Here is a 115,343-nt window from a genome sequence, read left to right on the forward strand (position 1 = left end):
TTCCCCCGGTCCTCCAATAAAAGCAAGTGTTGGAATAAGCCATTCCTGCATCAATGGACGCGTTACAACATTGTTGCTTAAATTCTCCGGGTGATGTTCAGCTTCATTCAGTAAATCATTCATTGAATACGTACGACCGGCTTTGTCGTAGAAAGCTTCATCTTTATAGAAAAGAAGCTGCCTTTCTTCGTCTTTTCGAATAAATAAATTCGCTGCATCGTTTTCAAGTTCAATCATCGGCTTAAATCCATCATTTTTAAGCTCTTCCTGCTTGGCTAATACAACCTGATTAATCTCTGCATGCTGTTCAATCAGCTGCTTAAAAAATGTTGACTCAAGTCTTCTTAAATCAGGATCAGCTGCATCTAGGACCAGTAAGCCTGATTCCTTGAAAAGGTCCATGACCAGCCATGCAAACATTCGAGTGATGTTTGCATTATCATCAGCTGCCTGATACAGCTTCCCTCTCAAGTCTGCAGTGTAATTTGTTTCTCCGAATTCTGCCAAAATATCATCAATCCAGCGTTTCATTTCAGCAGGATCATATTGAATATCTGACGCCATTTTTTTAGTGAGAACTCTTTCAGGATAGCCTTTCTTTTTCAACTTTCCGTCAGACTCAGTGTAGATATGATTAATCTCCAGGAAATCGTGATCCTCGCCTGCAATCCAGAAAATAGGGATGACTTTTCTGCCAAGCTCAGATGTCTGCTGTTTGGCAAGCTTGATAATGGAAATGACTTTATGTATTGAATAAAGCGGTCCTGTTAATAATCCTGCCTGCTGACCTCCAACCACTGCAACTGCATCTTCTTTTAATGCAGAAAGTGATCGTTCTGTCTCTTCAGATGAAGGTATACCTTGCATAAAGTTTTCTATACAGGCTGAGAGTTCTTTACGCAAAAACGTTCTCTGATCAAGTTCAGATAGCCTCTTCGTAAAGCTTCCATCATAAGAATAGTGAAAATGTTTCATCGCATGATCTGATTCTTTTATATATGCTGACGCAAAAGGCTGAATAGCCGGAAGGTCCAATTGTTTTACGAGCATCGTTAAAAACTCCTTTAATCCGCATTAGTCCACAATCAGTATACCATCTGATTTTCGAAAGCCGAAAGAATATTGCTCGTCAGATCACAGAATGATAGATCGCAAGTGCAGTACCGGTTATGACTAATGAAACATGCAGAATCAGGAAGATCAAAAATGACAGCCTCCAAGTGCTTTTTAAAATGTGCGCAAACGTAAAATCGTCTTTCTTACTCCTTATGTAAAAAGCAGATAGAATACCGATGGATGCAATTAACAGGCAAATCATCCAGAAAACTGAAAGGCCCCATATATAGAGAACCAGAAAATAAACAGAGCCGATTAAAAAAGGGTTCGTTGCATTAATGCCGGTTGTAACTGCTACCCTGTGTCTCGAAGACAGCTTCTTCACAGCAATAAATACGAGCAGATAGATGATATATGGTGCATACAAAAGTATGCTGAGTAATATTGCGGCAGCCTCCACTAGTTTTTACCCCTTTCAATCTGAATAGCCAGAATCCCCTGCTGTAAAAATGGCAGGATAAAAGGTGTTACGTTTTTTTGTTCAGCAATTCTCATTGCATAACCGGTCATTGACTCAACCTCTGTTTTACGGCCCGCTTTTATATCAGACAGCATGGAAGATTCATTTTCTGATGTCCTTTTACACAGGCTCAGAATGTCTTCAAATGGACATTGATTAATTTCATCGGGAAATATTAAAGTGAGTTCACTGTACAGCGCGCTCATCATTTCCCTGAAATACTGATTTTCTGCAAGGGCACCATTTTTCACATTGAACATCGCTGTTAAGGGGTTAATCATGAGATTTTTGATTAACTTAATGGTTAACAGGCTCAGATAATCGTCTTCAAAAGCAATTGGAAAGCCCGGCTGGTCACACGAGATAATATCACTTATATTCCTGCGGTCACCTTTAAAGCATGCAATCCGCCACCACCCGACACCATTGTGCTGAACAGTACAGGCATTCAGCTTTTTAGCCCCGTGTTCAACTGTGCTGACAAACATGTGCTGATGAGACAGCTGTGATAATTGTTCCAGGTGTGACATGCCGTTTTGTAGAAAGATTAATGGTACATCTTGAGGGATCTCATTGAGTTTAGCTGTGATTGCCTCCAGATGATATTGTTTTACAGCAACTAAAACCGCATCTGCTTTTTCAAACCGGGTATCAGTTAATACTGTAGCGAATACTGTTTTGACAGTTTCATTGATCACACCATGCTGGTTCAGTTCATCCGCCTGTTCTGCTGTTCTCGTACTAATATGTATAGAATGACCGCACCCGCTGAGGTGGTGAGCGAAAAGAAGGCCTATTGAACCTGCACCTATAATATGAATATGTATCGTGATCACCCCTTTTTAACTAGTTTATCAAAATGTACCGGGTGAAAACGCATTAATTTTCAGAAAAAACCGCCAGAATAAATTCTGGCGGCTGACAGTTACACCGGATAAACCGGATGTTTCTTCGGTGGCATGGGAATATGCTTTGAAGCGTAATAGTTAAACCTGCTGATCAGTACATTACGCAGTTCATCAGGCTCAACGATATCATCGATGATCAATTCAGATGCCAGTCTGTAAAGATCAATTTCTTCCTGATATTCTTTATGCTTTTCCTGTACAAATGCAAGCTTTTCTTTAGGATCTTCAATCTCCTGAATCTTGTTGGAGTATACAGCATTCACGGCTGCTTCAGGTCCCATTACAGCAATTTGAGCGGAAGGAAGCGCAATGCAGCAATCCGGTTCAAATGCCGGACCAGCCATCGCATAAAGCCCCGCTCCATATGCCTTTCTGACAACAACTGAGATTTTAGGAACAGTTGCAGAGCTCATAGCTGAAATCAGTTTGGCACCGTGACGGATAATTCCCGCACGCTCCACCTTTGTCCCGATCATAAAGCCCGGTACATCAGCAAGAAACAGAAGCGGAATATTAAATGCGTCACAGAGCTGAATAAATTTAGCACCTTTATCAGCAGAGTCTACAAATAAAACGCCGCCTTTTGCTTTTGGCTGATTCGCAATAATACCAACAGGCTTTCCGTCAATACGTGCAAACCCTGTGATCAATTCAGGAGCGAACAGTTTTTTCATTTCAAAAAAGCTGTCCTGATCGATTAATGTATTAATTGCATCATACATATTAAACGGCGCATTCTGATTTTGTGGAATTAATCCTGATAAAGACTCACTGCTCGCAGCAGGTCTTGGCTCTTCAACTGGTATATCTCCCTCAAAGTTTAAAGGGAAAAAACTCAAATATTTAATGGCATGACGAATCGCTTCCTCTTCATCTTTTGCCAATACATCTCCGCACCCGCTGACTGAACAGTGCATTCTCGCACCGCCCATTTCCTCAAGTGTCACTTTTTCACCGATCACCTTTTCAGCCATTCTTGGTGAACCGAGATACATAGATGCATTCCCTTCAACCATAATCACAATGTCACAAAAAGCAGGAATATATGCACCACCTGCAGCTGAAGGTCCAAACAGCAGACAAATCTGAGGAATGAAACCGGACAGTCTTACCTGGTTATGAAAAATTCTCCCCGCACCACGTCGGTTTGGAAACATCTCAAGCTGGTCAGTGATGCGTGCGCCAGCAGAATCGACTAAATAAAGCATCGGTACCCGGAGCATTTCAGCCGTTTCCTGGATACGGATAATTTTCTCCACTGTTCTTGAACCCCATGAACCTGCTTTAATCGTAGAGTCATTTGCCATAACACATACCGGTCTGCCATCAATCATTCCTGTACCTGTGACAACACCGTCAGCCGGCAGGTCGCCTGCATTAAAATTCGCAAACATCGCATCTTCTTTAAAAGAACCTTCATCGATAAGCAGATCAATTCTTGTACGGGCAAACATTTTGCCCTGCTCTTTCAGCTTTTCATGATATTTGGGCTTTCCGCCTTTTTTTATTTCTTCACGGGCTTCTTTCAGCCTGCTCTGCATTGTTTCAGATTGCATATTCAGATCTCCCCTTCTAACATTTTTTATTCAAGAATCAGAAGTGTATCTCCTTCGTTAACGAAATCCCCTGCATTTACTTTTACATCACTTACTTTACCTGCAGTCTCCGCTTCAACAGGGATTTCCATTTTCATTGATTCAAGCATCATCACTGCCTGTCCGCTTTCAATCTCATCGCCTGTATTCACCAATACCTGTAAAACTGTTCCTGCCATTGTTGATGTGATTTGTGTCATGTCAATCATTCTCCTTTTATTTTCATTAGTGTTTGTGTGTGGTATTTTCCATCCATAAATTCAGCTGAATCCAGCACCAGCTTATGGAGCGAAATGTTCGTTTTTACACCTTCGATTGTCACTTTATCAAAAGCCTGTCTCGCTGCCTGTATACAGGACTGCCTTGAATCTGCTGTAACAATAAATTTCGCAATCATCGGATCATAGTATGGTGTCACTTTATTCTGTTCTTCATAACCGATATCAACCCTTATACCATCGCCCTCCGGAAATTTGACCTCCTTAAGTGTACCCGGTGAAGGATAAAAGGTCTTAGGGTCTTCAGCGTAAATTCTAAATTCAATTGAATGTCCCGAGGATTGGATGTCTTCCTGACTCTTAACCGGCAGCGCTTCATTAAAAGCTGTTTTAATCTGCCATTCAACCAGATCAAAGCCTGTTACCTCTTCAGTCACAGGATGTTCCACCTGCAGCCTCGTATTCATTTCAAGAAAATACGGATTTTCATCAATATCCATGATGCACTCAATTGTTCCGGCATTTTTATACCCTACTGCTTCGGCCGCCTGGACGGCAAGATGATATAACTTATCTTTCGCCGGACCGGTTAGAGACGGAGATGGAGACTCTTCGATCACTTTTTGATTTCTGCGCTGAATGGAGCAATTACGTTCAAACAAGTGAAATACTTCGCCTTGTGCATTTCCAAATATCTGAACTTCAATATGACGCGCGTTTGGTATATATTTTTCAATAAATAATTTCCCGGAACCAAAATAAGCCTGAGAACGTTTAATCGTTGGTTCAAAGTGCTGATTGAGCGCTTGCTCATCTTCACATAACACCATACCGACTCCACCGCCGCCGCTGCTTGCCTTCAGCATGACCGGGTACCCAATCTTCTGTGCTTCCCGGAATGCCTCTTCAAGTGTCATATCTTCACTTTCATACCCGGGAACAACTGGAACGCCTGCTTCCATCATTGTTTTTCTGGCTTCAATTTTATCTCCCATTTTCCGCATGACTGATGAAGAAGGTCCAATGAAAATCAAACCTTTTTCCTCAACACGCTCTGCAAATTCCGCGTTTTCTGAGAGAAGGCCATATCCTGGGTGAATCGCATCAACGCTTTCTTCAGAAGCAATCTCAAGCAATCGGTCAATATGTAAGTATGACTGGGCTACCGGAGGCGGACCAATCAGCTTTGCAGCATCCGCTTCTTTCACATATGGCAGCTCCTGATCTGCTTCAGAATATACTGCTACTGTTTTAATATTCATTTTTTTGCAGGTTTTAATGATCCGCAGGGCGATTTCCCCACGATTCGCAATGAGTATCTTCTTCACAAAAATCCCCTTTCAGTAAAAAAAATTTCCATCCCACCTTCTATTGTAAACGCTTTCTAAGTAAATGTGCAGAATTTTTTGACCTGTTGCGTTATAATATAGCTATAAACCGTGTTAAGCGGTTACATCTAATCGTCAGAAACTAAACAGGGAGTGTACGGAATGTCAATTAAAGTAGAGAATTTAAAAATCAATTACAAAACTCTTGAAGAGTTTAATAAGTTTCGGGAAGTTGGCGTACAGGAGCTGTCAATGAAAGAAGAACTCGAAACGAATATGGTTGAAAATGACAGCGATTCACCTTTCTATGGAATTTATCTGGGGAATAAGCTTGTCGCACGTATGAATCTTTATAAGCGGGATGCAAGATTTGACCAGTATTTTGAGCCACCTCAAAACTATCTGGAGCTGTGGAAGGTTGAAGTACTTCCGGGCTATCAGAAAAAAGGCTACGGTTCAGCGATGGTAGAGTATGCTAAAAGCTTTGGACTGCCAATCAAAACGAATCCGAGAGTGAATTCAACAGATTTCTGGGAGAAGATGGGCTTTGAGCGTGTAACGTATGATCTTGAGAGAGATCTTGGGGAAAACCCGATGGTGTGGTATCCGGAGGGTGTTACTGAGCAGGTTCATGAGTAATTAAGTGATATATATTTAAAAGGCTGGGGCATATTGTCTCAGCCTTTAACCGTTTTGCTACGCTTCAGGCGGATGCTTTCCGCAGGGCCGGCGGTGAGCCTCCTCAGTCTTCGCCTTGCGGGGTCTCACCTGTCCGGCTTCTCCTGCTGGAGTCACCGCCTTACGCTTCGCTGCACTAAGATTTCTATTTAAACTCTATTTTACAAAGTAGATTGTTTTTTTCTAGCTTTCATTGTAACTGTGTGAAATTAATAATAAATAAATCCAATCTTACTTTGTACATAAAACACTATCTACGTAAACTAACGATTAATACTGATCAGAAGATTCGTTTACTGCCTTTTTATCCATTCTGAAAAGGTTGCCGTTTGGTTCCATCTTGAATACACTTGATGACGCGTCATGATCATCTGTTCCAAGCTTTCTGGCTTTTTCAATTAAATATAATAGTGCATGATAGTCTTCTTTTAATTCTGTAATTTGCTCTTTGAGAAACTGATTATCTTTTTCGAGCCGCTCACGCTCTTTTTCCGCTTCTTCTGCTTTCAATGCTAAATCTTCAGCCGGCTGACTATTTTCAAGCCTGCTGATCCACTGGTTCATTTTCTGTATAAGCTGCTCGGCATTCCAGTCACTGCTCTTTTCCACAGCCTTTTTCTCTTCTTCTCTTCTTTTAGCGTATCTCACACGTTTTGCTTCGGAAATCTGTTTCTGGCATTCTTTTCTGAGTGATGAATTCCAGCGAAATCCGCAGGCTGCAGGCGTTCTGTTTAATTCGAGTGCTACTTCTTCAAATGCATTCAGCTGCGTGCTGCCCTGTTCAATGTGACCGAGTACTTTTTCCTTCAATAACTGATCTTCGCGTGACGTCCAGCCGTCCTGTCTTAATTTCATTCTGATTCCCCCTAACGATAAACTTTTAACCTGTATTTTCTGAATCTATTGATATCTTATGCTTGAAAATAAAAAAATAGACATAAAAAATACGATTATCGTATTTTTTATGTCTATTTTTTAAAAATCAGTATGCAATATCTCATTCTACTTATTGATAAACCTGTTTACAGCCTCATGATGTTCTTCAGTTTCCCATAAAACTGAGCATTCGTACATTTCACTTTCCATCCGCTCTTTCAGGTCACTGGCGATCCATTTTCTTGTAAGCATTTTTTTATATGCAGAAACAACAGGTCCTGTTTTTTTAATAACTGGTCCAAATAAGTCGATTAATTCATCTGCCGAATCAGCCTGTACGATCTGGTCAATGAAACCAATTTCACTCAACGTTTGGGCCGGTAGAATTTTTGCTTCAGTTAATAGACGAAATGCCTGATTTGCCGGCAGTCTTTCATATAACAACGTACCGCCGCCCCAGCCTGTTGTAATCGCCAGGTTTCCCTGAACGAAGCCCATTTTAACGTCAGGACGTGCAAATCTGTAATCGCAGGCTGCAGCAATTTCACATCCGCCCCCAACAGCTGTTCCATTTATAAAAGCAACTGTTACTTTATCAAGTGTGGCAAGCCGGTAAAGAATCGCACCCATTTTAGAGAGCATGCTGTAAGACTCCACCTGGGTTTTAAGACTATGAAACTCTTGAAGGTCTCCCCCTGCACAAAAGGCTTGAGACCCTTCTCCGGTTATCATAAAAATTTTGATGCTTTCATCATTTTCAGCCTGTGTCACGGCCTGATCGAGCCCATCCATCACTTCATAGCTGATGGCATTTCTCCGTTCAGGTCTCGCGATTGTAAATACTAATATATTATTTTTCTGATGCAGATCATACCCCATATATCAAAGTCTCCTTTTTCCCATCCTGTCATTAATTGTATCATGAGACTTTGAGAAGCTGAATGAAAAGCGGAATGAATACACAAAAAAACCTGCAAAGGGCCATGGTCCCTGTTGCAGGTTTTTTAGCAGAGGGCATTATTTGCCTACTACTTCTTTGCCTTTATAAGTTCCGCACGCTTTACACACGCGGTGAGAAAGCTTCATTTCTCCACAGTTTGAGCACTCTACCATACCTGGTACAGATAGCTTGAAATGCGTACGACGCTTTCTTTTAGCGGTTTTCGATGTTCTTCTAAATGGTACTGCCATGTTTCCCACCTCCTTAAAGAGAGTGATTGTAAAATGAACCAGAGGTCCAGTTTTTACGGTTATTTTTTTTCGTCGAAAAATTTCGCAAGATCAGCAAGTCTCGGATCTGCTGCAGGTTCTTCCTGCTGCTCTTCAATTCTTGCTTCTTCAAGTTCCTCTTCTGATAACACTTCCCAGCCGTTTCCGCTGTCCATGCCTTCATCTTCAAGTGCTTTATCGCTAAAGACCTGAAGTGGCACCTGAAGCACCAGAATCTCTTCGATCACCGGGCGTAAGTTAATGACCTCACCATCCGGCTCATGTACTTCTTCATTTAGTTCTTCATCTATATAAGACGAATTTAAAATAAAAGTTTCCACGGTATCAAGAGAAACCGGGTACTCTACATCTACAAGTGTTCTTGCACATGGCAGAGTCAGTGTTGTTTCAATATGAAGGTGAAACGTGATTCTTGAAGAACTGATATCACCACGTCCAGTGACACGTACAGGTGCAACCTGTCTGATATCACGGTGCTGTTCTGTCAGTTCGTTCATTTCTACCGTTTCATCGATCTTGAAGTCTTCATTGCGATATTTCTGCAGCTGAATGATTGACCATTTCATCTGTCATCACCTCAAGGCACAAAGTAGATTATATTCCCTGTATAAAGGAATGTCAAGATTTTTTCTTTACAACCAAAAGTACTGACCTGAAAGTATTTGAGCTTTAGGCTGCACAATAAAAGACCGGTTGCTGTGTCCGGTCGAAACTACACCCTATTATAACGTAAATACGTTAAAATAAAAAGGGATAGTTCATTTAAGCACAGGATTTTTATGAAAGGAGTGAAGGGTATGAAAGCTTGTGGCGTTGTTGTCGAGTATAACCCTTTTCATAATGGACACCTCCTCCATGCAGAACAGTCACGTACGATTACACAAAGTGATGTTGTGATTGCTGTTATGAGCGGCAATTTTCTTCAACGGGGTGAACCTGCGCTGCTGCCAAAAAAGGAACGTGCAGAGATGGCACTCCGATCAGGTGTGGATATTGTTTTTGAATTGCCTTATCACTTTGCAGTTCAACACGCTTCTATATTTGCTGAAGGTGCTGTAAAACTGCTGGATGCTGCCGGGTGCAGCTCAATTTGTTTTGGAAGTGAGAATGGTCAAATTGACCCTTTTATCAGTCAGCTAAAGCTCGAACAGGCTCATTATGACGAATTGCAGCGAACGATCTGTAATCAGATGAAGCTTGGCAAAAGCTACCCGGCAGCTGCTGCTGATAGTTACGGTATTCTTTTTGAGCATTCGTCCGGTCTGGATTTATCCCAGCCAAATAACATGCTCGGTTATCAGTACATAACTGCAGTTGAAAAACATTCCCAGATGCAGCCTTATACGATTCAAAGGAAATCCTCAGACTATCATGATGAGTCACTGCATGAATCGTTTATATCGAGCGCTACTTCAATCAGGAAAAAAATTTTTGAAGAAGGAATGCAGGAAATTTCGCAGCATGTTCCACAATCATCTTATGAAGTCATGGAAAAATATAGATCAGAAAATGGTCAGCTGATGAACTGGGATTGCTACTGGTCTTACCTTCAGCACATGCTGGCCACTTCTTCTCCTTCATCACTTCAAATGTATTATGAAGTGGAGGAAGGAATTGAATACAGATTGATCGAGGCTGCATTAACAAGCCTGACCTTCCATGAATTCATGCACAAAGTAAAAACAAAAAGGTACACATGGACCAGAATTCAACGCATCCTCACTCATCTGATCACGAAAACAACAAAAGAGGACATTCACAAGCATCACTCTCCCGAATACCTGAGAATGCTGGGAATGACAGCTAAAGGAAGAGAATATTTAAATACGCACAAAAAAGAGTTCCCACTGCCTCTGATCAGCAATCTGAACCAGCAGCACCATGAACTCTGTTCAATTGATATCCGGGCTGGCAAAGCATATGCTTTCGGATTTTCAGACCCCCATAAGCGAAAAGAAATGATCACAAGAGATTTTAAAGTGTCCCCTGTGATCATGAAAAAATGAGGCTGAGATTAATCACAGCCTCACTTTTCATAATGAATTTAAATATTCCAGCGCGTCCTCAAACTTTTTGACTGGAACAATCTCCATATCAGTTCCTATACTTTCTGCAGTCTGTACAGCCGCTTCATAATTCGTTTGAAGGGCAGGATTTCCTTCTAATGCTTCTTTCGGCAGCTCATCATCAGGTGCAAAAAAGATTTCGATCCCCTGACGGTCTGCTGCCACGACCTTCTGCTCGATGCCGCCGATTCTGCCTACAGCTCCTTCAGCAGAAATGGTACCTGTACCAGCTACCATTTTACCTGCAGTCAGATCTTCTTCTACAAGCTGATCATAGATTTCAAGTGCGTACATTAAACCGGCTGATGGTCCGCCAATCCCGCCTGAATCAATTTCCACTTCAGGGTCTGTCTCAAGTTCAATATCATCTGCAAGCGAGATTCCCATGCCTACCTGATTATCGTTTTCAGGAAATGTTTCAAGTGTAATATCGCCTGTTCTCTCTTCTTCATCTCTGTCATAGAAAAGGGTAACTGTATCCCCTGCTTCTTTTTCAGAAATATAGTCAATAAACTGTTCAGATGACTCCAATGGAATATCATCCACCTGCTTAATTCTGTCACCAGCTCTTAATACACCTTCCGCCGGCATGCCAGGAAATACATTTAATATATAAATACCGTTATACTGATATTCAAACTCAGCACCTGCTTCCCTGAATGCAACTTCAATTGCCTGTGCTGCTGAATTATCCATTAAATAAAGCTGTCTGACAGAATATTCATCTTCACTTTCATGCGGGTTTCTGACTTCTTCTACTTCATAGATTTCCTGAAAATCACTAAAATACGCCCATGCATAAGCAAATACATTTGCCTCAACCTGGGACACGGTCATTAGTGAAAAGTCCCCTTCACTTTCTGTACCATCAGTCACTTTCACAATATCATCAAGTGCAAAAGCATTTCCTGGTTTTTGAATATAATAAGGTAATGTATAAAAGCTTAAAAACACTGAAACCAGCATGATGATTGTCAATGTCAGCATCATTTTTTTATTCATGTTTGTGCAGCTCCTTCCAGCGTTCAATTTCTTCTAATATGTCAGGCAAAGCTGCTTCAGCAGCTTCTTCTCCAAGCTGAATAATTTCTTTGGCGTGTTGAAAAGATTTGCTGCTGAATTGTTCTACCTGAGGTGAGATCAATACGTCCGCTCCACTCATTTTCAAATTGACAATTTCAGTCTGCAGGATATCAATGCTTTGAATAATCACATCATAGATTGTTGTGATTTCAGCATTCTTCTTGACCTGTGCAACATCTACCCCAATGACAATATCGGCCCCCATATTCTTTGCAACAGACGCAGGAACCCTGTCAATGACACCGCCGTCCACGAGCAGCTTACCGTCTATTTTTTCAGGAACAAATATCCCAGGTATAGCCGTGCTTGCCCGGACTGCACGATCTATTGGTCCTGTTGTAAATACGACTTTTTCTGCTTTGATCAGATCGGTTGCAATGATTGAGAGCGGAATATTCAAGTCTTCAATATTTTTATGATGAGTAAACAATTTGACGAACTGCCTGAATTTATCACCTGATATAAACCCCATTTTTGGTACTGTTAAATCCATGAAGTATTTACTCCTGAATGTTACTGCAAGCCTTTCCATATCAGCCAGACTGTGCCCGGCACTATATAAAGCACCGACTAATGAGCCCATGCTGCTGCCTGATATGTAATCTATTTTTATTTTTTCACGTTCCATTACTTTTAACACACCAAGATGAGCAAATCCTCTTGATCCGCCCGAACCAAGCGCAAGCCCTATTTTAGGATTCATACGCCTTCCCCCTAACCATCAGTTCTAACAAGCCTGAAATGTCATACAATGCTCTTACAGTTAATTTTAGCACTGCTGATGTTTAAAAAGAACTAATCACAATGCAATGGAGCCGATTCAATGAAATACAAAGAGCATATCGTTTCACTGACGTTTTTGATATTTTTTATATTTATGCTCTATTATCCAGACCAAACGATTGATGCCTCACTTAACGGCATGAAGTTATTTGCAGAAATTATTTTCCCGTCTCTTTTCCCGTTTTTTGTATTAACTGCTATACTCCCCTCGATTTCATGGGTAAATCAGTTTGCCGGCTTTTTCGGTCATCTGATGAGACCGGTATTTAATGTTTCAGGCCAGGGAGCGCTCGTATTCATTGCAGGTTCATTATCAGGGTTTCCAATCGGGGCAAAAATGACCGCTGATTTACTTAAAAATCATAAAATCAGCATACCCGATGCCCAGCGACTGATTTGCTATACAAACGGGGCAAGTCCGATGTTTTTAATTGGCGCTGTTGCCGGCGGACTGATGAACCGGCCTTCTTTAGGCATCATAATGTTTTTATGCCATCTATGTGGCAACATACTGATTGGAATAGCAGCAGGCAGACTGATTAAAGGACCCTCCTTGAAAAGAAATCCTGCAGCTGACCAGAGGGTGGATTATTTATCACTCTTTAGAGAATCAGTCACCGTTTCATTAAAACAGCTGATGAGCATCGGTGGATTAATCGTATTTTTTTCCGTATGTATTCAATTAGTCAAGCAGCTCCTGACTTCTATTGCGAGTGACCAATATGCGGAAAAAATCCAGCTCATCACATCAGGTATACTTGAGCTTTCTAATGGGGTCGATGCAGCTGTCAGATTTTCAGGTGCGGAAGCAGCTTTAATTGTACTTGCAATGGTTTCATTCAGCGGGTTGTGCATACATATGCAGGTCATTACGTTTATTCATCAGCTTCCCATTTCATACAAGCCTTATTTATTGTCCAGGCTGTTTCATATGGTTCTTTCACCTGTCATTTTTCTGATTTACTCTTTATTCATTCCGCTTCCTGAAAGCACTTTACCCGCAGAAGACGTGATGGGACAGATCAATAGCGGCATAAATGTTTATCAATTCATAACAGTGTCTGTTCTACTGTTCTGCTCGATGATCCTGTTACATCTCCGGTATATACAAAAGTCCCGGTATTAGCCGGGACTTTCATTATTTCACCATATATTTTTGTTTCAGCGCCTCTTCCACTTCTACAGGGACAAGCTCTGAGATATCCCCTCCGTAGCGCGCGACTTCTTTTACAATACTTGAACTCAAGAACGAATACTGGTTATTTGTCATGATAAAAAATGTCTCAAGGTCATTATGTAAGACTCTGTTCATTGAAGTAATCTGCATTTCATATTCAAAGTCAGATACTGCGCGTAACCCGCGGATAATCACATTAGCTCCCACTTCCTTTGCGTAATCCACCAGTAACCCCTGATAGGAATCCACCTTAATATTCGGAATGTCCTTTGTGACTGATCTGATTAATTCCATTCTCTCTTCCACTGAAAACGCCGGTTTTTTTGATGAATTATTTAATACAACGATATGCAGTTCATCAAAATTTTTGGCACCGCGTGAAATAATATCTAAATGTCCAAGTGTAATCGGGTCAAAGCTCCCAGGACATACTGCTTTACGCTTCATGAGTTTCTTCCTCTCTTTTGTAAATAGAAATACCAGTCGTACCATACAGTTCGTATTTTATTCTGACAAGGCTGCCGGTTCGATCAGGCGCTTCTGTATTTGCATCATGCTCACACATCACCACTCCTGCCTCTGACAGCATCTCGTGCTCATCAATAAAAGCAAGGTAGGTATCCAGGTGTTTATTTTTATAAGGCGGATCTAAAAAGATGCATTCAAATTGAAGCCCTCTTTTCGCAACCGCTTTCAAAGCTCTCTCTGCCTCGTTGCGGTATACTTCTGAATGAGCTTCATACGCACATTTATTTATATTATCTTTCACTGTCTGAAAAGCTTTGCGGTCTTTATCCACAAATATCATATGATCAAGGCCTCTGCTCAGCGCTTCAAGACCAAGGTTCCCACTTCCGGCAAACAGATCAAGTCCGTTGCCTCCTTCAAAGTATGGACCGATCATATTGAAAATGGCTTCTTTCACTTTATCAGTGGTTGGTCTTGTATTCGTGCCGGGGACAGCCTGTAGTTGAATGCCTCTTTTATCTCCGGATATAATTCTCATTTTCTCACCACAATCTCTCGTTACAATTTGTCAATAATTGATAAAGTGTCACACTTTTCGTACCTATGCTACCATAATTGACCGGGAACCGCCATGTGATACTGTATTTTTTCAAAAAAGAGCCTGAGACATTTGTAAGTCTCAGGCTCGACAATCGTTCCGTTCGCTTCGGGCGGACGCTTTCCGTGGGGAGGACCGTTTTGTGGTCCAATCTTTACCGCTCATGCTTCGCCTTACGGGTTCTCACCTGTCCGTATACTCCCACTGGAGTCGCCGCCCTACGCTCCGCTACACTATATATGGATATTTAATTCTAAAAATTAGATGTAATATATTACCCCGAATCAGGCAGATCAGCGGTGAAGTCTCCTGCTCCCATTTCATGAACGATCTCATCAAGGTCAGGCAGTTCATCGTTTTCTGCTAATGTGTCTTTGAGTTCCTGCAGAGACATTTCTTTCATCTCTTCTTCTCTTGCGAGTTCAATGAAGCCATAAGCGACTAACGCTGTGACAATGGCTGCTACAAGCCAGCTTTCGTCTTTTATTTCTGTTTCGTTTTTACTGCCTGGAAGAAAATAAATGATGATCAATAAAAGTACAATGACGATTACTACGATATGCATCGTGATCACCCCTTTTTATATTCTTTAACAGAAAGCATTTAATTGAAACCTGTGGTACATTAAGGATGGAAAGTTTATAAAATTTTTTAAGCAGGTGAAATAATGATTCAACGTTTTATTGAACTAGGTGAAGGTTATGCAGATGTGTATGAATTGCTCGATTTAATCAAATATAATAAAGAACGTGCGATGAGACTGGCTGTATTCCATACAGAACTGAATGGCAAAAAGGTGGTCTCTCCTGCACTGATTATGAACAAGACTGAAATCGGGAATTTCCAGGCAATCTATATATCCACTGAAGGCATTCCGGATCTTGAAAAGCCTTCTGAGCGTCTGAAGCTGATTGAGAGCGCAGCTGAAAATTCAGGTATCCCTGTCGTGCATCTCGATGTACAGCCTTCGGTTATTTTCGGGGAAAAGGAGCTTTATTTCCAGCATTTGATCGGGATTTTGAGAATGAACCGGTATATTGCACCACTTTCATCATCATTTTAAGACACAAAAAGGCGGAGCATATGCCCGCCTTTTTAAATTGTCAAAGACCCATTTTGTAATCATACTCTTTTGCTTTATCCGGTCTTGCATTCTCATATTCTGTTTTAATAAAAGGTCTGAGTGATACGTCAACTTTTTTTACATAAGAGTAATTCGAGAGTTTTTCTGTTAATTTTTCAATTTCACTCTGATTACAGTATAATAATACATACTTCATTTTTCTTGATACGTAATGCACGTTCCCAAAGCGCCTGAGCGTTTTAGCGTGCTTTAAGCTGTGCAGCCATACGATTAATCCTTGACGCTCTGTCAGCATAGTCATTACCTCACTCGTTTTTCTTACACAAAATTGTAGCATACAGGATGCCTTTCCGGCAACGAAAGGAAGCGCTTATATGGATATCAATGATATTTGGGATCGGTTTATTTCATTATTAGATGAAGAACCAGGCATAGTGAAGGCTGATTGGAAAAAATCAGCAGGTATTCCTTTTTTGTATTTGCATGCAATGAAGGCTGACCGTCAGGAAGTTGAACAGAAAATAAAGAGGTGTGCTGTCCGTGCGATGAGAGGAAAAAGGCTGAATGCTGAAACAATCTATGTACGGGCTGATCATGAACACTGGGTTTACCGCCACCGCTTTTACGTTCCTCAGGAAAAAATGTTCTGTTGCGGAAACCTTTGCAGTGATTGTATCCGCTTCAGATGAGCTTATGTTTGTGAACAACTGTGCTGCGTGCTAACATTAAAATGTGAAATATTTGTATAAGGGAGGATTTGAAATGGGAAAGAAGATGAATATCGGGCTCGCGCTTGCTGCTTCTGGTGCAGCGATCTGGGCAGGAACGAAAATGACATCAAAACCAGCTAAAAGATCAACGAAAAAGTTTTTTGAAGGTGAAAAACCACGCGTATTTGCTCATAGAGGCGGAGCGGCCCTAGCACCTGAAAGTTCACGCGCAGCTTTCAAACAGGCTGCTGAACTCGGGGTAAATGGATTTGAAATTGATATCCGTATGACAAAAGATGAAGAGCTTGTCATCTTCCACGACCAGTTCATTGACCGTACGACGAATGGTGCCGGCAGAGTAGCGGACTATACGCTCTCAGAACTGAAAGAATTTGATCTTGGCTATCATTTCAGAGACCTGCAGGGTGAACAGACTTACAGAGACAAAGGTGAACAGGTGCTGAGCCTGAAGGAAGCGCTTGAAGCGTTCCCGGACATGCTGTTTAATATCGACATGAAAGAAGATCCTGATACTTATGAAGGAAGCCTGATGCCTTCAAAACTTTGGCGTCTGATTGAAAAGCTTGGCGTAGAGGACAGAGTTCTTGTCACCAGCTTTTATGATGAGCAGATTGACCGCTTCTCTCTCTACTCTCAGGACCGCGTTGCGATTGGTGCCGGTGAAAATGAAGCAAGAAAAGCATTCTCATTATACCGCAGTGGATTCGGACATCTTTATCACCCGAATACTGACGCGATTCAGATTCCAACAAAACATAAATCAATCCCGCTCGATTCAAAAGGATTTATTGAGTTTTTAACTTCACTGAATATCCATGTTGAATACTGGACTGTAAATGATGTGGAAACAATGGACCGCCTGTTGAGACTGGGTGCTGACGGAATTATTACAGACCGTCCTGACATTGCAATGCAGCTTGTTAAAAACGATTAAAAAACTGACGGAATGCTCATCGCATTCCGTCAGTTTTTCATTACAGATATTAAGCTGAGCACGAGCAGCCCCCGCCTGAGCCGCAACCACCGCTGCAGCCTGATTGGGAATCAAAAAATGGATTACCTGTAGGAATTTTTACATTTTCAGATACTGCATGACCGATCAGCGAACTTACTTCATCAAGTAATTGCTGTAATTCGTTTTCTGCCACTCTGAACTGCGCAACATTCGGATCCATATCCATGTCTCTTTTTGTCTCGCGTATCTCCTTCATTACTCTGCTGTAATCAGGGTGATATCTGCCAAAACGCTGTACTTCTTCATATAATTCCTTTAAAGCATTGAACTTATATATTTTATTCATAGACGTGCTGGACGATTTTAATGTGCGGTACTTCTCATAATAATTTTCTAATGTTTCTGAATGCAGGATGGCTTCAGACAATTCATCTGATGCATCAAGCAGCTGGATTCTTTCCATTGTCGCTAACATATTCGCACCTCCACATTTATCATAACATGAAATACGTCAATTTAATCCCCTTATTGCTTCCATTGTTTCATTAAAATATCATCTTCCTGATCACTCTGCCCATTAAAATGGTTCAGCATCTCCTGAAAAAAATCAAGTCCAGACTGAAGACGCTTTGAATACTCTTCAATCTGTGATGGATCAAAATGCTGTATTTTATTCTTCATCGCCGAGAAAAGCTGATCGAATTCGATTGCAGAACCTTTATCGTCTTTTTCAAATAAAATCCACTCTTCATATAATTTTTGCCACGTGGTTTCTTCCCGTCTGACCTTTTTCACAAGTTCAGGGTGTTTTTTCACATACAGCTTAAACTCATCTAAACGGTTGGTGTGTGTAGACATCGGACCCCTCCTCTTTATTTCTATTTTATATTTTATGGTAAAATGAGTTGAATGGTTAAAGGGGGCACATGATGAATACAATCGACCAATTGCAGATAGACAAGTTAAACGATGATGAGAAGAATATTATTGAGCAGGTATTGAGAGGATTTGAATCCAAGAGGCAGGGAAAAAGCACCTCTTATGTCAGTGCGATGTATGCGATGGAACACGAATTTGATGGCGAGGTGCTCAAACTGACAATGCCTATCTCGCCCATTGTATATAATTCATTAGGTATTATGCACGGCGGAATTACTGCTACTGCGATTGATACAGCAATGGGTACACTGGCAAATAAAATTGTCCAGCCACATAAAGCAGCTGTCACCAGTCAGCTTAATCTACACTATACTGCGCCTATTCAGGAAGGCTCTATTCACGCATATGCGAAAGTCATTCATCAGGGCAGTAAAAGTATGGTGATCGAGGGATGGGTGGAGACATCTGATGGGAAAAGAGCTGCTCATGCAACAGGTTCTTTTTTTATGATAGAGAGAAAATAAAAAAAGGCTGCGATCACGCAGCCTTTTATTGTTCATTTTGTATAGAGTAGCTCTCTTCTTCTTCATCCTGGTCGTACTGAACGAAGTCCTGTGTGAAATAGCTTCCGTATACACCTGAACCGGTATGTGTAAACGTATCATTCAGCATTGTTTCACGGTGGTCTTCTGAATTGAGCCACCCGTGAACAACAGCCGGAGTCAGAAAATACTGTGAAGCAGTATTTTCACCTGCTGATTGATACGTTCGATTCAACGTGTCAAGTCTGTCAGATAAACCGGGTGGCTCTTCTGCTGATTCTGAAGACATCAGCTCGCGCGACTTACTTAATTCTTTCGCTGCTTCAGCAAGCTCATTATCCCAGATTAATTCATTTAACCCCATTGATGATCTGATAAAATTAACGATATCAAACATCTGACGTTCATTCGCCTCATTAACCTCATCCAATACCATCTGGTTCTGATCAGCAAGCGGTCCGCCTTCTACTGAGCCTTCATAAGGCTGTTGATCAAGCAGTGTTTCTTTATCTAGATAATATACGCCCAGCAGCTGATTTGATACTGAGTCTATCATTAATTGTGCGTAAATATCTTCAAACTGGACAAGCAGCCTTGTATGAAGATCCTGCTCGCTCAAATCAAGCTGGTAGACCCTGCCGTCATCCTCCACGATAATCTCACTGTTAATCATGGTGAATTGATAGATATCCTGAACTGATTGACCTGTGAAGTATGGCGTACTGTCATACGCATTCCCCATTACAAATAATGCTTTTACTTCATTATTCTTTACCGCCGCCTGCATATATCCGTTTTCAACCATATAGATATACCACGTCACCCCGTTTCTGCCAGGGTCCATTCTCTCCGGTTCACCATATGCTTCAACCATCTGATCAGCAGTTTTACCGATATATACTGATACACCGGATTTAGGTCTGGTCAGACTTTCAGATGAAGGAATGTCAGCATTTTCATTGGAATCTACATTAAATGGTTCATTTTCAAGCTCTTCGTTTTCCTGAAAAGAGGGACCATTATAAAAGCCAATGAGGAATATGACTAATATGACTACGCCTATTCTGATCATTGCTTTCATTCATGTCCCTCCTTTTTGTCTATTATCTTTATTATACATAGAACCAGGCTATAATAATAGCAGTAGAGTCTATCCTAAGTGTCATCTTTTTGCCACAAAAAAACTCAGAAATTATGAATGACTTAATTGCAACTTGTTACTGTTTCGACTATTATTAAGCATGAGACGACTTATTATTAAAACTGGTTTACAGGAGGAGATTTTCAAATGCGATTTGAAAATACTGGATTAGAATCTCTATTAATCGAATTTGATCCATTAGAAGATGTTATGAATGAACATGGTATGGTTCGTGCCGGTCAATGGGACTGGGAACGTGTTACATACGACAGAAAATTTGAAATCCGTGAAGGTACTTTTTACCTCCGTATTTTCGGATACACTGAAAAAGGTGATATTGGTGCGAGCGATGCTGATGTCAAGCTTCTTACACCGCTATTAGGCAAGCACTACTACCCTCATGGTGTTGAATATGGTGAAGGCGAAGAGTTCCCTGAGCACCTTGTACAGACTTGCGAAAAAATCTTAGTTGCCATTTATGAAGATCTGTCTAAGATCGCTATATAATGGTCAGGAGCCATGCTATAATGGCTCTTTATTTTATATATAGCCATAATTTACGCTGAAAAGCGTCTGAATATCCTCTATAAGTACAATAGAATTTTGAAAGGGGACCGGCATTGAACAAGTTATTTACTAAAAAAAATGTAATCACGACATTCGTCGTACTCGTTTCATTATTGCTGATTTACTTCATCTTACCCGTTTCAGTCCCTTTGATTGCCGCTCTCATTACAGCACTTATATTAGATCCGCTTGTAAAGCTGATTGAAAACAGGACGAAATTCAACAGGAAACTTTCTGTTGGTACAGTGTTTATATTATTTCTTGGCACAATCGGTTTTCTCCTGTACATAGCTGTAACTAAAATAATCGGACAAGCCATCCAATTTGTTGAGAGGACGCCTGACTATGTGAATGAGCTTGCAGTCTGGTGGGAATCTGTTGAAACTGATATGGCAATTACATTTGCTCAGGTACCTCAGCAGGTAATGTCTCAGACGAGTGCAGAGATTAATAACTTTATCAACGATTTCAGAACGAGCATCACCAATTCTATCAATGCTGAAAGTGTTACGGGAATGATTACAAATATTCCTGACTACCTCGTCAGCTTTCTTGTATATCTGATTGCATTGTTCCTGATCATGCTTGATCTCCCGGCAATCCGGAAAAATATTTATAAACACCTCAAAGATCAGACTGCTGAAAAAGTGCGGTTTATGACTGCGAGACTATCAAAAGTTATATGGGGATTTGCAAAAGCGCAGTTTCTCGTCAGTTTATTAATATTAGCTGGTTCACTGATCGGACTGTATATCATTGCACCGGAAGTTGCGCTTGTGATGGCAATTATCATCTGGCTGATTGATTTGATTCCGATCATTGGATCAATTGTCGTTTTAGCACCGTGGGCTATTTTCCAGCTGATCACAGGTGATATTGAACAAGGTACGCAGCTTGCTATACTCGCAGCTGTCCTCCTGATTATCAGAAGAACGGTGGAACCGAAAGTAATGGGTACACATATTGGTCTTTCACCTCTTGCAACGCTGATCGCTATGTTTATCGGGTTAAAATTATTCGGCATTCTCGGCTTTATCATTGGTCCGTTAATCCTGATTATCTTTAACTCCGCTAAGGAAGCCGGTATCATTAAAATGGACTTTAAATTCTAGATACTTTCCATCATGTATATGATAAGAAAAAGCGCGCCATTTTTCGGCGCGCTTTTTCTTATCATATTTTTTATGTTCCAAGAATGGCTTTTATAACAGAAGTCGTTTCTCCGCCTTCATACAACACGTATAAAAGCAGATATACCATTACACCCGTAATTGCAGTTGCAAACCAGATAACTGATGTAACAGGTCCGATTTTACGGTGTTTTTTAATTCTGTTTTTGTATCCAAGCCAGATAGTAACGAGTCCAAATACTGCACCGGTTGTGGCAAGAATGATATGAAAAATCAGGAATAGTGTGTAATAAATCTTCATGTCATCAGGGCCGCCAAATGCCGTATTGCCTGCAAAGATTGTTCTGCTCATATAAATAATGAAGAACGTTAAAGCAGCAATTGCTGCAGCAAACATTGTTTTCTTATGTGCTTCAATTTTACTCTTTCTAACCAGTGCCCATCCTATAGCGACCAGTACTGCACTTAATACGATGAAAAAAGTACTTAATGTTGGTAATAAGGGTAATGTCATGTTCTTTATCCTCTTTCTATATCATCATGATAAAGTTTTTGGTTCTCTTGCCGCATATAATGAAGCATTTAATGCATCCTCTTCAGATCTTTCTTTTCTATACCATTCAAAGAATACCTGGGCGAGAATGACCCCATAGATAATTTCCTGAATGATTTTCATAATGACGCCGCCTACCTGCTGATCCTCAAGCGGCTGCAAATTAGTAAACAGTTCAGGACCGGTTATTCCGAGTCCACTTAGACTTTGAAGCGTAGCAGCCGGTACACATAACGCCATTGCCTCAAGCCATGCCCCGCCATTGAAGAAGGTATCATACATCGGATTATTCGCAAAAATAATTAATGCACAAGCCGGTGTAAGCAAGATGCCATCAGCAAAAATATAACCGATCTTTTTTACTCCACTCAACTTATATTCTCCTTCTAATGTGTTAACAAGCGGCCACCACATTAAGAACGAGAAAACAAAGATGGTACCTGTAACGACTGAGTGAAGCAGCATATCCACCTTAATTGTATCGAATATTAATGGTATATGGTAAAAAGAAAATGCGCCATTAAATAAAATCAGTGCAATTAATGGTTTCGTAAAGAAGCTGAAAATCGGTTTAATAACCGGTAGATTTAAAAGAGTGTTCCACATATAATTTGGTACACCCGCAATTAATAAAGGCGGAATTAATAAATAAAATATACCCATTTGAATCATATGTACGGAAAACAGAATGTGTCCCCATACATCTAAAGGTGATCCCTTAATGATGTAAATGATCACGACAGCTGTAAGTACTAAAGCCGTTTCTTTGCGGGTAATCGGCCTTGAATCATGAAATTTATGTCTCCATTTCGTTGCTGCTAAAAAGAAGAGCACGGTTAACACGGTCAGGCTGATAAAAAAGTAAGGACTCCACAGAGCCTGGAATCCGAATATGCTAATCGACATCAGGCACCTTCCTTTCTGAATATTCCTGTCTCATCTCTTTTATTATAAAGCTCCAGACCCTTTACTTCAATGCGCCGAGATGACAAGTTCATGAACGATAGACATAGAAAAAGACCGGCATATGCCGGCCTTCATCATTTTACCACCAGACGATCGTCAGGAACGTCAGAACAGTAACAAATGCAATCAGTGCACCAGAGTAAAGGAAAAGCGCTGCTGTTCCGTGACCCTTATGGCTCATGTGCATGAAATAATAAAGCTGTAATACAACCTGTCCTGCTGCTAATACAAGCAATACAGGAAAAGCATAAAACTTATCAAAGTCTGCAATGACGATGATAAAAGCGATAAACGTCATGAAGATCATCATCGCAAAAGATGTTACCTGTCCGCGCATTTCATCGCGTGCTTTTCTGCGGCGGTATTCATAATTGACTTTAGGGTTAGCTGAAGTTGATTCGTGTGCCATCAGTTTATCCCACCATTCCCATTAAGTATACAACCGTGAAGATGAATACCCATACAACGTCAATGAAGTGCCAGTATAGAGAAGCAACAAAGAACTTCGGTGCGTTATAAAGGTTCAGTCCACGCTTGGCGTTACGAACAAGAAGAAGTGTAAACCATCCAAGTCCCACTACAACGTGCGCTCCGTGGAAGCCGACTAATGTATAGAAAGCTGAACCGAAAGCACTGCTTGTAAATGTGTGATGAAATTCATGAACATAATGGTTAAACTCATAAATTTCAAAGCCTAGGAATGCAAGGCCAAGGAATACTGTGATCAGTAACCATGTTTGCATTTTCTGGTAGTTATGATTCTTCATGTGATACATTGCATAGACACTTGTCAGAGATGATGTTAAAAGAAGCATCGTCATGATAAAGACAAGTGGCAGTTCAAACATATCTGCTGCCAGATAGTGATCATTACCCGGAACTTTATCTTTTAAAGCCAGGTATGTTGCAAATAGTGAAGCGAATAAAACTGTTTCTCCACCAAGGAAGAGCCAGAATCCTAAAAATTTGTTCTTACCTTCAAGGGTAGTTTTTTCAGGAGATTCAGGCCACGTACGAGCCGTGTATTTTTGATTCATATCCATTACTCCCTACCCCCTTTATCATGATCGTCCATTAGTTCTTCTTTATGAATATGATAACCATGATCATCTTTCAGTGAACGCACTGCCATTGAGCCGATCGTGATTAGCATACCGGTGATTAGTACTGGAATTGACCATACATAATCTGCACCGTCAGAAGCTCTCCAGTCAATCTGGTACATCGCACCAAATGCTGCAATGAATAAACCAAGAGACATGACGAATGGAATGAATGAGTTGTTAGGCATGTGAATGTCACCAAGCGGTTCTGCAGGTGTCATTTCAGTACGTCCTTCCATCTTTTCAATCCAAAGCGGATCAAGACCACGAACAAGTGGAAGCTGCTTAAAGTTATAGTAAGGCGGTGGTGATGAAATCGCCCATTCAAGCGTACGTCCATCTCCCCAAGGGTCATTTCCAACACGTACATTTTTAATTTGTGTAATCACAACATTGTAAAGAAGAACAATCACACCAAGTGCCATGAAGAAAGCACCGATTGTACTGATCATATTGAAAAGATCAAGACCTTGACCAGGCAGGAACTTCCAGATACGTCTTGGCATACCCATTAATCCAAGGAAATGCTGGATAAAGAATGTGCCGTGGAATCCGATCAGGAATAACCAGAACGTGATCTTTCCAAGTGTTTCATTCAGCATTGTACCGAACATTTTCGGCCAGTAGAAATGCGTACCTGCAAGTAGTCCAAGTACAACACCACCAATGATTACATAGTGGAAGTGAGCAACTACAAAGTAAGAATCGTGATATTGGTAGTCAGCTGCAGCTGATGCAAGCATAACCCCTGTAACACCACCGGCAACGAATGAAGGGATAAATGCTACTGCATAAAGCATTGGCGTTGTAAAACGGATGCTCCCGCCCCACATTGTAAGAAGCCAGTTAAAGATTTTAACCCCTGTAGGAACGGCAATAGCCATTGTCGCTACAGCGAAGATCGCGTTCGCAGTTGGCCCAAGACCAGTTGTGAACATGTGGTGCGCCCATACCATGAATCCAAGGAAACCGATCAGTACTGTTGCGAATACCATCGCAGCATAACCGAAGAGACGCTTTTTAGAGAATGTAGAAATAATATCAGAGAAAATACCGAACGCCGGAAGAATCAGTATGTATACTTCCGGGTGACCGAAGATCCAGAATAAGTGCTCCCAGATTATCGTATTTCCTCCCATTGTTACATCAAAGAAGTTCGCGCCAAACATTCTGTCAAACAGCATGAGGAACAGTCCCACAGTCAGTGGAGGGAATGCAAACAGAATCAGTGCTGATGCAACAAATGTTGACCATGTAAATAGCGGCATACGCATGTAAGTCATACCAGGCGCACGCATGTTAATAATCGTAACAAGGAAGTTAATCCCCGCAATTAATGTACCGGCTCCGGATATCTGAAGACCTAATACATAAAAGTCAATACCATGACCAGGTGATGCGAGTGATAGTGAAGCATATGAAGTCCACCCTGCATCAGGTGCTCCTCCAAGGAACCATGAAAGGTTAAGGAAGATTCCACCGAAGAAGAATAACCAGAACCCAAGTGAGTTCAGGAATGGAAATGCTACGTCACGTGCACCAATTTGTAATGGTACAACTGCGTTCATAAAAGCAAATAATAGCGGCATGGCTGCTAAGAAGATCATTGTCGTTCCATGCATGGTAAGTAATTCATTGTATAGTCCTGCTGACACAAAATCATTATCAGGAACCGCAAGCTGAATACGGATCAGCATTGCTTCTATACCGCCAACCAGGAAGAAAAATCCGCCGGATACAAGATAAAGAATGGCGATTTTCTTGTGGTCGACCGTTGTGAGGTAGTCCCATAGGACTGCTAAGAAACCTCTTTTTTCAGCAACGGTACTCACTAAGTATACCTCCCTTAAAAATCAAATTATTCAGAGTAAACCTTTAAGCTCATTAAGTATTCAGTCAGTGCATCGAGATCCTCATCAGATAGGTCGTCTTCATTATAACCACCCATTGTGTTACCAGGCTTTAAGACGTCAGCGTTACGGATCCAGTTCTTGATATTTTCAGCATGAACTTCATCTGAATCCTCATTATCTAGGATTCCCGCAGTGTAAGAACGTTCTCCAAATGAAGCCAGGTTAGGCCCTGGTGAAGTTCCAGCTCCCTGTGTCGGATTAGTAGCGTGACACCCGATACATCCCTGCTCTTCAAATACTGCAAACCCATCAGCTACAGTATCACTTTCGAAGTTCTGCTCAGCTTCTCCAGCTTCCTGCATTGCAGCAATCCAGCCGTCAAAGTCTTCCTGAGACATCGTCTGTACTTTAAAGTCCATTAAAGCGTGCGATGGACCACAAAGCTCAGCACACTTACCGTAGAACAGGTTATTAGCTTCTTCAGCTTTTTCACCATCAAAGTTCAAATAAAATGTGTTCATATTATCAACGTTTGTATCAATCTTTCCTCCAACTGCCGGAATCCAGAATGAGTGCTTAACGTCAGAAGCGATTACATTAAAGTAAACATTTTGATCTGTTGGTACAACCAGATCCTGTGCAGTTACAACGCCCTGGTCAGGATAAGAGAATTCCCACCAGTAGAGGTTTGCACGTACATCAATTACAAGTGCTTCTCTGCTTCCTTCTTCATCTTCTACTTCCATTCCCTGAGTGTCACCAAGTTCAAAAGTCAGAGCAACAGTAGGAACTGCAAGGATAAGAAGAAGAATAATTGGAATAACAGTCCAGATAACTTCCAGTCTGTGACTTCCTTCCACCTGTTTTGGAATAAAGTCTTCACCCAGCTTCGAGCGGCGGAACTTAGTAACAGCGATAACATAAACGATTGCTACAACGATGATTACAAGAACCATGATCGCCACACTCAGCATCATCAGGTTGAATTGCTTCTGTGCTACTTCACCCGCAGGTTGAAGTGTTGACAGAAACGGCTCTCCACAGCCGGAAAGAATAAACGCCATTGCCGCTACGAGCGGCAGAAAACGCCATTTCTTAAGCCCATTTTTCATAGCTTTTTTAAACCCCTCTTTCATTCGAATATTCTTGTTGATGGAGACTGTTTATATGGATTTCTCTAAAGAAAGAATTCCCTAAATAAATGTAAGAATGACCATACCTGTAAACATAATTGTCAGGTAGTTTAATGAATAAACAAACATCATTGTTGCCCATTTGTGGTCATTTTTTGCTTTATAGCCCTTGATCGCAAGTACAAGCCAGCCGATATTCAACACTGTTGCGAGTACGATAAAAGCGGTACCAAGTGAAGGCAATAAAAATGGCAGCGGGAACAAGGCAATCACCCATAGAAGCATCGACAGCTTCGTTCTCGCAAACCCTTTAACTACAGGCAGCATAGGAACACCTGCAGCACGATATTCTTCAACCCTTCTCATTGCAATTGCATAAAAATGAGGTGGCTGCCACACAAACATAATCAAAAATAACGCAATTGGCACTGCACCAAGACCGGGATCAATTGCTGCCCAGCCAATTAATGGAGGTACTGCACCAGAAATACTGCCGACGATTGTATTGCTGGCGTACTTTCTTTTTGTCCACATTGAATAAAGGACAACATAGCTGAAAACGCCAAACAATCCGATTAATCCGGCTGTGATTGTCGTCATAAACAACATAATTTCACCAAATATTACAAAACCGATCCCAAGACCAAGCGCTCTTGAAGGTGCTACACGGCCCGTTACAGTTGGGCGGTTTTTCGTTCTTTCCATTAATGGATCAATATCACGGTCTATGTAATTGTTAATACTGCATGAGCCCGCAACAACAAGTGACGATCCGATTAAAGTAAGAAGCATAACATCAATTGAACCTAAAAAGTACGTATCGGTAAAATAGAGCGCTAGCCATAACCCGGTAAACGCTGTAATAAAGTTAGAGTTCACAATACCGATCTTAATCAGAGCGAGGAAATCTTTCCAAGCAGTTGTTTCAGAAAAATCTGCCTCTTTTACAGCCGACACAACTCGACTATTTGACACACTTTCCCCTCCTCTCCAAACTTGCTAATACATTATACTACATCTACTATAAAGGATAGCGAACGTGATTTCTATATTTAAAATGAAATTCAGACAACTTCTGAAATGATGCCTTTAAATAAATGTAACAATTCTTTCACATCTTTTGCCTTTTTCCCTGTTATGAATTATTTTTATATAGTTTTGCAATGTGAAAATTATTTGTCTTAACACTTGAAGAATATTTGATTTTTACACAAAAAAGGTACACTCAAAGTTTAATCTGTACCATAATAGACATTACGAGTATTTCATTCAGTACAAAGTACTTAAACGAGAAATAAATGAGAAGGTGAAACTTTTGCAATCTAAGGGATTAAAAATTCTAGGGGTTGTTACGACGCTTGTCATGCTGATGGTTCTTCTTGGCGGTGCGCTTGTAACGAAAACTGATTCAGGTCAGGGTTGTGGACAATCCTTTCCATTATGTCATGGTCAGATCATTCCTGATCAGTTAGAAATTGAAACAATTATAGAGCTTTCCCACAGAGTGGTTTCAGCAGGAGCAGGATTTTTAGTACTGGCATTGTCTATCTGGTCATGGCGTGCAATGGGACATATCCGGGAAACGAATTTTCTCGCCATCCTGGCTTTCTTCTTTCTAATGCTTCAGGCTCTCCTTGGTGCAGGTGCCGTTGTATGGGGACATTCAGATATCATTCTGGCTGCTCATTTTGGTATATCACTGATATCTTTTGCAGCTGTGTTACTTCTGACTCTTCTTATATTTGAAGTGGACAAGAAATTTGATGCCTATAAGCTAGTGATTGACCAGAGAATTAAACGCCATACGTATGGATTAATGATTTATATTTTCGCAGTGGTCTATTCAGGTGCTTTTGTCAGACATACTGAAGCAAGCCTTGCCTGCCCTGACTGGCCATTTTGTGTTAATTCCTCACCAGGGAACCTTTCGCTGAATTATATTCAATGGATTCAGATGGGACACCGTATGGCCGCAGCATTTATTTTTATCTGGATTATCTATGTAGCAGTAATCGCCATTAAAAATTATAAACATCAAAAAGTGGTTTACTATGGCTGGATCATTGCTTTAGTACTTGTAACAGGACAGGTCATAACCGGAGCACTTGTCGTTGTGACGAAGCTGAACCTGCTGCTTGCATTATCACACGCACTGATTATTTCACTGTTGTTCGGTTTACTGAGTTACTTTATTCTTTTAATTTCAAGAAGTAAAATAAATAGTAAAAAAGAAAGTTGAGCAGATTCGCTCAACTTTCTTTTTTTTGTGACTTAGCTGTCTCTTTTCAGTCTGATCATCAGGTCTCCAGGAGATAAAGACTCTCCACTCTCAACACAGACTTCTTCAACAGTGCCATCAAACGGTGCCTGTACAGTCGTTTCCATCTTCATGGCTTCAGTAATAATCAGGTGTTCACCTTTTTCTACCTGATCCCCTACTGATACGACAACCTGAATAACAGTACCAGGCATTGTTGCACCAAGTTGTTCAGGATTAGACGGATCTACTTTTTGTTTGACCGCAACAGTTGATTTGATGCTTTCATCTTTAATTACAATCTCACGCTGCTGACCATTCAGGTCAAAATACAATACTCTCGTTCCATCTGCTCTCGCTTCCCCAATAGAAACAAGCTTAAGAATCAGCGTCTTACCTGTTTCAATCTCAACCTCAATTTCTTCATTCAGTTTCATACCGTAGAAGAATGTTGGTGTATCGATTACTGATACATCACCGAACTTTGTAGCTGTATCTGTGAATTCTTTAAAGACTTTCGGATACAGTGCATGTGCCAGGGCATCAAAGCTTGTAACAGGTCTGCCAAGCTCATGGAACAGCTCTTCTTTCAGCTTATCAAAATCAACCGGCTCCATCAGCTCACCCGGTCTTACTGTGATCGGCTCTTTACCTTTAAGGATGACCTTTTGAAGATCTTCAGGGAATCCGCCGTGCGGCTGTCCAAGGTAACCGGAGAAAAGTTCGATCACTGAGTCAGGGAAGTCAATTGAATTTCCTTTTTCAATGACTGACTGTTCATCAAGGTCGTTTTGAACCATAAACAATGCCATGTCGCCGACTACTTTAGATGAAGGTGTAACTTTTACAATATCACCAAACATCTGGTTCACACGCGCGTACATTTCTTTTACTTCTTCCCAGCGTGCGCCAAGGCCGACCGCTTTCGCCTGCTGCTGAAGATTGGAATATTGTCCACCAGGCATCTCATGCTTATAAATCTCAGAGTGCGGTGAGTTCATACCGCTTTCAAACGGTGCGTAGTATTTTCGTACATCTTCCCAATAATGAGAAAGTGTCTCTGAGTGATCAACATCAAGCTTCAACTGTCTCGTATTCCCTTTCAGTGCATATGCAAGAGAGCTCGCGCTTGGCTGTGAAGTCAGTCCGCTCATTGACCCGAGGGCTGTATCCACAATATCTACTCCCGCTTCAATCGCACGCGCATACTGGAAAATACCGTTTCCACTTGTATCATGCGTATGAAGATGGATCGGGAGGTCAACAGTATCCTTCAGCTCAGAAATCAGACGGTATGCAGCTTCCGGCTTAAGCAGGCCTGCCATGTCCTTAATCGCCAGAATATGAGCACCCTGATTTTCAAGCTCTTTAGCAAGTGCTTTGTAGTAGTCAGTGTCATATTTTGTACGCGTCGGATCAAGAATATCTCCTGTATAACAGATTGCCGCTTCAGCTACTTTTCCTGAATCGCGTACTGCTGTGATAGCTGTTTCCATCCCTTCAACCCAATTCAGGCTGTCAAAGATTCTGAAGACGTCAATCCCTGCATAAGCAGAACGCTTAACAAACTCCTGGATCACATTGTCAGGGTAGTTTTTGTAGCCAACTGCATTAGATGCACGGAGCAGCATCTGGAACATGACATTCGGGATTTTCTCTCTCAGTGTAAGCAGTCTCATCCACGGGTCTTCCTTCAGGAATCTGTAAGCTACATCAAATGTAGCGCCACCCCACATCTCGAATGAGAATAAGTCATTTTGCATACGGGCAGAAGCATCCGCTATATTTTTCAGATCTACTGTTCTGACACGTGTAGCAAGCAGAGACTGGTGGGCATCACGGAATGTCGTATCAGTGACAAGCACATCATCCTGTTCTTTTACCCAGTCCTTCAGACCATCCGCACCCCGCTCATCAAGGATCTGCTTTGTCCCTGCCGGAGGAGCTTCAAGCAGATTCACTTTTGGAATTCTCGGTTTGCCAAAGTCAGGCTTCTCACCTTTATCAACCCCTGGAAATCCATTTACTGTGACATTCCCGATGTAAGCAAGCATTTTTGTTCCTCTGTCTTTTCGTTTGGGGAAAAGGAAGAGTTCAGGTGTATGATCAATAAATGATGTATCATACTCACCGCTTAAAAACTTCTCATGCTTTACTACATTCTCTAGGAAAGGAATATTTGTTTTGATTCCACGAATACGGAATTCTTGTAAATTTCTGACCATTTTAGCTGCAGCTTGTTCAAAAGTCAGCGCCCATGTAGAAACTTTCACTAAAAGTGAATCATAGTGAGCTGAGATTTCTGCGCCTTGATATCCGTTACCTGCGTCTAGACGAACACCAAACCCTCCACCTGAACGGTAGGCCATAATACGTCCTGAATCTGGCATAAAGCCATTTAGCGGATCTTCTGTTGTCACACGTGACTGAATCGCAAAACCGTTCAGCTGGATTTCATGCTGCTTTGGAATACCCACTTCACGGCTGTGCAGTGTATGACCTGCAGCAATTTTTAACTGCGACTGTACAATATCCACACCTGTAATCATCTCAGTAATTGTATGCTCAACCTGGACACGCGGATTTACTTCAATGAAGAAGAATTCGTTGTTTGCAACGAGGAATTCCACTGTACCGGCATTTACATAAGATACATTATTTGCGAGTTTAACTGCCGCATCGCAAATATCATCGCGTAATCCTTCAGGAAGTGATACTGAAGGTGCAACCTCAACAACCTTCTGATGTCTTCTCTGAATGGAGCAGTCACGCTCATATAGATGGATAATTTCACCCTCGTGGTCACCTAAAATCTGTACTTCAATATGTTTTGGATTCTCAATAAATTTCTCAACATATACTTCATCGTTACCAAACGCAGCTTTGGCCTCGGATTTTGCACGGTTATATGATTCTTGTACGTCACTCGCTGAACGTACAATTCTCATTCCGCGTCCGCCACCGCCAAGGGAAGCTTTGATAATGAAAGGAAAACCGTGCTGCTCTCCAAACTTTTCTACTTCTTCAAGACTTTCAACAGGTCCATCACTTCCAGGAATAACAGGAATATCTGCATTAATCGCCTGTTGTCTTGCTTTCACTTTGTCCCCGAACATATCAAGGTGATCTGAAGTCGGCCCTACAAATGTTATCCCTTCTTCTTCACAGCGTCTTGCAAAATGAATGTTTTCAGAAAGGAATCCGTAACCCGGGTGGATGGCATCTACGTTCGCACGCTTGGCGATTTCAATAATGCCTTCGATATCGAGGTAAGCATCAATTGGCTTTTTCCCTTCACCTACAAGGTAAGCTTCATCGGCTTTAAAACGGTGGAATGAACCACTGTCCTCTTTAGAATATACAGCGACTGTACGGATATTTAATTCCGTACAGGCGCGAAACACCCTGATTGCAATTTCTCCACGATTTGCCACTAATACTTTGTTAATCTTTTTCATAATGATCCTCCTCTATGATGTCAAACTTCTAGCGATACAATCTTGCTGTGTTTTTTTCATTCATTGAAGATGTGCTACTTTTCTGTTGCGGGACATTTTGCTTCTCTTTTGCAAAATATTTCTCTTCATATCTCACAAACATTGATACATTCATGAGCAGTCCCATCGAAAGAGAAAGAAGAATCAGTGAAGACCCGCCATAGCTGATAAATGGCAGCGGCACACCAGTAATCGGTATTAACCCTGACATTCCGCCAAGATTAATAAATGTCTGAATTCCAATCATGCTTGAAATACCTATGGCAAGCATTTTACCAAATTGGTTTCTGCATCTCAGTCCGATCATGATTCCCTTTAATACAATATAAGCGAGGCCGAAAAGCACAAACCCAACCCCGAATATACCTAATTCTTCAGCGATGATTGCCATAATAAAGTCTGTGTGCGGTTCAGGCAGAAACCCGAGTTTTTGTATACTCTGGCCAAGCCCGGTGCCCCAGAGTCCCCCATTACCTATCGCGTAATAAGAACCGACCAGCTGCCAGCCATTATCACTGATATGTGCAAAAGGATCCTGATACGCAGCAATTCTCCCGAGACGCTCCTCAGAAAAAATCCGCTGAAAGGTGCCGCGGTTGAATAGAAATAATATACCCGCAAATACACTGATCACACCACCTGCTAGGGCTGCAAGCTTTAACATGCTTTTTACTTTCATCCCTGAAGCGACGATTACACTCATTCCAATTGCGAAAACAATTGCCGCTGTTCCAAAATCGGGCTCAGCTGCAATCAGGAAGCACGCAAAAACAAGTATAATGATCGGTGGCATTACCCCTTTATTGAACTCGTTAATGTACGATTGTTTTTTAGCGTAAACTGCTGAAAGGTAGACAATCATCCCGAGCTTTGCAAATTCAGCAGGCTGCAGCTGGAATCCGGGTAACATAATCCAGCTTTGCGCATTGTTTACTTCAGATCCGATTATATGTACTGCAATTAGGAGCACAAACATCAGCCCGAAAATTAATTTCAGCATAAATCCTTCTTTATAGAGCTTATAAGGGATTAATGCCATTACAGTGAAGCCTATCACTCCAATGATTAAGTTTCTGAGCTGTTTTGTGTAAAAGTAATCCGGATTCTGGTCAAGGATTTCTACTGAGTACACCATTCCTGCACTGTAGACCATGACTACCCCGAAAATTCCTAAGAGTATGTATACAGCCATCAATGAATAATCGTAAGACCTGAACATTCTTTTCAGAATGGTCGACATTCTTTATCAGTCCCATCTGTATATTTATTCAACAGGAAATATGTAAAATCCTCTTTTTTTGATATAAAAAAACTCAAACAATCTGAAAAGTTTGTTTGAGCGGGAATAAGTTATTTATTGGTAAAAGCATCATGGAGTGCTGACATTTCTTTCTCAAGCGAGTCTATTAATGTCTTTCCATCCGCTTCATCCACAAGCCCGAGCCTGACGGCGAATTCTATTTCACGGGATAACCCAAACATTTGCGTATCTAATACCTCTTCATACAATGGACACTGGGGCATCGTTAAGTTATCCATTTGAACTTTGATTAGCTGCGCTATTTTTTCGGCATCTTTACGTAAAAGCTCATAGGCTTTTTCACGATGGTCAATCTTCATTTCTGATGTCACACTGATCCCCCCCAATCCATTCAGTTTTCATGCGATACATGATATCTGCTTAACCTAAAGTGTAGCGTTTTATCGAGGAAATTGCAAGCAGTGACTTGCCTAAACAGCACGTTTTCAAAATGTGACACAATCAAAATTCCGATGTATACTCAGGAGACAGAAATAAAAAGGGGATGAAATGATGAACGACATTATACCAATTACCGGCCGGGTAAAATTCCAGCTTACAATTGACCCAAGTGTATGGATCTTTGATGAAAGAAAAATAGATCTCACGACTTACTTTGATGAAGAGCGTACAGAAATTGATGAAATTGAACAATATTCCAAAGCAGTCGCTGAACATTTCTCAAAAGAAATAAAAGAAGGCGCAGAGATTCCAAAGCCTGCATCACCGGCTAAGAAGCGCTATGAAAAAGAAAAGTTGCTCAACGGTACTTTCGGAATCAAAATGAAGCCTTTTATTCAGAATGCTGAACCTGAAGCAGGCGCGGAAAAAGTAATGATCTCCACGTCTGAAAGTGTTCATTCTTTTACAATAGAAGAAGCAGGGGACTTAATTATGGCTTTTTCAAAAGACGGCAAACCGCTGCGTGAAGACGGCCCGGTTCATATTTTATTTGAAGACGGCTCAAACAGACACAGCCCAATCACGCACGTCAGGAAAATTACATTATCTTAAAGAAAAACTAGGTTAAATAACAATAGTGTCTTAGCACAGCTGGTGATTGCAGCGGAAGGGGGCGACTCCAGCAGGTGAAGCGTGACAGGTGAGACCCCGGAAGCGAAGCTGAGGAGGCTCACCGCACGCCCTGCGGAAAGCGTTCCCCTGGAGCTGCAATCACCAGCCCAGTTTAACAAAGACTAAAAAAGCACTGATTTTCAAGTCAGTGCTTTTTCAATTCCTCCATCACCTGCTGATCCAGGTTTCTTGCGGCCTGCTCATCGTATGTTTTAGCAAAAGCCGGTTCAGTCACAATCTTCGCACCGTAAAACATCACATCTCTCACTTCATCAATGTCAAGCCTGATAATCGAAAGTCCGATTGGTACATCAGCTGATGACTGTCCCACTACTGTTGCTTTGCCACTGATTGAATAGGTGCTTCCCCCTGCAATAATTGAGAGTGAACATAGCGGCTGTTTTTCAACATTTTTTATGATTCTTGAACGATGATCTACTGCAAATATCAGCACCGAGTCATCTTTTGCATGAACCCAGGATAGCGAGGCAACATTTGTACCGCCAGTCTCAGCGTCGACAGTTGTGAGCTGTACAAAACGCTCATGCAGAAATTCTTCATATAAACCTGGTGTTAGGTGATCTTCAACTCTGTTCGCCACGTTATCACTCCTTTTTCGGACTATTATACAGCAGATTTTCTTCCCTTAACAGTTCCTGCCTTCCACATGTTATAATGACTATACCAGTACTGATAAAAAAGGAGCTTTGTCATGAGAGTTAAATGTTTTTTATGCGATAAAATTGAATCAATTGAAGATTTCAGCCCACTTGCAAAGAAGCTCCGCAACCGGCCAATCCACACTTATTTATGCGATGAATGCAATATGCGTATAGAAAGTAAAACAAAAAAACGTATTGCAACCGGTAATTTTAAGCAATATAAAAGTTCAAGAAAAATTGAAAAAGATTTTTAAGCAGATAAAAACCCCAAAGTGACTGGACTTTGGGGTTTTTATCATTAAATAATCAACTTGCGCTTAGGCTCTTTCACTTCTCCGGCCAATTCAATACACTTGCCGAGTTTAGCTGCATCAAAATTTCCGCCGCTCACAATAACGCCCGTCTGACCTGAATAAGATAATGTTTTACTGAGTAGTGCTGCAATTCCCGCAGCGCCTGCTCCTTCAACCATCATTTTTTCTCTTTCAAGCATGAACAGGATGGCTTTTGCAATCTCACCTTCCGTTACTGTCACCATATCATCAACGTATTTGTTGATGATTGAAGTTGTCAGTTTGCCGGGAGATTTTACTTTGATCCCTTCAGCGATTGTCGGTAAAAAAGGTACTTCACTGCTCGACTGCTTAAAAAAGGATGCCGCAATTGCCGGAGCTGATGCAGATTGAACACCGATTACTTTTACAGAAGGCTTCAACGCTTTTACAGCAAGTGCTGTACCTGCGAGTAATCCGCCCCCACCTGCAGGAACAAAAACTCTTTCAAGATGTGGACACTGCTGCAGCATTTCCAGCGCAGCAGTCGCCTGCCCTTCAATGATTTTCAGATCATCGAACGGGTGAATGAACACTGCTCCTGTTTCCTCCTGCTTCTTGCAGGCAGCTGCATATGCCTCATCAAATGATTCACCAGTAAGCACAACCTCTGCACCATATTCCCGGGTAGCATTAACTTTTGTCTGTGGCGTTGAAAGTGGCATGAAGATTGTTACTTCAACCCCTTTTTTCTGCCCTGCAAGTGCCACCCCTTGTGCATGGTTACCCGCTGATGCTGCAATAATGCCTCTTTTACATTCAAGCTCAGTCAGAGAAGATACTTTATTCATCGCTCCCCTGACTTTAAATGAACCTGTTTTCTGAAGGTTTTCAAGCTTCATCCACACCTGCTGTCCAGTCATCTTATTCAATGTTTCAGACTGCTTGCATGGCGTTCTGTGTACATAACTGCTTAGTTCTTCTGCTGCGTCGAATAATGCGCTCGTGTTATAGAAATTCCCAAGTTGATCATCCTCTCATTTTAATTAGACATGCGACTCTTCGTACTTTTTAATAGCATCTTCATACTGGAATGTAATCGAAATTTCATCCCATCCATTTAAAAGCATCTGCTTCCAGTAAGAATCAATTTCAAAGTGCCATGTCTTTCCATTACACTGTACTGTCTGTGATTCCAGATCGACTGTCGCTGACTTTCCACCTTTTCCTGCCTGGATGACTTGATCTGCTTCTTCAAGCCTGATCGCGAGAATACCGTTCTTCACGCAGTTGTTGTAAAAAATATCTGCAAACGAAGGTGCGATGATGACTTTAAAGCCATAGTCCTGTAGTGCCCATGGAGCGTGCTCTCTTGAAGAACCGCATCCGAAGTTCTCACCTGCAGCAAGAATTTCTGCTCCCTTAAAATCAGGGTGATTTAATATAAAATCCTGATTTGGTGTGCCGTCTTCATTAAAGCGCCAGCCATAAAAGAGAAACTGACCAAATCCGGTGCGTTCAATTCTTTTAAGAAACTGTTTTGGTATAATCTGATCCGTATCAACATTGATTCGGTCAAGCGGTGTAATGCGACTGGTTAGTTTTTTTACCGGTTCCATCAACTTCCCTCCTTATGCATGAACGTGCTTTCTGACATCTGTGAATTTCCCTTCGATTGCAGCCGCTGCTGCCATAGCCGGGCTGACAAGGTGCGTTCGTGAGCCGGCTCCCTGTCTGCCTTCAAAATTACGGTTAGAAGTAGATGCGCAGCGTTCCCCAGCAGGTACGATATCATCGTTCATTGCAAGGCACATACTGCAGCCTGACTCACGCCATTCAAAGCCTGCGTCTTTAAATACCTGGTCCAGCCCTTCTTCTTCAGCTTTCATTTTCACAGTAAATGAGCCTGGCACAACAATCGCCGTTACATTATCATGTACTTTTTTACCTTTGATTACTTGAGCAGCTGCTCTCAGGTCTCCAATTCGGGAATTTGTACACGATCCGATAAATACGTGCTGGATTTCAATATCAGTAATCGGCATTCCCTCTGAAAGATCCATATAAGTGAGCGCCTGCTTCAGCTCTTCTTTTTTCGACTGATTGGAGAAGTCAACAGATCTAGGTACAGTTGCTGAGATACCGGAACCCATTGACGGGTTTGTCCCCCACGTTACAAACGGTTCGATCTCATCAGTGTGGATCGTCAGCGTTTTATCATATTGTGCTCCTTCATCAGAAGCATAGCTGAGCCACTTTTCCTTCAATTCTTCATACTGTTCAGCCGGTACATGTGCACGGTTTTTCAAAAATTCAGCTGTTGTTTCATCCGGACTGATTAGACCGGCACGCGCACCTGCTTCGATCGACATGTTACACACCGTCATACGTTCTTCCATTGACATTTTTCTGATCGCGTCACCCGTATATTCGACAACATAACCTGTTCCTGCATCAACACCAAATTTCGAAATGATTGCAAGAATCACATCTTTAGCAGTGACACCAAAGCCAAGTTCTCCTTCGACTCTGATTTCCATTGTCTTTGGTTTAGACTGCCAAAGCGTCTGGGTGGATAGCACATGCTCAACTTCACTTGTACCGATACCAAATGCCAGTGCACCAAATGCTCCGTGCGTTGAAGTGTGACTATCACCACATACAATGGTTTTACCAGGCTGTGTCAGTCCAAGTTCGGGTCCAATGACGTGAACAATGCCCTGATCAGGATGATGCATGTGCGCAAGCGGAATCCCGAATTCTTTACAGTTATCCGCTAGCGTATTCATTTGCTGCTTTGATACCGGATCTTTAATGACTTCACGGTTCTTGGTGGGTACGTTATGGTCCATCGTGGCGAAGCTCAGATCCGGTCTTCTGACTTTTCGGCCCTTTAACCTTAACCCTTCAAATGCCTGCGGTGAAGTAACCTCGTGAATCAGGTGCAGGTCAATATAGAGAAGGTCCGGTTTACTTTCTTCTTCATGTACAATATGGTCGTTCCAAACTTTTTCAATAATCGTCTTCGCCATAAGACTATTCCCTCCTCACTTATACATAAGCAGACAAGATATGATCTGATACCAGTTCTCTTTCAAGCTCTTCAATGACTTTATCTGCAAAAGCTGAAGTGCTTAGTACTCTGTGTCCTGCTTTCTGAACATCAGTTGTGCAATAACCATCATCAAATACGCTGTATACAGCTGTTTCAACAGCTGATGCTTCTGTTTCCATTCCGAATGAATATTTAAGCATCATCGCAACTGAAAGAATGGCTGCAGATGGGTTGGCAATATTCATGCCGGCAATGTCAGGTGCTGAACCGTGTACGGGTTCGTAAAGCCCAAACCCGTCAGAACGGATACTTGCTGAAGGCAGCATGCCTAGTGACCCTGTCAGAACTGAAGCTTCATCACTCAGGATATCTCCAAACAGATTCTCTGTAACGACTACGTCGAATGATGCCGGCTGTGTGATCAGTTTCATTGCTGCAGCATCAACCAGCAGATGTTCAACCTCTACATCCGGGTAATGCACTTTTTTCTCTTCTACTACTTCTCTCCACAATTTACTTGTTTCAAGTACATTCGCTTTATCAACTGATGTAACTTTTCCTTTTCTAAGACGGGCAAGTTCAAATCCCTGCTCAACGATGCGTTCGATTTCCGCTCGTGAATAAGTAAGTGAATCAACTGCTCCGTTATGCGTCTTACGTTTTGGTTCGCCGAAGTAAAGACCGCCTGTCAATTCTCTGACAATCATCATATCAACATCTTTAGAAAGATGATCTTTCAGCGGAGATGCTTCACTCATCCCTTTAACTGCTTTAACCGGTCTCAGATTAGCAAACAATCCAAAGTGCTTTCTGATACCAAGCAGGCCTTTTTCAGGACGCAATGCTGAAGGGTTCTGATCCCACTTTGGTCCACCGACTGCTCCAAGCAGCACTGCGTCACTCTTCTCACAAACCTCTAGTGTTTCTTTCGGCAGAGGATCACCAGTTTCATCAATAGCAATTCCACCGATCAGTCCTTTTTCAACCTCAAATGTATGGTCAAATCTCCGTCCAACAGACTGGAGAACTTTCACTGCTGCCTCTGTTACTTCCTGTCCAACTCCGTCTCCATGTAGAACTGCTACTGTTTTCTTCATGATAATTCCTCCCCTTTGCTATACAGTTTTTGCGTAAGATCTTTTGCGTTCATTCACCAGTTGTCTGTTGATGGCATTCAGGTAAGCTTTTGCAGAAGCTTCAAGCACATCCTGTGCCACGTCCCGGCCGGTTGTTGACTTTCCATTATACGTCATATTTACTACCGCTTCCCCAAGTGCGTCGCGTCCTTTTCCAATAGAAGTAACGCGGTAATCCAGCAGATGAACCTTCCCTTTAACCAGGCGTTCAAGTGTGTTGCAGATTGCCTCTACACTACCTGATCCGGTAGATGCTTCCTGCAGCAGGTCTCCATCTGGTGAGATGACAGATACTGATGCTGTCGGGATGCTTCCATTTCCGTATTGAACCTGCACTGATTTCAATTCGTATACAGGTACTTCTTCTTCCTGGATTTGCTGATCTGTCAACAGTACATACAGATCGTCTTCTGAAATCTCTTTTTTCTTATCTGCCAATTCTTTAAAGGCCTTAAAGGCTTCAGTAATCTTTTCATCACTCAGTTCAAAGCCGAGTGCGATTGCTTTATCTTTAAATGCATGGCGTCCTGAATGCTTGCCAAGCACGATTTGAGTTGAGTTTTCACCAATCAGTTCAGGTGTGATAATTTCATAAGTTGTACGCTCTTTCAGCATGCCATCCTGATGAATACCTGATTCATGTGCAAATGCATTTTTACCGACGACTGCTTTATTTGCCTGAATCGCCATTCCAGTAAGCTGGCTGACAAGCTGACTTGTACGCTTGATCTCATCCAGCTTGACGTCAGTGCCGAACGTGAATTTATCCTGTCTGATATGAAGTGCGACTGCAAGCTCTTCAAGTGCTGCGTTACCAGCGCGTTCTCCAAGACCGTTGATTGTTCCTTCAACCTGATCAGCACCGTTTTCAATCGCTGCAATCGTATTCGCTACGGCCATTCCGAGATCGTTATGACAGTGTGCTGAAAGTTTTACTCGATCAATGCCCGGTACATTTTCCTTCAGGTGCCTGAACATCGCTCCGTATTCTGAAGGTGTTGCGTAACCGACTGTATCAGGAAGATTAATCGTAGTTGCGCCTGCTTTAATAACCTCTCTTACGACTCTGACAAGGAAGTCAGGGTCTGATCTGAAAGCATCCTCCGCTGACCACTGGACAAGCGGGAAATGCTTCTTCGCATATTTCACAGATTCTACTGCAATATCGACGACCTGATCAGGCGTCTTCTTCAGCTTGTGCGTCATATGGATCGGCGATGTTGCAAGAAAAATATGAATGTGTGGCTGCTCACCGTATTTCAGTGCTTCCCACGACGTATCAATATCACTTTTTACCGATCTCGCAAGACCAGTCACAATTGAACTTTTAACCGTCTGGGCGATTTTCTTTACTGCTTCAAAGTCACCCTGTGATGAAGCAGGAAACCCTGCTTCAATCACATCGGCATTGAATCGTTCAAGCTGCTTTGCGATCTCAAGCTTCTCAGCTGTATTCAGATTGATTCCGGCTGACTGTTCACCATCTCTAAGCGTTGTATCGAATACATCAATTTTTCGCACTCGCAACCACTTCCTTCTGTTTTTCTTTTCCTGCTTTAACAAATGGCATCATGCTGCGCAGCTCTCGACCCACCTTCTCAATCTGATGTTCGTTTTCGCGATTTGCAATTGCTGTGAATTCCGGACGGTTCAGCTGGTTCTCAAGCAGCCATCCTTTAGCAAACTTACCGTCCTGGATATCTGTCAGGATATCTTTCATACGCTTCTTCGTATCTGCATCAACGACCCGTGGACCAGAAACAAAATCTCCCCACTGGGCAGTATCTGAGATTGAATATCTCATTCCGCTCATGCCATCTTCATACATTAGATCTACAATCAGCTTCAGTTCGTGTAAACACTCAAAGTATGCAAGCTCCGGCTGGTACCCAGCTTCTACAAGCGTTTCAAACCCTGCTTTCACAAGAGAAGTAAGTCCCCCGCAAAGTACTGCCTGTTCACCGAATAGATCGGTTTCAGTCTCTTCTTTAAATGTCGTTTCAAGTACACCTGCACGTGCGCTTCCGATTCCTTTAGCATAAGCAAGCGCTGTTTCTGAAGCCTGACCTGACTGATCCTGATACACTGCGAATAGTGCCGGGACACCTGCGCCTGATTCGAATGTTCTGCGGACAAGGTGTCCTGGTCCTTTAGGAGCTACAAGGAATACATCCACGTCAGATGGCGGGACGATCTGATTGAAGTGAACGTTGAAACCGTGAGCAAATACAAGTGATTTCCCTGCACGAAGACCTGGTTTGATTTCTTCTTCATACACCTGTGTTTGTCTTTCATCCGGAAGTAGTACCATGATGATATCTGCTTCTTCTGCAGCGTCTCTTACTGTTTTTACTTCCAGTCCATCCTGTTCTGCCTGCTCCCATGATTTACCTTTTCTCAATCCGACTACTACGTCATGCCCTGTATCTTTCAGGTTTTGTGCGTGTGCGTGTCCTTGTGAACCGTATCCGATTACCGCTACTTTCTTTCCTTCTAGTGAGCTGTTGATGTCCTGATTGTAATAAACTTTTACCATGATAAATTCCTCCAGTGTTTGTTTGAGTTTTAGTTTTAATTATATAAACCGGTGAATCTCTCCGTGGAGGATTTCGCTTTCCTGCCCCCGGACGGTGAGCCTCCTCAGCTGCCCTTTTCCGGGGCAGGAATCTTCGTCCTCCGCTGCGAGCTTCAGCTGGTGTGGTATTTGGATGTTAGAGAATAATTTTCAATTCTTTCAGCTATGACTTATAAAATTGATAATTGCTGTGATGGTGTTTTCTGGTTTTCTCTGACAAAAGCTGTTGCGCCTGTTCTGGTCATTTCTTTAATCCCGTATGGTCTGACCAGGTCGATAAATGCTTCTACCTTTTCAGGATCGCCTGTCACCTGAACCGTGATCACATTTTTACTCATGTCAATTACTGTTGCTCTGAATGGTTCAATGATACTTGTGATCTCACTTCTGACAGCCGGTGGTGATAGCACTTTGATCAGTGCGAGTTCTCTTGTCACAATGGCTTTGTCAGAGATATCATTTACTTTCAGAACGTCAATTTGTTTTTGCAGCTGCTTTAAGAGCTGTTCAAGTTTTCTCTGGTCTTCTACATGAACAACGAATGTCATTTTTGAGATGCCTGGTTGTTCAGTGTGCCCGACTGTGATGCTTTCAATGTTGAATTGTCTTTTCATTAATAATCCGGTCACCCGGTTTAGTACGCCGCTTTGATTAATAACGGTTGTTGTGATCACTCGCTTCATGGTTTCACCCCTAACATTTCATGCAACCCTTTACCTGGTGCAACCATTGGGTATACATTTTCAATCTGCTTTACTCTGCAGTCGATCAGTACAGGTTTATTTGAATTTAATGCTTTTTCAAATACTGCATCTGCTTCCTCTAGGCTTGTCACTTTGTAGCCTTCAAGGTCATAGGCCTCAGCCAGTTTTACAAAATCAGGCTGTGAGGGCATCAGTGATTGTGAATATCTTTCCTGATAGAAAGTCTGCTGCCACTGACGTACCATGCCCAGACACTGGTTATTCAGAATCACCACTTTTACCGGAATCTGACTTTCCTGTAAAAGTGAAAGCTCCTGAAGTGTCATTTGGAATCCACCGTCACCTGTGATCGCTACCACTGTTTCCTTCGGCTTGGCAAGCTGAGCGCCAATTGCTGCCGGGAAACCAAAGCCCATTGTGCCAAGTCCGCCGGATGTTACCCAGTGATCAGGATGGTTGAACTTATAGTATTGCGCTGTCCACATCTGGTGCTGCCCTACATCCGTTGTTACAATCGCGTCACCGCGGGTATGCTTGTGAATCATCTCAAGTGCTTCCTGTGGTAGGATGCCTTCTTCTTCACTTTGATAATGAAGCGGATATTCCTCTTTCATTCCATTTAAGTGAGCTGTCCACTCTTCGATGCCTTCTGTGTGGATGCTCAGCTTTAGTAATGCCTGAATCGCTTCCTTTGCATCCGCAACAATCGGGATTTCAGTAGGAACATTTTTACCGATTTCAGCAGGGTCAATGTCGATATGAATGACCTGTGCATTTGGTGCAAAATGTTCAAGATTTCCTGTTAATCTGTCATCAAATCGTGCGCCAAAGTTGATAAGTAGATCACATTCGCAGATTGCCATGTTCGCTGCATATGTTCCGTGCATTCCTGCCATGCCGAGAAACTGTGGATGCTCTCCGTGAATTGTGCCGAGCCCCAGCAGCGTATTTGTAATTGGCATGCCGGTTTGTTCGATAAATTCTGTTAATTCCTGTGCTGCTTTTGCATGCAGTACACCAGCTCCTGCTAAAACAAGAGGCTTTTTCGCTCTTTGAATGGCTTGAGCAACTTTCTGGATCTGCAGAAAATTCGGTGTAGTAGTTGGCTGATAACCTGGTAAGTTCACTTCTGTCTGTTTCACTTCAGCCATTGTAAATATTTCATTTGATACGTTTTTCGGAATATCTACCAGAACCGGTCCCGGTCTGCCGGTTGAAGCAATATGAAATGCTTCATGGATGATTCTTGGCAGATCATTAACATCTTTCACCTGATAATTGTGCTTCGTAATCGGCTGTGTAATTCCGACAATGTCCGCTTCCTGGAAAGCGTCTGTACCAATCACTGCACTGGCGACCTGTCCGGTGAATACAACGAGCGGCAGTGAATCCATCATGGCATCTGCAATTCCGGTTACTAGGTTTGTAGCACCGGGTCCGGAAGTTGCTATAACTACTCCCGTTTTCCCTGAAACTCTCGCATATCCTTCAGCAGCATGAATAGCTCCCTGTTCATGCCTTGCCAGAATATGAGGAATTGGATTTTTGTAAAGTGCATCGTAGATCGGCAGGACCGCTCCACCTGGATAACCAAAAATCATTTCCACCCCTTCATTTTGAAGAGACTGGATAAATATATCTGCTCCCTGAACTGCCTGCTTCTCTACATCACCGCCAAGTGCTTCTGCCTGTTTCGTATTAACTTGCACACTCATTGAAACATGCCTCCTTTAATTCCTTTTATTGACATATAAAAAAAGTCTTTCAATCCCATACAAATAGATACGTGATCCTTTGTATAGGGATGAAAGACTTTTCATGGTACCACCCTACTTTGCAGCAAATGCTGCCTCATGAACAGTTAAACTGTTCTTTGTTAACGAACAAATTGTCCGTGAACACCTACTGTAAAATTTCAGTGTTCCACTCCGAGGGGATGTCATACACAGCTGGCAATACCGGGTTCCACCAATCCCGGCTCTCTGTAAAAGCCTCTTGCTGTATACTTTAACCTCATCAATGATTTAACGTATAGATGCTTTAACTCACGAAAGTTAAGCGGTAAATTTTTAACCTGCGTTCAGTGCTGAATCATATACCTTCACACCGTCTTTGATGACTAATTCTCTGAATGATTCTAATAATTCACCTGTTACCTGACCCGGTGCGCCATCTCCGACTACCCGGCCGTCCACTTTCACAACTGCAATGACTTCTGCGGCTGTTCCAGTAAGGAATACTTCATCTGCTACATATACATCGTGTCTTGTAAACACTGCTTCTTCCATTTCATATCCTTTATCTTTAGCCAATTCAATGATTGCATTTCGTGTGATTCCTTCAAGTGCGCCAACATAACCTGGTGGCGTCAGAATCTTTTTCCCTCTGACAATAAAGATATTATCAGCTGAACCTTCTGCTACATAACCCTGGTCGTTAAGCATCAGGGCTTCCGGAACTCCTGCAAGCCCCGCTTCAATTTTTACTAAGATGTTATTTAAATAGTTCAGTGATTTCACTTTCGGGCTCAAAACATCTGAGCGGTTTCTCCGGCTGGCCACTGTTACAATTTCAATGCCAGTTTCGTAAAGCTTTTTCGGAAATAGTGCTAAGGATTCAGCGATGACAATGACACTTGGCCTTTTACAAGTAAATGGATCAAGTCCCAGGTTGCCAACTCCGCGTGAAACAACTAATCGGATATAACCATCTTTCAAATTATTTTTCTGCAGTGTTTTAATAATAATCTGCTGCATCTCCTCTTTAGTATAAGGGATTTCCAGCAAAATTGATTTTGCAGAATCATACAGCCTGACCAGATGTTCTTCGAGTCTGAATACATTTCCATTGTAGGAACGGATACCTTCGAACACCCCATCACCATATAAGAAACCATGATCGTAAACAGAGATTTTTGCATCATCTTTAGAAACAAACTCTCCATCTAGAAATATTAATTGTTCACTCACCTTATTCACTCCTTCCATCGCTTTATCGTTGCCCGTAGGCTTGAATTGTTGACAATCATAACGCGGATATACAAGTCCGTCAACAGCTGAAAATTAAATTTTTAGACAAATTAGAATCTTATGACATCATGAATGCGTTTACATTGTTGATACTATGCATTTTTTTGCAGGCGGAATTTTTTTATTTTTTTATGTAATGATGTGAGATATTTTATTACAAAAACCTACACAGAGGTGTCTTGACAGGGATAAAAAAGTTTATTTCGATCTGTTAAGAGCTTAATTTGCCTGCGATAAATTCTATGCATTAAACAGTATTAATATTCATAATTATTCACTTATTTATTTCGTTTATATAAATAAAAATGATAACGACGGTTGTTTTTTTCTTCTGCAATCTGATTAGATATGCATTAACAACCGGTTAACATAGAAAAAAGAACACCTGCAAAAGCAGATGTTCTTTTGATTTCATACTCAGTATGAGCAAGCTTTTATATCATACCGTCCCTTTAGCCTGTTCTCTTCTCAATCTGATCTTATAAATAATCAGAATGAGCGCTGCGATAATCAGTCCTTCTGTAACCGGTAGAAATACCGCCAGAAATGTCAGGACCGTGCATCCCAGAATCAAAAACAAGTAAATAAGTGCAGATTTTAGCATTGGCAGCTTTTTAGCAAAGCCGAGTTTATACACGACAATTGATAACAAGATAATCGTGAGGTATAGATACCACATTCCTGCCTCAGGGTTCGCATCAACTCTGTATAGTGCAGGAAAGAACGATAAACGGTCTTCTACATTTACCATAGAGGCAGTCAGCTCCTCTTAATTATTTACCTGCTTCAGCGTACTTTTGCTTCTTTTGAGCACGCTCGCGTTCGTTTTTATCAAGAATCTTCTTACGGATTCTGATTGTTTGAGGTGTGATTTCACACAGTTCATCATCATTCAGATACTCAAGAGATTCTTCAAGTGTCATTAATCTTGCTTTTTTAAGCGTCGTTGTCTGCTCTTTATTGGCAGAACGGATATTATTAGCCGCTTTAATTTTTGTTACATTAACAGTCAGGTCGTTTTCACGCGTGTGCTCACCAACAACCATACCTTCATACACTTCTGTACCTGGCTCGATAAAGATCGTACCACGGTCTTCAACGCCAAGGATCGCATATTGTGAAGCCTGACCTTTATCCATTGATACAAGTACACCCGCACGGCGTCCACCAACACGGCCCGGCTGCATCGGCTGATAGCTGTCAAATGAGTGGTTGATGATACCAAATCCGCGTGTAATGGTCATGAATTCAGTCGTATATCCGATTAAACCACGTGCAGGAATCATAAACACAAGACGGACTTGACCGTTTCCGTTGTTCACCATATCAAGCATTTCGCCTTTTCTTGCGCCCATTGATTCTATAATTGAACCAGTGTTTTCTTCAGGAACATCAATTTGAACGCGCTCAACAGGTTCACAGCGAACACCATCAATTTCACGTACGATAACCTGCGGCTTAGAAACCTGCAGCTCGTATCCTTCACGTCTCATGTTTTCAATCAGGATCGACAGGTGAAGTTCACCACGACCTGATACAATCCATGCATCCGGAGAGTCAGTCTGATCAACACGCAGACTCACGTCTGTTTCAAGCTGTGCTTCAAGACGCTCTTCAATCTTACGTGCAGTAACAAACTTACCTTCACGTCCTGCAAATGGGCTGTTGTTAACAGAGAAAGTCATCTGTAGCGTCGGCTCATCAATACGCAGAACAGGAAGTGCTTCCTGATGATCTACAGGTGTTACTGTTTCACCTACGTTAATATCTTCCATGCCGGATAGTGCAATCAGATCTCCTGCTTTAGCCGACTGAACTTCTTCACGCTTAAGACCGAAGAAGCCAAAGATTTTCGTTACACGGAAGTTTTTCACGCTTCCGTCAAGCTTCATTAAGGAAACCTGTTGTCCTACTTCAATCGTACCTCTGAACACACGTCCAATTCCGATACGGCCAACGTAATCGTTGTAATCAAGAAGGGCGATCTGGAACTGAAGCGGGTCAGCGCTGTTATCAACTGGCGCAGGAATATTCTCTACGACTGAATCATACAGACACTCCATTGTCTCATCCTGCTGTTCAGGATCAAGACTTGCTGTACCGTTGATTGCTGAAGCATAAACGACAGGGAACTCAAGCTGATCTTCGTTTGCATCAAGTTCGATGAATAGCTCAAGCACTTCATCAATGACTTCTGCAGGACGGGCAGCGTCACGGTCAATTTTGTTGACAACAACGATTGGTGTCAGGTTCTGTTCAAGCGCTTTTTTCAGAACAAATCTTGTCTGAGGCATACAACCTTCATATGCATCAACGACAAGCAGCACACCGTCTACCATTTTCATAATACGTTCTACTTCTCCACCAAAGTCTGCGTGTCCCGGTGTATCGAGAATATTAATACGTGTATCTTTATATTGAATCGCAGTGTTTTTCGCAAGGATCGTAATACCGCGTTCTCTTTCAATGTCATTCGAATCCATTGCACGTTCGTCTACATGCTCATTTGATCGAAAGATACCTGATTGTTTCAATAGCTGGTCCACTAAAGTTGTTTTACCATGGTCAACGTGAGCAATAATTGCAATGTTTCGTAAATCCTGCCTAATATTCGTCATTATTTCACTCCTGTTTTTACGTTCTAATCTTTTCTAACTGTACTATTGTATCACAATAGGTGGAAATATAAAAATGAATTATGTAGAATGGCTTTATAGAGGAGGATGACGATGAAAAATAATGCAGTATTTTTGCTATATGCTTTTGCCGCGGTTATAGCGATGTCAGGGATTGGGGTCGCAATTGCTGAACGCAGTGCGATCGGTGCAATCGTGTCGATCCTTGCCGTAATTGTGGTGTTTGGTATGGGATTCAAAACCAAGAAAAGATTTCGCGAGCAGGCTGAAAACTAATAAAAACGTGCAGGCATCCCTGCACGTTTTTATTAGTTGTTTAAATAGTCTTTCAGCACTTTCTGATGAACAGCAGGGTTTCCTGCGAAAATGTGTGAATTATTCACCATGGAAAGTTCTTCACCATTCAAATCCGTCAGCTGGCCACCGACTTCTTCTATCAGAACTTTACCCCCTGCAAAATCCCAGGGTGATAACCTCATCGAAATATATCCATCAAGTCGCCCTGCAGCTATATAAGCAAGTTCAATCGCTGCTGAGCCGTATGATCTCGTCCCGCGCACCTTGTGTACCAGTGGAATAAATTGTTCATGATTTACCTTTCTGTTAGGTACGAGCCATGTGGCATTGATTGAAAAGATCGCTTCTTCAATTGGCACATCCTTTAACGGAGATAGTTTTTCATCGTTCAGGAAAGCCCCATTGCCTTTTTGCGCATGGTAAAGTTCATCTGCCACTACATCATAAATGTAGCCAAGCTTCCCTTCCCCTTCATGAAAGACACCGATTGAAACAGCAAAGTTTCTCTGCTGATGAACAAAATTCATTGTGCCATCTATCGGATCAATGATCCAAACTGTTCCCAACATGTCCTGAATTTGATCACCAAACCCCTCTTCTCCGAGTACTCTGTGATCAGGGTAATGCTTGTCAATTTGTTCTACAAAGTATTTTTCAATTTGCTTATCCATATTCGTGACAAGGTCATTCACATTACTTTTTGTCTGTATTTTTAATACTTCATCAAAAGAATCAACGATTTTACGACCTGCCTCTTTAATAGCCTTTTTTGCAAATGTATCTATCTCATGCCACTTTTCATCCATTTTAACTACCTCCATTACCTGACATACTGACATACACTAAACTGTAGTGGATTCTTTTCACTTTATCAAGATATCCGATGTCATAAGCAATGCTAAGACGAACGCTTACCTAATAAGCGTTCGTCTTAGCATTGCTTAACTTTATTCATAATCAACCGCTTCATTTTCCGAAGCCATCCAGTTCGTTCAATTCGTGACGGATCAGCGAAAGCCTTTCCTTGGTACGCTCAATCTCCGGTTTATCCTGATGCTCCATCGCTTCAAACAATACAGCCAGTTCGTAATCAAGTTCCATTCTAAGTACAGCGAGTCTTTCCTGAATATAGTCTCTTTTTCTGGTTACCTGGATTACTTGCTTCATACCCTTCCACTCCTCTTAAATTGATGTATTAAAAGCAGTTTATTCAGTTCAAATCAGTTTATTCACAAAGATTAGTTATGCTAGAATGTATTCAGTTTCAGGCGGCCTGTTACATGTATTATAGCCAAAATAAGCAGGCCTCAAACTGATCAAACTGTTTTAAAACACAATGGAGGGTTGTTCATGACCGGTTTTTTCAGTACACAAGACTTTGATGTTTTTAATATTGATGGGTTAGATGAGCGTATGGAAGGCATCCGTTCAAGAATTCAGCCAAAGTTTCAGGAGCTTGGCGACATCACTGTTCCCGCGTTATCCGAACGGACAGATGAAGAGATGCACCTGCACATTGCGAGACACGCAAGACGTTCAGTGAATCCGCCTAATGACACGTGGATGGCAGCAGCGCCAAATAAAAGAGGTTATAAAAAAATGCCTCATTTTCAATTCGGACTCTGGGGTGACCACCTCTTTATCTGGACAGCTTTTATATATGAGCTCCCTGAAAAAGAGAACATTGCAAAGACAATGATTGAGAACCTGGATGATCTGGTTAAAGTTTTACCTGAAGACGGCTGGATCAGTTCTGACCATACAAAAAAAGAAGCAAAGAAGATCAGCGAGATGAACGAAGGAGATATCCTTCACGTGCTTGAAAGATTTGAAAAAGTTAAGAAAGCAGAATTCTTGGTGGGCAGAAGAGTTGAAGTTTCTGAAGCTGTTAAAATGAGTAAAGATGAATTAAAACAGCTCATCATCCAGACATGGACAGAGCTTCTGCCTTTATACAAGCTGGGTACGAGAGTACAGCAAACTGTGTAATAGGCATAAAGCGAGGGCGATGCGCCCCCGCTTTTTATTTTTTCATCGAAATTTTATCACCAGGCGTTGCTTCTCTTGCTCTTTTCTGTGTCCGGTAGATCGAATATCCACTCATTTCCTGAAACTCTTTATCAATTGTTTTTTCTTCTGCTTTTCCGGGAACGATTTCTTTAAAGCGCTTATACTGACTCATGAACTCTTCTCTCTCAATCGTCTTTTCGTAAGCTTTTTCGACAGCTTCATAAAATTTTACTACATCAATGATTTCTTCTGTTGACCAGTCCATTGACAGCGGGTACTGATATTCCATGTTGCAACTTCCTTTCTGTAAATACACGCATATATTTCTTTTTCTATAGTGAAATGCTATAATTCTTCTGTTATCCTTCTTTAGATAACAATACCGTTAATGAGGTGAATTTTCAATTGTCCAATACACCTTCATCTCTGCTGAATGTAGAGAGAAAAGACCATACACTTACACAAAATGATACACCATTATTCACAGGATTAAAAAAACACGCAGACCGCAATCCGGTTCAGTTTCATATTCCGGGTCATAAAAAAGGCGCCGGTATGGATCCTGAATTCAGAGCATTTGCGGGTGACAATATATTATCAATTGATTTGATTAATATCGCTCCTCTTGATGACCTTCATCAGCCTAAATCGCTGATCAAAGATGCTCAGGACCTGGCTGCAAAAGCATTTGGTGCAGATCATACATTTTTCTCAGTACAGGGGACCAGCGGCGCAATTATGACAATGGTGATGAGCGTTTGCGGACCTGGCGAAAAAATTATCGTGCCGAGAAATGTTCATAAATCTGTTATGTCAGCAATTGTCTTCTGTGGCGCAATTCCGATTTTTATTCACCCTGAAGTGGATAAAGAGCTTGGTATCTCTCATGGCATCACGCCAATCTCAGTTGCACATGCGCTTGAGCAGCATCCCGATGCGAAAGGTGTCCTCGTGATTAACCCTACTTATTTCGGTATCGCTGCTGATCTGAGAGAGATTGTAAAAATTGCTCACGAACAGGATGTCCCTGTATTAGTAGACGAAGCGCATGGCGTTCATATCCATTTCCATGACGGGCTTCCGGCATCTGCTATGCAGGCTGGTGCAGATATGGCTGCAACAAGTGTTCATAAGCTTGGCGGATCATTGACGCAGAGTTCAGTGTTAAATGTAAAAGAAGGTCTTGTATCACCTAAACGGGTACAGTCTATTCTTAGTATGCTGACCACTACTTCAACATCGTACCCACTTCTTGCTTCACTAGACACTGCAAGAAGAAGGCTTGCGATTGATGGAAAAGAATTAATCAGCCAGTCAATCAGTTTAGCTGAAAACATCAGAGAGCGATTAAGTGAAATTGATCAGATTAAATGTATTGGCAGCGAGATTCTTGGTACACCTGCCACTTACGATTATGATCCGACAAAAATCATTATTTCGATTAAAGAATTAGGAATCACCGGTTATCATGCCGAGGTTTGGCTAAGAGAACAGTATAATCTCGAAGTAGAACTTTCTGACCTGTATAATATTTTATGTATTGTGACGCCAGGCGATACGCAATATGAAGCTGATATACTCGTTGAAGCAATGCAGGCGCTCGCGAAAGAATTCAGACACGACAGCAGTCATTCTGTCCCTGAAGTCATTCTTCCGGACATTCCGCTGCTTGCAGTTACACCACGTGAAGCATTTTATGCGGACACTGAGCTATTGCCGCTTGATGATACGGTTGGCAGAGTCTGTGCCGAATTCATTATGGTTTATCCTCCGGGAATTCCAATATTTATTCCCGGTGAGATCATTACTGAAGACAACCTCAGATATATTCATGAAAATATTGAAGCCGGCCTGCCGGTTCAGGGTCCTCAGGATGAAACGTTAACAAAACTTCGAGTGATTAAAGAACACCGGGCGATAAAATAACAAGCAAAAAAGCTGATGCAACGGGCATCAGCTTTTTCTTTCCCTCATTATTCATGACGAGTATATATAGATTGCTCACCCGTTCGGCTTACTCCCATCCCCATATGCTTGTAAGCGCTTCCGTTTAATATTTTAACGCTTCAGGATAAAAAATACAATATCTAATTGATGAGTTATTAAAATTTGTATGTTCTGAAAACTTGTGGATTAAAAAAAGATGAGACTAAATGTTGTCTCATCCACAAAATCGTTCCGCTCCACTTCAGGCGGACGCTTTCCGGACGGAGGTTGCTGAGCCTCCTCAGGCTTCGCCTTGCGGGGTCTCAGCTTCCCTCTTATCGTCCCGGAGTCGCCGCCTTACGCTCCGCTGCACTAAGTATTCTATAACAATCATATTTATTTTTTGTTGTATGAAATTTTCTTAGTTCTCTTCATAACCTTTAATCGTTTTAGGGTCTACGATTGTGTAGTCTTTGGCTCTGAGGCCTTCGACGATGTCTGTTAGTGCTTCGTTTGTCCATGTGCGGTCATGCATGAGGAGGTTGGCGCCTGCTGACAGGTATTCTGTGTTTACCATGATATCAGCCAGTGCTGCTGCATTCTGATAATCTGCCTCCCAGTCATAGCCGTATGTCCAGTTCATCAGCACCATTCCTTGTTCTTTTACAAGGGCTTCGGAGAAATCGGTATTTGCTCCAAATGGAGCTCTGAAGAATTTCGGCCGTTCTCCGATGATTTCTTCTACACGGTCACTTAAAGAAATAATTTCTTCACGCTGTTCTTCTTCCGAAATGTCTCTTAAATTAGGATGCGAGAATGTATGATTTCCGATCGGGAAGCCCAGCTCATGAATTTCTTTCAGCATCTGTTCTTCTTCAGGTGTATCGAGGAAGTGACCATTTACAAAGAAGATTGCCGGTGCTTCTGCATCATGCAGTTTTTGTGCCATTTCCACCGCGTGCTGATCCGGTGCATCATCAATCGTTAGTAATACAACATTTTCAGGTGCATCACTGATTGGTGTAACTGACCAATTTGCTTCGTTGATCTCGTATAAAGGTTCAACTGGCTCTGCATCCGTTTCTTCTGCTATTTCTTCGGTTTCATTTTCTGCTACCTCAGAAACTTCTTCAACAGGTTCTTCTACAGTTTCCTGTGTACTTTCTTCAGAAGATACGGCCTGTTCTGTTTGATCTGCTTCTTCTGAGCTGCAGGCAGCTAGTAATAGCAATGCTGATACAGCCACTGGTGCGTAAATTTTCAAAGAATAACCTCACCTTTCAACATATGTATATGATCAGTATAGCACAATCTATTTTCCAAATTTAACTGAAATATGACAAATTTAAAAGAGCTGTGCGGATCCGCACAGCTCTGAAAAGAATTATTTTACGATATGAATAGGTGTTCCAAGTGCTACTTCAGCAGCTTCCATAGAAATTTCACCTAATGTTGGGTGAGCGTGAATTGTCATTGCTACATCTTCAGCTGTCATACCAGCTTCGATTGCAAGACCAAGCTCAGCGATCATGTCAGATGCACCGTCTCCGGCAATCTGAGCACCAATGATCAGCCCATCTTCTTTACGCGTTACAAGCTTAACAAAACCTTCAGTCTGGTTAAGTGCAAGCGCACGTCCGTTAGCACCGAATGGGAACTTGGCAGCATTCACTTCAATACCTTCTTCTTTAGCCTGTGCTTCGTTATATCCTACAGTTGCAAGTTCAGGATCTGTGAAGCATACAGCAGGAATAGCAAGGTAGTCTACTTCAGATTTTTCACCGCCGATTACTTCAGCAGCAATTTTTCCTTCGTATGAAGCTTTGTGCGCAAGTGGTGGTCCATCAACAATATCACCGATTGCAAAGATATTATCAACGCTTGTGCGGCACTGCTTGTCCGTTTTGATAATACCTTTATCAGTCATGTCGATTCCAACCTGGTCAAGTCCAATCTCATCCGTATTCGGACGACGTCCAACTGTTACTAATACGTAGTCTGCATCAATTGAAACTTCTTCACCCTTAGCTTCATAAGATACTTTTACGCCGTCTTCAGATTCTTCAACGCCTTTTGCCATTGCTTTTGTAATGACATCAACGCCTTTTTTCTTCAGACCTTTTTTAACAACAGAAGTCATCTGCTTTTCAAATCCGCCAAGGATATCGTCAGCACCTTCAAGAATTGTTACTTCAGAACCCATATTTGCATATGCAGTTCCAAGCTCAGTACCGATATATCCGCCACCGATTACAACAAGCTTTTTAGGGATTTCTTTAAGCGCAAGTGCACCAGTTGAATCAAGAACACGCTTAGAGAATTTGAAAGATGGGATTTCAATTGGACGTGAACCTGTTGCCACAATTGCATTCTTAAACTTATAAGTTTGAGAATTTTTTTCATCCATTACTTTCACCGTTTCGCTGTCAACAAAGTATGCTTCACCGCGAACGATTTCTACTTTATTACCTTTTAGAAGCCCTTCAACACCACCAGTAAGCTTTTTCACTACACCGGCTTTCCATTCCTGAGCTTTATCAAAGTTAATTTTTACGTTTTCAGCTACAACACCCATATCTTCTGAGCCTTTTGCGTGCTCATAACGGTGACCAATTGAGATCATTGCTTTTGATGGGATACAGCCGACATTCAGGCAGACACCGCCAAGATTTTCTTTCTCAACGATTGTTACTTTTTGTCCAAGCTGTGCAGCACGAATTGCCGCTACATAGCCTCCAGGACCTGATCCGATGACGAGAGTATCTGTTTCGATTGGGAAATCTCCAACTACCATTGTTTTACGCCTCCATTAGTAAAAGTTCTGGATCGTTCAATAAACGTTTGATGTGGTTTAACGCGTTTTGTGCCGTTGCACCATCAATCATACGGTGATCGAAGCTCAATGATAATGCTAACACAGGAGCCGCTACAATTTCACCATTTTTTACAACCGGCTTCTCTGCGATACGGCCAATTCCTAGAATTGCTACTTCAGGGTGGTTAATGACTGGTGTGAACCACTGTCCACCAGCTGAACCGATGTTTGTAATTGTGCATGAAGCACCTTTCATTTCATCTCCTGAAAGTTTACCGTCACGCGCTTTACCAGCAAGCTGATTGATTTCATCAGAAATTCCGAATACAGATTTGCGGTCAGCATGTTTTACAACTGGCACGACAAGTCCTTTTTCAGTGTCAGCAGCAATACCAATATTGTAATAGTGCTTCTGAACAATTTCCTGCGTTTCATCATCAAGCATTGTGTTGAGTACAGGGTACTCGCGCAGTGCTGATACAAGTGCTTTAACTACGTAAGGAAGGAATGTAAGCTTCACATCTTTTTCAAGTGCGATTTCCTTGAATTTCTTACGGTGAGCAACAAGCTTCTCAACATCAACTTCATCCATTAGCGTAACGTGAGGTGCAGTGTGCTTAGAGTTAACCATTGCTTTTGCAATTGCTTTTCTCATGCCACTCATCTTCTCACGTGTTTCAGGGAAGTCGCCCTCTGGAGCAGGAGTTGGTTTTGAAGCAGATTTTTCTTCTTTCTGTTCAGCAGGCTGTTCTGTTGTTTCAGACTTCGCTTCAGCTGTATCACCTTTCAGATATGCATCGATATCTTCTTTAGATACGCGGCCGTTTTTACCTGAACCTGATACATAACGGATATCTACATCATTATCACGCGCATACTTACGTACTGAAGGCATCGCGATTACGCGGCGGTCCGGATCAACGTCTTCCTGAGGCTTCGCTTCAGCTGATTCTTCAGAAGAAGATTCTTCTGCTGGCGCTTCTTCTTTCTTTTCTTCTTTAGGCTCTTCCTTAGGTTCTTCTTTTTTCTCATCGCTGCTGTCAGAACCTTTAAACTGAAGGTTTTCATAGCCAGGCGCATCAAGCTTAATTAACGTGTCACCTACAACTGCTACTGTTCCTTCGTCAACTAGAATCTCTTCTACAGTTCCAGCCACTGGAGATGGAATCTCAACGACTGCTTTATCGTTTTGAACCTCACAAAGCACATCATCTTCTTCTACTTTATCTCCAACACTGATAAACCATTTTACAATTTCACCTTCGTGAATACCTTCACCGATATCAGGTAATTTAAATTCGAATGACAATGTTTTCACCCTCCTGGTTAGGAATTTTCTGTTCTTACATCTTTAGGAAAAGGTAAAACGGAGAAGATTCTCCGTTTTCCTCTTTAAAATTCAAGTACTTTTTTAGCTGTTTCTACTACGTCTTTAGCATTTGGAAGCCATACTGATTCTGCCTGAGAGAATGGGAATACAGTATCAGCAGCTGCAACACGCAGTACTGGTGCTTCAAGGCTAAGGATTGCACGGTCGTTGATTTCAGCTACTACGCTTGCTGCGATTCCAGCCTGCTTCTGAGCTTCCTGAACGACAATTGCACGGTTTGTTTTTTCTACTGATTTAATAATTGTTTCGATATCAAGCGGCTGAATCGTACGAAGGTCAATTACTTCTACAGAATGACCGTCTTTTTCAAGCTGGTCAGCAGCTTTAAGTGATTCGTGAACCATTGCACCGTAAGTAACAATTGTAAGGTCAGATCCTTCACGCTTCACATCAGCCTTACCGATTTCGATTGTGTACTCTTCTTCAGGTACATCTTCACGGAATGACCGGTAAAGTTTCATGTGCTCAAGGAAAATAACCGGATCATTATCACGGATCGCAGAGATTAGAAGCCCTTTAGCGTCAGTAGGTGTTGAAGGAATTACAACCTTCAGACCCGGCTGTTGTGCCATTAGACCTTCTAGAGAATCAGCGTGAAGTTCAGGTGTATGAACCCCGCCACCAAATGGTGAACGGATTGTAATTGGTGAGCTGTATTTGCCACCGCTTCGGTATCTCATACGAGCCATCTGACCGCTTACTGAGTCCATTACTTCAAACACGAAGCCGAAGAACTGAATTTCCGGCACTGGACGGTAGCCTTCAAGTGCAAGACCGATTGCAAGACCGCCGATACCTGACTCCGCTAGTGGAGTATCAAATACGCGTTCTTCACCAAATTCTTTCTGCAGACCTTCAGTTGCACGGAATACGCCTCCGTTATTACCAACGTCTTCACCGAACACAAGAACATTTTCGTCATTTTTAAGTTCTGTCCGGAGTGCATCTGTAATTGCCTGAATCATCGTCATTTGTGCCATGGCTTACTTCGACTCCTTCTCTTTATAAATTTCATATTGCTCATTTAAGTTATAAGGCATTTCTTCATACATAATTTCCATTAGATCAGTAACCTTCTGCTTAGGTGTATCATCAGCTTCTTTAATTGCAGCTTTGATTTCTTCTTTCGCTTTTTCGATTACTTCATTTTCTTTTTCTTCGTTCCAAAGGTCTTTCTCTTCAAGGAACTTACGGAAACGTACTAGTGGATCTTTCTTTTCCCACTCAGTGTCCATATCATCTGTGCGGTAACGTGTTGGATCGTCACCAGCCATTGTATGCGGGCCGTAACGGTAGCAAAGTGTCTCGATTAACGTTGGACCTTCACCAGCAACAGCACGGTCACGCGCGTCTTTAGTTGCTGCATATACTGCCAGAGGATCCATTCCATCTACCAGGATACCAGGGATACCTGCTGATACAGCCTTCTGAGCGATTGTTTTACCTTTTGTCTGCTTGTCACGAGGTGTTGAGATCGCGAACTGGTTGTTCTGCACAACAAAGATTGCCGGTGCATTATAAGAACCAGCAAAGTTGATTCCTTCATAGAAGTCACCCTGTGAAGATCCGCCATCACCAGTGTAAGTGATTGCTACTGTATCTTTACCGCGCTTCTTAAGACCAAGTGCAATACCAGCAGTCTGAACGTATTGAGCACCGATAATGATTTGCGGTGGAAGTACATTTACACCTTCAGGAGAGTTATTACCCTGGAAGTGACCTCTAGAGAATAAGAATGCCTGTGCAAGTGGTAAACCATGCCAGATAATCTGAGGTACATCACGGTAACCAGGAATCACCCAGTCTTCTTTTTCAAGTGCATAATGAGAAGCAATCTGAGATGCTTCCTGACCTGCAGTTGGTGCATAGAAACCAAGACGTCCCTGACGGTTCAATGAAATTGAACGCTGATCAAGAATACGTGTATAAACCATACGGCTCATTAATTCCTGAAGCTGCTCATCGCTAAGGTCCGGCATTGCATCTTCATTCACTACTTTTCCTTCTTCGTTAAGAATCTGGAACATTTCAAACTTTTCTTCGATCTGTTCTAATACTTTTACAGAATCGAATGGTGTCTTCTTTTTAGAAGCCATGTAATCCACCTATCCTTTCGGTTTTGTCAAATTCATGCGTGTTCATCTTCAGAACACAATTACTTTATATTTTTCCACAATTTCAGTGGTAAAAAACCTAAAGTGTCAAATTCTTTTTATCTGTATTAATTTCATCGAAAAAATCATTAATACAGTTCACGAAATAAATATTACATGAGAGCTGATATCTCGTCAATCATAAAGTTCCAAAGTGTTTTCTCCAGGTATTTTTTTACACACATTCATAGAACTGTATTAATCAAACACTGATCTGTACTATATTAAAAATCTTAAGATGGATCTGTTATATGTCTGTTTGATTAAAAATAAACGCTACATCAAAACTGACTGTTGTTTTAGTTCAGCTGGTGATTGGAGCTTAAAGAGGTGGCTCACCGTTCAGCCGCGGAAATCACCAGTCACATTAAACAGAGGCAAAATAAAAAGAGCAGACATCAGTCTACTCTTCTGTATTCAGCTCAGCCATATCATAAAACTCAGCTTTCAATTCGTTATATTTATTTGTCAGGTCGTTAAATGCTGAGTTCGCTTCAATAATCACTGCATTTTGTTCGTTTACTGAAGTGATCTGACCTTCAAGTTCCTCTAATTGTAACTCTTCATTCTTTAACAACTGATACAACTCTCTGTTAAGGTCGATTCCAGTCTCATATGCTGAAGACAATTCATCATGAGCAAGATAACGGTTATTCATCGTTTCAATCATGGAATCAACATGCTGCTTGAGATCTTCTGAATCCAGATCTGCCGTCAGGTCTGCTACTCCGGCAAACTCTTCCTCTGAGCTTTCAATTGCCGCTCTTTCTTCCGAGAGCTTCTCTTCCCGCTCATTCAGATTACTTAGAGCTTCATCAGCCAGTGAATTGATTTGTTCAAATTCTTCCATACTATAGGACATAATTTCATCGTATAATTGCTGTTCTTCTGTTTCTAATTCACGCAAGTCATTCTGCGCACTTACGTATCCTTCTTCTGCTGCTACAGCTGCTTCAAGTTTTTCACTTATCTCTTGTTCAGCAGGTGTACCGAATACACAACCTGATAATATTATAGCTGAAAAACAAAAAGCGCCTGCTATGTATGTTTTCACTTCATGTAACCCCCTTGAATAATAACACTTAATATCATATCGGTGATTAGGGTAAACTTCAATCTTTTTTAGCCCGGAAGATGATGAAAATGTCTGAATTCGAAATATAATTGTCAATAAATATCTTTTCATTGCATGTTTCAGGCTCCGACATTTTTTTCAACTGTATAATCTGATATGATATTGCTTATACTGATTCGATCGGGAGGAAAGTAAGATGATTACAATGAAAGAAATTGTCCGGGATGGACACCCTGTTCTGAGACAAAAAGCTGAAAAAGTACAATTACCATTATCTGATCAGGATAAAAAAACGATGGCTTCACTCCTGGAGTATATTCAAAACAGTCAGGACCCTGAAATCTCAGAGCAATATGACCTGCGTCCCGGCATTGGACTTGCAGCTCCACAAATCAATGTTTCTAAGCAGATGTTTGCTCTCCATCTTGAAGACCAGAATGGAAGAGAATACAGTTTTAGTATTGCCAATCCTAAAATTATCAGTCATTCAGTCGATAAAACCTACCTCACTTCAGGTGAAGGATGTCTGTCAGTGGATGAAAATATTCCCGGTTATGTGGTTCGTTATGCAAGAGTAACGATACGGGGAATTGATATTGATGGCGCTGAAGTAAAGTACCGGTTAAAAGGACTTGCTGCTGTAGCAGCACAGCATGAAATTGATCACCTGAACGGAATTATGTTTTACGATCATATCAATCATGAAGATCCTTTTAAAGAACCGGCTGATGCGGAACCGCTTGAAAGATAATTAAATAACGCTTTTTACCGGCTATGTCAAGAACCTTATCTTTACAGATCGCTCATTCCGCGTTATGATAATGATAAGGAGTGATCCGCCATGTTGAAGAAGCTTAAGAAAAAGCTTGCACGACAGTGGAGAGACATGTTGCGTAAAAAGATGATTGCCTGAGCCCCTGTAAGCCCTTCATCATCAGGAGGGCTGTTCTTTATGTCAGGGAGGTAAATATTATTTTATAGCGGTATTGACCATAATAATAAAGGCTCCGTAAATAAATGAAGTTTTTTCACATTGTTGAACATGATAATTAAAGCGCAAAGACTGCGCTTTTTTAGTAATTATATGAAGGAGAGATACACATGATTTTTAAGGTTTATTATCAGGAAGTAGCTTCAGAGGTGCCAGTACGCGAAAAGACGAAAGCAATGTACATTGAATCTGATACTGAGGAGAATGTACGAAAAAAGCTTAGCGGACATGGCTACAATATTGAGTTTGTACAAAAGCTAGAGGGCAAATATTTAGAGTACGAACAAAATCACCAAAATTATAAATTGGAACAGCTATAGTCGATGAAATTTGTTAAGAATGACCAGACTGCTGTGTTTGCCCTCGGCGGTCTAGGCGAAATCGGGAAGAACACTTACGGTGTCCAGTTCCAGGATGAGATTATCCTGATTGATGCCGGTATTAAATTCCCTGAAGATGAATTACTCGGAATCGATTATGTTATTCCGGATTACACTTACTTAGAAAAAAATATTGATAAGATCAAAGGCCTTTTTATTACTCACGGCCACGAAGACCATATCGGCGGAATTCCTTATCTGCTTAGACAGGTTAATGTACCTGTATACGGAGGGAAACTCGCATTGGGTCTTCTGAAGAATAAGCTTGAAGAACATGGCCTGCTTCGATCAACACGTCTTCACCCAATCGATGAAGATGATGTCATTAAATTCCGTAAAACAGCAGTCAGCTTCTTCCGTACGACGCACAGTATTCCTGATTCATTCGGTGTAGTGGTTAAAACACCGCCAGGAAATATTGTTCACACAGGGGATTTCAAATTTGATTTCACTCCAGTTGGTGATCCTGCTAACTTAACGAAAATGGCTGAAATCGGAAAAGAAGGCGTGCTTGCACTGCTATCAGATAGTACAAATAGTGAAGTACCAAACTTTACACTCTCTGAACGAAAAGTCGGTGAAAGCATCGACGATATTTTCCAGACTGTAAATGGACGGATCATCTTTGCTACTTTCGCTTCAAACATCTATCGCCTGCAGCAGGTTGTTGAATCCGCAGTGAAATATGGCCGGAAAGTTGCTGTCTTTGGACGCAGTATGGACAATGCGATCAATATTGGTCACGAGCTTGGATATATTAACGCGCCAAAAGATACATTTATTGATGCTCATACGTTAAACAGAATGCCTGCAGATAAAGTTGTTATTTTATGTACAGGAAGTCAGGGTGAACCGATGGCTGCCCTGTCACGAATTGCAAACGGGACTCACCGTCAGATTCAAATTATCCCTGGTGATACTGTTGTATTCTCATCATCACCAATCCCGGGTAATACAATCAGTGTAAACCGTACAATTAACCTTCTTTACCGTGCTGGTGCGAATGTGATTCACGGATCTCTAAATAATATTCACACATCTGGGCATGGTTCACAGGAGGAGCAAAAACTGATGCTTCGCCTCATTAAACCGAAATTCTTTATGCCAATTCACGGTGAGTACAGAATGCAGAAAATGCATGCAAGCCTTGCTGTTGATTGCGGTGTTCCTGAAGAAAACTGCTTCCTGATGGAAAACGGTGATGTACTTGCTCTGGGAAGCAATGAAGCATCAGTCGCAGGTAAAATTCCTTCCGGCAACGTATATATCGATGGCAGCGGAATCGGGGATATCGGAAACATTGTATTAAGAGACCGCCGCATTTTATCCGAAGAAGGACTTGTAGTTGTTGTGGTGAGCCTTAACCTCAATGACCATAAAATTGCATCGGGTCCTGATCTGATCTCGCGTGGATTTGTCTATATGAGAGAATCCGGGGAATTGATCAACCAGGCACAGCACCTTCTTTATAAGCATTTAAATAAAGTGCTTGCCAATAAGACAAGCCAGTGGTCAGAAATTAAAAACGAAATTACGGATACGCTTGAGCCATTCCTATATGAAAAAACAAAGCGTCGTCCAATGATTTTACCAATTATTATGGAAGTTTAATGATGACAAAGAGCCTGAGAAAAATCTCAGGCTCTTTTTTATGCGTTGTTAATACCGGCTGCTGATGAACTTTTTAGAATTATTTCATTGGAAATCCAGTATTAAAAAAGAGTGCAAGACAAAAGTTGTCTCACACTCTAACCGTTCCGTTCCGCTGCGCTTCAGGCGGGCGCTTTCCGGACGGAGGTTGCTGAGCCTCCTCGCCTGCGGCTGTGGGGTCTCAGCTTCCCTCTAATCGTCCCGGAGTCGCCGCCTTAAGCTTCGCTGCACTGGAAACCTTATTCTTATTGCATTACACGTTTCTCAAAGCGGTTAATATCGTTATCCGCACCGATAACGATTAAAATATCGCCTTTACGGATCACATCATTTGCCTGTGGAGATACAATGATGTCATCCCCTCTTTTGATTGCCACGATATTAATTCCGTATTTGGCACGGATATCAAGCTCAATAATTGAATTACCGATCAGTACGTTATTAGCAGCAATCTCGACAATTGAATGTTCATCTGATAATTCCAGGTAATCAAGCACATTATTTGAAACAATATTGTGCGCAATGCGTTTACCCATATCCCGCTCAGGGTGAACGACTTTATCCGCTCCAATCCGTTCTAGTACCTTTTCATGGTAATCGTTCTGTGCTTTTACGGTGATTTTTTTTACCCCTATTTCCTTTAACATCAGAGTTGTCAGTATACTCGCCTGAATATCATCACCAATTGCAACAATCACATGATCAAAGTTTCTAATCCCAAGGCTGCGCAGTGCAGCTTCATCAGTCGAGTCCGCCATTACAGCGTGCGTTGCAATGGTTGAAAACTCATCCACTTTATCTTCGAATTTATCAATTGCCATTACTTCCATTCCCTGCTCAACTAATTCACGAACAATACTTCCGCCAAAACGGCCAAGCCCAATCACTACAAATTCTTTTTTCACAGTTTTTCCCCCACTATCATGTCCTTACTTCCATTTTAGCACAGGAAATTACGGATAATGAGCTTATTTTTTTCCTTTAACATAATCTGCATCAAACAAAAATAATCTCATTAGCAGATAGAGAGATGGGACAAGTAAGCATAGTCCTAAAATAAATACAGTGACAAGTGCTGTACCCATTGTTTCGTTTACTACGCTTCCCTCAATTGTGATAAATGGATAAAGGATATATGGCAGGTGTGACGCGCCATATCCGAAGAATGCAAAGAAAAACTGGAGCATGACCATCAGGAATGCAGTTCCATACTTTTTTTTCTGCTGAATTAAAAATACAGCGATTAAGAAAAATACAAGTGAAAGCCCAAACATCCACCACAAGTCCAGTGCTCTTTCAAAGTGTTCAGCGTTATGAGATCTGAGTCCGGCAAAAACAAGAAGACTCGCTCCAATTGTCGGTGCACTCCACCAAAGTGCAAACTTTCTCATAATCGCACGGGAGTCTATATCTTCCGCACGGTCAGCATAATAAGTTAAAAAGCTTGCACTGATAAACAGTACAGAAACAATTGCGAGTAACACAACACTCCATGAGTACGGGCTTGTAAACAGTTCCCCCGCAAGGAAAGTAACTCCGTTTTCATCTTCTGTCAGATAACCTCCTTCAGATATGGTTAATGCAGTCGATAATGCTGCGGGAATTAACAGTCCTGTTGCCCCGTATAAAAATAAATAAAGCGTGCTGTCTTTGGAGCCGTAATTACCAAATGCATAAAATGACCCTCTGATTGCAATCAGTATAATCGCAACAGATCCAGGGAGCAGCAGAGCCGTTCCATAATAATAAGCAGTATCCGGGAAGAACCCTACCAGTCCAACGAAAAAGAATACAAAGAAAACGTTTGTCACTTCCCAAACCGGTGATAGATATCTGCTGATCAGCTTACTCATAATATGTTCTCTCTTTGAAACTCTCGCATAATAAGCGAAGAATCCGGCGCCAAAATCAATTGAGGCGACAATTAAATAACCATACAGGAATAACCACAACACAGTAATCCCCAATACTTCTAAACTCATTTAAGTAACTCCTTCCCTCTGGCTTATTTCTAAGTTAAGTATAAGATATGGATCAGCAGACGGGGAAATCCCCGTCCACTTGTTTTCTTCACATTAACTGTCCAGCGTGCCTCCAGGGAAGCGTTTTTCAAGCTCTGCTTCAGCTGGTCTGTTCTTGAACATTCTTAGTAACACTTTTACACAGAAGAAGCCAAGCACTGCATACAGAGCGAGGAACAGACCGAATGCGATACCTACAGAACTTGATGTTGTAGCAGCTTCATCTACTGTCATAATTCCTCTTAGAATCCATGGCTGTCTGCCGACTTCAGCGTAGATCCAGCCGAATTCAATCGCCATCATGGTAAGTGGTCCACTTGCCACAATACCCATCAGTAAGAACTTATTCCATTCATTAAACCGTTTGATCAGCATGAACATAACAAACAATCCGGCTATAAATAATGAATACATTCCGATACTTACCATTAAATCAAACATGTAATGTATCCATAGAGGAGGTCTTTCTTCCTCAGGGAATTCATTAAGACCAATCACTTCCGTATCAAATGAGTTTCCTGCAAGGAAGCTTAACATACCTGGTATCCGGATCTCATTACTAATTTCACCTTCATCATTAATCGTACCGAATACAACCAGATCCGCATTTGATTCTGTCTCAAAGTGCCATTCAGCGGCAGCCAGTTTTTCAGGCTGTTCTTTTGCAAGGAATTTTGCTGACAGGTCTCCTGCAAGTGCAGTTCCTGCTGCAAAAATTAATCCTGCAACCATTGTGAGACGAAGTGCTTTTTTATGATAATCCGTCCCTTTTTTCATCAGAATGATAAAAGCAGTGATAGCTGCCAGAATCAATGCGGATGTCATATATGCTGATGTAACAACGTGAAAAACCTTTGTCGGTGTAGCTGGATTAAACATTGCTGCCAGCGGACTAATATTCACTGTTTCACCATCGATAATATCAAAGCCCTGAGGCGTATTCATAAATGCATTTACCGTGGTGATAAAGAATGCTGATAAGGTTGCCCCGATGACAATTGGAATGTTCAACAGCCAGTGTAACCAGCGGTTTTTAAATCTGTCCCATGTATACAAGTAGATCCCAAGGAAAATTGCTTCAAAGAAGAATGCGAATGTTTCCATAAACAGCGGAAGTGCAATGACCTGTCCGGCAACCTGCATAAAGCTTGGCCATAATAGAGAAAGCTGCAGCCCGATCGCCGTACCGGTTACAACCCCTACTGCCACCGTTATCGTGAATCCTCTTGCCCATCGTCTGGCAAGAATCAGGTAGTGAGGGTCTTTCTTCTTAATCCCCATGAATTCGGCAATCGCAATCATTACTGGAATCCCGACACCAATCGTGGCAAAAATAACATGAAATATAAGGGTAGTAGCTGTTAGTAGCCTACTGAGCGTAACGCCATCTAATTCCAACATGATTCCCCTCCTAAAAAACTTCATACTAGTAAATTTACTATATCACTGTTCCCCAAACATTTTACAACATTAACTGTGTATGTGATATGTTGAACATGAACAATTTGTGACATCCTTCACAAAGGTTTGATTTTAGTATATCTAGCTTCAGAACTTATTTCAATTCAGAGTGCTTTAATCCGTTGCGAAAATGCGCGATCCTGTTCATTTTATAGACAAAAAAGCTGATCAGGCGGTTAACCTGATCAGCTTTTTATCATCCTGTATTCTGCTGCATTGTAAACTGTGAGTGAACAAGGCCCTGGTAGATGCCTTTATGCTTCATCAGTTCATCATGGTTTCCGCTCTCCATCAGATTCCCATGATCAAGCACATAAATTCTGTCTGCATCACGAATTGTAGAAAGACGATGTGCAATAATGATAGCCGTTCTTCCTTTTAGCAATGTTGCCAATGCTTTTTGAATCACTACCTCTGTTTCTGTATCAATTGAAGCAGTCGCTTCATCCAGGATAATGATTCTCGGATCAGCAAGCAGTGCTCTTGCAAATGAGATCAGCTGACGCTCCCCAACTGATAAGATATTTCCTCTTTCTTCAACCTCGGTATCATACCCTTTAGGCAGCTTCTGAATAAACCCATGCGCTCCAACTGCTTTTGCTGCTTCAATCAGCTGCTCATCTGACGCATGTGGGAAGCCGAAGCGGATATTATCCTTAATTGTCCCTGAGAAAATAAACGTATCCTGAAGAACAATTGAAATCTGTGAACGCAGACTTCTTAACGAAACATTCCGCAAATCATATCCATCCATCTTAATAGAACCCGCGGTCGGATCATAAAAGCGTGTGACCATATTGGCAATTGTTGTCTTTCCTGATCCTGTATGACCGACTAACGCAATGGTTTCACCAGCTTTAATATCAAGATTGATGCCATTTAGCGCTTTCCTGTCTCCTGAGTACGAAAAATCAACGTTGTCAAACTGAATATCTCCCTTGATTTTCTCAAGCTCAACAGCGTGTTTCTTTTCAGCGACATTCGGCTTTTCATCTAGAAACTCAAAGATTCTTTCTGATGAAGCCATCCCCATCAGCAGCTGGTTATAGACCATACCAAGCCTTGAAATCGGCTCCCAGAACATGCCGATCAAAAATGCAAATGTAACAAACTCTCCAATCTCCAGGTTACCTCCCTGAATCAGGGTTGCACCATACCAGATTAAAATAGCTGAACCAACTGCATTCGTCATCTCAACAAGCGGTCTGAATGTTGCATTTTTCTTCGTTGCATCTCTCCAGCTTTCAAACGTTTCGTTGTTAACTCCTTCAAAATACTGTGCATTTTCTTTTTCCTGTGTAAATGACTGTGTAATTCTCATCCCCTGAAGACTTTCATTCAGGTGTGAATTCAGCTTAGACTGCTTAAGACGGACTGTTTGCCATGAACGTCTAATCTTTTTACGCAGCTTTGTTGAAATAAAGAACATTGCAGGTAAAACAATCATTACTGCCATTGCAAGCTCCGGACTGATTGTAAACAGTACAATAAAGATTCCGATCAGCATGAGAATATCCATCAGCAGGTTAATAACACCGTTCGTAAATAACTCCTGAAGTGAATTAATATCATTCATAATCCTTACCAGAATGGAACCGGCTGATCTCTGGTCAAAGAACCGGTTACTCAACCACTGTACATGTGTAAAAAGATGTTTACGCAAATCGTAAATAACACTTTGTCCGAGAATGTTCATCCATTTTATTCTGAATACATTCGCAATGTAATTAATGATGTAGAGCCCCGCAATGACTCCGACGAGCTGCATAAGCAGGTCACCGTCTCGGCCGGCTATTGCTTCATCAATGACATACATCCCGATCAGAATTGGGATCACAAGTCTGACTGCTGTTGTAACCAGTACCATGATGATTGAAAGTGGCAGCAGCTTTTTCGAATATGGCTTCAGGTACCTGAGTAATCTCCAAAGCTGTAACCAGTTAAACGGCTTTTCAATGACCTGGTCAGTTGAATATTTAAATCTGTTTTGTATTTTTTGTTGAGCTTCACTACTCATCTTCTCACCTCGTTCCCGTCGCAGAAAGTGATTTTTGATCCTTATACTGAATATCGTAAATTCGTTTGTATTGACCTTCAAGGTTAATTAATTCTTCGTGTGTACCCCGGTGAGTAATGTCCCCATTTTCAAACACATAAATTTCATCTGCATGCTTTAAAGAGGAAATTCGGTGGGCAATAATAAATGTCGTCCGCCCCTTCATGACTTCTTTCAATGCTTTCTGGATCTTAAACTCTGTCTGCATATCAACAGCGCTCGTTGCATCATCAAGAATCAGAATACTCGGATTCAGACAGATCGCACGTGCGATGGCAATTCTCTGCTTTTGTCCGCCGGATAAACCGAGTCCTCTTTCTCCAAGCATTGTATCGTATCCTTCAGGCATCTCCATGATAAAGTCATGTGCTTCAGCTTTCTTTGCAGCATCAATGATTTCATCCATTGTGGCTTCAGGTCTTCCAAATGCAATATTTGCTTTAATTGTGGAAGAGAATAAAAATGACTCCTGAAGAACAAACCCAACATTCTTTCGAAGCGACTTTAGCGTGTAGTCACTTACCTTTTTTCCATCGATTAACACAGAACCTTCTGTAGGTTCATAAAATCTGGTCATTAGCTGAGTCACACTCGTTTTACCTGAACCGGTTGCGCCGATTAATCCAACCGTTTTACCTCCGGCAACCTTAAATGAAACATTGTTAATCGCCCTTTCATCGTCTTCAGTGTAACGGAGTGATACATTCTTAAATTCCACTTCTCCTGATGAGCGGGTCATATCGACTGCATCCGGCTTTTCCACGATGGTTTCCTCAGCCTCAAGAATCTCAAGTAAACGTTCACCTGACGCTTTAGACTGTGAAAACTGGTTAATGGTAAATCCAAGGTTCATAATCGGCCAGATGATAAATCCGACCAGACTGTAAAAAGCAGTGAGCTCTCCTGCAGTCAGACTGTCATTTACCACAAGATAACCGCCATAGCCAAGAAGCATGACGACACTTACATTGCCCAGAAACTCCATTAAAGGAAAATATTTTGCCCAGACATCTGATGTGAACAAATACTTTTCTTTATAGTCCTGATTGGAGCTGTTGAATTTATCAATCTGGTGTTCTTCTCTTGAAAGAGATTTTACCGTGTTAATTCCACTGATATTTTCCTGGACATTTGTATTCAGTTTCCCAAAAGATTTTCTCACACCTCTAAAGGCCGGGTGAACTTTTTTATCAAATTTGTAAACTGCAACTGCCAGAAACGGAATTGAAAGCATTGTGACGATTGTTAATGGAACTGAGTAATAAAGCATTACCCCTGTTGTCACAACCAGCAGCAGTACCAGTCTGATCAATTCAGCAAATCCAAATGACAAGAAGAAACGGAATCCTTCAACATCAGCTGTCAGGCGTGACATGATATCACCGGTTTTTGCATTATCATAGTACTGAAACGGCAGGCTCTGAAGCTTGTCATAAAGCTTTTCACGCAGGTCATAGACTGCAATAATACCGAACAAATCTCCATTATACTGAGAGATAAATGTCGCAATCCCTTTTACCGCCATAATAGCAATAAACCCAAAAGCAAGATATGGGATCAGATTGTACCTACCTTCTCCCACTACATCATCAATTGTAATCTGCAGTATGATCGGATAAACAATCGTAATGAGCGTCATCACAAATAAAAATAGTATTGATAGTATAAAGTGGTGTTTATGAGGCCAGTAAAATTCTTTTAATTTCTTAAAAACATCCATCGTTTATCCCTCCTTTTTGTTTCTTCTATATATATAGACACCTCTTAAATATATCGGTTTTCGAAATATATTGCCACCTTTATTTGAATTTTTTCTCATTTCTTACTATTCCACTTAACATTCTATCGGGAAGTCATAAAAAAAGATCAGCCCGGGGGCTGATCCTCATTCGTTCAATTGTCTTATAGTGTTTTTTGACCTGGCTTCCAGTTAGCCGGGCAAAGTCCACCTGTTTGAAGTGCCTGAAGTACACGAAGTGTTTCGTCTACGTCACGGCCGATGTTGTTGTGAAATACTGTCTGATACATTAATTCGCCTTCAGGGCTGATGATGTAAAGTCCGCGAAGTGCAACACCTTCATCTTCAATTAACACGCCATATTCGCGTGAAACCTGGTGATTTGTATCAGCTGCAAGTGGATAGTTCAGATCGCCAAGACCGTTGTCTTTGCGCTCAGTGTTGATCCATGCAAGGTGAGTGTGGATTGTATCAGTAGAAACTCCGATTACCTCAGCATCAAGGTCCTCGAATTCATCATAACGGTCTGACATTGCAGTAATTTCTGTTGGACATACAAATGTGAAGTCCATTGGATAGAAGAACAATACTGTCCATTTATCTTCTTTCATATTCTGTTCAAGGTTTACTTTTCCAAATTCTTTGTTAGCAAGTACTGCGTCCATTTCGAATCTTGGCGCCTGCTTGCCTACCATACGTTCTGCCATCAAAAATCCCTCCAGATAAAAATTCTAACCTGAGAACGGATAAACCGATTCCCAATTAAACTCACGTTTCTCATCATAATATACTGCATTTGAATAGTCAATTTTAGCAAAGAATAAATCTAAATAAAGTTAAAAATGATATGGATTCCTTGATTCACGTTTCTCTGTTTGTTATAAGGGTATAGTAGGACGATAGATTGCACAGCAGAAAGGATGACAGTCATTGGATAATTATTTAAACTTAAGCACACTTGGCGCAAGGCTGGCTGAGTATGAATGGGGCGCCCTGTTTATTGATATAGGGATCGTCGCACTGAAAATCATTGGCATTTTGATTGTATACTTAATTGTAAAAGCGATTAGTAACAGAGTGCTTTCAGGCATTTTCGCAAAATACGAAAGCCGGGAAAATATCTCAGTTGGCAGAGCCCGCACTCTAGAAAGTCTAACCAAAAATGTGGTCGGCTATGCATTATTGTTCATTTTAATCGTCACGATATTGCAGCTGATCAACATTGACGTAACGGCACTGATCGCAGGTGCAGGTATTATTGGTCTGGCAATCGGGTTTGGTGCACAGGGACTTGTAAGTGATGTTGTGACCGGTTTCTTCATTTTACTTGAAAAGCAGATTGATGTCGGTGATTATATCACGACTGGTGAGTTTTCCGGCATATGTGAAGAAGTAGGTTTGAGACAGACGAAAATCAGGGGATTTGACGGAACACTTCATTTTGTTCCTAACCGTGAAATTACAAGTATGAGTAACCATTCCCGCGGTAATATGCGTGCAATGATTGATATTGGTATCTCTTATGACGATGATATTGATAAAGCGATTAAGGTTCTGCAGGACGCATGTGACGAGGTAGCGGCTTCTAACAGCGCAATTATTGATGGTCCAAATGTTGTTGGTGTTCAGTCTCTCGGGTCATCTGACGTGGTGATCCGTGTGATTGGACAGACTGCAAACATGGAGCAGTGGGCTGTTGAGAGACAGCTTAGAAAGGCAATGAAAGAAGCGCTTGACCGTAATGGGATTGAGATTCCATTCCCGCATCAGGTGTATGTTCAGAAGGAAGCATAACAATAAGAGCCCGGGACAATGTCCCGGGCTCTTTAATCGTTTCGCTGCGCTTCAGGCGGACGCTTTCCCCGGGGACCGCGCTGAGCCTCCTCGGGCTTCGCCCTGTGGGGTCTCAGCTGTCGGTCATATCCCGGTGGAGTCGCCGCCTTCCGCTTCGCTACACTATGTTTATTCTCCACATCTAGAAAGTAAAAGATCAAAGTTCATACTTATAATTTTTTAACTTACTGTACTATTTACTTCTCAAATATTCAGTAATAAATTCAATTGCAGGTCCAATCGCTCTTTCATCTGGATTTAGTTTCGCGTGATGCAGCCCGAATTCTGAGCCTACTCCGAGCCAAAACATAAACCCTGGTATCTCTTTGAGAAAATAGCCGAAGTCTTCACCTGTCATGGCCTTTTCGCATTCAATACATTTAATCCCCTGATGATTTTCAGCGAAATTCATAAAGTCTTCTGTTAATTGGTGGTCATTATAAACCATATAATACGGCTGGTTGAACTCAATTCTGACCTCACAATCAAACGCTAATGCAATTCCATCACAAATCGCTTTTACTCTGGTTTTAAGTGTTTCCATCACATCAGGATCGAGGCTTCTCATCGTTCCGTTCAGCTCAGCTGTTTCAGCAATGATATTACCGATCGTACCTGCTTCAAGCTTGCCGACAGTTACGACTGCACTGTTCAATGGGTCAATTGATCTCGATACAATCGATTGTAATTGCGTAATCAGGTGAGCACCTGCAACGATCATATCTTTTGTTTTATGCGGATATGCAGCGTGACCGCCTTTTCCACTCAGTATGATTTTCAGCTCTGAAGTGTTTGCAAATAAAAGACCTTTTTTAACCGCAATTTCACCTGCCTGATATTCAGGTGAAATATGGAGACCCATGATTTCATCAGGCATCCACTCCTTCATTTCAGGCGAATGAAGCATGCGCTCCGCTCCGCCCGGTCCTTCTTCTGCCGGCTGAAAAATAAACAGGATATGATCTTTTAACGGCTGGTTCACCACAGTTGAAAGGACGCCGAGTGCGATGCTCATATGGAAATCATGTCCACATGCGTGCATATATCCCTGGTGTTCTGAAGCAAAAGGCAGATCAGTCTGTTCTGTAATCGGGAGGCCATCAATATCTGTTCTGTATGCCAGCGTTTTCGGTTGATCACCGTTACCTTTCACAAAAACAAATATGCCCGTTTCCCATGTTTTAACCATCAGATGTTCCTGGGGCAGTTTCTGTATGAATTTTAGTAAATACTGCTGCGTTTTATATTCCTGATAGCCGATCTCCGGTATTTTGTGAAGATCTCTGCGAACCTGAATAAATGTTTCCATTCTGATACACCTTTCCACACGTTAGTTTTTAGTCAAGAAAAAAACGCAGAATGTCATCTGCGTTTTTATAACAGCTATTACAGCTGACGAAGTTCCTGCTTAATTTCTGTTTTAGATTTTGTTTTTTCATCGATCTTCTTCAGTACCTTTGCAGGTGTGCCGGCAACGACTGTGTAAGGTTCAACGTCTTCTATTACAATAGCACCTGCAGCAACAACCGCACCTTTACCGACTGTTACACCTTCAAGGACAACAGCATTTGCACCGATTACAACGTCATCTTCAACAATGACAGGCTTAGCTGAAGGCGGCTCAATGACACCTGCAAGCACAGCACCCGCACCAATATGACAGTTCTTACCTACTGTTGCACGGCCGCCTAATACAACATTCATATCAATCATTGTACCTGCTCCGACAACTGAACCGATATTAATTGAAGCACCCATCATGATGACAGCATTATCACCGATTTCAACCTGATCACGGATGATTGCGCCCGGCTCAATACGAGCTTTGATATTTTTCATATCAAGCATTGGAATTGCAGAGTTTCTGCGGTCATTTTCTACAACGTAATCCCAAATCTGGTCTGTATGCTTTTCGAGCGCCGGCTGGATATCAGCCCACTCACCGAATACGACGCCTGATCCTTCAGACAGAAATGTCTGTGATTCGTCTCCGAAGTTAATTTTGTGAAGGTCAGCACCTTTAATATACACTTTTACAGGCGTTGATTTCTTCGCATTCTGTATATAGGAAATAATTTCATTTGCATCCATTGTATTCATTTGAATTCCCCTCTCAATCTTTTGTATAAGTATACAACTGACTTTTACTTTATCAGATCACCGCACCACAATACAAGTGATCAATATTAGAAAATTACATTTAATTTAATCTGCTCAATCCAAATGCTTCTGAACGGATTCTATAAAAGCTTCTACCTGTGGCAGTTCGAAGGCTGACTGGTAACCGATTAGCCAGGTGTCTCTTTTTAAGGTCTGCTCCTCAGTGTGAAGCGGCGTACAATAGACGCTTTCCTGCCCAGTCAGTGTGATGGAAGGAAGAATAGCATAGCCAATCCCGTTCAGCGCCATCTGCTTGCATGTTTCGATCTGATCAACAAGAATATTCTGACGCGGTGAGATTTGAAATTGTCTGCTCCACCATTCCTGAATTTCCTGATAATAAGTAGAATCACTTTTAAACTGAATAAAGGGTCTGTCTGTAAGGTGCAGATCTTCCACCCGTTTAATTTCTTTATCCACAAGATAAAGCTGATCCTGAAACAAGTGCATTTTCGGACCCTTCCAGTCAGGCGTGCCCCGAATAATGCCGACATGTACCTCGCCATTATACACTGCCTGCAGAATCTCACTGCTCCATCCGGTCATCAGCGATATTCTTGCGTGTGCATTGGTTTCCACAAAATCCTTCAGCACTTTCGGAAGCCAGTTTTGACCAACAATGGAGGCACAGGCAATTTTAAGCGTTCCGTATACTTTCGAGTCCATTGCAAGGATCTGCTCTTTAACTGTTTCTTCTTTTTTCATGATCTCCCTTGCCATCGTCACAATCATTTCGCCTGCTGGTGTGAGTGTTAATCCTTTTTTCGAGCGGATAAACAGAGGTTTCTGCCATTCTTTTTCAAGTGTCTGTAAGCGCTGGGAGAGTGCCGGCTGGGAGACAAACAGCCTTTCTGCAGCTTTACGCATATTCATCTCCTCTGCGAGTACATCAAGCATCCGGTAATCGGAATGGTTCATGATTCATACACCCTATTCTTTTCGAGGTAAAAACAGAATAAAAAATAAGCTGATGATAGCAAAAGCAAATACAATCAAATAAACGATATTTAATCCGTTTGTCATTGCAAGCTGAAGCTGCGCAAGCACATCAGGTTCGATCTGACGTCTCTGCTCGGCTTCAAGCAAACGGTTGACAGCATCCACACCGAGTGACTGAACCTCGGGATTTTCATTGTTCTCAAATGAAGACCTGATAGAGGAATTAAGAATGCCCCCAAGTAGCGCAACTCCAACAGTACTTCCGAGATTTCTCATAAACATATTCGCTGCTGTTGCGGCTCCGCGCAATTTCCACGGCACTGAGCTTTGAATTGAAACAATAAAAGACGTGGTTGTCAGGCCCATTCCGACACCTACAAAAAAAGAGGAGATCGTTGGCCATAACGGACCATACTCAGGCTTCATCAGAACAAAGAGCAGAGATCCTATAATGAGTGAGATCCCGCCGATCAAACTGGTCCTGTAATAACCGATTTTGATCAACAGACGCCCTGCAACCGTTGCAGCGATCGGCCAGCCAATCGACATTGCTGTCAGCGTAAATCCGGCAATACTTGCACTCTCACCCATCACACCGGTAACAAAAGCCGGCAGATAGCTTGAGATGCCAATGAGCAGAACGCCGGTTGTCAGCGATACAATATTAGCAATAAATATCGCGCGGTTTCTCCAGATTGAAAATGGCATCATCGGATCAGGTGCTTTTAATTCATGTCTGACAAATAGGAATAAGATCAGTGCTGATACCGCCACCATAATAAGTGAAGTTGTTGACAGCCACGGAATTGAAATACCACCTTCAACCAGCAGATACAGCAGGATTGTCAGTCCGGCTGACAGGAGTGCAGCACCTTTAAAATCAATTGGTGAAGTATTTTTTTCTACATTTTCTTTTAAAAACAGCCACAAAACAGTCAGTGATAAAATCCCGAGCGGAACATTAATCCAGAATACATACTGCCAGCCGATCGTCTCTACAAGCAGTCCGCCAATCGCAGGGCCCATCACTGCTGATATCCCCCACACACTCGACAGGTACCCCTGTATTTTTGCCCGCTCTTCTTTGGAATAAATATCTCCGACAATCGTTGAAGCAATGGGCATGACAGCACCCGCACCAAGTCCCTGGATAAACCTGAATGCGATCAGCCACTCCATTGAATCAGCAAACCCGCAAAGAATAGATCCAATTAAAAATAATGACATGCCAATCGTCAATACCGGCTTTCTGCCAAAAATATCTGAAAGCTTACCATATAATAAAACCGTTACTGTACTCATTAACAGATAAGATGAAAAAACCCAGCTATAAAGCTGGAATCCACCCAGATCAGCTGTGATGGCCGGCATAGCCGTCGAGACAATTGTTGCTTCAATTGCCCCGACAAACATGGCAAGCATAACAGCAGCCAATATAAATGGACGGTATTTTAATTCACGGTGCTCATGATCTGAATATGACATTGATAAGCTCCCTTGACGTTAAGAACGCTGAATTTGTTTATGAATATGTCTTTGAAGCTGCTTAAGCATGACTCTTCTTGTCAGCAGCCCTTCGAAATAACCTTCAGGACTCATGACGCATACAAATGGATGGTCTACGAGGAGATTTAATGCGAATTGAAATTGGTCTTCATTTTTCAGAGAGGGAATGTCTTCACGCATCACATCTTTTACTCTTTTTTCATTTAACCTGCCAAATTCAATTTCCTCAAGACCCAGCATGGAATCTGTAATCATCTGTACACTGATTAATCCTTTCAGATGATACGATGCATCAAGCACAGGGATCGATGAATAGCCGCTTTTTGTCAGGACTAGCAGTGCATGTTCAGCTGTATTCATTTCCTGTACATGCGCGATTTTTTCTGACGGAATAATATATTGACTGATTGGTGTTTCCAAGAATTCTTTATGCTCTGTAGTTAACATCAGTTAATCCCCTTTTACAAAATCTCTCTTTACATATCATAACATAATCTTCGATTGACCCACTATGCCCCGGCAGTATTAACAAAAAAAGTCGATAAAAAAAACCGGGAATGCCCGGTTTCATGTTAAGCCTGGTTATTGTTTTCTTCCTGAAGCAGTTCATAGATCTCAATAGCAGTCATATCAATATTGTCAAAAGGATACTTTTGCGGTTTTTGATCTTTATCGTACACTTCAAGTTCGAACGTATCATTTGTGCCAAAGTATTTTACCTGACACACTCTCTTACCGTTCAATTCGAAAAAGCGGGAAGGAACTTCACCTGACTGATCCTGTTCCTGCAGTGTTTTTAGTCTTTGAATAATACCCATCAGTTGAGACATGTGGTATTCTCCCTTCTGTTTGTTGATCATTTCATTATAACATTTGATTAGGAATATCAGTTGATAATGAGAAAATTAATTGAATCTCAATCAACATTCCCTGATTCGGCTCTAACAAAACAAAGAATACTATAACACACATTTTCAACTCATAACAGAACAATCTGAGCTTCACTTCAGTCGGGCTGCAAATTCTTTGACACAGGCTTGTATTTGCGGGAAACTATGATTAGAGATAAATCGTTAAAAGGAAGTGAGCAGCGTGCAAAAAGTAACTTTGTACACTCAGCCTCAGTGCCCTCCATGTGAGATTGTTAAGCGCTTTTTTAAAGCAAATGACATACAATTCAGTGAAATAAATATCAAAGAAGATCTCTCATCCAGAGAATACATGGTTAAAACGCTGGAGTCATATTCGACCCCAACGGTTTTAATAGACAACAATGAAGTTGTCAGAGGTTTCAACCTGGAAGTACTGGCTGAAAAATTAAATATTTCATGTGATTAAACCGGCATCTGCCGGTTTTTTGTTTTTATATCATGTAGTACAATATGATACCCACACCTGCAATTCCGGCGAGGCTGTATATGATAATGACCGGATTAAAGAGGACCGGGTGATTTTTCACTTCGTCTGAAACCTCATCCCGTTCTCTCTTTTTCCCCGCCGCCTGCAGAGTGCCTGCGAGTCCAATGACACAAATGATTATGACAGCTGCAATTGTGATGATTGTAATCAAGCGATCGCCACCTTTAATCTTTGGCTATGTTAAAATTGGCTTTAACATAGAATCTTTAATAATAAGATGGTCAATCGGGGTATAATTATACCTTTAATCCCTCAATCCTGATGATTAAAAAGGAAATGCGTTCAGCCATTGTCCTCCGTCCAGTGTGACGCATTCGCCGTTCATATACGCGGCATCATCTGACAGCATAAACGCTGCAAGTCCAGCGATTTCTTCAGGCTTGCCAAGTCTTTTCAGGGGTACGCTATGCAGCGTTCTCTGGGCTGCTTCTTCAGATTGAAACAGCTTTTCCGCTCCACCTGTTCTTTCAATCGGTCCAGGTGCAATCGCATTGGCTCTGATCCCGTATTTATGTCCCCACTCAACCGCAATCGTCCTTGTAAGGGATAGTACACCAGCTTTTGCAGCTGCTGAATGTGCAACACCAGCACCTGCATTCCACGCATATGTAGCGACCATATTGATGATGACACCTTTGATCTGGTTATTGATCCAGTAATCCCCTACGGCTTTTGTACAATTGAACGTCCCATTTAACACGATATCAATAACAGATCTCCATGCGTTAGGAGACATCTTTTCCACTGGACAAATAAAGTTTCCGGCTGCATTATTTATCAGACCGTCTACTGTTCCGAACTGATTTACAGCTGCTTCAACCATTTTTTCAGCCATTTCAGGCTCACGGACATCCATCTGAAAATAATGTACGTTTGATCCGATTTCTTCCACTGCTGCTTTGAGCTTTTCTTCGTCTCTGCCCGTAATCAATACAGAATTTCCGTCATCTGCAAGCCTTTTTGCCATATACTTCCCCATACCATTTGAACCGCCTGTAACAATATAAACCTTCCCCATCTGAATCCCTCCATTTTGTATAATGAATGACTATTCATTCATTATACTACCAGTTCATGTCACATTCAATTTATTCCTTGGGTTTTATGCAAAAATAAAAAAACTGATCCAGCCTCGAGGCCAGATCAGTTTTATTGATGGTGATCCTGATGAATTGTACTTTTTTGATGTAGTTTCGCAATCGCACGCACAATTGTTTTTTTCTTGTTAAAGCCAGTTGCAGTTACATGTTCTTTGTTCAGTTCTGCATAAACTGTACCTTTTGAATTTTCTTCATTAAAACCTTCTATATATACTGTAATCACACCTGAGTTTACCGGGATACGAAGGATATTCAGTGTCAGCCCTTTTTTCAATTGAAAAAGCTCCTTTAGTAAAATACTTAAATTCTGCACAACAGCTTTACAGTATACTACTATAAGGAAATTGTCAATCTATCTTTTATCCAATATCAAGCAGTTTTCTGCCCATCTCCGCTGAAGGCAGCGGTTTGCTGAAAAAGTAGCCCTGCCCTTTCTGACACTGTTCGTTTCTCAAAAATGAGACCTGAGCCATTTCTTCCACGCCTTCTGCAACCACTTCAAGTCCAAGTGAGTGTGCAAGATGGATAATCGTTTTAGTGATAGCCGCATCTTTACGTTCTGACTGGATTTCTCTTACGAATGACTGGTCAATTTTTAAAATATCAATCGGAAAAAGCCTCAGATAATTTAAAGATGAGTACCCTGTCCCAAAGTCATCAACAGAAATTTTCACACCGATTTTTTTTAACTTTTTCAGCATGATCAGCGTTGTATTTATATTACTCATTGCACTTTCAGTAATTTCAATTTCGAGCAGTTTTGCATCGACATTATATTTCTTCAGCGCATTCATAATTACCTGATCAAAGTCAGCCTGTGAAAATTGTTTTGGAGAAATATTGACGGCAATCCGTATATTATTAATCCCCTGCAAAGACCATGCCTGCAGCTGCAAACATGCCTGATCAATAACCCATGCACCAATTGTGTGAATCATTCCGTTCTCTTCTGCCATTGTGATGAACTCAGAAGGCGGTACTGAACCAAATTTCCGGTTATTCCATCTGAGCAATGCCTCTATACTTGAAATCTCACCATTTTGAAGATCAACCTGAGGCTGATAGTGCAGACTAAGCTCATTCAGCTCAATTGCTCTTCTGAGATGTGTTTCCATGATCATTTTATCCGGAAAAGTCTGCATCATTTTATTATGATAAAAGCCTACACCCGGTACTCCGGCATTTTTAACAGTATGCAGTGCCTGGGCTGCGCGGTTGATCAGAACTTCACTCTGAATACCATCTGTCGGGAAGATGCTGACACCAATCCTTGCTGTGACAAAATACTCCTGGTCATTAATGATAAATGGCTGTTGAAACAACGTTAGAATATGATCTGCAAAATCATTTGTTTGCATCTGTGTTGTATTATGGAGCAGGAACACAAATTCATCTGCATTGAGACGGTATAAATAGTCACCGTCATCGATCAGTGTTCTAAGTCTGCCTGCTACTTTCTTTAACAACTCATCCCCCGCATTAAATCCAAGTGTATTATTCAGTTTTTTAAAATTATCAAGATCGAGACACAGTACAGAATGCGTATCCTTTGTCAGTTCTGACAATTCATCAATATGCCTGCTAAAAGCCTGGCGATTTAAAAGCCCGGTGAGCCGGTCATGCATGTATAGGAAATTTATTTTCTCTTTTGTTTCCTGCTCACTGGTTGCATCCCTGATGATCATATACACACCCTGCGCCTGTCCCTGAACAATAATCGGAACGAATTTTGTATGAACGACAATGGTACTACCTTCTGCAGTCACTGCAGGAATAAAATGCAGCTCGTGAGGACCATCTTTTATCGCCTTATGTATACAATTTTTCACATTAAAAGACGATCCCTTCGAAAAGAACGATGACACCAGATGATCAATAAATTGATCTGACCCGGCACCAAAAGTCCGCTCAGCCGCCTGATTTACTGATGTAATTGTACCATTGTCTGATAATGTAAGAATGGCATCCAGGTTATGCTGTATAATCGATTGATAATGCTCATGCAGGTTTTTAAGTTTGTTCTTTTCTCTTTCTTCTTCAGTCACGTCCCGAACAACTGCAACGATAAAGTTGCGATTAGACTGATCATCAGAAAGTGTTGAGAGATGTGTTTCAAAATATTTCGGCTCTCCGTTTGAATCGTTCAGGTCCCTGTAACGGAGATCCACCTGATTCATCTGTGCATGTCTATACAGTTCAATCAGCTTCGGGCTCAAAGTCCCCATTACTTCCTGCACCGTTTTATCGAGTACATGCTCAATCTTTTTTTTCATCGAATAAAGAGCAGACTGATTTGCGTATTTGTAGATGAATTCTCCTTCAACTTCTTCAATGATCACAACAGCATCCCCAAGATGTTTCGTAATAATGACTGAAAGCATATTATTTATCTCTTTGGAAAAATTTATTTCACCTTCAATTGACTGTAAATGTGGAGTATCCATATGGCCATCCTTCCAATTGTCGAACTATCTTAATCATTCCAAAATTTAATTTTGATGTCAATGGATTTATGAAACTTTAGCATTACATGATTATAGTCATTTTTACTTATCACTCTTCACCCTCAGTGATTCTATATGCCTCCGCCAGACAAATTTTCTGGGCATGAAATTCAGGTTTGTCACCTCTGTCAACATAAGTGTAGATCCCGTTCTGATCCTGTACCCTTGCTTTCATATTATCAGCTAGCTGCAGATCCAGAATTTTCTTGATTCTGTTTTTATGAAGCTGTTCTGTGATTGGAAAGAGCAATTCAACTCTCTTATCCATATTACGGGTCATCATATCTGCTGAAGACAGCATACATTTTTCTTCTCCATTATGATAGAAGTAATAAATTCTGCTGTGTTCAAGAAACCTTCCGACAATACTTCTCACATGAATATTTTCACTGATCCCTTCTATTCCCGGTCTCAAACAGCAAATTCCTCTGATGATCAAATCAACTTTCACTCCTGCTGAAGAGGCTTCATAGAATTTCATAATCAGCGGTTTATCTGTAAGAGAATTCATTTTAGCGATAATATGCCCGTTTTTATGTTTTTTATGAAAGGCGATTTCTTTATCTATGAGCTCGATAAAAGAATCACGAATTGTAAAGGGTGCAACAATCAGATGATGATATGAAGGCTTTTCTGTGTACCCGCTTAAATAATTAAAAAAGTTTGTTGCATCTGTGCCGAATTTCCTTTTCGTTGTAATCATGCCCATATCTGTGTAGACTTTCGCAGTCTGGTCATTATAGTTTCCAGTCCCGAGATGGACAAACCTTTCGATCTTATTGTTCTTTTTTCTTACAACCAGGGTGATTTTACTGTGCGTTTTTAAAAATGTCATGCCATATATAACGTGACATCCTGCCATTTCAAGTTCTTTTGCCCACTGTACATTATTTTCTTCATCAAACCTGGCTTTAAGCTCCACTAATACCGTGACCTGCTTTCCATTTTCAGCTGCTTTTTTTAATGCATTAATAATAGGAGAACCCCCGCTCACCCGGTAGAGGGTCTGTTTGATTGCCAGTACGTCCGGATCCTCAGCTGCTTCATCAATAAAATCTATGATTGGTGTAAACGATTCATATGGATGATGAAAAAATAAATCCTGTTTCAGTGCTTTATCAAAAATATTTTCACCAGGCTGAAGATCGCCCGTAGGCTGAGGGATAAAAGATTCAAATACCAGATGATCTTTATCCTTCGCACAGGTCTTAATAAACCCAAACAGAAAAGTTAAATCGAGCGGTCCGCGTATTTGATAAATATCAATGTCCTCAATTTCGAGTTCTTCAGTTAACATTGATACAAGTCTTTGAGGGGCATCAGCATGTTCAATTTCCAGCCGGACAGCTGCACCCCATTTTCTCTTTTTCAATTCTTTTTCAATTTCAAGCAGCAGATCCCGCGCTCCCTCTTCATGGATGGTTAAATCTGCATTTCTTGTAATCCTGAATAGCAGACTCGATGTCACCTCATACCCTACAAACAGCCGGTGAAGGTAATGTTTGATGACCTCTTCGAGTAAAATAAATTCATGACCTGTAATGGATGGCAGTCTGACAAACCGCGGCAGTACTGATGGAACCTGAACAATTGCCACTTTTTGTTCCTGATGTCTGCTCGACAGCTCAACAATCATATTCAGACTCTTGTTCAGCAAAATCGGAAATGGACGGTATGCATCCACCGCAAGAGGTGTTAAAACCGGAAACACCTGCTCTTTAAAAAAATGTTCAACAAAATTCAACTGCTTAGCTGACAGATCCTCAATTATTTTAAAAGAGATATCTTCTTTCTTTAATTCTTTTTCAAGAGAAGAAAGTGTCTGGTACTGCAGCTTTACAAGGTGATGCGTCTGTTCAGAAATTGCGCCGAGCTGCTGTTTTGGTGTAAGGCCAGCTTTATTTTCAGGCTTTGTAAAATTGGCTTTCACCTGATCTTTCAATCCCGCAACACGAACCATATAAAATTCATCAAGATTAGAGCTGAAGATCGAAAGAAATCTTAGGCGCTCAAGAAGAGGATTGTTCGTATCGAATGATTCTTCCAATACTCGCTGGTTAAATCCAAGCCAGCTCAGTTCACGGTTATTATAATATTCCGGTTTACTGAACTTTTTCTCTGCGTGTGTCATTGCGATCTCCCCTATGCTTCCTGTGTAACAGGAATAAAGTTAAGTTCAATGGATTTTTTCAACGTTTTCTCCAGATGCTTTTTCTGTTTCCCTGCCTGATACTCTTCTGCTAAAGTACGCCCTTCTGCGTAAAGGCTTAACAGAAGGTCATCACCTTTCTTTCTCATCTCGATCTGATTGACAAGGTTTCTTTTAGAACCATTGAGACTATATGCAAGTTTGATACATGCACCGATCAGACGAATCTCATGTAGTTCTTCATCAGTGAACCATCCGTCAAAGGGCTCCAGAAACTGATTGAACATCGACTTACTTTTAAAAGAAGCTGCAAGTGCAAGCGCGATCCGGTCTTTATGTAACACGCCATCAATTGAGCGGTTCGCAATGATATAAAAAGTATGCTGACTGCTTGAATCTGAATCAATATATTCACCAAGATAATAAAGAAATGCTGCCCTTTTAAGCAGCTGAAGTCCTATTTCTGTTTCCTTCAGCTCTCCAAGCGCACCTAGGTGTGAGTACAATTCAGTGGCTAAAGAAATCATATATTCCGCCTCTGAGCGTTCAATCGCATAATCAAATGCAAGTTCATTCATACTGGATAGAAATACTTTTTCTTTATCAAGAGTAGCAGCATACTTTTTCATCAGTTCTTTAAATACAATGCCGTCACGAAGCCCTTTTCTGCTGAACATAAACCCTTTGGCATTGACGATTTCATAAAGTTCACAAAACACCTGTGAGGCTGGTGCGATAATGTCTGTACGGTCACTTGATAATCCATCCAGCTTTTCAAGCTCATCTTTTGTCATTTCAACAAGTTGTCCGTTGACCTCCTTCAGGTCATCTTCTGTCATCCAGTATTGATGAACGCCTGCAATTGGATAATTGACAGACTGCTGATGAACCTGTGCGATATTTCGCGCACTGCCGCCAATTGCGACAATGGGCACTTTCTTATCAGCCAGCCAGTCCAGGCTGTTAAATGAATCTCTGATAAATTTGATTAGTTTCTTTCTTTCACTCTTGGTCAGTTTTTCACCCTCCATAAAGTCATTCTTTAAGGATACTGCTCCAAAAGGAAAACTGTGAGAGTGCTGCAGCTGCTTATGCTCATAATAAGTGACTTCAGTACTCCCGCCACCGATATCAATCGTCACAGCAGACATAACCGGTGTAGAGTGAATGACGGCCAGATAACCGAAAAAAGCTTCCTCTTCTTCAGTCAGTATTTTAATTCTGATACCGGTTTTTTCTTTCATACGCTGAACGATTTCTTCACTGTTACCAGCCTGCCGGACCGCTGCAGTAGCTGCAGCCCTAATATCTTTTATCTGATGAAAAGCGATAATCTCATTAAATGCGAGCAACGCTTCTTCAAGGATGCCTGCGCCTTCTTCTGTCAGCATCTGATTATCATCAAGATACATTTTTAACCTGGCAACGGTTTTAATGTTTTCAATTTCTTTCATTCCTTTTTCAGGATCATATTCGTAGAGCACTAATCTGATTGTGTTTGAACCAATGTCAATAACAGCTGTTTTATTTTTCAACCTTCATCACGCTCCAGCTTTAAATTTTCTGTCAACTGAGGTATACTTGTCCAAATCCAAAGAAAAGGTGAGTGAAAAAATGAGTGACCCTTCAGAACTTTCTTCAGAAAAACTTGCTCAGGCTATATTTACTGTCAACAAACACGCAAAGACAGCTCCGGATTCAAAGTTTCTGTATCAGATCAAAAAAGCAGCAATTGATCAGATGCTGAAAGAAGGAAAAGCGAAAAAAGTAGGGCTCCAGTACTCCAGAAATCCAGGGTTAAGTCAGCAGCGCTCAGACTTACTCGTAGAATGTGCGAACTACATGTTTCACATTCCTCCTCAAAAGAAAGACTTCAAAGAACTCCCGCATCTCGGTAAGCTCTCAGACAATGTCCGAAACCCTAAAACCAGAATGAACCTCAGAGAAGCCAAATCGATATTGCAGAATTATACAGGATTAACATCAGCTCCTGTTCAAAAGCCGTCCTACCAGCGCCCTGTTTTCAAGCGCCTTGGCGAATAGCTGATACTCATCTCTTCCCTTAACTGTATACACAAAAAACCGGAGCAGCTCAATTATTTAACTGCTCCGGTTTTTATTATAAAATTAACCGGTCGATTGATTGAATTAGCTGATTAATTTCAGGTTTACTGATTTGATCATCAGCACCTACTTTATTTCCTTTATGCTTTAAGTCATCAGTAATTAATGATGAGAAAATGACAACGGGAAGATGCTTCAGTTGCTGTCCTTCTTTAATTCTTCTCGTCAGATGATGTCCGTCCATCTGTGGCATTTCGATGTCTGTGATGACGAGCTGAACGTGCTCTTTAATTTCTGAACCGTCTGCAGTTAATGACTCCAGATATGATAGAGCATCACGGCCGTTTTCAAAGAATTCCGCCTGATCATATCCTGCTTCCTTAAGCGTGTCTGAAAGCAGCTGTCTTAACAGCGGAGAATCTTCAGCAACAACAAGCTTTTTTTCTGATCTTTCTCTTGGACCCAGCTTTTTGACCATGCCAACATTAATTCCTGTCTCAGGATTAATTTCAAGTATGATGCTTTCAAAGTCTAATAGCAGAAGCATTTCATCGCTTCTTTTAATGACACCAATCACTTTTGTATGCTGGCTCTGGTACATATCCGATGGTTTCTCAATTTGATCCCATGATACTCTGTGGATCATAGAGACATTGTCTACATGAAATACAACCTTCTGCTGATTAAATTCAGATACAATGTATTTTTCCTGCGTGTTTTTTTCAATTGGTGCACTGCCAAGCACCTGTCTCATATCAATAACAGGAAGTACTTCACCTCTCAGCTGGATGATCCCTTTTATGTATTGATGGGAATGAGGAATCGGGATCACTGGTGTTGGCTGAATAATTTCCTTCACCTTTATTACATTAATTCCGTATTTACTGCCATTCACTTCAAATTCCACGATTTCAAGTTCATTTGTACCGCTTTCAAGTAATATGCCATTTTTTTCTGCCATTTTTTTCTCTCCTTCTGCCGTCCGTCAAAAAAAATCCTTCTCCCTATATATCGGGAGAAGGACCATGTTATTGAGTATATAATTATTTTTCTTCAGTACCAAGTACTCTGTTCAGACGCTTGCGAAGCATTTTCATACCGCTGCCGCCGGCCTGGAAGTGACGAAGCTGACCTTCTTTATCAAACACATAATAAGCTGGAACGTACTGGTTTTCAAACGCTTCAGTCAGCTTATGCTCACTATCTACATAGATCGGCTGTGAAATATCATGTCCCTGTGCTACCTGCTCAATGACCTGCATATCAAGGTCATCTTCTGAGCGTGGCATATGAACAGCCACTACATTCAGGTCTTCCTCATATTCGTCACGCAGTTCATTAATATCAGGCATAGCTTCTTTACAAAGGTGACAGCTGACTGACCAGAAGTGAACCAGTGTCGGCTTTTCACCAACCAGATCTTCTCTTGTTACTTCATCATTTAACCATTTAACCGCGCCATCTAGTTCAGGCATAGGTGCTCTTAACTTCATCTCAATTCCTCCTGACGACTGAATCCATTTCTATTATGGTGCTCTTTTTTAAAATTATTATTAAAAAACACAATTTCCATTATAGAAATGACTACACTTAGAGTCAAGTCTGAGCGTCAGGCTGTTTTACTTTGATCAGCAGGATCATTCCGATCACTGCCATGACAATGAGTGATGAAAGGGCAATTCTACTTGCAAGTTCACCGTACTCTCTCAGGTTAAGTGTAATCGTTCCATAAATGGCAGGACCGATAATTGACGATACCTTACCTGAAAATGCAAACAGTCCAAAAAACTGACCTCTTTTTTCATATGGCGTCAGATCAATAATCAGCGTTCTTGATGTGACCCACATCGAACCAAGTGCAATACCAATGAGCGCACCTGCGATCCAGAACATCCACTGCTCAGTTGCCAGAGCTGCAATCGTCAACGCTGTGATCAGAATGATTGATACTAACATAACACCTGTCTTAGCACCGGTCTTTTTTGTAATATATCCAAAGATGAATGATCCAATTACAGCAAAAATCGTAGAGCCGAGATATAAGATAATAAACTGTCCGCTCGTAAAGCCGACAACAGCGGTGGCATAAATCGCCATAATCGCAATCGTTGTGGCAATTGCATCATTTAAAAAGAAATATGAAAGCATAAATGTGAATGTATTTTTGTAGGATTTCATTTCTTTAAACGTTGCATAAATCTCTTTATACCCTGTTAGAAAGTGTTCTTTTTCTCTTTTCTTTGCAGGCGTATCTTTCATGAAAAAGAATAACGGAAGTGAAAATAGCAGATACATGACAGCCGTTGGAATGAATGCCTGCTCAGGACTCCCTTCCTGAACAAATAAGTAAACTGAAAGTCCGACAATGGTTCCCAAATAGCCGACAGCTACGCCAAAGCCTGATATAAGCGGGATTTCTTCTTTTGTTCCAAGATCACTCAGCATTGTGTCATAGAAAACCAGACTGCTGTTAAAAAAGAACTTTGCAGCGACAAAAGCAATCACCACAAAAAACAAATTAATCGGCAGGTTAAACCACTCACCCGCCATATCAGTTGCAGCAAAAATCCCCATTAAAAATGTGCCGATAATTGATAATGAAGCAAGCCATACAATATACTTTTTCTTCTGCCCCGTCCGGTCGATCCACACACCATAAAGCGGTGAAAATACAACCAGCAGAAAGCTTGCAAACGCGTTTGCATATGAGATAAATGTACTTGCGACCTGCTCCATTTCAGCGCTGCCGCCAATTTGCGCATCCAGATAAAAAGGAAAAAATACAGTATTAATATTTGAAGAAAAGATCGTGTTTGCAAAATCATATAATGCCCAGGATAAAATCGGCAGCATAAAAAACAGTTTCATCCCGCTTCTTGGCATCCGCTCTGTCTGATTCATATGATGTACCCCCATTTCTTTCCTGTACACTTCCATAACCGTATTTCAAAACCCTTTATTCTTCAAATTAATTTTCTGTAAATCCAATAAACATGAAAAAGCAGCCCATGAAAAACCATGAGCTGCATGCTTAACGCTTGAATATTCTGCGTCTTTTTTTCTTTTTTGATCTTGAAAACTGGAGCCAGCCGATTTGTCTGAACACAATAAACATCACAATCGCAATGAATACCATCACACCGAGTAAGACAAAGTAACCGTACTGAAATTCCAGCTCAGGGATATAGACAAAGTTCATGCCATATAGGCCGGCCAAAAATGATAAGGGCATAAAAATCGTCGTAATGACAGTCAGTGTCATCATGATATTATTCATTTTATCTGAGCTGACAGAAATATAATTATCTCTGATATCAGATGAAAATTCCCGGTAGGACTCAAGCATTTCCGTTAACTTAATCACATGATCATACACATCTGAAAAATACAGCTGCTGATCTCTCGTTAATGCAACATTCGTTCCGTTTAATAATCTGTATAGCAAATCCCTTGTTGGTACAAGTGACCTTCTCAGCTTCTGCATATCATGCCTAACATCAAAGAGTCTGTCCATCAGATCATGGGAAGAGTTTTCATCCGTTTTTTCTTCAATCCTGTTCAGTACATCTTCTATCCCATAGACAGATGGAAAATAGTCGTCGACTGTCATATCCAGTATAGAATGAAGTAATCCGATTGGATGATGCTCTCCAGGTAATCCTTCTCCTGACAGCTGCCTGTCCCATAATTCATCAATCATTTTCAGCTGCTCATAGTGCCATGTAACAATTAATTTATCATTTACAAATACATCAATCTCTTCTGCCTCATATGTATCTTTTGAAAGATGGTGCAGGACCAGAAAGATATACTGATGATAGCTGTCAAATTTCGGTCGTTGATAGCCTTTTTCCACACAATCTTCAATTGCGAGAGGGTGAAATGAAAAAGTTCTGGACAGCTCTTTCCCTTCCCGGTCAGTCGGTTGTGAAAAGTCCACCCACATCCAGCGGAGCTCAGCTTTTCTCGCTTCTTTAATCGTCTTAAATTGATTCAGGCTTCCCCCGGTTGTCATTCCAATTATTCTGATCACCTGACTCACCTCCTTCTCCATAATTGTTATTTATCCTTAATTCATCAGTTTTAATCAAATTCACTTTCATTAATTTCACCCTCACTGATTTTTACGGTACAATAACTTTTATACATGTATTTCTAAAGGAAGTGACACCAATGAATAAAGCAGTAAAAGGAATAGAGATCTCTGGCATCAGAAAGTTTTTTAATCAGATACAGCATATTGATGGTATGATCTCACTGACGATTGGACAGCCGGATTTCCCTACACCCGCCCATATTAAAGAAGCCGCAAAAGACGCGATTGACCATAATCATACAAACTATACACATAACGCTGGTATTATGGAGCTGAGAATTGCGATCTCTCATTATATGAAGGATAAATATGACCTCACTTACGGGGCTGAGAAGGAGATCATCGTAACAAATGGAGCTTCGCAGGCGATTGATACAGCACTCCGAACCATTTTATCGCAGGGACAGGAAGTCATTTTACCTGCACCTGTCTATCCGGGCTACACGCCTGTTATTAAGCAGTGTGGCGCTGTACCAGTATTTGTTGATACCACTGATCAGCATTTTAAAATGACCGCTGAGATGATCCGATCCCATATAACTGAAAAGACTGCGTGCATCATCCTGCCATACCCGTCCAATCCAACCGGCGTCAGCCTGAATGGATCTGAATTAAAGGAAATTGCTGACCTTGCAAGGGAGCATGATCTATATATTATTGCAGATGAAATATACAGTGAGCTCACTTATGATGAAACGCATGTGTCCATTGGAACACTTGCGAGAGAGCGTACAATCGTTATTAACGGGCTATCCAAATCGCATTCAATGACTGGATGGAGAATTGGTGTTTTAATGGCCCCTTCTGAAATTGCTGAGCAGTGTCTGAAGGTACATCAGTATAACGTCTCATGCGCTTCCTCGATCTCACAGTATGCAGCCCTTGCTGCGTACACTGCTGGTAAGGATGACGCGCTTCCAATGAAAGAAGCTTATAGAAAAAGAAGAGCGTTAACTGAAGAAAAACTCACTGAACTTGGATTCAAAGTTGTAAAACCGGATGGGGCTTTTTATTTTTTTGCAGGTATTCCCGGTAGTAAAAACGCTGAACAATTTGCACTCGGCCTGGCAGAACATGCGAAAGTCGGTGTTGTTCCCGGAACGGCATTTGGTGCTGAAGGTGAGGGCTATATCAGGGTATCTTATGCCTGTTCAGAGGAGCAGCTGCATGAAGCCTTTAATAGAATGAAACATTATTTATCATCACATTAGCTAAAACACCTTTTGCTATCCCTGCGGAACCGGACGGACAGGAAAGCAAAAGGTGTTTTTTATAATTGATCCTCGTACACTTTATATAATGCCTGTGTCCCTTTTTCCGAAAGTCCGATATCTTTTGCCTGCTCGTAGGATTTTAACGCAAGTTCAAGACCAGGTAGTGACAGACCCATTCTTTTTGACTCTTCCAGTGCAATTTTAAGGTCTTTAATGAAGTGATGAATATAAAATCCCGGTTCATAGTCTCCATTTAAAATTCTTGGGGCCAGATGACTCAGGCTCCAGCTTCCTGCCGCACCCTGCGAAATGCTTGCCAGCACTTTTTCAGGATCCAGCCCTGACTTCATAGCATATGTCAACGCTTCACATACACCGGTCATTGTTGAACCGATCACAATCTGATTGCTCATTTTCGTGTGCTGGCCGCTTCCCGCTTCACCGTGAAAAACAATATTAGCACCGAATGTCTCCAGGACAGGCAGCACCTCTCTAAAAATACGTTCTTCCCCGCCCGCCATAATGGAGAGTGTTCCGTTTTTAGCTCCCGTATCACCACCTGACACCGGAGCATCAATCATATGAATGCCTTTAGAACCGCCTTTTTCAAAAAGCGCTTTTGCTAGTTCAGGTTTTGACGTTGTTAAATCAATACAGATTGTCCCTTCCGAAGCAGATGTAAAAACCCCTTCTTCACCTGTATACACGTTAAGAACATCCTCCGGATAGCCAACCATTGTAAAAATGACATCACAATTTGTTGCCAGTGCAGCGGGCGTTTCTTCCCATACTGCGCCGTTTGTAAGTAAATCCTCCGCTTTCTGCTTTGTCCGCGTGTAAATATGTACTGTATGTTCTTTTAATAAATGAAAAACAATTGATTTCCCCATAACCCCTGTACCAATAAAACCAATTTTCATCATGATCCCTCCTGCTATTCATTGTGACTCACTTTTTGAAAATTGCAAATGATTGAATCTGTTGATAAGATGGGCAAAAAGGAGAGTGCTATGAATAAACATCTGTATGTCTTTAAAAGTGACAAAAGATATGATGTAACGATCCGGAATTATCGTGAGAAAGATTTTGAGCATTTGATTGAATTACAGCGGAAAGCCTTCCCTCCCCCTTTCCCGTCAGATCTGCTGTGGAATGATGAACAGCTGACGGCACATATAACACGTTTTCCGGAGGGTGCACTTTGTATTGCTGTTGATGGTCAAATCGCTGGTTCTATTACAGCGCTCAGAACAAATTATGCAAATGAAACCCACACCTGGGAACAGATTACCTCGGATGGCTATATCACAGACCATGAACCTGATGGAAAGGTCATCTATATCGTAGACATTTGTATTGACCCTGATTACAGAGGGCTTGGACTTGGGAAAGAATTAATGCGGGCAATGTATGAAACCGTTGTTTACCTTGGGGCTGCAAAGCTTGCAGGAGGTAGCAGGATGCCGGGGTTCAAAGAATACAAAAATGAACTTACTGTTGAAGCGTATTATGAGAAGGTGATCAACGGTGAATTAAGTGATCCGGTTGTGACTTTTCTGATGAAAGCCGGGAGAATGCCTGAAAAACTGATGAAAAACTATCTCGAGGATGAAGATTCTGCGGATTGCGCAGTTTTGATGACCTGGAAGAATCCGTTTTTAGCATAAAAAAGAACCGGATTATGGGGGGAATCCGGTTCAAAAAAGGGAAATCAGAATGAAAAAGTATGCTTGTACTACTAATATACTTCCCCCTGTTCATTCATTTAATCCCGATTTTAGTAACATTTATATTACAAATTGATTTCTTTTTTTACAGCTTCAACGACTTCATCATTAGTTGAAAGTGTTAACACGTGCTCAGCCAGTGCTTTCATTTTATCATCTGAAAGCTGTTTGATCTGAGTACGGGCAGGCAGAATCGATGTAGCGCTCATTGAGAATTCATCAAGTCCAAGTCCAAGAAGGATTGGAATCGCAATTTCATCTCCGGCCATCTCTCCACACATACCTGTCCACTTACCTTCTTTATGAGAAGCATCAATGACCATTTTAATCAGACGAAGAATCGCAGGATTATATGGCTGATAGAGATATGAAACTCTTTCATTCATTCGGTCAGCTGCCATTGTGTACTGAATCAGGTCATTTGTACCGATGCTGAAGAAATCTACTTCTTTAGCAAACTGGTCAGCCATTACAGCAGTTGATGGAATTTCAACCATGATACCGACTTCAATTGAGTCAGATACTTCCACGCCTTCAGAAATCAGCTCTTCCTTCACTTCATGAAGAAGTGCTTTTGCAGATCTGAATTCCTCAAGGTTTGAAATCATCGGGAACATGACTTTCAGGTTTCCATATGAGCTTGCACGAAGAAGTGCACGCAGCTGTGTACGGAACAGGTCAGTCTGCTCAAGGCATAGTCTGATCGCACGGAAACCAAGGAATGGATTCATCTCTTCAGGCAGGTTCAGATATGGAAGCTCCTTGTCGCCACCGATGTCAAGCGTACGGACAACAACAGGTTTACCCTTCATGCCTTCTAAAACTGCTTTATAAGATTCAAACTGCTCATCCTCTGAAGGAAGTTCAGTTCTTCCCATATATAAGAATTCTGTACGGTACAGTCCGATTCCCTCACCGCCATTGTTCGTTACACCTTCAAGATCTCCAGGTGTACCGATATTAGCAGCAAGTTCAACGTGACGCCCTTCAGCCGTTACTGTCTTTTCATCCACAAGCTTTGCCCATTCTGCCTTCTGGTCAGCAAAATCTGCGGCTTCCTGCTTGTATTTACTGATGATTTCATCAGTCGGGTTCACATGAACTTCACCATTCAGTCCGTCCACGATCACCATATCACCATTTTCAATTGTCACAGTCGCTTCTTTCGTTCCAACTACTGCAGGAATTTCCATTGAGCGTGCCATGATTGCTGAATGTGATGTACGGCCCCCGATATTTGTTGTAAACCCTTTAACAAATTCACGGTTTAACTGAGCAGTATCAGAAGGTGTTAAATCGTCAGCGATAACAACAACTTCTTCTGAAATCATGCTTGGATTAAGTACTTTTACACCAAGAAGATGTGAAAGTACGCGTTTTGTCACATCACGGATATCAGCAGCACGTTCTTTCATGTACTCGTTATCCATCTGTTCAAACATCATCACAAACATATCTGCTGTTTCTTTCAGTGCTGCTTCAGCATTAACCTGTTCACTCTTGATCTTATCCTCAATCGGAGAAACAAGCTCAGGATCACTTAAAACCAGTAGGTGCGCTTCGAAGATTGCCGCTTTATCTTCACCAAGTTCAGTCTTGGCACGGTCGCGGATTACTTCAAGCTCGTTTTTGGATGTCTGTAGTGCTTCCTGGAAGCGCTGTACTTCCTGATCTGCATTTTCAACTTTTGTCTGTTCAAATGATAGATCAGGCTCTACTAGACGGTAAGCCTTTGCAATCGCGATCCCGCTTGACGCAGCAATTCCCTTTAGTACTGAAGACATTCTTACGCCAGACCTTCATTCTTAAGAGTTTCTTCAAGACTTGCCAGCGCTTCCTCTTCATCGCTTCCATCAGCATAAATTGTGATTTCAGCGTCTTTACCCACACCAAGAGACATAACACCCATGATTGATTTAAGGTTTACTTTCTTTCCTTTATATTCAAGCTGGATATCAGAATCGAATTTACTTGCATTTTGTACCAGAATTGTTGCCGGACGAGCGTGAATTCCAGTTTCTGCTGTTACTGTAAAAGTTTTTTGTGTCATGATAAATCTTCTCCTTTTCTACACTTGTATTTACAACATCACCTTAATAAGTTATCGAATTCAGACGTTGCCGTCAATAAAAATCATTCAATTACAGGCGTTGAGTTTTAACAACCTCTTTAAATCATAAGAATAGCATGACAGCAGCGTAAGCACAACGAATAAGACATCCCCGGTGTCCCGTTTTTTTTAAAACCCTTTGATTCTTTTTTCAAAATCCTTAACAAATTGTTCAAAAACCATTAATTCATCTCCAGTTATAGCTTCATTTCCGCAACGCATTATTGTATGGATGTCGGTAAGTTCTTCATTTTGAATAAAGTTCAATCTTCTGAACCACTACCCGACTGTTTTGAACTTTTGTCATCTGGCGCTATTTCTTTGCACTTTTTTTCTAATGATATGATAAAAATAATACTTCTTGACGTAAGGCTTATTTAACTCATTATTTTAACCGTTACATAAACCTTATAGTACGACAGTACCTGTAAGAGCTAATATGACAAGCATTTCGATGGTACCTGTTTTGGCAATCTTTCAATTAAGAAGCTTTCGGGATCTATCACCTGAAATCCGTACTTAATGAATTAATGCTCATAAATCATTTTCCTTGTCATCCCGCCATCAATGACCAGATTTTCACCATTGATAAAATTATTTGCCTCATCAGTCAGGAACAGGCATGCCCGTGCAATATCTTCCGGCTTTCCAACTCTGTTGGAAAGGTGCTGATCATGGTCTACCTGTCTTAACGCTTCATAATCACCGGTATGGATCCAGCCCGGGCTGATTGCATTTACAGTGATTTCTTTATCAGAAAGTGTAACTGCAAGTGAGTGAGTCAGGGCAAAAATCCCACCTTTAGAAGCGGCATAACCTTCTGTATCAGGCTCAGACATATGTGCGCGTGTAGAACAAAGGTTTACAATTGCGCCACCCTGATCCATTAATCCCGCCGCTTCCCTTGAACAATAAAAAACGCTTGAAAGATTCGTATGTAAGATGGTCTCCCAATCTTCCACTGTCACTTCCCAGATTGACTTAAACTTTGAAATCCCGGCATTGTTAATAAGAATGTTGAGCGCACCTGATTGCTCTTTCACACGATTGAAAACTTTTTTTATCTCTTCATAGTTAGAAACATCCGCTGTTATTGCAACAGCATTCTCTAAATTCCGGGTCTCTTCTTTTAACTTTTCTTCATTGATATCAACCATATAGACAAAAGCACCCTCATTGATATATGCTTTTGCAATCGAAAGTCCGATGCCACTTGCAGCTCCTGTAACGACGACTGTTTTCATATAATCCCCCTCAACTTCTTGGTTCTTCAAGATATTGATAGACTGTTCTACCGTAGTGACCCGCTATTCCGCGAAAATGTTTAAAGTCTTCTCTTCCGGTCAGTACACCTCTGAAAAGATCAAAGTCTTCTTTTTCCACGATGACCTCTTTTAATTCACCATTCTTTAATTGTTCGAGTTGAATATTTGCTTCTTCTGCAGTCATTTTCTATCACCTGCTCCTTACATACTAGTTGTCTATATCACTTTATGAGGATTTTGAAACTTTTACAATGCCTGTACGTCTACTATAATAACCGCATACATATAGAATGGAGGAAACACAATGAAAAAATTAATGGTACTTATGCTGGTACTGATGCTTGCTGCTTTTATGGCTGCGTGTGGTACTGAAACAGAAGAAGGTACCTCAGCCGATCAGCCAGTGGAAGAAAACAATGAAGAAACAGTTGTGACTGAAGACGACACAACTGAAGAAGAAGCTGAAACCGAAGAAAATGCCGGAGAAGAACAGCCTGCTGAGGACGCAAGTGAAGAAACAGAGGAATCAGAAGCGCCAGCTGAAGAAGATCCGGCTGAAGAAGCAGAGTCAGATATTCGTCTGCTGGAGCAGCCTATGACGCTCCCACTGAATGGCGAAGAAACAGAACGTACAGCATTTTTACAGGAAAGTGAAGAAAATAATTACAGTATCTATGTAGCTGAAGGTTTTACTTTCACACCGGAAGAGCCGAATGTTGATCAGGTCTTCCTTAATGAAGACGGTTCACAGTTCATGAGAATCCACACTTACCCAAAAGAAGATGTTGAAGCAGGTGTTGTTGAAGGACAGATGAAAGACCAGGCAGATGCAATCCAGGGAGAAGATTCAGCTGAGTGGACACCTGAAAACATTGAAAATGAAGTGATTGCAGGATATGAAGCGGTTGTGGGAGAAGAACAGTACAAGACTTACCTTTTTGAAAAAAATGATATTTATGTAAGAATTGCCATCCACACTTCAGTTGACTCAGATCTTGAAGATGCATTTATCCAGATGGCAGAGACAATCGAATAACAAATACCCGGAAATAACCTTCAATTCATCATCCAAACAATATTTAATTTAAATCTTAGTGTAGCGGAGCGTAAGGCGGCGACTCCAGTGGGAGTAGACGGACAGGTGAGACCCCGCAGGCGCGCAGCGACGAGGAGGCTCACCGCCGTCCCCACGGAAAGCGTCCGCCTGAAGCGCAGCGAAACGGTTACTGAAGCTGGAACAATTCTTGTTCCGGCTTTTTTATTTGCACCCGAAACAAATTACTTGAAAGTCAATAAAGGTCAAAGTATACTGAAAACAGAAAGTCAAAGTTAGTCAAACTCTCTTTGATCAATTACACATAAGGAGGAGTCACAATGATTTGTCAAAAATGCCAGAGCAAGCCTGCAAATATACAATTCAGAGTTCAATTAAATGATCAGGTTCAGGATTTTCATTTGTGCTCCGCTTGTTATAAAGAAGAGCGCTCAAAGCTGCATGCTGCCATGAACAAAAAAGGCAACGATCAATTCCAGCCTTTTGAACAGGTAAAGCAGGAGCCCGAAACTGGGCAGGAGGGTCTGCTGGAAGAGTACGGCAGAAACCTGACAAACCTGGCCGGTGCAGGCCTGATTGATCCAGTGATTGGCCGTGATGCAGAAATTGAACAGATGATTGAAATACTGAATAGAAGAAACAAAAATAACCCTGTATTAATTGGTGAACCGGGCATTGGTAAAACTGCAGCTGCTGAAGGACTGGCACTGAAAATTTCTGAAGGTACTGTGCCGGAAAAACTGAAACAAAAAGAAGTCATTCTGTTGGATGTCGCTTCTCTTGTTTCAAACACAGGCATCAGAGGTCAGTTTGAAGAAAGAATGAAGCAGCTGATCAACGAACTGCAGGAGCGCAAAAACGTGATCCTGTTTATTGATGAGATTCACCAGATTGTCGGTGCTGGTTCAGCAGAAGGTTCGATGGATGCAGGAAATATCCTGAAACCCGCACTTGCACGCGGTGAAATGCAGCTTGTGGGTGCAACTACACTTGCTGAATATAGAAAAATTGAAAAAGATGCAGCATTAGAACGACGCTTCCAGCCAATTCATTTGAAAGAACCATCTATTTCAGAAGCGATTGAGATTTTAAAAGGGCTGGCACCACGATATGAAAAATTTCACGGTGTAACCTACAGTCAGGAAGCAATCGAAGCGACTGTCACATTATCAAAACGCTATATTCAGGAACGCTTCCTTCCGGATAAAGCAATCGACCTGATGGATGAGGCAGGATCCAAATTGAACCTTACACTTGATAACGCTGACAAAGCTGCTGTCGAGAAGCGCCTAAAAGCCATTTACGCTGAAAAAGAAGAAGCGCTAAAACATGAAGAATATGAAAAAGCTGCCAAGCTGAGAGATGAAGAAGAAGAACTTGAAAAAGCATTAAAGAAACCTGCTTCATCTGAAAAACCAGCCGTTGAAATTGAGCTGATTCAGAAATTAATTGAACGTAAAACAGGTATCCCTGTTGGTAAGCTTGAGCAGGACGAGCATCAGAAAATGGCTGAGCTTGAAGTAAACCTTCGTCATCACGTCATCGGTCAGAATGAAGCCGTCAAACGTGTTGCGAAAGCAGTACGCAGAAGCCGTGCAGGACTGAAGTCAAAAAACCGCCCGGCTGGTTCATTCCTATTTGTAGGGCCAACGGGTGTCGGTAAAACAGAACTGTCCAAAACACTTGCTGAAGAATTATTCGGTTCAAAAGATCATATGATCCGTCTTGACATGAGTGAATATATGGAAAAACACAGTGTCTCAAAACTGATCGGTTCACCACCTGGATATGTCGGTCACGATCAGGCCGGACAGCTGACTGAAAAAGTACGCCGTTCACCATATACAATCCTGCTGCTTGATGAAATCGAAAAAGCTCACCCTGACGTTATGCATATGTTCCTTCAGATTATGGAAGATGGACGCTTAACTGACAGCCAGGGCCGTACGGTTAGCTTTAAGGAAACTGTGATCATTATGACAAGTAACGCAGGCGTCGGTCCAAGAAAGAAAGCAGTCGGTTTTGGTGCAACCCAGGCGGCTGATGAAGCATCAATCCTTGAATCACTCAGCGACTTTTTCAAGCCTGAATTCCTGAACCGATTCGATAGCATTATTGAATTTGATTCACTTGGAAAAGAACATCTGATCAAGATTGTTGACCTGATGTTAGATGAGTTGAATGAACTGATTGAAGAACAGCAGATGACGCTTGAAGTATCAGAAGAAGTAAAAGCAAAAATTGCTGAGCTTGGCTATCACCCGTCATTTGGTGCTCGCCCGCTCAGAAGAGTCATTCAGGAAAAAATTGAAGATCAGATAACTGACTTTATGTATGACTTTCCTGAAGAAAAGCACTTAAAAGCTGTGCTTGTTGATGATGAGATTAAGATTAAAAAGATCTAAAGGATCGAACAATTTATTTTGTTAAGTTAAACAATTTTATCATTTAATCTAAAGTGTAGCGTAGCGTAAGGCGGCGACTCCTGCAGGAGAAGCCGGACAGATGAGACCCCACAGACGCAAAGCGTCGAGGAGGCTCATCGCCGGCCCTGCGGAAAGCGTCCGCCTGAAGCGCAGCGAAACGAGTAAGAGGATGAGACATTTTTACTGACTCATCCTCTTTTAGATTAAAGCTTCTTATCATCCACACCATCAAGCCAGTTCTCAATTTCTTTCACAACTGACTCCAGGCTTCCTTCTTCAAATGGTGATTTCAGGTTTGCTTCTTTTACGAGTTCAGTGAATGATTTTGAACCGCCGAGTTTGCATAAATGTACGTAATCCTTCCATGCTCCTTCAAAATCCTCTCTTGATTTTTTCCAGAACTGGAATGCACAAATCTGTGCGAGTGTGTAGTCGATATAATAGAATGGTGCTTCGTAAATATGACCCTGACGCTGCCATACACCACCACGGCTCAGATAGTCATGATCACCGTACTTCCGATGTGGAAGATAGGTTTCCTCGAGTTCTTTCCATACAGCTTTTCTTTCTGCAGGTGTCATATCCGGCTTTTCATAGACACGATGCTGAAATTCGTCAACTGCTACGCCATAAGGTAGGAATAAAATTCCGCTGCTTAAATGAGCAAACTTGTATTTTTCGGTCTGATCTTCAAAGAAGTTTTCCATCCATGGCCATGTCAAAAACTCCATACTCATCGAATGGATTTCTGCCGCTTCATGTGTCGGCCAGATATATTCCGGAATATCAGTATGCCTGCTCATATATACCTGAAAAGCATGCCCTGCTTCATGTGTTAAAACGTCTATGTCTCCTGATGTTCCGTTAAAATTAGAGAAGATAAACGGCGCTTCATAATTTTCAATAAATGTACAATAGCCGCCTGCTTCCTTCCCTTTTTTCGCTTCAAGGTCCATCAGTTCACGCTCATTCATAAATGTGAAAAACTCATTTGTTTCTTCAGAAAGCTCCTGATACATCTGCTTTCCTTTTTCTATGATCCAATCCGGACCTCCTTTAGGATTTGCATTTCCCGTAAGAAACTCCAGCGATTCATCCCAAAACATTAACTCCTGAACTCCAATTCTCTCTTTCTGGCGTTCTCTTAGTTTTGTTGCAAGCGGAACAACAAAGTCTCGCACCTGCTCACGGAATTTAGTCACTTTTTCAGCATCATAGTCCACTCTCAGCATTCTCAAATAGCCTACATCAACAAAGTTTTTGTACCCGAGCTTTTGTGCAATCTGATGCCTTGTTTTAACAAGACTGTCGTATAACGTATCGAACTTCTCCTCGTTTTCCGCAAAAAAGTCAAACTTCGCTTTAACTGCTTTTTCTCTTGTTGCACGCTCTGTTGATTCTGTATATGGATCAATTTGAGCAAGCGTCAGCATATCTCCCTCAAACGCTATTTCAGCTGAAGCAACCAATTTGGAGTATTCTGATGACAGACGGTTTTCCTCCTGCAGCAAAGGAATGATTTCCGGGCTGAAGGATTTAATAGAATAATCTGCAAGATCAAAGAACTGCCTTCCCCACTTTTCTTCAAGCTCTTTTCTATAAGGAGATTTCACAAGCTCCCGGTAGAATAACGTACTCAGTTCCTCGAACTCAGGCCCCGCCTCATCAAAGAAGTTTCTTTCCTTTTCATAAAATTCATCTTTTGTGTTAATTGAAGCCCTGATAAAAGCAAGGTTGCCCTGAGTTGCAACATCATCCCTAAGCTTATTTACTTCCATGATTGTCTGTTCCTGCTCAGTCAGTGTTTCCGCCTTGCGGAATATTTCAAGCAGCTGATTAAAATCTTTCTTTACTTGCTCCATATCAGGTCTTTTGTATTCATAGTCACTAAACTTCAACATCTAAATTCCCCTTTTCATATGTATTCCTTTGTTCATTTCGACTGAACTCATGTGCCTTCCTGCTTTTTCCCATAAAAAAACACCGGAAACATCCGGTGCTTACTGTTTTCAGAACACATTCCATTAAAAATGATTAATAAGAAAGGTCTTTAATTGAAAGCCCAAGCTTTTTTAACAGTTCGATTGCCTGTTTTTGTTCATCATCAGATAATGCCGTCATCAGTTCATGAAGATTTTTCTCGTGTGCCGGAAAAATCTCACTCATAAATTCATGGCCCGCCTCTGTGATTTCAGCATATGTTACTCTTCTGTCTTCAGGAGAAGCGACTCTGGAGATGTATCCTTTTTTTTCAAGCTTATCTACGACATATGTAATACTGCCGCTTGCAAGCAGAATTTTCCCGCCGATTTTCTGAAGCGGCTGTTTTCCTTTGTGATAAAGTAATTCAAGAACACCAAATTCTGTGGGATTCAGTCCGTGTTCCTGAAAAAACTTGCTGCTGGACTCATTTATTGCTTTATACGCTCTTGATAAAACAATAAACAGTTTTAACGATTGATTATGATCCGCTCCATCTGTCATGTACAGTCATTCCTTTTGTCAGTATCATCTTTTAAAGTATAGCGATGAAAACTAAAAAAAGTCAATATAATCCTCTAAGCTCAAATCTTTCAGCCAATCTTTTATTAATCGCTCGTCTTTATTCATATACTGAAAATGGTTTGAAACGTTTTCTCTTTTACTCCAGTTCAATGTTTCAAGCTCCTGAAAATAGATCAGTCTGTCAATTTCATCATCAGGCTCACTTTGACTTGCCTCATGAAAACTCCCCTGGATGGATTCAACCTTATAGGAAGAACCGAACCTTGAGAGTGACACATTTATCTCACCAAGCACTTCTCCATATGCACCGGACTGCATAACAAATTTACCGTTTCGGCTTTCATTTATTTTTGTATGCTCTCTGGCGGTTAATAAAATATCAATTCCATCAATAGAACAAATTTGTTCTCCCTGGTCAATACCGCGTGATGACAAGCTGTTAAATCCTCCATGATAATTGACGATCACCAGATCAGGACTTTCTGTTTCATGGATAAATCGTATCCAGCGTTTAGCAGCTACAAAGGCATCTTCAAATAAAATGTCTTTAAAAATGAAAGGTTCATCTCCATTTTTTCTTGTTGCTGAAAGCCCGAGAATCGCAACCTTTACTCCTTTTACAAGCTTTGTCGCATAAGGAAACCCAAAGTAGGGTTCTTTTGTTGTTTTATGTACAACATTTGCTGCAAGCCAGGGGAAAAATGACCGGCCGATCGCACGGCTGATAAAGGGAAGGCCGTAATCAAAATCGTATTCACCAATCGCAGCACAATCATATTCAAGGTGGTTCATCACCTGGATCATTGGATTCGGCATATGGTCATTATACTTGGCATAATGGTACGTTAATGGACTTCCCTTCAGCATATCTCCAGTATCAAATAACAGGAGATCAGGGTCGTACTGACGCCTGGATTTAATCACATTGGACAGCCTTGCCATGCCATGCGTCTGATCTGTTCCCCAGTGGGAGGTTGATTTTACATGACCATGTATATCATTTGTCTGAAGTATGGTTAGTTGAACTTGTTCGCTTGCCAATCGCTTCACCCCTCTTACAGCATATGTGTCAGGTTATGTATAAGCTTGTTCAGAATATATGAAGGTTTGATAGCCTTGAGGCTGCTTCTTTGATTCTGTCTTCATCTGCAAGCAGACCCACTCTGACGTATCCTTCCCCGCTCTCTCCAAATCCTATACCAGGTGCAACCACTACGCCTGCTTTTTCTAAAAGTATGTCACTGAAGCTTTCAGATGTATACCCATCAGGCACTTTAAACCAGGCAAAGAATGAACCTTTAGGTGCACTGACCTTCCAGCCTGCTTCATTGAAAGCCTCAACCATTGTATTTCTTCTTCTTTCATAAATGTCAGAGAGTGCTAAAGCAGATTCATACGATTCTGTTAGGGCTGATTCTGCAGCTTCCTGCACAGCGCCGAAAAGACTAACATGAAGATGATCCTGCAAAAGATTAAGCGCCTTGATCACAGAAGGGTTCCCTACTGCAAAACCTACACGCCATCCCGCCATGTTAAATGTTTTTGAAAGTGTATAAATCTCTACACCGTTTTCTTTTGATCGCTCCGCCTGAAGGTAACTGACCGGCCGCTGCCCATCAAAACCGATTGAGCCATATGCAAAATCATGTACCACACAAATATCGTATTTTTCAGCAAACGCAATCACTTCATCAAAAAACGCCTGATCTGCGATAGCACCTGTCGGGTTATTTGGATAATTCAGAAACATCAACTTTGCTCTCTTGGCATCCTCTTCAGAAATATTTGTTAAATCCGGAAGGAATTGATTCTCTTCAAGCAGCGGCATCATAACCATCTCTGCTTCTGCAAGTGAAACACCGGACCAGTAATCAGGATATCCCGGATCGGGTACAAGCACCACATCTCCTGGATTGCACAAGCACTGAGGCAACTCAACAAGCCCTGCTTTGCCACCAAAAAGTAACGCGACCTCTGAATCAGGATCAAGCTCCACACCGTATTCTCTTTTATAGAAAGCTGCAGCGGCTTCTCTAACATATTGCATTCCCCTAAAAGGAGAATATTTATGGTTGACCGGATTTTCAGCTGCCTGTTGAAGCCTGCTGACAATATGTTCAGGTGTTGGCAGGTCAGGATTCCCTTGTCCAAGATTAATAATATCGTGTCCTGCTGCCACCTTTTCCATTACTTTTGATGAAAGCTTTGCAAAGAATTGCTCGGGTAAATCATTCAAACGATCTGATTGTTCAAACTTTTTCACTAAGATGCCCCTCTTTCAAATTATTGCCCTAAATGTTATAACGTAAATGTATAATTGTAAAGATGATTCTGAAAAGTGGGTGAAACAGTTGAAAATTGCGATTTTCCAAATGGACCTGGTATTTGGGTCTCCTGATGAAAATGTTGAAAAAGTGAAGAACTGGATTGAAAAAATGGAACCTTCAGATGTGATAGTTCTGCCTGAACTCTGGACGACAGGTTATGACCTACCGAACCTGCAGCATATGAACGACCATTACAACCAGACAGTGTCACTATTAAAAGACCTGGCTGTAAAACACAATGTTCATATCATTGGAGGTTCTGTTGCTAAATCTGATAATGGTCATATCTTTAATACGATGCCTGTGATTGATCAGAAAGGGTCCCTGGTTCATGAGTACAGCAAACTGCATTTATTTAAACTGATGGATGAACACCTTCACCTAAAGGAAGGAAATGATGATCCTTCTTTTAAACTTGATGATATCCATTTTGCTGGGTTTATCTGCTACGATATCAGATTCCCTGAATGGATCAGAAAATCCGTTCTGAATGGCGCTAAAGCCGTTGTCGTACCTGCTGAATGGCCATCACCAAGAATCGATCACTGGGTCACACTATTAAAGGCAAGAGCGATTGAAAATCAGGTGTATGTCATTGCCTGTAACCGAGTCGGCAGTGATCATGCAAATGAATTTGGCGGACACTCCCTGATCATCGACCCATGGGGAAAGATCATTGCTGAAGGATCTGATCAGGAAGAAATCGTCTATGGCGAAATTCATGCAAATGAAGTAGAAGAAATCCGAAAAAGAATTCCGATCTTTGATGACCGCAGGGCTGAATTTTACTAAACTGCAAATGAAATGGCCGCATGTATATCACATGCGGCTGTTTTCATATCTTAAATGCTCATTTTCCTGTGACCGGTAGTGAAATGTTGAACCGCGTCCCGGTCCCTTCTCTGCTAATCACTTCCACAGAGCCCCTGTGTTCTTCGATAATTCTCAGGCTTACCGGCAATCCAAGTCCTGTGCCATTTTCTTTCGTGGTAAAAAAAGGTTCATTCAATTTTTTCAGCTTTTCTTCCGGAATCCCGCAGCCATTATCACTTACAGAAGCAATGATATCTTTGTTTTTTTCCTCAATAGACACCCCTATCTTTCCTCTTGCAGGTGACGCTTCTACAGCATTTTTGATTAAATTAATGAAAACCTGCTTTAATCGGTTAGCATCTCCAAATATGAATAGCTCTTCTTCTAAAGCGGTAAAAGTAAGCTCAATATCATGTAAAAGTGCCTGCGGCTGCATAATGTTTACCGTTTCTTCAAGCACTTTTCTCAGGTCAATCTTTTTCATCAGACTGTTCTTTGGTTTTGCCAGCATTAAGAATTCAGTAATCGTTGATTCCAGCCTGGACAGCTCTGAATTAATGACATCGAAATACATTTTCTGCGTGTCACCAAGATCCGATTCCAGCAGCTGGATAAAGCCTTTTAGTGAAGTCATCGGATTTCTGATTTCATGTGCGATTCCAGCAGCAAGCTGACCGACAACTTTCAACGTATCCTGCTGATCTGAACGTTTGATATATTCGAATATTTCCGTTATATCTCTGATTATAAATAAATGATACCCAACTGCTACGTTGGTTATCTTAGTAAATTCATAATTTCTGGAATCTATAATTACGACCTGACTGGCCATATTCCGGTGAGTATGTGGAGCAAGTTGCTGAATAAAACCCGGTATGTTTCTTTTCGTCTCATAATCATTTAATAAGTGATCAATATTCTCTTTTTTATGATCCTGCAAATGTAGTAGCTTATTTGCAAACACATTTGAGCGAATGATAAAACCGTCTTCATCAACAATTAACAGACCGTGAATGGCTTTATTAAAAACATTTGAAAAAATCAGTTCCTCTGGCACTTCATTTACGTTCTTCAGTATTAATATAAACTTCTCTTCTCCAGGAACCGGTATACATTCTCCTAAACATTCTGTTACCGCTGAACCGTTAAAGAATTGAAGCTCCCGGGTGTCCTGACATTCACCGAGCATACAGGATTTCAGCCATGCCATATGTTCACTTTTCAGGTATACAGAAATAGCAGTTCCGACCTCCGGATTAAATTGGCATTTGCCTTGATCATTAAAATTATTTATAATTCCATCTGGATTCAGTACAAGTGCACACTCATGAATATGTTCTAACAGTCTGTTACTGGGTAATTGTTTATTTGACTGTTCACCATTGTCCGAACCGGACTTTAAATGAGACAAATGTCTGGAAAGCATGATTGTATCCCTACTTTTCATTAGAATAAATTCACTTTATATTTATGCCAATTTCACCAGATTTATAAATTGTAAAAAAGGGTATTTAAAGTGGAACGAAGTGTAATAGAAAGCGGTGTAACAATGTCTAAACGTGATTATTACTTTGATAATGCAAAATTCATTTTAATCTTTCTGGTAGTTTTTGGACATGCCATTCAAAGCAGTATAGAGGCAGATCCAATTCTGATGACTACCTATCAGACAATCTACTTTTTTCATATGCCGGCATTCATTTTAATTGCCGGCTATTTTGCCAAAGCATCCTATTCAAAGGGCCTGATCTTTAAACTGTTAAAAAAGCTGATCGTACCTTATTTAATTTTCCAGTTGATTTATACGATTTATTATTACTTCCTGAGGGATCATAACAACCTTGAGATTGATCCGCTGAACCCACAATGGGCACTGTGGTTTTTAGTGAGCATGTTTTTCTGGAGCCTGTTATTACTATTATTTGTAGATGTATTAAAGCTGAAGTGGAAAGCAGCAATGGTGATCAGTATTGCGCTTGGTGTACTGATCGGGTTTGTGAATGACTATACATCAACATTAAGTCTATCAAGAACGTTTGTATTCTTTCCATTCTTCCTTGCAGGTCATTATTTGAACAGAAACTTTTTCAGTCAGTTGAATTCCAAAAAGGTAAGGGTTTTCTCTGCACTCTCAATCCTGTTAGTATTTATATCAATTTACTTCCTGCCTGACTGGAGCAGCAGATGGTTATTCGGTTCACATTCGTATGAGGATCTTGGAACGCCAGTAGAAGCAAGCCCTCTTCTCAGGTTGCTGATCTATGCAGTGAGCTTTGGTCTGGTGATTGCATTCTTTTCACTTGCACCGATCATAAAAACATTTTTTACAAAATGGGGCGTGAACACGCTGTATGTATACCTGTTTCACGGCTTTATCATCCAGTTTTACCGTGAAAGCGGCTTTGGATTAGCAGTCAATCCATATGTGTCACTGCTTATCATTATGGCCGCATCATTAATACTGACCATTTTTTTATCATCAAGACTGGTGGCAGCAGCAGCACAGCCTATAGTGGAACTGAATAACTCTAAAGCCAAAAAAATGTTGAACCAAAAGTAAGTAATTTGAAATTTCAGTTAATACATTGTTTAATATTAACATCTTCATGTCATAAAATAAACCATTTAAATCAAAATTATTCATTATAACGAACAATTATTGTCAACCCTTATTCTCTCATGTAGAATAGGGGTTGATTTGTTAATAAAGGAGTAAAAAAATGAAAACAGTTCTGGCTTCATTAAATGCCAAATATATACACACTAACCTTGCAATCAGATATTTGAAAGCTGCTGCACCTGATTACGATATTGAGCTTGCTGAATACACCATTAACGATCCGATTTTGAATATTGCCGGTGATTTATACGCGAAGAAACCTGATAATATCGGCTTCAGCTGTTATATATGGAATATTGAAGAGACCATTCAGGTGATTCGAATGTTGAAAAAGATATTACCTGAAGTAAAAATCATTCTTGGTGGTCCTGAAGTTACTTATGATGTTGATTACTGGTTAAAAAGACTTCGTCATGATATAGACTTTATTGTTGTCGGCGAAGGTGAAGCCACTTTTAAAGAGCTGCTTGAGTATTACTCAGGTAACATCGAATTTAATCAGGTCCGAGGTGCTGCATGCCTGGTGGATGACAGAATGCACCTCATTCCACAGCCACAAAAGACAGATTTAAAAACGTTGCCTTCCCCTTTCAGATTCAAAGAGGACCGTGCTGATCTGAGAAAGAGAATCACTTACCTTGAAACAAGCAGAGGCTGTCCTTTCCAGTGTCAATTCTGTCTCTCTTCAATCGAAGTCGGGGTCAGATACTTCAACCGGGAAGCAGTGAAAGATGACATCCGCTATTTGATGCAGCACGGTGCAAGAGTGTTTAAGTTTGTCGACCGGACTTTTAATATCAGCAGAAGTTATGCGATGGAAATGTTTGAGTTTCTGATCGACGAACACCTGCCGGGTACAGTGTTCCAGTTTGAAATTACCGGAGATATTATGCGGCCGGAAGTGATTCAGTATTTAAATGACAATGCACCTGCAGGCTTATTCCGCTTTGAAATCGGGGTTCAGTCAACAAATGACCATACGAATGAACTTGTTAAAAGGAAGCAGAATTTTGATAAGCTGAAACGTACAGTGACAATGGTGAAAGAAGGCGGAAAAATCGATCAGCACTTGGACCTCATCGCCGGGCTGCCGGAAGAAGATTATGATTCGTTCAAACAGACGTTCAATGACGTATATGAACTTGGACCAGAGGAACTTCAGCTTGGATTCTTGAAAATGCTCCGGGGAACCGGCCTAAGAATCAATGCTGCTGATCATCAATACGTCTTCATGGACCATGCACCCTATGAAATCCTTGGGAATAATCAGCTGACTTTTGATGAAATCCTGAGAATTAAGCAGGTTGAAGACGTGTTAGAAAAATACTGGAACGACCACAGACTGGATACAACCATTGAATACCTGACAACGGATGTGTTTGATACGCCGTTTGATTTTTATCAGGAGTTCGGTACTTATTGGGATAACAAAGGCTGGTCACGCATTGGTCACCAGCTTGAGGATTTATTCAAAAGGCTTTATCAGTTTATTGAAGAGCATCAGCCGGAGTCTCTTCCATATGTGTCCTATCTGATGAAAAAAGATTACTTACAAAACCATAGATTTAAACCGAGAAAAGCATGGTGGAATAAAGAAGACAAACGGTTCAGTGACGTCTATGACAGCCTTCTCTCTCATCCAGAGATGGCCGGAGAGGCATTTGTATCACTTAAACTGAACCAAAAGGAGCTTCACAAGCACACTGTACTTGAAGAAGGTTTAAAGCTGGTTAACGGACAGCCTGCAGGCATGTATCTGCTTGCTTACTATGATCCTAAAACCGGTGAGTCTTCGTTATTTGAGTTTTCTAAAGAACAGGTTCAAAGCATGACCGTCTGAAACATTCAAATTAAAAAAGATCCTTTGCCTAGCCCGCAAAGGATCTTTTTGTTATCCGATTATTACACGCTCTTTTGGATAATGGAACTTTTCTTTCTTATTGTTTCCGCCAATCATAAACAGGAATGAGATCAGACCGACCCGCCCGATAAACATCAGGATCATCAGGATAATCTTACTCGGTGTTGAAAGTGTCGGCGTAATCCCCATCGACATACCGGAAGTTCCGAATGCAGATGTCACTTCGAAAATAACCGCAATCACATCTAGATCCTCAATAATCATAATCGTAATGACTGAGATCATTGACATTAACACAGCCAAAATGATGACAGCGTATGACCTGAATATATCAATCAGGTGAATTTCTCTGCCAAATACTTGAATATGATGTCTTCCTCTTGAAAAGTTGATGAGAAACAATACGGCAATTGCCAAAGTAGTCGTTCTAATTCCGCCTCCAACAGAACTCGGTGAAGCGCCTATAAACATCAGAAGACTCAGTACTAATTGAGTTGGTTCAGTAAATGTACTCACATCAATCGTCACTAGTCCCCCTGATCTCGTGGAAACAGACTGGAACAATGCATAAAACAATCCCTGATGCCAGCTGACATCAGCAAAGCGGTGGTTCAATTCAATTAAATAGACCAGCAAAGTACCAATAATCAGCAGTATGCCAAATGTAATTGTCGTTAATTTTGTAAATAAGGAAAACCTGAACGGTCCAGACTTGTGACTCAGAAATTGCTTTAATTCAATCAACACAGGAAAGCCAATCGCACCTAGTATAATAAGTAATATCGTTATAATCTGAACGAAATAATCATTTGCATATGGAATCATTGACTGACCTGTAATATCAAATCCTCCGTTTGTGGTCGCTGATACAGAAGCAAAAACGCCATGTAAGACTGCTTCAGCCCACGTTTCATAAAACTGAGTAAAATATAGACTTAACAATAAAGCCCCAATTGCTTCAATAAGCAAAAGAATTTTAATAATTTCAATAATAAGTTTTACCACGCCTGATAAATTATATTGATTATGATCCAGCATAATCAACTGCCGTTCTCTAAGCCCAATTCTTTTACCTATCAGCAGCCATACAAATGTTCCAAGAGACATAATTCCAATACCGCCAAGCTGCAAAATCAGCATGACCATAACAATGCCGAATACTGTATACGTATCTGTAATTTGAATCACAGTCAGTCCTGTCACACTAACGGCACTGACGGCTGTGAAAAGCGAATCAATTAAAGAGACTTCCTGACCCGGCTGATGTACCCATGGCAGTCTCAATAGCCCAAATGATAAACTGATTGCAAGGAAATAATAGGTCACAATCAGCTGGGCTGGTTTTAACATTCTAATCCAGTCCTTTAACTTCTGCCACATGGTTTCAAATTCCTTTCCGTGAAATCTATACATAGCTTATATGAAAAACACAGATATTTAAATAGAAACTTTAAAACTCTATGCCAAATGATTGATTTTATAAACAAAATAAAAAAAGCAGGGGATCCCCTGCTTTAGTTACCGTTTCCATTATTTTTTCCGTTATTGCCATTGTTTCCGTTGTTCCCGCTGTTCCCGTTGTTTCCGTTGTTCCCGTTATTTCCGCTGTTCCCGTTGTTTCCACCGTTCCCGTTATGATTACCGCTGTTCCCATTGTTTGATGGCTTCTCTTTCTCTTCATGCTTCTGCTCTTTCCGTTCGTTTTGCTCAGCCTTTTTTTCTTCCTGTTTTTGCTGATTTTCTTCCTTTTTATCTATTCCATGCTGATTGGCAGGCGCTGTTTCTTCGGCAGGTTCTTCAACCGGTTCAGATTCAGAAGGCGCTGGATCTTTTACAGTTGTTTCAACAGGGTCTACTGTTGTTTCTTCCTGCTCATTCTCTGCCTGCTGCTCTGTGATAACAGGTTCAGGCTTTTCAGGTGTGATCGGCTTATCGCTTTGCTGTTCAGCCAGAAGCTGTCCAAATGAAATACCTTTTTCTTCAGCAGTCTTTACGTGATCCATATTTCCCTTTAAAAATGCAACGTTTGAAACGTTTAAAGTCTGTGACCATTTTTTTAGTGTTGACTCAAGTTCTTTTCCATACTGTTCGTCTGCTTCATCTGAGAGTGCAGTTGAAACCGTCACAGTGCCTACTTCAGGTGTGATGAAGCCTTCACGAATACTCTCCTGTACAATTGCTTCAATCACATCTCCAACAGGTTCCTCTTCCCATGAAAGACTCTCAAAAATCCCCCTGGCGTCCTCATTCTTTGGTTCCAGCATGACAGTTTCATTATGTTGATTTAATTCAATTTCAAAACTTGGATTAATATCAACCGCTACATGAGCATAAGTCTTCTGGTTGAAAAATGGTTGAAGTATCACAAATGCAATCATAAACACTGCAGCCAGGGCACCAGCAGCAACAAGGTGATTATAAGATCTCACCGCCATAACGCCTGCAGTAACTTCATCACCCACATCAACTTTTTCCATCGGCTTTCTCACTCTGCAGAACTCCCCTTCACCGGTCAAAAGGACAAGATGCCGCTTATTTACTTCCATTACAATTCCTTTTTTCATGATAACTGCTCCTTCACATACTCATAGAGATAAGGAAATCGGCCATTCAGTAAAACAGCAACCGCAATAATATACTTTCTATTCCGCTCAATTGTTTTTCTGCTGACTTCCACTTCTTTTTCAATCTTTTTGATCGGCAGCCTTTTTTTGCTTTTTAACTCTGCAAACCACTCATCATTTGAGATGACCAGCTGGGCAATAAATATGGCATTTCTTCTCGCGTCCTTATGCTTCGGTGAACTGGCTGCAAGCTCATTAAAAGACAGCCCATAATCATTAAGAGCACGACTGTACCGCGCAATTTCATCTTTTCTGGATTCAGACTCAAGATCAGCATGATATACTTTCATTGACTGGTTATGCTCCAGATATCCCGCCGTTTCAAGACTTTCTCCACCTGGTTCAAACAGCATTTCCTGCTTTTCTTTTTGATGAGATCTCACGTAATCTATCAATCTTCTCTTAATGACAACTTCGGAAAAACTGATAACGGAAGCCCCTTTATCAGTTTCATATTTCATCAGTGCATCGTTGAACGCAATTAAAGCAATACTATATTCATCATCAGAATCATATATATACCGGTGACAAACCTTTGACGCAGCTTTTTTAACAAAAGGTTTATAATCTTCCAGCACTTCTGATAAAAGCTGCGTATTTCCTTTTTGAATCTCAGCCACTTTTTCTTCCAAAGTAACCTTCGATGAAAATTTATATAATCCAAACAAAAGGAAGGATAACAACCTCTCCACCTCTATTCAACACGTCATAAATAAATTGTACCGGTAAATTGTGTCGAATGGAAGGTGCCGCCATTTAATAAAGTTTTCGTAATGTATTTGTAATATGAGGGGGTAAGTGAGGAATTTTTTTGATATTTATTTGGGGACACAACCGACCGCTATATAAAAAAGCCTGCCCTGTAAAAGAGCAGACTCAAATAATCAGTATGCCGTACTTTCGGCACCACGTTTTTTAGCAAGAAAATACCCTCCACCTGCGATCAACAAAAGCACTGACCAGAAAATAATTTTCCATTCCGTTGAATGAGGGAAGTGTGTATCAATTAATTGTACGTTCGGGTGACCTAATGTTAACACTGCGAGCTTGACACCTACCCAGCCTACGATTAGAAATGCAGTTGTTTCAAGCAGCGGGTATTTACCAAGCAGTTTCACGAACCAGTGTGCAGCAAAACGCATGATAATCAGACCAATTAATCCGCCAAGGAAGATCACGATGAATTGTCCGCCGTCCATTCCGCCAATTTCAAACGCTCCAACTGCAGGCAGCGTCAGTGCGAGCGCAACAGCTGCAAGCATGGAATCCACGGCAAAAGCAATATCAGCTAATTCGACTTTTAACACCGTCATCCAGAAACCTGATCCTTTTGATTTCTTCTCAGCTTCTTCCGCTTCCACAGACTCATCCTTTTTACTTCTAATCTGTTTTGTCACATGACTGATTGAGATATATAGCAGATAGGCAGCACCGATTGCCTGCACCTGCCAGACATCTATTAAGATTGCGATTAAAAATAGTGATGCAAAACGGAAAACAAATGCTCCGAATAAACCATAAAATAATGCCTTTTTCCGCTGTTCTGGCGGAAGGTGCTTTACCATAACAGCCATAACGACTGCATTATCTGCAGCAAGGATCCCTTCAAGCCCAATGAGAATGAGAAGCACCCAGCCGTATTCTAA

At 41.3% G+C, this 115,343-nt stretch carries 113 protein-coding genes, 1 pseudogene and 1 other annotated feature (2 of these 115 only partly in view); of the genes and pseudogenes, 28 read left to right on the top strand and 86 right to left on the bottom strand.

Annotated features, from left to right (window positions below):
- The 6 genes from bshC to ACH6CZ_RS04465 form a co-directional block, all read right to left on the bottom strand.
- On the bottom strand, positions 1–1,050 hold the 5' portion of the coding sequence (gene bshC / locus ACH6CZ_RS04440; RefSeq protein ID WP_374096202.1) for a bacillithiol biosynthesis cysteine-adding enzyme BshC. The gene continues 561 nt to the left of window position 1, outside the view; only the first 1,050 of its 1,611 coding nucleotides appear in the window; its start codon is at positions 1,048–1,050; its stop codon lies beyond the left edge, outside the window.
- A gap of 79 nt (positions 1,051–1,129) precedes the next feature.
- Positions 1,130–1,516, bottom strand: a complete 387-nt coding sequence (locus ACH6CZ_RS04445; protein WP_374096203.1) for a DUF3397 family protein — start codon at positions 1,514–1,516, stop codon at positions 1,130–1,132.
- Complete coding sequence (locus ACH6CZ_RS04450; protein ID WP_374096204.1) at positions 1,516–2,412, bottom strand: ketopantoate reductase family protein; 897 nt, start codon at positions 2,410–2,412, stop codon at positions 1,516–1,518. Before ACH6CZ_RS04450 ends, ACH6CZ_RS04445 begins: the two co-directional genes overlap by 1 nt.
- Before the next feature lie 89 nt (positions 2,413–2,501).
- Positions 2,502–4,040: an acyl-CoA carboxylase subunit beta gene (locus tag ACH6CZ_RS04455; RefSeq protein ID WP_374096205.1), complete on the bottom strand. Its 1,539-nt coding sequence runs from the start codon at positions 4,038–4,040 to the stop codon at positions 2,502–2,504.
- 26 nt (positions 4,041–4,066) lie between these two features.
- Positions 4,067–4,279, bottom strand: coding sequence for an acetyl-CoA carboxylase biotin carboxyl carrier protein subunit (locus ACH6CZ_RS04460; protein ID WP_374096206.1), 213 nt, complete (start codon positions 4,277–4,279; stop codon positions 4,067–4,069).
- Positions 4,280–4,284: 5 nt separating this feature from the next.
- Complete coding sequence (locus tag ACH6CZ_RS04465; RefSeq protein ID WP_374096207.1) at positions 4,285–5,625, bottom strand: acetyl-CoA carboxylase biotin carboxylase subunit; 1,341 nt, start codon at positions 5,623–5,625, stop codon at positions 4,285–4,287.
- Positions 5,626–5,787: 162 nt separating this feature from the next.
- Here ACH6CZ_RS04465 and ACH6CZ_RS04470 point away from each other — a divergent pair, with 162 nt between their 5' ends.
- Entirely contained in the window at positions 5,788–6,264 is a 477-nt protein-coding gene (locus tag ACH6CZ_RS04470) for an N-acetyltransferase (RefSeq protein WP_374096208.1), read from the top strand.
- Positions 6,265–6,573: 309 nt separating this feature from the next.
- On the opposite strand, the gene ACH6CZ_RS04475 is transcribed toward ACH6CZ_RS04470, so the two are convergent.
- The 4 genes from ACH6CZ_RS04475 to ACH6CZ_RS04490 form a co-directional block, all read right to left on the bottom strand.
- Positions 6,574–7,158 (bottom strand): RsfA family transcriptional regulator, encoded by a 585-nt coding sequence (locus ACH6CZ_RS04475; protein WP_374096209.1) that lies wholly within the window; start codon positions 7,156–7,158, stop codon positions 6,574–6,576.
- Between the two features lie 147 nt (positions 7,159–7,305).
- Positions 7,306–8,058, bottom strand: coding sequence for an enoyl-CoA hydratase/isomerase family protein (locus ACH6CZ_RS04480; protein WP_374096210.1), 753 nt, complete (start codon positions 8,056–8,058; stop codon positions 7,306–7,308).
- 138 nt (positions 8,059–8,196) lie between these two features.
- Entirely contained in the window at positions 8,197–8,370 is a 174-nt protein-coding gene (gene rpmF / locus ACH6CZ_RS04485; protein ID WP_039808711.1) for a 50S ribosomal protein L32, read from the bottom strand.
- A 59-nt stretch (positions 8,371–8,429) separates the two neighbouring features.
- The gene (locus ACH6CZ_RS04490; protein WP_374096211.1) at positions 8,430–8,975 is read right to left on the bottom strand and encodes a YceD family protein; all 546 of its coding nucleotides are present in this window, start codon (positions 8,973–8,975) and stop codon (positions 8,430–8,432) included.
- Positions 8,976–9,206: 231 nt separating this feature from the next.
- Between ACH6CZ_RS04490 and ACH6CZ_RS04495 the strand changes: the two genes are divergently transcribed.
- Entirely contained in the window at positions 9,207–10,415 is a 1,209-nt protein-coding gene (locus ACH6CZ_RS04495; RefSeq protein ID WP_374096212.1) for a nucleotidyltransferase, read from the top strand.
- A gap of 27 nt (positions 10,416–10,442) precedes the next feature.
- On the opposite strand, the gene ACH6CZ_RS04500 is transcribed toward ACH6CZ_RS04495, so the two are convergent.
- Together ACH6CZ_RS04500 and ACH6CZ_RS04505 are read right to left on the bottom strand one after the other, a co-directional pair.
- Positions 10,443–11,477: a SepM family pheromone-processing serine protease gene (locus ACH6CZ_RS04500; RefSeq protein ID WP_374096213.1), complete on the bottom strand. Its 1,035-nt coding sequence runs from the start codon at positions 11,475–11,477 to the stop codon at positions 10,443–10,445.
- Positions 11,470–12,261, bottom strand: coding sequence for a patatin-like phospholipase family protein (locus ACH6CZ_RS04505; RefSeq protein ID WP_374096214.1), 792 nt, complete (start codon positions 12,259–12,261; stop codon positions 11,470–11,472). Before ACH6CZ_RS04505 ends, ACH6CZ_RS04500 begins: the two co-directional genes overlap by 8 nt.
- A gap of 120 nt (positions 12,262–12,381) precedes the next feature.
- Between ACH6CZ_RS04505 and ACH6CZ_RS04510 the strand changes: the two genes are divergently transcribed.
- Positions 12,382–13,467: a hypothetical protein gene (locus ACH6CZ_RS04510; protein ID WP_374096215.1), complete on the top strand. Its 1,086-nt coding sequence runs from the start codon at positions 12,382–12,384 to the stop codon at positions 13,465–13,467.
- Positions 13,468–13,479: 12 nt separating this feature from the next.
- On the opposite strand, the gene coaD is transcribed toward ACH6CZ_RS04510, so the two are convergent.
- The 3 genes from coaD to ACH6CZ_RS04525 all read right to left on the bottom strand — a co-directional run bounded on the left by coaD (position 13,480) and on the right by ACH6CZ_RS04525 (position 15,149).
- On the bottom strand, positions 13,480–13,965 hold the full coding sequence (coaD, locus tag ACH6CZ_RS04515; RefSeq protein ID WP_374096216.1) for a pantetheine-phosphate adenylyltransferase: 486 nt from the start codon (positions 13,963–13,965) through the stop codon (positions 13,480–13,482).
- The gene (gene rsmD / locus ACH6CZ_RS04520; RefSeq protein WP_374096217.1) at positions 13,955–14,524 is read right to left on the bottom strand and encodes a 16S rRNA (guanine(966)-N(2))-methyltransferase RsmD; all 570 of its coding nucleotides are present in this window, start codon (positions 14,522–14,524) and stop codon (positions 13,955–13,957) included. The genes coaD and rsmD overlap by 11 nt, the downstream gene beginning before the upstream one ends.
- A 334-nt stretch (positions 14,525–14,858) precedes the next feature.
- Complete coding sequence (locus ACH6CZ_RS04525; RefSeq protein ID WP_374096218.1) at positions 14,859–15,149, bottom strand: hypothetical protein; 291 nt, start codon at positions 15,147–15,149, stop codon at positions 14,859–14,861.
- Between the two features lie 102 nt (positions 15,150–15,251).
- Between ACH6CZ_RS04525 and ACH6CZ_RS04530 the strand changes: the two genes are divergently transcribed.
- Positions 15,252–15,647: a DUF7147 family protein gene (locus tag ACH6CZ_RS04530; protein ID WP_374096219.1), complete on the top strand. Its 396-nt coding sequence runs from the start codon at positions 15,252–15,254 to the stop codon at positions 15,645–15,647.
- A 40-nt stretch (positions 15,648–15,687) separates the two neighbouring features.
- Here ACH6CZ_RS04530 and ACH6CZ_RS04535 read toward each other — a convergent pair whose 3' ends face one another.
- Complete coding sequence (locus ACH6CZ_RS04535) at positions 15,688–15,963, bottom strand: YlbG family protein (RefSeq protein WP_374096220.1); 276 nt, start codon at positions 15,961–15,963, stop codon at positions 15,688–15,690.
- Between the two features lie 79 nt (positions 15,964–16,042).
- Here ACH6CZ_RS04535 and ACH6CZ_RS04540 point away from each other — a divergent pair, with 79 nt between their 5' ends.
- Complete coding sequence (locus ACH6CZ_RS04540; RefSeq protein ID WP_374096221.1) at positions 16,043–16,357, top strand: hypothetical protein; 315 nt, start codon at positions 16,043–16,045, stop codon at positions 16,355–16,357.
- Positions 16,358–16,430: 73 nt separating this feature from the next.
- Positions 16,431–17,333 carry a glycerophosphodiester phosphodiesterase family protein gene (locus ACH6CZ_RS04545; RefSeq protein WP_374096222.1) on the top strand — a complete coding sequence of 301 codons (903 nt, stop codon included), beginning with the start codon at positions 16,431–16,433 and terminating at the stop codon, positions 17,331–17,333.
- A 49-nt stretch (positions 17,334–17,382) separates the two neighbouring features.
- On the opposite strand, the gene ACH6CZ_RS04550 is transcribed toward ACH6CZ_RS04545, so the two are convergent.
- Both ACH6CZ_RS04550 and ylbD read right to left on the bottom strand, forming a co-directional pair.
- Complete coding sequence (locus ACH6CZ_RS04550; protein WP_374096223.1) at positions 17,383–17,829, bottom strand: YlbF/YmcA family competence regulator; 447 nt, start codon at positions 17,827–17,829, stop codon at positions 17,383–17,385.
- A gap of 50 nt (positions 17,830–17,879) precedes the next feature.
- Complete coding sequence (ylbD, locus tag ACH6CZ_RS04555; RefSeq protein ID WP_374096224.1) at positions 17,880–18,212, bottom strand: spore coat protein YlbD; 333 nt, start codon at positions 18,210–18,212, stop codon at positions 17,880–17,882.
- A gap of 71 nt (positions 18,213–18,283) precedes the next feature.
- Between ylbD and ACH6CZ_RS04560 the strand changes: the two genes are divergently transcribed.
- Positions 18,284–18,757: a PaaI family thioesterase gene (locus ACH6CZ_RS04560; protein ID WP_374096225.1), complete on the top strand. Its 474-nt coding sequence runs from the start codon at positions 18,284–18,286 to the stop codon at positions 18,755–18,757.
- A gap of 25 nt (positions 18,758–18,782) precedes the next feature.
- Here ACH6CZ_RS04560 and ACH6CZ_RS04565 read toward each other — a convergent pair whose 3' ends face one another.
- Positions 18,783–19,856, bottom strand: coding sequence for a CAP domain-containing protein (locus tag ACH6CZ_RS04565; protein ID WP_374096226.1), 1,074 nt, complete (start codon positions 19,854–19,856; stop codon positions 18,783–18,785).
- Positions 19,857–20,063: 207 nt separating this feature from the next.
- Between ACH6CZ_RS04565 and ACH6CZ_RS04570 the strand changes: the two genes are divergently transcribed.
- Entirely contained in the window at positions 20,064–20,423 is a 360-nt protein-coding gene (locus tag ACH6CZ_RS04570; RefSeq protein WP_374096227.1) for a YugN family protein, read from the top strand.
- Between the two features lie 113 nt (positions 20,424–20,536).
- A complete protein-coding gene (gene ytvI, locus ACH6CZ_RS04575; RefSeq protein ID WP_374096228.1) occupies positions 20,537–21,595 on the top strand; it encodes a sporulation integral membrane protein YtvI in 1,059 nt (352 codons plus the stop codon).
- 70 nt (positions 21,596–21,665) lie between these two features.
- Here the strand turns inward: ytvI and ACH6CZ_RS04580 are convergent, their stop codons facing one another.
- The 7 genes from ACH6CZ_RS04580 to cyoE all read right to left on the bottom strand — a co-directional run bounded on the left by ACH6CZ_RS04580 (position 21,666) and on the right by cyoE (position 28,196).
- On the bottom strand, positions 21,666–22,127 hold the full coding sequence (locus ACH6CZ_RS04580; protein WP_374096229.1) for a DUF420 domain-containing protein: 462 nt from the start codon (positions 22,125–22,127) through the stop codon (positions 21,666–21,668).
- Positions 22,128–22,151: 24 nt separating this feature from the next.
- Complete coding sequence (gene ctaG / locus ACH6CZ_RS04585; protein WP_374096230.1) at positions 22,152–23,072, bottom strand: cytochrome c oxidase assembly factor CtaG; 921 nt, start codon at positions 23,070–23,072, stop codon at positions 22,152–22,154.
- 139 nt (positions 23,073–23,211) lie between these two features.
- Positions 23,212–23,541 (bottom strand): cytochrome c oxidase subunit IVB, encoded by a 330-nt coding sequence (gene ctaF / locus ACH6CZ_RS04590; protein ID WP_374096231.1) that lies wholly within the window; start codon positions 23,539–23,541, stop codon positions 23,212–23,214.
- Between the two features lie 4 nt (positions 23,542–23,545).
- Entirely contained in the window at positions 23,546–24,175 is a 630-nt protein-coding gene (locus tag ACH6CZ_RS04595; RefSeq protein WP_374096232.1) for a cytochrome (ubi)quinol oxidase subunit III, read from the bottom strand.
- Positions 24,175–26,067 (bottom strand): cytochrome c oxidase subunit I, encoded by a 1,893-nt coding sequence (ctaD, locus tag ACH6CZ_RS04600; RefSeq protein ID WP_374096233.1) that lies wholly within the window; start codon positions 26,065–26,067, stop codon positions 24,175–24,177. Before ctaD ends, ACH6CZ_RS04595 begins: the two co-directional genes overlap by 1 nt.
- A gap of 26 nt (positions 26,068–26,093) precedes the next feature.
- Positions 26,094–27,200 carry a cytochrome c oxidase subunit II gene (gene coxB / locus ACH6CZ_RS04605; RefSeq protein WP_374096234.1) on the bottom strand — a complete coding sequence of 369 codons (1,107 nt, stop codon included), beginning with the start codon at positions 27,198–27,200 and terminating at the stop codon, positions 26,094–26,096.
- 81 nt (positions 27,201–27,281) lie between these two features.
- On the bottom strand, positions 27,282–28,196 hold the full coding sequence (cyoE, locus tag ACH6CZ_RS04610; protein ID WP_374096235.1) for a heme o synthase: 915 nt from the start codon (positions 28,194–28,196) through the stop codon (positions 27,282–27,284).
- 340 nt (positions 28,197–28,536) lie between these two features.
- Here cyoE and ACH6CZ_RS04615 point away from each other — a divergent pair, with 340 nt between their 5' ends.
- Entirely contained in the window at positions 28,537–29,460 is a 924-nt protein-coding gene (locus ACH6CZ_RS04615; protein ID WP_374096236.1) for a COX15/CtaA family protein, read from the top strand.
- A gap of 32 nt (positions 29,461–29,492) precedes the next feature.
- Here ACH6CZ_RS04615 and pyc read toward each other — a convergent pair whose 3' ends face one another.
- The 3 genes from pyc to ACH6CZ_RS04630 form a co-directional block, all read right to left on the bottom strand.
- A complete protein-coding gene (gene pyc, locus ACH6CZ_RS04620; protein ID WP_374096237.1) occupies positions 29,493–32,936 on the bottom strand; it encodes a pyruvate carboxylase in 3,444 nt (1,147 codons plus the stop codon).
- 28 nt (positions 32,937–32,964) lie between these two features.
- On the bottom strand, positions 32,965–34,206 hold the full coding sequence (locus ACH6CZ_RS04625; RefSeq protein WP_374096515.1) for an FtsW/RodA/SpoVE family cell cycle protein: 1,242 nt from the start codon (positions 34,204–34,206) through the stop codon (positions 32,965–32,967).
- A gap of 119 nt (positions 34,207–34,325) precedes the next feature.
- Entirely contained in the window at positions 34,326–34,607 is a 282-nt protein-coding gene (locus ACH6CZ_RS04630) for an Fpa/YlaN family protein (RefSeq protein ID WP_374096238.1), read from the bottom strand.
- Between the two features lie 181 nt (positions 34,608–34,788).
- On the opposite strand from ACH6CZ_RS04630, the gene ACH6CZ_RS04635 reads away from it, so the two are divergent.
- On the top strand, positions 34,789–35,289 hold the full coding sequence (locus ACH6CZ_RS04635) for a peptidyl-prolyl cis-trans isomerase (protein ID WP_374096239.1): 501 nt from the start codon (positions 34,789–34,791) through the stop codon (positions 35,287–35,289).
- A 205-nt stretch (positions 35,290–35,494) separates the two neighbouring features.
- Here the strand turns inward: ACH6CZ_RS04635 and ACH6CZ_RS04640 are convergent, their stop codons facing one another.
- Entirely contained in the window at positions 35,495–35,950 is a 456-nt protein-coding gene (locus ACH6CZ_RS04640; RefSeq protein ID WP_374096240.1) for a pyridoxamine 5'-phosphate oxidase family protein, read from the bottom strand.
- A gap of 111 nt (positions 35,951–36,061) precedes the next feature.
- Here ACH6CZ_RS04640 and ACH6CZ_RS04645 point away from each other — a divergent pair, with 111 nt between their 5' ends.
- The gene (locus ACH6CZ_RS04645) at positions 36,062–36,265 is read left to right on the top strand and encodes a YlaI family protein (protein WP_374096241.1); all 204 of its coding nucleotides are present in this window, start codon (positions 36,062–36,064) and stop codon (positions 36,263–36,265) included.
- A 44-nt stretch (positions 36,266–36,309) separates the two neighbouring features.
- Here the strand turns inward: ACH6CZ_RS04645 and ilvA are convergent.
- The 11 genes and pseudogenes from ilvA to typA all read right to left on the bottom strand — a co-directional run.
- Positions 36,310–37,248 (bottom strand): annotated as a pseudogene (ilvA, locus tag ACH6CZ_RS04650) (threonine ammonia-lyase); the annotation flags it as partial.
- Positions 37,249–37,329: 81 nt separating this feature from the next.
- Positions 37,330–37,902: a 3-isopropylmalate dehydratase small subunit gene (gene leuD, locus ACH6CZ_RS04655; protein WP_374096242.1), complete on the bottom strand. Its 573-nt coding sequence runs from the start codon at positions 37,900–37,902 to the stop codon at positions 37,330–37,332.
- A gap of 12 nt (positions 37,903–37,914) precedes the next feature.
- On the bottom strand, positions 37,915–39,315 hold the full coding sequence (leuC, locus tag ACH6CZ_RS04660; protein ID WP_374096243.1) for a 3-isopropylmalate dehydratase large subunit: 1,401 nt from the start codon (positions 39,313–39,315) through the stop codon (positions 37,915–37,917).
- A gap of 19 nt (positions 39,316–39,334) precedes the next feature.
- Positions 39,335–40,435 carry a 3-isopropylmalate dehydrogenase gene (gene leuB / locus ACH6CZ_RS04665; RefSeq protein ID WP_374096244.1) on the bottom strand — a complete coding sequence of 367 codons (1,101 nt, stop codon included), beginning with the start codon at positions 40,433–40,435 and terminating at the stop codon, positions 39,335–39,337.
- Positions 40,436–40,453: 18 nt separating this feature from the next.
- Positions 40,454–41,995: a 2-isopropylmalate synthase gene (locus ACH6CZ_RS04670; RefSeq protein WP_374096245.1), complete on the bottom strand. Its 1,542-nt coding sequence runs from the start codon at positions 41,993–41,995 to the stop codon at positions 40,454–40,456.
- A complete protein-coding gene (gene ilvC, locus ACH6CZ_RS04675; RefSeq protein WP_374096246.1) occupies positions 41,982–43,010 on the bottom strand; it encodes a ketol-acid reductoisomerase in 1,029 nt (342 codons plus the stop codon). The genes ACH6CZ_RS04670 and ilvC overlap by 14 nt, the downstream gene beginning before the upstream one ends.
- Before the next feature lie 209 nt (positions 43,011–43,219).
- The gene (ilvN, locus tag ACH6CZ_RS04680) at positions 43,220–43,732 is read right to left on the bottom strand and encodes an acetolactate synthase small subunit (RefSeq protein WP_041122272.1); all 513 of its coding nucleotides are present in this window, start codon (positions 43,730–43,732) and stop codon (positions 43,220–43,222) included.
- On the bottom strand, positions 43,729–45,468 hold the full coding sequence (gene ilvB, locus ACH6CZ_RS04685; RefSeq protein WP_374096247.1) for an acetolactate synthase large subunit: 1,740 nt from the start codon (positions 45,466–45,468) through the stop codon (positions 43,729–43,731). Before ilvB ends, ilvN begins: the two co-directional genes overlap by 4 nt.
- An 82-nt stretch (positions 45,469–45,550) precedes the next feature.
- Positions 45,551–45,782, bottom strand: a binding site (T-box leader).
- Between the two features lie 40 nt (positions 45,783–45,822).
- Entirely contained in the window at positions 45,823–46,722 is a 900-nt protein-coding gene (ilvE, locus tag ACH6CZ_RS04690) for a branched-chain-amino-acid transaminase (RefSeq protein ID WP_374096248.1), read from the bottom strand.
- A 499-nt stretch (positions 46,723–47,221) separates the two neighbouring features.
- Complete coding sequence (locus tag ACH6CZ_RS04695) at positions 47,222–47,533, bottom strand: YlaH-like family protein (protein WP_374096249.1); 312 nt, start codon at positions 47,531–47,533, stop codon at positions 47,222–47,224.
- 22 nt (positions 47,534–47,555) lie between these two features.
- The gene (gene typA, locus ACH6CZ_RS04700) at positions 47,556–49,400 is read right to left on the bottom strand and encodes a translational GTPase TypA (RefSeq protein ID WP_374096250.1); all 1,845 of its coding nucleotides are present in this window, start codon (positions 49,398–49,400) and stop codon (positions 47,556–47,558) included.
- A 111-nt stretch (positions 49,401–49,511) separates the two neighbouring features.
- Here typA and ACH6CZ_RS04705 point away from each other — a divergent pair, with 111 nt between their 5' ends.
- Entirely contained in the window at positions 49,512–49,694 is a 183-nt protein-coding gene (locus tag ACH6CZ_RS04705; RefSeq protein WP_374096251.1) for a YlaF family protein, read from the top strand.
- A gap of 32 nt (positions 49,695–49,726) precedes the next feature.
- Here the strand turns inward: ACH6CZ_RS04705 and ACH6CZ_RS04710 are convergent, their stop codons facing one another.
- The gene (locus ACH6CZ_RS04710; RefSeq protein WP_374096252.1) at positions 49,727–50,521 is read right to left on the bottom strand and encodes an inositol monophosphatase family protein; all 795 of its coding nucleotides are present in this window, start codon (positions 50,519–50,521) and stop codon (positions 49,727–49,729) included.
- A gap of 160 nt (positions 50,522–50,681) precedes the next feature.
- Positions 50,682–50,882: a hypothetical protein gene (locus tag ACH6CZ_RS04715; RefSeq protein WP_374096253.1), complete on the bottom strand. Its 201-nt coding sequence runs from the start codon at positions 50,880–50,882 to the stop codon at positions 50,682–50,684.
- 183 nt (positions 50,883–51,065) lie between these two features.
- Here ACH6CZ_RS04715 and ACH6CZ_RS04720 point away from each other — a divergent pair, with 183 nt between their 5' ends.
- Positions 51,066–51,704 (top strand): YktB family protein, encoded by a 639-nt coding sequence (locus ACH6CZ_RS04720; protein WP_374096254.1) that lies wholly within the window; start codon positions 51,066–51,068, stop codon positions 51,702–51,704.
- 34 nt (positions 51,705–51,738) lie between these two features.
- On the opposite strand, the gene ACH6CZ_RS04725 is transcribed toward ACH6CZ_RS04720, so the two are convergent.
- Complete coding sequence (locus ACH6CZ_RS04725; RefSeq protein WP_374096255.1) at positions 51,739–52,014, bottom strand: UPF0223 family protein; 276 nt, start codon at positions 52,012–52,014, stop codon at positions 51,739–51,741.
- Between the two features lie 116 nt (positions 52,015–52,130).
- Here ACH6CZ_RS04725 and ACH6CZ_RS04730 point away from each other — a divergent pair, with 116 nt between their 5' ends.
- Complete coding sequence (locus ACH6CZ_RS04730) at positions 52,131–53,651, top strand: aminotransferase class I/II-fold pyridoxal phosphate-dependent enzyme (RefSeq protein ID WP_374096256.1); 1,521 nt, start codon at positions 52,131–52,133, stop codon at positions 53,649–53,651.
- 421 nt (positions 53,652–54,072) lie between these two features.
- On the opposite strand, the gene ACH6CZ_RS04735 is transcribed toward ACH6CZ_RS04730, so the two are convergent.
- From ACH6CZ_RS04735 to ACH6CZ_RS04760, 6 genes are all read right to left on the bottom strand, one after another.
- The gene (locus ACH6CZ_RS04735) at positions 54,073–54,915 is read right to left on the bottom strand and encodes a polysaccharide deacetylase family protein (protein WP_374096257.1); all 843 of its coding nucleotides are present in this window, start codon (positions 54,913–54,915) and stop codon (positions 54,073–54,075) included.
- Positions 54,916–55,035: 120 nt separating this feature from the next.
- Complete coding sequence (gene lpdA, locus ACH6CZ_RS04740; protein ID WP_374096258.1) at positions 55,036–56,445, bottom strand: dihydrolipoyl dehydrogenase; 1,410 nt, start codon at positions 56,443–56,445, stop codon at positions 55,036–55,038.
- A gap of 4 nt (positions 56,446–56,449) precedes the next feature.
- Entirely contained in the window at positions 56,450–57,775 is a 1,326-nt protein-coding gene (locus ACH6CZ_RS04745; protein ID WP_374096259.1) for a dihydrolipoamide acetyltransferase family protein, read from the bottom strand.
- A gap of 83 nt (positions 57,776–57,858) precedes the next feature.
- Positions 57,859–58,836, bottom strand: a complete 978-nt coding sequence (locus tag ACH6CZ_RS04750; RefSeq protein WP_374096260.1) for an alpha-ketoacid dehydrogenase subunit beta — start codon at positions 58,834–58,836, stop codon at positions 57,859–57,861.
- A 3-nt stretch (positions 58,837–58,839) separates the two neighbouring features.
- Positions 58,840–59,952: a pyruvate dehydrogenase (acetyl-transferring) E1 component subunit alpha gene (pdhA, locus tag ACH6CZ_RS04755; RefSeq protein WP_374096261.1), complete on the bottom strand. Its 1,113-nt coding sequence runs from the start codon at positions 59,950–59,952 to the stop codon at positions 58,840–58,842.
- 460 nt (positions 59,953–60,412) lie between these two features.
- The gene (locus ACH6CZ_RS04760; protein WP_374096262.1) at positions 60,413–61,063 is read right to left on the bottom strand and encodes a YkyA family protein; all 651 of its coding nucleotides are present in this window, start codon (positions 61,061–61,063) and stop codon (positions 60,413–60,415) included.
- Positions 61,064–61,280: 217 nt separating this feature from the next.
- On the opposite strand from ACH6CZ_RS04760, the gene def reads away from it, so the two are divergent.
- From def to rnjA, 3 genes are all read left to right on the top strand, one after another.
- Positions 61,281–61,835 (top strand): peptide deformylase, encoded by a 555-nt coding sequence (def, locus tag ACH6CZ_RS04765; RefSeq protein WP_374096263.1) that lies wholly within the window; start codon positions 61,281–61,283, stop codon positions 61,833–61,835.
- 350 nt (positions 61,836–62,185) lie between these two features.
- Positions 62,186–62,395 carry a DNA-dependent RNA polymerase subunit epsilon gene (locus ACH6CZ_RS04770; protein WP_374096264.1) on the top strand — a complete coding sequence of 70 codons (210 nt, stop codon included), beginning with the start codon at positions 62,186–62,188 and terminating at the stop codon, positions 62,393–62,395.
- Positions 62,396–62,398: 3 nt separating this feature from the next.
- A complete protein-coding gene (rnjA, locus tag ACH6CZ_RS04775; RefSeq protein WP_039808608.1) occupies positions 62,399–64,066 on the top strand; it encodes a ribonuclease J1 in 1,668 nt (555 codons plus the stop codon).
- Positions 64,067–64,350: 284 nt separating this feature from the next.
- Here rnjA and ACH6CZ_RS04780 read toward each other — a convergent pair whose 3' ends face one another.
- The 6 genes from ACH6CZ_RS04780 to ACH6CZ_RS04805 form a co-directional block, all read right to left on the bottom strand.
- Positions 64,351–65,010 (bottom strand): potassium channel family protein, encoded by a 660-nt coding sequence (locus ACH6CZ_RS04780; protein WP_374096265.1) that lies wholly within the window; start codon positions 65,008–65,010, stop codon positions 64,351–64,353.
- 63 nt (positions 65,011–65,073) lie between these two features.
- Positions 65,074–66,087 (bottom strand): cytochrome d ubiquinol oxidase subunit II, encoded by a 1,014-nt coding sequence (locus tag ACH6CZ_RS04785; protein WP_374096266.1) that lies wholly within the window; start codon positions 66,085–66,087, stop codon positions 65,074–65,076.
- Between the two features lie 93 nt (positions 66,088–66,180).
- Positions 66,181–67,527 carry a cytochrome ubiquinol oxidase subunit I gene (locus ACH6CZ_RS04790; RefSeq protein ID WP_374096267.1) on the bottom strand — a complete coding sequence of 449 codons (1,347 nt, stop codon included), beginning with the start codon at positions 67,525–67,527 and terminating at the stop codon, positions 66,181–66,183.
- Positions 67,528–67,783: 256 nt separating this feature from the next.
- Complete coding sequence (locus ACH6CZ_RS04795) at positions 67,784–69,604, bottom strand: ABC transporter ATP-binding protein (protein WP_374096268.1); 1,821 nt, start codon at positions 69,602–69,604, stop codon at positions 67,784–67,786.
- Between the two features lie 4 nt (positions 69,605–69,608).
- The gene (locus ACH6CZ_RS04800) at positions 69,609–71,363 is read right to left on the bottom strand and encodes an ABC transporter ATP-binding protein (protein ID WP_374096269.1); all 1,755 of its coding nucleotides are present in this window, start codon (positions 71,361–71,363) and stop codon (positions 69,609–69,611) included.
- Positions 71,364–71,545: 182 nt separating this feature from the next.
- The gene (locus ACH6CZ_RS04805) at positions 71,546–72,088 is read right to left on the bottom strand and encodes a peroxiredoxin (RefSeq protein ID WP_374096270.1); all 543 of its coding nucleotides are present in this window, start codon (positions 72,086–72,088) and stop codon (positions 71,546–71,548) included.
- 223 nt (positions 72,089–72,311) lie between these two features.
- On the opposite strand from ACH6CZ_RS04805, the gene ACH6CZ_RS04810 reads away from it, so the two are divergent.
- The gene (locus ACH6CZ_RS04810) at positions 72,312–73,175 is read left to right on the top strand and encodes a mechanosensitive ion channel family protein (protein ID WP_374096271.1); all 864 of its coding nucleotides are present in this window, start codon (positions 72,312–72,314) and stop codon (positions 73,173–73,175) included.
- 232 nt (positions 73,176–73,407) lie between these two features.
- On the opposite strand, the gene ACH6CZ_RS04815 is transcribed toward ACH6CZ_RS04810, so the two are convergent.
- From ACH6CZ_RS04815 to ACH6CZ_RS04840, 6 genes are all read right to left on the bottom strand, one after another.
- A complete protein-coding gene (locus ACH6CZ_RS04815) occupies positions 73,408–74,523 on the bottom strand; it encodes an N-acetyldiaminopimelate deacetylase (protein ID WP_374096272.1) in 1,116 nt (371 codons plus the stop codon).
- A gap of 77 nt (positions 74,524–74,600) precedes the next feature.
- Entirely contained in the window at positions 74,601–75,314 is a 714-nt protein-coding gene (gene dapD / locus ACH6CZ_RS04820; RefSeq protein WP_374096273.1) for a 2,3,4,5-tetrahydropyridine-2,6-dicarboxylate N-acetyltransferase, read from the bottom strand.
- Positions 75,315–75,428: 114 nt separating this feature from the next.
- Positions 75,429–76,292, bottom strand: coding sequence for a transcriptional regulator CcpC (locus ACH6CZ_RS04825; protein ID WP_374096274.1), 864 nt, complete (start codon positions 76,290–76,292; stop codon positions 75,429–75,431).
- 12 nt (positions 76,293–76,304) lie between these two features.
- Complete coding sequence (locus ACH6CZ_RS04830) at positions 76,305–77,798, bottom strand: MDR family MFS transporter (protein ID WP_374096275.1); 1,494 nt, start codon at positions 77,796–77,798, stop codon at positions 76,305–76,307.
- 18 nt (positions 77,799–77,816) lie between these two features.
- Positions 77,817–78,266: a cyclic-di-AMP-binding protein CbpB gene (cbpB, locus tag ACH6CZ_RS04835; protein ID WP_374096276.1), complete on the bottom strand. Its 450-nt coding sequence runs from the start codon at positions 78,264–78,266 to the stop codon at positions 77,817–77,819.
- 125 nt (positions 78,267–78,391) lie between these two features.
- Complete coding sequence (locus ACH6CZ_RS04840) at positions 78,392–78,649, bottom strand: YkuJ family protein (protein WP_039808582.1); 258 nt, start codon at positions 78,647–78,649, stop codon at positions 78,392–78,394.
- Positions 78,650–78,911: 262 nt separating this feature from the next.
- Here ACH6CZ_RS04840 and ACH6CZ_RS04845 point away from each other — a divergent pair, with 262 nt between their 5' ends.
- On the top strand, positions 78,912–79,157 hold the full coding sequence (locus ACH6CZ_RS04845; RefSeq protein ID WP_374096277.1) for a glutaredoxin domain-containing protein: 246 nt from the start codon (positions 78,912–78,914) through the stop codon (positions 79,155–79,157).
- A 25-nt stretch (positions 79,158–79,182) separates the two neighbouring features.
- Here ACH6CZ_RS04845 and ACH6CZ_RS04850 read toward each other — a convergent pair whose 3' ends face one another.
- The 6 genes from ACH6CZ_RS04850 to ACH6CZ_RS04875 all read right to left on the bottom strand — a co-directional run bounded on the left by ACH6CZ_RS04850 (position 79,183) and on the right by ACH6CZ_RS04875 (position 86,526).
- Entirely contained in the window at positions 79,183–79,389 is a 207-nt protein-coding gene (locus ACH6CZ_RS04850; protein ID WP_374096278.1) for a hypothetical protein, read from the bottom strand.
- A 114-nt stretch (positions 79,390–79,503) separates the two neighbouring features.
- Positions 79,504–80,256: a 2,4-dienoyl-CoA reductase gene (fadH, locus tag ACH6CZ_RS04855; protein ID WP_374096279.1), complete on the bottom strand. Its 753-nt coding sequence runs from the start codon at positions 80,254–80,256 to the stop codon at positions 79,504–79,506.
- A 131-nt stretch (positions 80,257–80,387) separates the two neighbouring features.
- Positions 80,388–80,612, bottom strand: a complete 225-nt coding sequence (locus tag ACH6CZ_RS04860; protein ID WP_374096280.1) for a hypothetical protein — start codon at positions 80,610–80,612, stop codon at positions 80,388–80,390.
- An 85-nt stretch (positions 80,613–80,697) separates the two neighbouring features.
- Positions 80,698–82,782: a sensor domain-containing protein gene (locus ACH6CZ_RS04865; protein WP_374096281.1), complete on the bottom strand. Its 2,085-nt coding sequence runs from the start codon at positions 82,780–82,782 to the stop codon at positions 80,698–80,700.
- A gap of 109 nt (positions 82,783–82,891) precedes the next feature.
- Positions 82,892–84,973: an RNA degradosome polyphosphate kinase gene (locus tag ACH6CZ_RS04870; RefSeq protein ID WP_374096282.1), complete on the bottom strand. Its 2,082-nt coding sequence runs from the start codon at positions 84,971–84,973 to the stop codon at positions 82,892–82,894.
- A gap of 11 nt (positions 84,974–84,984) precedes the next feature.
- Positions 84,985–86,526: a Ppx/GppA phosphatase family protein gene (locus ACH6CZ_RS04875; protein ID WP_374096283.1), complete on the bottom strand. Its 1,542-nt coding sequence runs from the start codon at positions 86,524–86,526 to the stop codon at positions 84,985–84,987.
- 79 nt (positions 86,527–86,605) lie between these two features.
- On the opposite strand from ACH6CZ_RS04875, the gene ACH6CZ_RS04880 reads away from it, so the two are divergent.
- Positions 86,606–87,034, top strand: a complete 429-nt coding sequence (locus ACH6CZ_RS04880; RefSeq protein WP_374096284.1) for a YkyB family protein — start codon at positions 86,606–86,608, stop codon at positions 87,032–87,034.
- Positions 87,035–87,110: 76 nt separating this feature from the next.
- Here ACH6CZ_RS04880 and ACH6CZ_RS04885 read toward each other — a convergent pair whose 3' ends face one another.
- The 4 genes from ACH6CZ_RS04885 to corA all read right to left on the bottom strand — a co-directional run bounded on the left by ACH6CZ_RS04885 (position 87,111) and on the right by corA (position 91,088).
- Entirely contained in the window at positions 87,111–88,016 is a 906-nt protein-coding gene (locus ACH6CZ_RS04885) for a chemotaxis protein (RefSeq protein ID WP_374096285.1), read from the bottom strand.
- Positions 88,017–88,098: 82 nt separating this feature from the next.
- Positions 88,099–88,548 carry a TlpA family protein disulfide reductase gene (locus ACH6CZ_RS04890; RefSeq protein ID WP_374096286.1) on the bottom strand — a complete coding sequence of 150 codons (450 nt, stop codon included), beginning with the start codon at positions 88,546–88,548 and terminating at the stop codon, positions 88,099–88,101.
- 103 nt (positions 88,549–88,651) lie between these two features.
- On the bottom strand, positions 88,652–89,956 hold the full coding sequence (locus tag ACH6CZ_RS04895; protein WP_374096287.1) for an MFS transporter: 1,305 nt from the start codon (positions 89,954–89,956) through the stop codon (positions 88,652–88,654).
- A gap of 130 nt (positions 89,957–90,086) precedes the next feature.
- Positions 90,087–91,088: a magnesium/cobalt transporter CorA gene (corA, locus tag ACH6CZ_RS04900; RefSeq protein WP_374096288.1), complete on the bottom strand. Its 1,002-nt coding sequence runs from the start codon at positions 91,086–91,088 to the stop codon at positions 90,087–90,089.
- A 140-nt stretch (positions 91,089–91,228) separates the two neighbouring features.
- Here corA and ACH6CZ_RS04905 point away from each other — a divergent pair, with 140 nt between their 5' ends.
- Positions 91,229–92,362, top strand: a complete 1,134-nt coding sequence (locus ACH6CZ_RS04905; protein WP_374096289.1) for an aminotransferase class I/II-fold pyridoxal phosphate-dependent enzyme — start codon at positions 91,229–91,231, stop codon at positions 92,360–92,362.
- A gap of 59 nt (positions 92,363–92,421) precedes the next feature.
- Here the strand turns inward: ACH6CZ_RS04905 and ACH6CZ_RS04910 are convergent, their stop codons facing one another.
- Positions 92,422–93,285, bottom strand: a complete 864-nt coding sequence (locus ACH6CZ_RS04910; protein WP_374096290.1) for an NAD(P)-dependent oxidoreductase — start codon at positions 93,283–93,285, stop codon at positions 92,422–92,424.
- A 90-nt stretch (positions 93,286–93,375) separates the two neighbouring features.
- On the opposite strand from ACH6CZ_RS04910, the gene ACH6CZ_RS04915 reads away from it, so the two are divergent.
- Positions 93,376–94,032 (top strand): GNAT family N-acetyltransferase, encoded by a 657-nt coding sequence (locus tag ACH6CZ_RS04915; protein WP_374096291.1) that lies wholly within the window; start codon positions 93,376–93,378, stop codon positions 94,030–94,032.
- Between the two features lie 125 nt (positions 94,033–94,157).
- Here ACH6CZ_RS04915 and ptsP read toward each other — a convergent pair whose 3' ends face one another.
- The 4 genes from ptsP to ACH6CZ_RS04935 all read right to left on the bottom strand — a co-directional run bounded on the left by ptsP (position 94,158) and on the right by ACH6CZ_RS04935 (position 97,651).
- Positions 94,158–95,876: a phosphoenolpyruvate--protein phosphotransferase gene (gene ptsP / locus ACH6CZ_RS04920; protein ID WP_374096292.1), complete on the bottom strand. Its 1,719-nt coding sequence runs from the start codon at positions 95,874–95,876 to the stop codon at positions 94,158–94,160.
- A 2-nt stretch (positions 95,877–95,878) separates the two neighbouring features.
- Entirely contained in the window at positions 95,879–96,142 is a 264-nt protein-coding gene (locus ACH6CZ_RS04925) for a phosphocarrier protein HPr (RefSeq protein WP_039808554.1), read from the bottom strand.
- A 587-nt stretch (positions 96,143–96,729) separates the two neighbouring features.
- Positions 96,730–97,446, bottom strand: coding sequence for an SDR family NAD(P)-dependent oxidoreductase (locus ACH6CZ_RS04930; RefSeq protein WP_374096293.1), 717 nt, complete (start codon positions 97,444–97,446; stop codon positions 96,730–96,732).
- Between the two features lie 10 nt (positions 97,447–97,456).
- On the bottom strand, positions 97,457–97,651 hold the full coding sequence (locus ACH6CZ_RS04935; RefSeq protein ID WP_374096294.1) for a hypothetical protein: 195 nt from the start codon (positions 97,649–97,651) through the stop codon (positions 97,457–97,459).
- Positions 97,652–97,771: 120 nt separating this feature from the next.
- Between ACH6CZ_RS04935 and ACH6CZ_RS04940 the strand changes: the two genes are divergently transcribed.
- Both ACH6CZ_RS04940 and ACH6CZ_RS04945 read left to right on the top strand, forming a co-directional pair.
- A complete protein-coding gene (locus ACH6CZ_RS04940; RefSeq protein ID WP_374096295.1) occupies positions 97,772–98,503 on the top strand; it encodes a hypothetical protein in 732 nt (243 codons plus the stop codon).
- A gap of 338 nt (positions 98,504–98,841) precedes the next feature.
- Positions 98,842–100,926, top strand: a complete 2,085-nt coding sequence (locus ACH6CZ_RS04945) for an ATP-dependent Clp protease ATP-binding subunit (RefSeq protein ID WP_374096296.1) — start codon at positions 98,842–98,844, stop codon at positions 100,924–100,926.
- Between the two features lie 224 nt (positions 100,927–101,150).
- On the opposite strand, the gene ACH6CZ_RS04950 is transcribed toward ACH6CZ_RS04945, so the two are convergent.
- From ACH6CZ_RS04950 to ACH6CZ_RS04965, 4 genes are all read right to left on the bottom strand, one after another.
- Entirely contained in the window at positions 101,151–102,848 is a 1,698-nt protein-coding gene (locus ACH6CZ_RS04950) for a M3 family oligoendopeptidase (RefSeq protein ID WP_374096297.1), read from the bottom strand.
- A gap of 133 nt (positions 102,849–102,981) precedes the next feature.
- Entirely contained in the window at positions 102,982–103,431 is a 450-nt protein-coding gene (locus ACH6CZ_RS04955) for a MarR family winged helix-turn-helix transcriptional regulator (protein WP_374096298.1), read from the bottom strand.
- Positions 103,432–103,482: 51 nt separating this feature from the next.
- Positions 103,483–104,493 carry a bifunctional metallophosphatase/5'-nucleotidase gene (locus ACH6CZ_RS04960; RefSeq protein WP_374096299.1) on the bottom strand — a complete coding sequence of 337 codons (1,011 nt, stop codon included), beginning with the start codon at positions 104,491–104,493 and terminating at the stop codon, positions 103,483–103,485.
- Positions 104,494–104,542: 49 nt separating this feature from the next.
- Positions 104,543–105,715: a pyridoxal phosphate-dependent aminotransferase gene (locus ACH6CZ_RS04965; RefSeq protein WP_374096300.1), complete on the bottom strand. Its 1,173-nt coding sequence runs from the start codon at positions 105,713–105,715 to the stop codon at positions 104,543–104,545.
- A gap of 46 nt (positions 105,716–105,761) precedes the next feature.
- Between ACH6CZ_RS04965 and ACH6CZ_RS04970 the strand changes: the two genes are divergently transcribed.
- Entirely contained in the window at positions 105,762–106,571 is an 810-nt protein-coding gene (locus tag ACH6CZ_RS04970) for a carbon-nitrogen family hydrolase (protein ID WP_374096301.1), read from the top strand.
- Positions 106,572–106,629: 58 nt separating this feature from the next.
- Here the strand turns inward: ACH6CZ_RS04970 and ACH6CZ_RS04975 are convergent, their stop codons facing one another.
- On the bottom strand, positions 106,630–108,018 hold the full coding sequence (locus tag ACH6CZ_RS04975) for an ATP-binding protein (RefSeq protein WP_374096302.1): 1,389 nt from the start codon (positions 108,016–108,018) through the stop codon (positions 106,630–106,632).
- Between the two features lie 90 nt (positions 108,019–108,108).
- Here ACH6CZ_RS04975 and ACH6CZ_RS04980 point away from each other — a divergent pair, with 90 nt between their 5' ends.
- Complete coding sequence (locus ACH6CZ_RS04980) at positions 108,109–109,152, top strand: acyltransferase family protein (RefSeq protein WP_374096303.1); 1,044 nt, start codon at positions 108,109–108,111, stop codon at positions 109,150–109,152.
- 160 nt (positions 109,153–109,312) lie between these two features.
- Positions 109,313–111,052 carry a B12-binding domain-containing radical SAM protein gene (locus tag ACH6CZ_RS04985; RefSeq protein ID WP_374096304.1) on the top strand — a complete coding sequence of 580 codons (1,740 nt, stop codon included), beginning with the start codon at positions 109,313–109,315 and terminating at the stop codon, positions 111,050–111,052.
- Between the two features lie 51 nt (positions 111,053–111,103).
- Here the strand turns inward: ACH6CZ_RS04985 and ACH6CZ_RS04990 are convergent, their stop codons facing one another.
- The 4 genes from ACH6CZ_RS04990 to ACH6CZ_RS05005 all read right to left on the bottom strand — a co-directional run.
- Positions 111,104–112,423: a TrkH family potassium uptake protein gene (locus tag ACH6CZ_RS04990; protein ID WP_374096305.1), complete on the bottom strand. Its 1,320-nt coding sequence runs from the start codon at positions 112,421–112,423 to the stop codon at positions 111,104–111,106.
- Positions 112,424–112,587: 164 nt separating this feature from the next.
- Positions 112,588–113,637 carry an anti-sigma factor domain-containing protein gene (locus ACH6CZ_RS04995; RefSeq protein WP_374096306.1) on the bottom strand — a complete coding sequence of 350 codons (1,050 nt, stop codon included), beginning with the start codon at positions 113,635–113,637 and terminating at the stop codon, positions 112,588–112,590.
- The gene (sigI, locus tag ACH6CZ_RS05000) at positions 113,634–114,329 is read right to left on the bottom strand and encodes an RNA polymerase sigma-I factor (protein ID WP_374096307.1); all 696 of its coding nucleotides are present in this window, start codon (positions 114,327–114,329) and stop codon (positions 113,634–113,636) included. The genes ACH6CZ_RS04995 and sigI overlap by 4 nt, the downstream gene beginning before the upstream one ends.
- A 252-nt stretch (positions 114,330–114,581) precedes the next feature.
- Positions 114,582–115,343, bottom strand: partial view of a TerC family protein gene (locus tag ACH6CZ_RS05005; protein ID WP_374096308.1) — the 3' portion only. It continues 18 nt past the right edge of the window; the window shows 762 of its 780 coding nt (coding positions 19–780); the start codon falls outside the window, past its right edge — the gene reads right to left on this strand; its stop codon occupies positions 114,582–114,584.

The sequence above is a fragment of the Jeotgalibacillus sp. JSM ZJ347 genome (assembly GCF_044383825.1).
Lineage (GTDB): Bacteria > Bacillota > Bacilli > Bacillales > Jeotgalibacillaceae > Jeotgalibacillus.

What these genes read in the sequence shown, in the direction of transcription:
- ACH6CZ_RS04455 (WP_374096205.1), bottom strand. Translation starts at nt 4,040, where the DNA reads ATGCAATCTGAAACAATGCAGAGCAGGCTGAAAGAAGCCCGTGAAGAA.
- ACH6CZ_RS04460 (WP_374096206.1), bottom strand. Translation starts at nt 4,279, where the DNA reads ATGACACAAATCACATCAACAATGGCAGGAACAGTTTTACAGGTATTG.
- ACH6CZ_RS04470 (WP_374096208.1), top strand. Translation starts at nt 5,788, where the DNA reads ATGTCAATTAAAGTAGAGAATTTAAAAATCAATTACAAAACTCTTGAA.
- ACH6CZ_RS04475 (WP_374096209.1), bottom strand. Translation starts at nt 7,158, where the DNA reads ATGAAATTAAGACAGGACGGCTGGACGTCACGCGAAGATCAGTTATTG.
- ACH6CZ_RS04480 (WP_374096210.1), bottom strand. Translation starts at nt 8,058, where the DNA reads ATGGGGTATGATCTGCATCAGAAAAATAATATATTAGTATTTACAATC.
- rpmF (WP_039808711.1), bottom strand. Translation starts at nt 8,370, where the DNA reads ATGGCAGTACCATTTAGAAGAACATCGAAAACCGCTAAAAGAAAGCGT.
- ACH6CZ_RS04490 (WP_374096211.1), bottom strand. Translation starts at nt 8,975, where the DNA reads ATGAAATGGTCAATCATTCAGCTGCAGAAATATCGCAATGAAGACTTC.
- ACH6CZ_RS04495 (WP_374096212.1), top strand. Translation starts at nt 9,207, where the DNA reads ATGAAAGCTTGTGGCGTTGTTGTCGAGTATAACCCTTTTCATAATGGA.
- ACH6CZ_RS04500 (WP_374096213.1), bottom strand. Translation starts at nt 11,477, where the DNA reads ATGAATAAAAAAATGATGCTGACATTGACAATCATCATGCTGGTTTCA.
- ACH6CZ_RS04505 (WP_374096214.1), bottom strand. Translation starts at nt 12,261, where the DNA reads ATGAATCCTAAAATAGGGCTTGCGCTTGGTTCGGGCGGATCAAGAGGA.
- ACH6CZ_RS04510 (WP_374096215.1), top strand. Translation starts at nt 12,382, where the DNA reads ATGAAATACAAAGAGCATATCGTTTCACTGACGTTTTTGATATTTTTT.
- coaD (WP_374096216.1), bottom strand. Translation starts at nt 13,965, where the DNA reads ATGAAGCGTAAAGCAGTATGTCCTGGGAGCTTTGACCCGATTACACTT.
- rsmD (WP_374096217.1), bottom strand. Translation starts at nt 14,524, where the DNA reads ATGAGAATTATATCCGGAGATAAAAGAGGCATTCAACTACAGGCTGTC.
- ACH6CZ_RS04525 (WP_374096218.1), bottom strand. Translation starts at nt 15,149, where the DNA reads ATGCATATCGTAGTAATCGTCATTGTACTTTTATTGATCATCATTTAT.
- ACH6CZ_RS04530 (WP_374096219.1), top strand. Translation starts at nt 15,252, where the DNA reads ATGATTCAACGTTTTATTGAACTAGGTGAAGGTTATGCAGATGTGTAT.
- ACH6CZ_RS04535 (WP_374096220.1), bottom strand. Translation starts at nt 15,963, where the DNA reads ATGCTGACAGAGCGTCAAGGATTAATCGTATGGCTGCACAGCTTAAAG.
- ACH6CZ_RS04540 (WP_374096221.1), top strand. Translation starts at nt 16,043, where the DNA reads ATGGATATCAATGATATTTGGGATCGGTTTATTTCATTATTAGATGAA.
- ACH6CZ_RS04545 (WP_374096222.1), top strand. Translation starts at nt 16,431, where the DNA reads ATGGGAAAGAAGATGAATATCGGGCTCGCGCTTGCTGCTTCTGGTGCA.
- ACH6CZ_RS04550 (WP_374096223.1), bottom strand. Translation starts at nt 17,829, where the DNA reads ATGTTAGCGACAATGGAAAGAATCCAGCTGCTTGATGCATCAGATGAA.
- ylbD (WP_374096224.1), bottom strand. Translation starts at nt 18,212, where the DNA reads ATGTCTACACACACCAACCGTTTAGATGAGTTTAAGCTGTATGTGAAA.
- ACH6CZ_RS04560 (WP_374096225.1), top strand. Translation starts at nt 18,284, where the DNA reads ATGAATACAATCGACCAATTGCAGATAGACAAGTTAAACGATGATGAG.
- ACH6CZ_RS04565 (WP_374096226.1), bottom strand. Translation starts at nt 19,856, where the DNA reads ATGAAAGCAATGATCAGAATAGGCGTAGTCATATTAGTCATATTCCTC.
- ACH6CZ_RS04570 (WP_374096227.1), top strand. Translation starts at nt 20,064, where the DNA reads ATGCGATTTGAAAATACTGGATTAGAATCTCTATTAATCGAATTTGAT.
- ACH6CZ_RS04580 (WP_374096229.1), bottom strand. Translation starts at nt 22,127, where the DNA reads ATGACATTACCCTTATTACCAACATTAAGTACTTTTTTCATCGTATTA.
- ctaG (WP_374096230.1), bottom strand. Translation starts at nt 23,072, where the DNA reads ATGTCGATTAGCATATTCGGATTCCAGGCTCTGTGGAGTCCTTACTTT.
- ctaF (WP_374096231.1), bottom strand. Translation starts at nt 23,541, where the DNA reads ATGGCACACGAATCAACTTCAGCTAACCCTAAAGTCAATTATGAATAC.
- ACH6CZ_RS04595 (WP_374096232.1), bottom strand. Translation starts at nt 24,175, where the DNA reads ATGGATATGAATCAAAAATACACGGCTCGTACGTGGCCTGAATCTCCT.
- coxB (WP_374096234.1), bottom strand. Translation starts at nt 27,200, where the DNA reads ATGAAAAATGGGCTTAAGAAATGGCGTTTTCTGCCGCTCGTAGCGGCA.
- pyc (WP_374096237.1), bottom strand. Translation starts at nt 32,936, where the DNA reads ATGAAAAAGATTAACAAAGTATTAGTGGCAAATCGTGGAGAAATTGCA.
- ACH6CZ_RS04635 (WP_374096239.1), top strand. Translation starts at nt 34,789, where the DNA reads ATGAACGACATTATACCAATTACCGGCCGGGTAAAATTCCAGCTTACA.
- ACH6CZ_RS04645 (WP_374096241.1), top strand. Translation starts at nt 36,062, where the DNA reads ATGAGAGTTAAATGTTTTTTATGCGATAAAATTGAATCAATTGAAGAT.
- leuD (WP_374096242.1), bottom strand. Translation starts at nt 37,902, where the DNA reads ATGGAACCGGTAAAAAAACTAACCAGTCGCATTACACCGCTTGACCGA.
- leuC (WP_374096243.1), bottom strand. Translation starts at nt 39,315, where the DNA reads ATGGCGAAGACGATTATTGAAAAAGTTTGGAACGACCATATTGTACAT.
- leuB (WP_374096244.1), bottom strand. Translation starts at nt 40,435, where the DNA reads ATGAAGAAAACAGTAGCAGTTCTACATGGAGACGGAGTTGGACAGGAA.
- ilvC (WP_374096246.1), bottom strand. Translation starts at nt 43,010, where the DNA reads ATGGTAAAAGTTTATTACAATCAGGACATCAACAGCTCACTAGAAGGA.
- ilvN (WP_041122272.1), bottom strand. Translation starts at nt 43,732, where the DNA reads ATGAAGCGAGTGATCACAACAACCGTTATTAATCAAAGCGGCGTACTA.
- ilvB (WP_374096247.1), bottom strand. Translation starts at nt 45,468, where the DNA reads ATGAGTGTGCAAGTTAATACGAAACAGGCAGAAGCACTTGGCGGTGAT.
- ACH6CZ_RS04695 (WP_374096249.1), bottom strand. Translation starts at nt 47,533, where the DNA reads ATGGTAAATGTAGAAGACCGTTTATCGTTCTTTCCTGCACTATACAGA.
- typA (WP_374096250.1), bottom strand. Translation starts at nt 49,400, where the DNA reads ATGACGAATATTAGGCAGGATTTACGAAACATTGCAATTATTGCTCAC.
- ACH6CZ_RS04705 (WP_374096251.1), top strand. Translation starts at nt 49,512, where the DNA reads ATGAAAAATAATGCAGTATTTTTGCTATATGCTTTTGCCGCGGTTATA.
- ACH6CZ_RS04710 (WP_374096252.1), bottom strand. Translation starts at nt 50,521, where the DNA reads ATGGATGAAAAGTGGCATGAGATAGATACATTTGCAAAAAAGGCTATT.
- ACH6CZ_RS04715 (WP_374096253.1), bottom strand. Translation starts at nt 50,882, where the DNA reads ATGAAGCAAGTAATCCAGGTAACCAGAAAAAGAGACTATATTCAGGAA.
- ACH6CZ_RS04720 (WP_374096254.1), top strand. Translation starts at nt 51,066, where the DNA reads ATGACCGGTTTTTTCAGTACACAAGACTTTGATGTTTTTAATATTGAT.
- ACH6CZ_RS04725 (WP_374096255.1), bottom strand. Translation starts at nt 52,014, where the DNA reads ATGGAATATCAGTACCCGCTGTCAATGGACTGGTCAACAGAAGAAATC.
- lpdA (WP_374096258.1), bottom strand. Translation starts at nt 56,445, where the DNA reads ATGGTAGTTGGAGATTTCCCAATCGAAACAGATACTCTCGTCATCGGA.
- ACH6CZ_RS04750 (WP_374096260.1), bottom strand. Translation starts at nt 58,836, where the DNA reads ATGGCACAAATGACGATGATTCAGGCAATTACAGATGCACTCCGGACA.
- pdhA (WP_374096261.1), bottom strand. Translation starts at nt 59,952, where the DNA reads ATGGCTTCTAAAAAGAAGACACCATTCGATTCTGTAAAAGTATTAGAA.
- def (WP_374096263.1), top strand. Translation starts at nt 61,281, where the DNA reads ATGATTACAATGAAAGAAATTGTCCGGGATGGACACCCTGTTCTGAGA.
- ACH6CZ_RS04770 (WP_374096264.1), top strand. Translation starts at nt 62,186, where the DNA reads ATGATTTTTAAGGTTTATTATCAGGAAGTAGCTTCAGAGGTGCCAGTA.
- rnjA (WP_039808608.1), top strand. Translation starts at nt 62,399, where the DNA reads ATGAAATTTGTTAAGAATGACCAGACTGCTGTGTTTGCCCTCGGCGGT.
- ACH6CZ_RS04785 (WP_374096266.1), bottom strand. Translation starts at nt 66,087, where the DNA reads ATGAGTTTAGAAGTATTGGGGATTACTGTGTTGTGGTTATTCCTGTAT.
- ACH6CZ_RS04790 (WP_374096267.1), bottom strand. Translation starts at nt 67,527, where the DNA reads ATGTTGGAATTAGATGGCGTTACGCTCAGTAGGCTACTAACAGCTACT.
- ACH6CZ_RS04795 (WP_374096268.1), bottom strand. Translation starts at nt 69,604, where the DNA reads ATGAGTAGTGAAGCTCAACAAAAAATACAAAACAGATTTAAATATTCA.
- ACH6CZ_RS04800 (WP_374096269.1), bottom strand. Translation starts at nt 71,363, where the DNA reads ATGGATGTTTTTAAGAAATTAAAAGAATTTTACTGGCCTCATAAACAC.
- ACH6CZ_RS04805 (WP_374096270.1), bottom strand. Translation starts at nt 72,088, where the DNA reads ATGGCAGAACGTATGGTAGGCAAGCAGGCGCCAAGATTCGAAATGGAC.
- ACH6CZ_RS04815 (WP_374096272.1), bottom strand. Translation starts at nt 74,523, where the DNA reads ATGGAAACATTTATTCAGGTTCGCAGAGATCTTCACAAAATACCGGAG.
- dapD (WP_374096273.1), bottom strand. Translation starts at nt 75,314, where the DNA reads ATGAATACAATGGATGCAAATGAAATTATTTCCTATATACAGAATGCG.
- ACH6CZ_RS04825 (WP_374096274.1), bottom strand. Translation starts at nt 76,292, where the DNA reads ATGAACCATTCCGATTACCGGATGCTTGATGTACTCGCAGAGGAGATG.
- ACH6CZ_RS04830 (WP_374096275.1), bottom strand. Translation starts at nt 77,798, where the DNA reads ATGTCATATTCAGATCATGAGCACCGTGAATTAAAATACCGTCCATTT.
- cbpB (WP_374096276.1), bottom strand. Translation starts at nt 78,266, where the DNA reads ATGTTAACTACAGAGCATAAAGAATTCTTGGAAACACCAATCAGTCAA.
- ACH6CZ_RS04840 (WP_039808582.1), bottom strand. Translation starts at nt 78,649, where the DNA reads ATGTCTCAACTGATGGGTATTATTCAAAGACTAAAAACACTGCAGGAA.
- fadH (WP_374096279.1), bottom strand. Translation starts at nt 80,256, where the DNA reads ATGGGGAAGGTTTATATTGTTACAGGCGGTTCAAATGGTATGGGGAAG.
- ACH6CZ_RS04865 (WP_374096281.1), bottom strand. Translation starts at nt 82,782, where the DNA reads ATGGATACTCCACATTTACAGTCAATTGAAGGTGAAATAAATTTTTCC.
- ACH6CZ_RS04870 (WP_374096282.1), bottom strand. Translation starts at nt 84,973, where the DNA reads ATGACACACGCAGAGAAAAAGTTCAGTAAACCGGAATATTATAATAAC.
- ACH6CZ_RS04880 (WP_374096284.1), top strand. Translation starts at nt 86,606, where the DNA reads ATGAGTGACCCTTCAGAACTTTCTTCAGAAAAACTTGCTCAGGCTATA.
- ACH6CZ_RS04885 (WP_374096285.1), bottom strand. Translation starts at nt 88,016, where the DNA reads ATGGCAGAAAAAAATGGCATATTACTTGAAAGCGGTACAAATGAACTT.
- ACH6CZ_RS04890 (WP_374096286.1), bottom strand. Translation starts at nt 88,548, where the DNA reads ATGAAGTTAAGAGCACCTATGCCTGAACTAGATGGCGCGGTTAAATGG.
- ACH6CZ_RS04895 (WP_374096287.1), bottom strand. Translation starts at nt 89,956, where the DNA reads ATGAATCAGACAGAGCGGATGCCAAGAAGCGGGATGAAACTGTTTTTT.
- ACH6CZ_RS04905 (WP_374096289.1), top strand. Translation starts at nt 91,229, where the DNA reads ATGAATAAAGCAGTAAAAGGAATAGAGATCTCTGGCATCAGAAAGTTT.
- ACH6CZ_RS04910 (WP_374096290.1), bottom strand. Translation starts at nt 93,285, where the DNA reads ATGAAAATTGGTTTTATTGGTACAGGGGTTATGGGGAAATCAATTGTT.
- ACH6CZ_RS04915 (WP_374096291.1), top strand. Translation starts at nt 93,376, where the DNA reads ATGAATAAACATCTGTATGTCTTTAAAAGTGACAAAAGATATGATGTA.
- ptsP (WP_374096292.1), bottom strand. Translation starts at nt 95,876, where the DNA reads ATGTCTTCAGTACTAAAGGGAATTGCTGCGTCAAGCGGGATCGCGATT.
- ACH6CZ_RS04925 (WP_039808554.1), bottom strand. Translation starts at nt 96,142, where the DNA reads ATGACACAAAAAACTTTTACAGTAACAGCAGAAACTGGAATTCACGCT.
- ACH6CZ_RS04930 (WP_374096293.1), bottom strand. Translation starts at nt 97,446, where the DNA reads ATGAAAACAGTCGTCGTTACAGGAGCTGCAAGTGGCATCGGACTTTCG.
- ACH6CZ_RS04935 (WP_374096294.1), bottom strand. Translation starts at nt 97,651, where the DNA reads ATGACTGCAGAAGAAGCAAATATTCAACTCGAACAATTAAAGAATGGT.
- ACH6CZ_RS04940 (WP_374096295.1), top strand. Translation starts at nt 97,772, where the DNA reads ATGAAAAAATTAATGGTACTTATGCTGGTACTGATGCTTGCTGCTTTT.
- ACH6CZ_RS04945 (WP_374096296.1), top strand. Translation starts at nt 98,842, where the DNA reads ATGATTTGTCAAAAATGCCAGAGCAAGCCTGCAAATATACAATTCAGA.
- ACH6CZ_RS04950 (WP_374096297.1), bottom strand. Translation starts at nt 102,848, where the DNA reads ATGTTGAAGTTTAGTGACTATGAATACAAAAGACCTGATATGGAGCAA.
- ACH6CZ_RS04955 (WP_374096298.1), bottom strand. Translation starts at nt 103,431, where the DNA reads ATGACAGATGGAGCGGATCATAATCAATCGTTAAAACTGTTTATTGTT.
- ACH6CZ_RS04970 (WP_374096301.1), top strand. Translation starts at nt 105,762, where the DNA reads ATGTATAATTGTAAAGATGATTCTGAAAAGTGGGTGAAACAGTTGAAA.
- ACH6CZ_RS04975 (WP_374096302.1), bottom strand. Translation starts at nt 108,018, where the DNA reads ATGCTTTCCAGACATTTGTCTCATTTAAAGTCCGGTTCGGACAATGGT.
- ACH6CZ_RS04985 (WP_374096304.1), top strand. Translation starts at nt 109,313, where the DNA reads ATGAAAACAGTTCTGGCTTCATTAAATGCCAAATATATACACACTAAC.
- ACH6CZ_RS04990 (WP_374096305.1), bottom strand. Translation starts at nt 112,423, where the DNA reads ATGTTAAAACCAGCCCAGCTGATTGTGACCTATTATTTCCTTGCAATC.
- ACH6CZ_RS04995 (WP_374096306.1), bottom strand. Translation starts at nt 113,637, where the DNA reads ATGAAAAAAGGAATTGTAATGGAAGTAAATAAGCGGCATCTTGTCCTT.